Annotated in this window: 102 protein-coding genes, 1 tRNA gene and 7 pseudogenes (1 of these 110 cut by a window edge); 62 read left to right on the top strand and 48 right to left on the bottom strand. The window is 67.9% G+C overall.

Annotated features, from left to right (window positions below; all coding sequences use genetic code 11):
• Nucleotides 1-189, bottom strand: the start of a protein-coding gene (locus DYZ02_RS03095) for a CueP family metal-binding protein (protein WP_115684939.1). 387 nt of this gene lie to the left of the window's left edge; the window shows 189 of its 576 coding nt (coding positions 1-189); its start codon is at nt 187-189; the stop codon falls past the left edge of the window.
• Nucleotides 190-591: 402 nt separating this feature from the next.
• On the opposite strand from DYZ02_RS03095, the gene DYZ02_RS03090 reads away from it, so the two are divergent.
• The 3 genes from DYZ02_RS03090 to DYZ02_RS03080 all read left to right on the top strand — a co-directional run bounded on the left by DYZ02_RS03090 (nt 592) and on the right by DYZ02_RS03080 (nt 2876).
• Nucleotides 592-1314, top strand: coding sequence for a response regulator transcription factor (locus DYZ02_RS03090; protein ID WP_085957613.1), 723 nt, complete (start codon nt 592-594; stop codon nt 1312-1314).
• Nucleotides 1311-2438: a sensor histidine kinase gene (locus tag DYZ02_RS03085; RefSeq protein WP_115684938.1), complete on the top strand. Its 1128-nt coding sequence runs from the start codon at nt 1311-1313 to the stop codon at nt 2436-2438. Before DYZ02_RS03090 ends, DYZ02_RS03085 begins: the two co-directional genes overlap by 4 nt.
• Nucleotides 2439-2549: 111 nt before the next feature.
• The gene (locus DYZ02_RS03080; RefSeq protein ID WP_115684937.1) at nt 2550-2876 is read left to right on the top strand and encodes a heavy-metal-associated domain-containing protein; all 327 of its coding nucleotides are present in this window, start codon (nt 2550-2552) and stop codon (nt 2874-2876) included.
• Between the two features lie 6 nt (nt 2877-2882).
• On the opposite strand, the gene DYZ02_RS11510 is transcribed toward DYZ02_RS03080, so the two are convergent.
• A complete protein-coding gene (locus tag DYZ02_RS11510) occupies nt 2883-3128 on the bottom strand; it encodes a hypothetical protein (protein WP_245945598.1) in 246 nt (81 codons plus the stop codon).
• Here DYZ02_RS11510 and DYZ02_RS03075 point away from each other — a divergent pair.
• On the top strand, nt 3054-5159 hold the full coding sequence (locus DYZ02_RS03075; protein ID WP_245945596.1) for a copper-translocating P-type ATPase: 2106 nt from the start codon (nt 3054-3056) through the stop codon (nt 5157-5159). The two genes, DYZ02_RS11510 and DYZ02_RS03075, sit on opposite strands and share 75 nt — an antisense overlap.
• Nucleotides 5160-5210: 51 nt before the next feature.
• Nucleotides 5211-5873 carry a DUF305 domain-containing protein gene (locus tag DYZ02_RS03070; RefSeq protein ID WP_115684935.1) on the top strand — a complete coding sequence of 221 codons (663 nt, stop codon included), beginning with the start codon at nt 5211-5213 and terminating at the stop codon, nt 5871-5873.
• 313 nt (nt 5874-6186) lie between these two features.
• Here DYZ02_RS03070 and DYZ02_RS03060 read toward each other — a convergent pair.
• Nucleotides 6187-6660 (bottom strand): annotated as a pseudogene (locus DYZ02_RS03060) (phosphoketolase family protein); the annotation flags it as partial.
• 254 nt (nt 6661-6914) lie between these two features.
• On the opposite strand from DYZ02_RS03060, the gene DYZ02_RS03055 reads away from it, so the two are divergent.
• The 5 genes and pseudogenes from DYZ02_RS03055 to DYZ02_RS03035 all read left to right on the top strand — a co-directional run.
• Complete coding sequence (locus DYZ02_RS03055; RefSeq protein WP_115684934.1) at nt 6915-7250, top strand: cupin domain-containing protein; 336 nt, start codon at nt 6915-6917, stop codon at nt 7248-7250.
• A 271-nt stretch (nt 7251-7521) separates the two neighbouring features.
• Nucleotides 7522-7845 carry a ferredoxin gene (gene fdxA / locus DYZ02_RS03050; protein ID WP_115684933.1) on the top strand — a complete coding sequence of 108 codons (324 nt, stop codon included), beginning with the start codon at nt 7522-7524 and terminating at the stop codon, nt 7843-7845.
• A 120-nt stretch (nt 7846-7965) separates the two neighbouring features.
• Nucleotides 7966-8175, top strand: a pseudogene (locus DYZ02_RS03045) (aa3-type cytochrome oxidase subunit I); the annotation flags it as partial.
• A 378-nt stretch (nt 8176-8553) separates the two neighbouring features.
• Nucleotides 8554-9793: pseudogene (locus DYZ02_RS03040) on the top strand (IS256 family transposase).
• A 66-nt stretch (nt 9794-9859) separates the two neighbouring features.
• Nucleotides 9860-9955 (top strand): annotated as a pseudogene (locus tag DYZ02_RS03035) (IS6 family transposase); the annotation flags it as partial.
• A 271-nt stretch (nt 9956-10226) separates the two neighbouring features.
• Here the strand turns inward: DYZ02_RS03035 and DYZ02_RS03030 are convergent.
• From DYZ02_RS03030 to DYZ02_RS03020, 3 genes are all read right to left on the bottom strand, one after another.
• Nucleotides 10227-10493, bottom strand: coding sequence for a metal-sensitive transcriptional regulator (locus DYZ02_RS03030; protein ID WP_076599716.1), 267 nt, complete (start codon nt 10491-10493; stop codon nt 10227-10229).
• 366 nt (nt 10494-10859) lie between these two features.
• Nucleotides 10860-13196 carry a heavy metal translocating P-type ATPase gene (locus tag DYZ02_RS03025; protein WP_115684932.1) on the bottom strand — a complete coding sequence of 779 codons (2337 nt, stop codon included), beginning with the start codon at nt 13194-13196 and terminating at the stop codon, nt 10860-10862.
• A 170-nt stretch (nt 13197-13366) separates the two neighbouring features.
• The gene (locus DYZ02_RS03020) at nt 13367-13576 is read right to left on the bottom strand and encodes a heavy-metal-associated domain-containing protein (RefSeq protein WP_034997583.1); all 210 of its coding nucleotides are present in this window, start codon (nt 13574-13576) and stop codon (nt 13367-13369) included.
• Nucleotides 13577-13761: 185 nt separating this feature from the next.
• Here DYZ02_RS03020 and DYZ02_RS03015 point away from each other — a divergent pair, with 185 nt between their 5' ends.
• A complete protein-coding gene (locus tag DYZ02_RS03015; RefSeq protein WP_115684931.1) occupies nt 13762-14013 on the top strand; it encodes a type II toxin-antitoxin system prevent-host-death family antitoxin in 252 nt (83 codons plus the stop codon).
• Between the two features lie 365 nt (nt 14014-14378).
• On the opposite strand, the gene DYZ02_RS03010 is transcribed toward DYZ02_RS03015, so the two are convergent.
• Nucleotides 14379-14885: a DUF2269 domain-containing protein gene (locus tag DYZ02_RS03010; RefSeq protein WP_220272196.1), complete on the bottom strand. Its 507-nt coding sequence runs from the start codon at nt 14883-14885 to the stop codon at nt 14379-14381.
• 106 nt (nt 14886-14991) lie between these two features.
• On the opposite strand from DYZ02_RS03010, the gene DYZ02_RS03005 reads away from it, so the two are divergent.
• Nucleotides 14992-15744: a M23 family metallopeptidase gene (locus DYZ02_RS03005; protein ID WP_115686345.1), complete on the top strand. Its 753-nt coding sequence runs from the start codon at nt 14992-14994 to the stop codon at nt 15742-15744.
• 230 nt (nt 15745-15974) lie between these two features.
• Here DYZ02_RS03005 and lnt read toward each other — a convergent pair whose 3' ends face one another.
• From lnt to DYZ02_RS02975, 6 genes and pseudogenes are all read right to left on the bottom strand, one after another.
• Nucleotides 15975-17465, bottom strand: coding sequence for an apolipoprotein N-acyltransferase (gene lnt / locus DYZ02_RS03000; protein WP_245945594.1), 1491 nt, complete (start codon nt 17463-17465; stop codon nt 15975-15977).
• A gap of 202 nt (nt 17466-17667) precedes the next feature.
• Nucleotides 17668-17898 (bottom strand): annotated as a pseudogene (ccsA, locus tag DYZ02_RS02995) (cytochrome c biogenesis protein CcsA); the annotation flags it as partial.
• Between the two features lie 165 nt (nt 17899-18063).
• Nucleotides 18064-19083, bottom strand: a pseudogene (locus DYZ02_RS02990) (multicopper oxidase family protein); the annotation flags it as partial.
• A 43-nt stretch (nt 19084-19126) separates the two neighbouring features.
• A complete protein-coding gene (locus DYZ02_RS11505; RefSeq protein WP_281268998.1) occupies nt 19127-19516 on the bottom strand; it encodes a rhodanese-like domain-containing protein in 390 nt (129 codons plus the stop codon).
• 155 nt (nt 19517-19671) lie between these two features.
• Nucleotides 19672-21591, bottom strand: a complete 1920-nt coding sequence (locus DYZ02_RS02980; protein WP_115684928.1) for a vWA domain-containing protein — start codon at nt 21589-21591, stop codon at nt 19672-19674.
• Complete coding sequence (locus tag DYZ02_RS02975) at nt 21584-22978, bottom strand: MoxR family ATPase (RefSeq protein ID WP_115684927.1); 1395 nt, start codon at nt 22976-22978, stop codon at nt 21584-21586. Before DYZ02_RS02975 ends, DYZ02_RS02980 begins: the two co-directional genes overlap by 8 nt.
• A gap of 58 nt (nt 22979-23036) precedes the next feature.
• Here DYZ02_RS02975 and DYZ02_RS02970 point away from each other — a divergent pair, with 58 nt between their 5' ends.
• Entirely contained in the window at nt 23037-23579 is a 543-nt protein-coding gene (locus tag DYZ02_RS02970) for a histidine phosphatase family protein (protein ID WP_115686344.1), read from the top strand.
• A complete protein-coding gene (locus DYZ02_RS02965; protein ID WP_115684926.1) occupies nt 23576-24310 on the top strand; it encodes an SCO1664 family protein in 735 nt (244 codons plus the stop codon). Before DYZ02_RS02970 ends, DYZ02_RS02965 begins: the two co-directional genes overlap by 4 nt.
• Before the next feature lie 3 nt (nt 24311-24313).
• On the opposite strand, the gene DYZ02_RS02960 is transcribed toward DYZ02_RS02965, so the two are convergent.
• Together DYZ02_RS02960 and DYZ02_RS02955 are read right to left on the bottom strand one after the other, a co-directional pair.
• A complete protein-coding gene (locus tag DYZ02_RS02960) occupies nt 24314-24856 on the bottom strand; it encodes a DUF488 domain-containing protein (protein WP_115684925.1) in 543 nt (180 codons plus the stop codon).
• A 51-nt stretch (nt 24857-24907) separates the two neighbouring features.
• Nucleotides 24908-25498 (bottom strand): putative glycolipid-binding domain-containing protein, encoded by a 591-nt coding sequence (locus DYZ02_RS02955; protein WP_115684924.1) that lies wholly within the window; start codon nt 25496-25498, stop codon nt 24908-24910.
• 257 nt (nt 25499-25755) lie between these two features.
• Between DYZ02_RS02955 and DYZ02_RS02950 the strand changes: the two genes are divergently transcribed.
• Entirely contained in the window at nt 25756-26736 is a 981-nt protein-coding gene (locus DYZ02_RS02950; RefSeq protein ID WP_115684923.1) for an NAD(P)-binding domain-containing protein, read from the top strand.
• 78 nt (nt 26737-26814) lie between these two features.
• Here DYZ02_RS02950 and DYZ02_RS02945 read toward each other — a convergent pair whose 3' ends face one another.
• The 5 genes from DYZ02_RS02945 to DYZ02_RS02920 all read right to left on the bottom strand — a co-directional run bounded on the left by DYZ02_RS02945 (nt 26815) and on the right by DYZ02_RS02920 (nt 33697).
• On the bottom strand, nt 26815-28707 hold the full coding sequence (locus DYZ02_RS02945; RefSeq protein WP_115684922.1) for a heavy metal translocating P-type ATPase: 1893 nt from the start codon (nt 28705-28707) through the stop codon (nt 26815-26817).
• Complete coding sequence (gene cmtR, locus DYZ02_RS02940) at nt 28704-29063, bottom strand: Cd(II)/Pb(II)-sensing metalloregulatory transcriptional regulator CmtR (RefSeq protein ID WP_076600005.1); 360 nt, start codon at nt 29061-29063, stop codon at nt 28704-28706. Before cmtR ends, DYZ02_RS02945 begins: the two co-directional genes overlap by 4 nt.
• A 397-nt stretch (nt 29064-29460) precedes the next feature.
• Nucleotides 29461-30585 carry a 5-methylcytosine-specific restriction endonuclease system specificity protein McrC gene (mcrC, locus tag DYZ02_RS02930; protein WP_245945590.1) on the bottom strand — a complete coding sequence of 375 codons (1125 nt, stop codon included), beginning with the start codon at nt 30583-30585 and terminating at the stop codon, nt 29461-29463.
• Nucleotides 30552-32798 (bottom strand): AAA family ATPase, encoded by a 2247-nt coding sequence (locus tag DYZ02_RS02925; protein ID WP_245945584.1) that lies wholly within the window; start codon nt 32796-32798, stop codon nt 30552-30554. The genes mcrC and DYZ02_RS02925 overlap by 34 nt, the downstream gene beginning before the upstream one ends.
• Nucleotides 32799-33115: 317 nt before the next feature.
• A complete protein-coding gene (locus tag DYZ02_RS02920; RefSeq protein ID WP_115684920.1) occupies nt 33116-33697 on the bottom strand; it encodes a putative glycolipid-binding domain-containing protein in 582 nt (193 codons plus the stop codon).
• On the opposite strand from DYZ02_RS02920, the gene DYZ02_RS11710 reads away from it, so the two are divergent.
• Both DYZ02_RS11710 and DYZ02_RS02910 read left to right on the top strand, forming a co-directional pair.
• Complete coding sequence (locus DYZ02_RS11710) at nt 33602-34132, top strand: TMEM175 family protein (protein ID WP_425450998.1); 531 nt, start codon at nt 33602-33604, stop codon at nt 34130-34132. The genes DYZ02_RS02920 and DYZ02_RS11710 overlap by 96 nt on opposite strands.
• Nucleotides 34062-34268 carry a DUF3072 domain-containing protein gene (locus DYZ02_RS02910; protein ID WP_220272208.1) on the top strand — a complete coding sequence of 69 codons (207 nt, stop codon included), beginning with the start codon at nt 34062-34064 and terminating at the stop codon, nt 34266-34268. The genes DYZ02_RS11710 and DYZ02_RS02910 overlap by 71 nt, the downstream gene beginning before the upstream one ends.
• A gap of 8 nt (nt 34269-34276) precedes the next feature.
• Here DYZ02_RS02910 and DYZ02_RS02905 read toward each other — a convergent pair whose 3' ends face one another.
• The 3 genes from DYZ02_RS02905 to DYZ02_RS11305 all read right to left on the bottom strand — a co-directional run bounded on the left by DYZ02_RS02905 (nt 34277) and on the right by DYZ02_RS11305 (nt 35777).
• Nucleotides 34277-34954 (bottom strand): YoaK family protein, encoded by a 678-nt coding sequence (locus tag DYZ02_RS02905; protein WP_115684918.1) that lies wholly within the window; start codon nt 34952-34954, stop codon nt 34277-34279.
• Between the two features lie 65 nt (nt 34955-35019).
• A complete protein-coding gene (locus DYZ02_RS02900) occupies nt 35020-35544 on the bottom strand; it encodes a hotdog fold domain-containing protein (protein ID WP_115684917.1) in 525 nt (174 codons plus the stop codon).
• 71 nt (nt 35545-35615) lie between these two features.
• Nucleotides 35616-35777 carry a hypothetical protein gene (locus tag DYZ02_RS11305; protein ID WP_181896876.1) on the bottom strand — a complete coding sequence of 54 codons (162 nt, stop codon included), beginning with the start codon at nt 35775-35777 and terminating at the stop codon, nt 35616-35618.
• A gap of 156 nt (nt 35778-35933) precedes the next feature.
• Between DYZ02_RS11305 and DYZ02_RS02895 the strand changes: the two genes are divergently transcribed.
• Nucleotides 35934-37349 carry a purple acid phosphatase family protein gene (locus DYZ02_RS02895; RefSeq protein ID WP_181896875.1) on the top strand — a complete coding sequence of 472 codons (1416 nt, stop codon included), beginning with the start codon at nt 35934-35936 and terminating at the stop codon, nt 37347-37349.
• Nucleotides 37350-37404: 55 nt separating this feature from the next.
• Here DYZ02_RS02895 and DYZ02_RS02890 read toward each other — a convergent pair whose 3' ends face one another.
• Nucleotides 37405-38187 carry a spermidine synthase gene (locus DYZ02_RS02890; protein WP_115684915.1) on the bottom strand — a complete coding sequence of 261 codons (783 nt, stop codon included), beginning with the start codon at nt 38185-38187 and terminating at the stop codon, nt 37405-37407.
• Nucleotides 38188-38208: 21 nt separating this feature from the next.
• Here DYZ02_RS02890 and DYZ02_RS02885 point away from each other — a divergent pair, with 21 nt between their 5' ends.
• Nucleotides 38209-38619, top strand: a complete 411-nt coding sequence (locus DYZ02_RS02885) for a GNAT family N-acetyltransferase (protein ID WP_181896874.1) — start codon at nt 38209-38211, stop codon at nt 38617-38619.
• 39 nt (nt 38620-38658) lie between these two features.
• Nucleotides 38659-39081 carry a VOC family protein gene (locus DYZ02_RS02880; protein WP_115684913.1) on the top strand — a complete coding sequence of 141 codons (423 nt, stop codon included), beginning with the start codon at nt 38659-38661 and terminating at the stop codon, nt 39079-39081.
• Between the two features lie 9 nt (nt 39082-39090).
• Here the strand turns inward: DYZ02_RS02880 and DYZ02_RS02875 are convergent, their stop codons facing one another.
• From DYZ02_RS02875 to DYZ02_RS02860, 4 genes are all read right to left on the bottom strand, one after another.
• Nucleotides 39091-40527, bottom strand: coding sequence for a DHA2 family efflux MFS transporter permease subunit (locus tag DYZ02_RS02875; RefSeq protein ID WP_245945582.1), 1437 nt, complete (start codon nt 40525-40527; stop codon nt 39091-39093).
• Between the two features lie 66 nt (nt 40528-40593).
• Nucleotides 40594-42606, bottom strand: a complete 2013-nt coding sequence (locus tag DYZ02_RS02870) for a bifunctional metallophosphatase/5'-nucleotidase (RefSeq protein ID WP_115684911.1) — start codon at nt 42604-42606, stop codon at nt 40594-40596.
• 120 nt (nt 42607-42726) lie between these two features.
• Nucleotides 42727-44040: a DUF4185 domain-containing protein gene (locus DYZ02_RS02865; RefSeq protein ID WP_245945574.1), complete on the bottom strand. Its 1314-nt coding sequence runs from the start codon at nt 44038-44040 to the stop codon at nt 42727-42729.
• A gap of 87 nt (nt 44041-44127) precedes the next feature.
• The gene (locus DYZ02_RS02860) at nt 44128-45153 is read right to left on the bottom strand and encodes a hypothetical protein (protein ID WP_147291471.1); all 1026 of its coding nucleotides are present in this window, start codon (nt 45151-45153) and stop codon (nt 44128-44130) included.
• 83 nt (nt 45154-45236) lie between these two features.
• Between DYZ02_RS02860 and fdnG the strand changes: the two genes are divergently transcribed.
• The 3 genes from fdnG to nrfD are packed head-to-tail and all read left to right on the top strand — an operon-like array spanning nt 45237 to nt 50609.
• The gene (fdnG, locus tag DYZ02_RS02850) at nt 45237-48506 is read left to right on the top strand and encodes a formate dehydrogenase-N subunit alpha (protein ID WP_181896873.1); all 3270 of its coding nucleotides are present in this window, start codon (nt 45237-45239) and stop codon (nt 48504-48506) included.
• On the top strand, nt 48507-49514 hold the full coding sequence (locus DYZ02_RS02845) for a 4Fe-4S dicluster domain-containing protein (RefSeq protein ID WP_115684907.1): 1008 nt from the start codon (nt 48507-48509) through the stop codon (nt 49512-49514).
• Nucleotides 49515-50609: an NrfD/PsrC family molybdoenzyme membrane anchor subunit gene (gene nrfD, locus DYZ02_RS02840; protein ID WP_115684906.1), complete on the top strand. Its 1095-nt coding sequence runs from the start codon at nt 49515-49517 to the stop codon at nt 50607-50609.
• A gap of 100 nt (nt 50610-50709) precedes the next feature.
• On the opposite strand, the gene selD is transcribed toward nrfD, so the two are convergent.
• Complete coding sequence (gene selD / locus DYZ02_RS02835; RefSeq protein ID WP_115684905.1) at nt 50710-51687, bottom strand: selenide, water dikinase SelD; 978 nt, start codon at nt 51685-51687, stop codon at nt 50710-50712.
• A gap of 25 nt (nt 51688-51712) precedes the next feature.
• Between selD and DYZ02_RS02830 the strand changes: the two genes are divergently transcribed.
• The 3 genes from DYZ02_RS02830 (at nt 51713) to selB (ending at nt 54863) form a co-directional block, all read left to right on the top strand.
• Nucleotides 51713-51807 (top strand) — tRNA-Sec (locus DYZ02_RS02830).
• A gap of 24 nt (nt 51808-51831) precedes the next feature.
• Nucleotides 51832-53109 carry an L-seryl-tRNA(Sec) selenium transferase gene (gene selA, locus DYZ02_RS02825; protein WP_115684904.1) on the top strand — a complete coding sequence of 426 codons (1278 nt, stop codon included), beginning with the start codon at nt 51832-51834 and terminating at the stop codon, nt 53107-53109.
• The gene (selB, locus tag DYZ02_RS02820; RefSeq protein ID WP_115684903.1) at nt 53097-54863 is read left to right on the top strand and encodes a selenocysteine-specific translation elongation factor; all 1767 of its coding nucleotides are present in this window, start codon (nt 53097-53099) and stop codon (nt 54861-54863) included. Before selA ends, selB begins: the two co-directional genes overlap by 13 nt.
• 6 nt (nt 54864-54869) lie before the next feature.
• On the opposite strand, the gene DYZ02_RS02815 is transcribed toward selB, so the two are convergent.
• From DYZ02_RS02815 to DYZ02_RS02805, 3 genes are all read right to left on the bottom strand, one after another.
• Nucleotides 54870-55304: a cupin domain-containing protein gene (locus DYZ02_RS02815; RefSeq protein ID WP_115684902.1), complete on the bottom strand. Its 435-nt coding sequence runs from the start codon at nt 55302-55304 to the stop codon at nt 54870-54872.
• 136 nt (nt 55305-55440) lie between these two features.
• Nucleotides 55441-57819 (bottom strand): ATP-binding cassette domain-containing protein, encoded by a 2379-nt coding sequence (locus DYZ02_RS02810; protein ID WP_115684901.1) that lies wholly within the window; start codon nt 57817-57819, stop codon nt 55441-55443.
• 11 nt (nt 57820-57830) lie between these two features.
• Entirely contained in the window at nt 57831-58751 is a 921-nt protein-coding gene (locus tag DYZ02_RS02805) for a DUF808 domain-containing protein (RefSeq protein WP_115684900.1), read from the bottom strand.
• Between the two features lie 93 nt (nt 58752-58844).
• Between DYZ02_RS02805 and DYZ02_RS02800 the strand changes: the two genes are divergently transcribed.
• The 5 genes from DYZ02_RS02800 to DYZ02_RS02780 all read left to right on the top strand — a co-directional run bounded on the left by DYZ02_RS02800 (nt 58845) and on the right by DYZ02_RS02780 (nt 64708).
• Nucleotides 58845-59183 carry a DUF2218 domain-containing protein gene (locus DYZ02_RS02800; protein ID WP_147291470.1) on the top strand — a complete coding sequence of 113 codons (339 nt, stop codon included), beginning with the start codon at nt 58845-58847 and terminating at the stop codon, nt 59181-59183.
• Between the two features lie 209 nt (nt 59184-59392).
• Nucleotides 59393-60994: a peptide ABC transporter substrate-binding protein gene (locus DYZ02_RS02795; RefSeq protein ID WP_115684898.1), complete on the top strand. Its 1602-nt coding sequence runs from the start codon at nt 59393-59395 to the stop codon at nt 60992-60994.
• 102 nt (nt 60995-61096) lie between these two features.
• On the top strand, nt 61097-62023 hold the full coding sequence (locus DYZ02_RS02790; RefSeq protein WP_115684897.1) for an ABC transporter permease: 927 nt from the start codon (nt 61097-61099) through the stop codon (nt 62021-62023).
• On the top strand, nt 62016-62981 hold the full coding sequence (locus tag DYZ02_RS02785) for an ABC transporter permease (protein ID WP_115684896.1): 966 nt from the start codon (nt 62016-62018) through the stop codon (nt 62979-62981). Before DYZ02_RS02790 ends, DYZ02_RS02785 begins: the two co-directional genes overlap by 8 nt.
• A gap of 11 nt (nt 62982-62992) precedes the next feature.
• Entirely contained in the window at nt 62993-64708 is a 1716-nt protein-coding gene (locus DYZ02_RS02780; protein ID WP_425450996.1) for a dipeptide ABC transporter ATP-binding protein, read from the top strand.
• A 45-nt stretch (nt 64709-64753) separates the two neighbouring features.
• Here DYZ02_RS02780 and DYZ02_RS02775 read toward each other — a convergent pair whose 3' ends face one another.
• Entirely contained in the window at nt 64754-65968 is a 1215-nt protein-coding gene (locus DYZ02_RS02775) for an HNH endonuclease signature motif containing protein (protein ID WP_147291469.1), read from the bottom strand.
• 315 nt (nt 65969-66283) lie between these two features.
• Between DYZ02_RS02775 and DYZ02_RS02770 the strand changes: the two genes are divergently transcribed.
• The 4 genes from DYZ02_RS02770 to DYZ02_RS02755 are packed head-to-tail and all read left to right on the top strand — an operon-like array spanning nt 66284 to nt 69451.
• Complete coding sequence (locus tag DYZ02_RS02770; RefSeq protein WP_115684893.1) at nt 66284-66901, top strand: ECF transporter S component; 618 nt, start codon at nt 66284-66286, stop codon at nt 66899-66901.
• Between the two features lie 4 nt (nt 66902-66905).
• On the top strand, nt 66906-68225 hold the full coding sequence (locus tag DYZ02_RS02765) for an ABC transporter ATP-binding protein (protein ID WP_115684892.1): 1320 nt from the start codon (nt 66906-66908) through the stop codon (nt 68223-68225).
• Nucleotides 68222-68974: an energy-coupling factor transporter transmembrane component T family protein gene (locus DYZ02_RS02760; protein WP_115684891.1), complete on the top strand. Its 753-nt coding sequence runs from the start codon at nt 68222-68224 to the stop codon at nt 68972-68974. The genes DYZ02_RS02765 and DYZ02_RS02760 overlap by 4 nt, the downstream gene beginning before the upstream one ends.
• Nucleotides 68975-69451: a nucleoside/nucleotide kinase family protein gene (locus tag DYZ02_RS02755; protein ID WP_115684890.1), complete on the top strand. Its 477-nt coding sequence runs from the start codon at nt 68975-68977 to the stop codon at nt 69449-69451.
• A gap of 7 nt (nt 69452-69458) precedes the next feature.
• On the opposite strand, the gene DYZ02_RS02750 is transcribed toward DYZ02_RS02755, so the two are convergent.
• From DYZ02_RS02750 to DYZ02_RS02740, 3 genes are read right to left on the bottom strand one after another with little or no spacing between them, the layout of a single operon-like run.
• Nucleotides 69459-69881: a DUF2871 domain-containing protein gene (locus DYZ02_RS02750; protein ID WP_115684889.1), complete on the bottom strand. Its 423-nt coding sequence runs from the start codon at nt 69879-69881 to the stop codon at nt 69459-69461.
• A 9-nt stretch (nt 69882-69890) separates the two neighbouring features.
• Nucleotides 69891-70427 (bottom strand): ribonuclease FAU-1 family protein, encoded by a 537-nt coding sequence (locus DYZ02_RS02745; protein WP_115684888.1) that lies wholly within the window; start codon nt 70425-70427, stop codon nt 69891-69893.
• A gap of 2 nt (nt 70428-70429) precedes the next feature.
• On the bottom strand, nt 70430-71110 hold the full coding sequence (locus tag DYZ02_RS02740) for an Rv1157c family protein (protein WP_115684887.1): 681 nt from the start codon (nt 71108-71110) through the stop codon (nt 70430-70432).
• Between the two features lie 189 nt (nt 71111-71299).
• On the opposite strand from DYZ02_RS02740, the gene typA reads away from it, so the two are divergent.
• The 7 genes from typA to DYZ02_RS02705 all read left to right on the top strand — a co-directional run bounded on the left by typA (nt 71300) and on the right by DYZ02_RS02705 (nt 78276).
• The gene (gene typA, locus DYZ02_RS02735) at nt 71300-73216 is read left to right on the top strand and encodes a translational GTPase TypA (protein WP_115684886.1); all 1917 of its coding nucleotides are present in this window, start codon (nt 71300-71302) and stop codon (nt 73214-73216) included.
• An 11-nt stretch (nt 73217-73227) separates the two neighbouring features.
• Nucleotides 73228-74865 (top strand): ABC transporter family substrate-binding protein, encoded by a 1638-nt coding sequence (locus tag DYZ02_RS02730; RefSeq protein WP_115684885.1) that lies wholly within the window; start codon nt 73228-73230, stop codon nt 74863-74865.
• 28 nt (nt 74866-74893) lie between these two features.
• Nucleotides 74894-75739, top strand: a complete 846-nt coding sequence (mshB, locus tag DYZ02_RS02725) for an N-acetyl-1-D-myo-inositol-2-amino-2-deoxy-alpha-D-glucopyranoside deacetylase (RefSeq protein WP_115684884.1) — start codon at nt 74894-74896, stop codon at nt 75737-75739.
• Nucleotides 75736-76113, top strand: a complete 378-nt coding sequence (locus DYZ02_RS02720; RefSeq protein ID WP_115684883.1) for a hypothetical protein — start codon at nt 75736-75738, stop codon at nt 76111-76113. Before mshB ends, DYZ02_RS02720 begins: the two co-directional genes overlap by 4 nt.
• Before the next feature lie 13 nt (nt 76114-76126).
• On the top strand, nt 76127-76450 hold the full coding sequence (fdxA, locus tag DYZ02_RS02715; protein ID WP_115686340.1) for a ferredoxin: 324 nt from the start codon (nt 76127-76129) through the stop codon (nt 76448-76450).
• Nucleotides 76451-76541: 91 nt separating this feature from the next.
• A complete protein-coding gene (gene dapC, locus DYZ02_RS02710) occupies nt 76542-77639 on the top strand; it encodes a succinyldiaminopimelate transaminase (protein ID WP_115686339.1) in 1098 nt (365 codons plus the stop codon).
• Nucleotides 77640-77718: 79 nt separating this feature from the next.
• A complete protein-coding gene (locus DYZ02_RS02705; RefSeq protein ID WP_115684882.1) occupies nt 77719-78276 on the top strand; it encodes a GtrA family protein in 558 nt (185 codons plus the stop codon).
• 16 nt (nt 78277-78292) lie between these two features.
• Here DYZ02_RS02705 and dapD read toward each other — a convergent pair whose 3' ends face one another.
• The 4 genes from dapD to DYZ02_RS02685 form a co-directional block, all read right to left on the bottom strand.
• On the bottom strand, nt 78293-79258 hold the full coding sequence (gene dapD / locus DYZ02_RS02700) for a 2,3,4,5-tetrahydropyridine-2,6-dicarboxylate N-succinyltransferase (RefSeq protein WP_115684881.1): 966 nt from the start codon (nt 79256-79258) through the stop codon (nt 78293-78295).
• A gap of 5 nt (nt 79259-79263) precedes the next feature.
• Nucleotides 79264-80670, bottom strand: a complete 1407-nt coding sequence (locus DYZ02_RS02695) for an amino acid permease (protein ID WP_115684880.1) — start codon at nt 80668-80670, stop codon at nt 79264-79266.
• Complete coding sequence (locus tag DYZ02_RS02690; RefSeq protein WP_115684879.1) at nt 80667-82088, bottom strand: amino acid permease; 1422 nt, start codon at nt 82086-82088, stop codon at nt 80667-80669. The genes DYZ02_RS02695 and DYZ02_RS02690 overlap by 4 nt, the downstream gene beginning before the upstream one ends.
• 75 nt (nt 82089-82163) lie before the next feature.
• Nucleotides 82164-83099 (bottom strand): 2,3,4,5-tetrahydropyridine-2,6-dicarboxylate N-succinyltransferase, encoded by a 936-nt coding sequence (locus DYZ02_RS02685; RefSeq protein ID WP_115684878.1) that lies wholly within the window; start codon nt 83097-83099, stop codon nt 82164-82166.
• Between the two features lie 43 nt (nt 83100-83142).
• On the opposite strand from DYZ02_RS02685, the gene dapE reads away from it, so the two are divergent.
• From dapE to DYZ02_RS02650, 7 genes are read left to right on the top strand one after another with little or no spacing between them, the layout of a single operon-like run.
• Nucleotides 83143-84252 carry a succinyl-diaminopimelate desuccinylase gene (gene dapE / locus DYZ02_RS02680; RefSeq protein ID WP_115684877.1) on the top strand — a complete coding sequence of 370 codons (1110 nt, stop codon included), beginning with the start codon at nt 83143-83145 and terminating at the stop codon, nt 84250-84252.
• 27 nt (nt 84253-84279) lie between these two features.
• A complete protein-coding gene (locus DYZ02_RS02675) occupies nt 84280-85080 on the top strand; it encodes an LOG family protein (RefSeq protein WP_115684876.1) in 801 nt (266 codons plus the stop codon).
• Between the two features lie 15 nt (nt 85081-85095).
• Nucleotides 85096-85908, top strand: a complete 813-nt coding sequence (gene folP, locus DYZ02_RS02670; RefSeq protein WP_115686338.1) for a dihydropteroate synthase — start codon at nt 85096-85098, stop codon at nt 85906-85908.
• Nucleotides 85905-86654, top strand: a complete 750-nt coding sequence (locus DYZ02_RS02665) for a glucosyl-3-phosphoglycerate synthase (RefSeq protein ID WP_115684875.1) — start codon at nt 85905-85907, stop codon at nt 86652-86654. The genes folP and DYZ02_RS02665 overlap by 4 nt, the downstream gene beginning before the upstream one ends.
• 3 nt (nt 86655-86657) lie before the next feature.
• On the top strand, nt 86658-87011 hold the full coding sequence (locus tag DYZ02_RS02660; RefSeq protein ID WP_245945573.1) for a cell division protein DivIVA: 354 nt from the start codon (nt 86658-86660) through the stop codon (nt 87009-87011).
• 43 nt (nt 87012-87054) lie between these two features.
• Nucleotides 87055-87225 (top strand): DUF3117 domain-containing protein, encoded by a 171-nt coding sequence (locus DYZ02_RS02655; RefSeq protein ID WP_115684874.1) that lies wholly within the window; start codon nt 87055-87057, stop codon nt 87223-87225.
• 41 nt (nt 87226-87266) lie between these two features.
• Nucleotides 87267-88124, top strand: coding sequence for a methyltransferase domain-containing protein (locus DYZ02_RS02650; RefSeq protein WP_115684873.1), 858 nt, complete (start codon nt 87267-87269; stop codon nt 88122-88124).
• 24 nt (nt 88125-88148) lie between these two features.
• Here the strand turns inward: DYZ02_RS02650 and DYZ02_RS02645 are convergent, their stop codons facing one another.
• Together DYZ02_RS02645 and glgA are read right to left on the bottom strand one after the other, a co-directional pair.
• On the bottom strand, nt 88149-89564 hold the full coding sequence (locus DYZ02_RS02645; RefSeq protein ID WP_115684872.1) for a GH32 C-terminal domain-containing protein: 1416 nt from the start codon (nt 89562-89564) through the stop codon (nt 88149-88151).
• 8 nt (nt 89565-89572) lie between these two features.
• A complete protein-coding gene (gene glgA, locus DYZ02_RS02640; protein WP_115684871.1) occupies nt 89573-90727 on the bottom strand; it encodes a glycogen synthase in 1155 nt (384 codons plus the stop codon).
• A gap of 122 nt (nt 90728-90849) precedes the next feature.
• On the opposite strand from glgA, the gene glgC reads away from it, so the two are divergent.
• A complete protein-coding gene (gene glgC, locus DYZ02_RS02635; RefSeq protein ID WP_115684870.1) occupies nt 90850-92067 on the top strand; it encodes a glucose-1-phosphate adenylyltransferase in 1218 nt (405 codons plus the stop codon).
• On the opposite strand, the gene DYZ02_RS02630 is transcribed toward glgC, so the two are convergent.
• Nucleotides 92064-92723: an O-methyltransferase gene (locus tag DYZ02_RS02630; protein ID WP_425451032.1), complete on the bottom strand. Its 660-nt coding sequence runs from the start codon at nt 92721-92723 to the stop codon at nt 92064-92066. The two genes, glgC and DYZ02_RS02630, sit on opposite strands and share 4 nt — an antisense overlap.
• A gap of 126 nt (nt 92724-92849) precedes the next feature.
• Between DYZ02_RS02630 and sigE the strand changes: the two genes are divergently transcribed.
• The 3 genes and pseudogenes from sigE to DYZ02_RS02615 form a co-directional block, all read left to right on the top strand.
• A complete protein-coding gene (gene sigE / locus DYZ02_RS02625; protein WP_245945571.1) occupies nt 92850-93491 on the top strand; it encodes an RNA polymerase sigma factor SigE in 642 nt (213 codons plus the stop codon).
• A 136-nt stretch (nt 93492-93627) separates the two neighbouring features.
• On the top strand, nt 93628-93984 hold the full coding sequence (locus DYZ02_RS02620; RefSeq protein ID WP_115684869.1) for a zf-HC2 domain-containing protein: 357 nt from the start codon (nt 93628-93630) through the stop codon (nt 93982-93984).
• A 10-nt stretch (nt 93985-93994) separates the two neighbouring features.
• Nucleotides 93995-94261, top strand: a pseudogene (locus DYZ02_RS02615) (twin-arginine translocase TatA/TatE family subunit); the annotation flags it as partial.
• A 203-nt stretch (nt 94262-94464) separates the two neighbouring features.
• On the opposite strand, the gene DYZ02_RS02610 reads toward DYZ02_RS02615, so the two are convergent.
• Nucleotides 94465-95607 (bottom strand): Mrp/NBP35 family ATP-binding protein, encoded by a 1143-nt coding sequence (locus DYZ02_RS02610; protein WP_115684868.1) that lies wholly within the window; start codon nt 95605-95607, stop codon nt 94465-94467.
• Between the two features lie 8 nt (nt 95608-95615).
• On the opposite strand from DYZ02_RS02610, the gene DYZ02_RS02605 reads away from it, so the two are divergent.
• Complete coding sequence (locus DYZ02_RS02605; RefSeq protein ID WP_425451030.1) at nt 95616-96215, top strand: YflT domain-containing protein; 600 nt, start codon at nt 95616-95618, stop codon at nt 96213-96215.
• Nucleotides 96212-96973: a hypothetical protein gene (locus tag DYZ02_RS02600; protein ID WP_115684867.1), complete on the top strand. Its 762-nt coding sequence runs from the start codon at nt 96212-96214 to the stop codon at nt 96971-96973. The genes DYZ02_RS02605 and DYZ02_RS02600 overlap by 4 nt, the downstream gene beginning before the upstream one ends.
• 81 nt (nt 96974-97054) lie before the next feature.
• Here DYZ02_RS02600 and DYZ02_RS02595 read toward each other — a convergent pair whose 3' ends face one another.
• The 3 genes from DYZ02_RS02595 to DYZ02_RS02585 all read right to left on the bottom strand — a co-directional run bounded on the left by DYZ02_RS02595 (nt 97055) and on the right by DYZ02_RS02585 (nt 105552).
• Nucleotides 97055-100801 carry a multifunctional oxoglutarate decarboxylase/oxoglutarate dehydrogenase thiamine pyrophosphate-binding subunit/dihydrolipoyllysine-residue succinyltransferase subunit gene (locus DYZ02_RS02595; protein ID WP_115684866.1) on the bottom strand — a complete coding sequence of 1249 codons (3747 nt, stop codon included), beginning with the start codon at nt 100799-100801 and terminating at the stop codon, nt 97055-97057.
• Between the two features lie 125 nt (nt 100802-100926).
• Nucleotides 100927-104592 carry an ABC transporter ATP-binding protein gene (locus DYZ02_RS02590; RefSeq protein WP_115684865.1) on the bottom strand — a complete coding sequence of 1222 codons (3666 nt, stop codon included), beginning with the start codon at nt 104590-104592 and terminating at the stop codon, nt 100927-100929.
• 33 nt (nt 104593-104625) lie between these two features.
• Nucleotides 104626-105552 (bottom strand): hypothetical protein, encoded by a 927-nt coding sequence (locus DYZ02_RS02585; protein ID WP_181896871.1) that lies wholly within the window; start codon nt 105550-105552, stop codon nt 104626-104628.
• 166 nt (nt 105553-105718) lie between these two features.
• On the opposite strand from DYZ02_RS02585, the gene DYZ02_RS02580 reads away from it, so the two are divergent.
• Nucleotides 105719-107314 carry a carboxylesterase/lipase family protein gene (locus DYZ02_RS02580; protein WP_115684864.1) on the top strand — a complete coding sequence of 532 codons (1596 nt, stop codon included), beginning with the start codon at nt 105719-105721 and terminating at the stop codon, nt 107312-107314.
• Nucleotides 107315-107400: 86 nt separating this feature from the next.
• On the top strand, nt 107401-108309 hold the full coding sequence (locus DYZ02_RS02575; RefSeq protein WP_115684863.1) for a hypothetical protein: 909 nt from the start codon (nt 107401-107403) through the stop codon (nt 108307-108309).
• Between the two features lie 15 nt (nt 108310-108324).
• Here the strand turns inward: DYZ02_RS02575 and DYZ02_RS02570 are convergent, their stop codons facing one another.
• Entirely contained in the window at nt 108325-108840 is a 516-nt protein-coding gene (locus tag DYZ02_RS02570) for a hypothetical protein (RefSeq protein WP_245945560.1), read from the bottom strand.
• Nucleotides 108841-108943: 103 nt separating this feature from the next.
• Here DYZ02_RS02570 and DYZ02_RS02565 point away from each other — a divergent pair, with 103 nt between their 5' ends.
• From DYZ02_RS02565 to DYZ02_RS02545, 5 genes are all read left to right on the top strand, one after another.
• Nucleotides 108944-110164 (top strand): MFS transporter, encoded by a 1221-nt coding sequence (locus DYZ02_RS02565; protein WP_115684862.1) that lies wholly within the window; start codon nt 108944-108946, stop codon nt 110162-110164.
• Between the two features lie 2 nt (nt 110165-110166).
• Nucleotides 110167-111165, top strand: a complete 999-nt coding sequence (locus DYZ02_RS02560; RefSeq protein ID WP_115684861.1) for a nucleoside hydrolase — start codon at nt 110167-110169, stop codon at nt 111163-111165.
• Nucleotides 111166-111262: 97 nt separating this feature from the next.
• On the top strand, nt 111263-112048 hold the full coding sequence (locus DYZ02_RS02555) for an ECF transporter S component (protein WP_115684860.1): 786 nt from the start codon (nt 111263-111265) through the stop codon (nt 112046-112048).
• Complete coding sequence (locus DYZ02_RS02550) at nt 112045-112722, top strand: CbiQ family ECF transporter T component (RefSeq protein WP_115684859.1); 678 nt, start codon at nt 112045-112047, stop codon at nt 112720-112722. Before DYZ02_RS02555 ends, DYZ02_RS02550 begins: the two co-directional genes overlap by 4 nt.
• Nucleotides 112713-113216 (top strand): ATP-binding cassette domain-containing protein, encoded by a 504-nt coding sequence (locus DYZ02_RS02545; protein WP_181896870.1) that lies wholly within the window; start codon nt 112713-112715, stop codon nt 113214-113216. Before DYZ02_RS02550 ends, DYZ02_RS02545 begins: the two co-directional genes overlap by 10 nt.
• Nucleotides 113217-113273: the final 57 nt, after the last annotated feature.

The raw sequence follows: 113273 nt of genomic DNA, 5'->3' as shown, positions 1-113273 counted from the left end.
GGGACGCTCAGTGACCTTCTGCCGGTCGAGGTGATCAATGATCTCCACCGCGTCCATGCCGGCCAGGCCATGGGTAGTCAGGAATGTGTCCTGGGACACCGTCCCGTCGGCCGTGGGTTCCGGGTCGGCGGCCGAACACCCCGTGAGGGCGAGGGCAAGGGCGGCGGCTGCGATCGCTGCTCGTTTCACGTCAATCTCCTTGGATCGTGGTAAGGCCATAAGAAGACACCGCCTCAAGGTCGATGCCATACCTTTATCTAGCACGGGTGCCTGACGGACTAGAATTCAAAAACCCTGCTCATAGCCTTATAACAGGGCGAAAAGGGGGGTGAATTCGGTGGGCTGGGTCACCACCGGAACACCACCCCACAGCCGTGGGCGATGTCCTTCTACCCGCCCCGGGTATGCGGTGCAGGCAGTGAATTCCCTGGTGGCGCATGCTGAACCGACGAGGGGAGGCGATGCCGCCGGCCCGGGGTGGGCACAGGGGTGACGGCGGTCGAAGGGTGATGTTTGAAGATTTGATGAAGATTTCCCGCCGGGCACTGAGTGAGGCTGGTATTCCCCCTGGCCGGAGTGATACTGGGGTCTATGGCTGACCGCACACCGACCACCGCCACGCCCCCGGGGCGGGTGCTGGTCGTCGATGATGAACAACCCCTGGCTCAGATGGTGGCCTCCTACCTCATCCGGGCTGGCTTCGATACCCGCCAGGCGTACACCGGCACCCAGGCCGTGGACGAGGCCCGTCGCTTTTCACCCGATGTTGTGGTGCTGGATCTGGGCCTGCCTGAACTCGACGGCCTGGAGGTGTGCCGGCGGATCCGCACCTTCTCGGACTGCTACATCCTCATGCTCACCGCGCGTGGCAGCGAGGACGACAAGATCAGCGGTTTGACCCTGGGGGCGGATGACTACATCACCAAACCTTTTAGCATCCGGGAACTGGTGACCCGGGTGCATGCGGTGCTGCGCCGCCCGCGCACCAGCACCACCCCACCGCAGGTGACCACCCCCTTGATCGTTGGTGACCTCATCCTTGACCCCGTCGCCCATCAGGTGCGGGTGGGGGAGACGACCGTGGAGCTCACCCGCACGGAGTTCGAGCTGCTGGTTGCCCTGGCCCTGCGCCCCGGCCAGGTGCTGACCCGCCACGACCTGGTCACCGAGGTCTGGGACACCACCTGGGTCGGTGATGAACGCATCGTCGATGTCCACATCGGCAACTTGCGTCGCAAGCTCGGCACCGACACCCGGGGCCGGGGGTTGATCGACACCGTGCGTGGCGTGGGCTACCGGGTGGGGCAGCCATGAATCACGGACCCGGCCTGACCTTCCGCTTCCTGGCCGCCCAGGTGTTGGTCGTGGTGATTAGCCTGCTGGTGGCCGCGGCCGTGGCCACGATGGTGGGCCCGACCCTGTTCCATGATCATATGTTGATGACCGGCCGGAAGGACCCCTCGCTGGAGCTGTTCCATGCCGAGCAGGCCTACCGGGACGCCAACCTGATCACCCTGGCCGTCGCCCTGCCCACTGCCTTGATCAGCGCCCTACTGGCCAGCCTGTGGTTATCGCGTCGTCTGCGCACCCCCCTGCAGGATCTCACCCGGGCCGCTACCAGCCTGGCGGCCGGTAACTCCCGTATCCGCGTGCCCGCCGGAGCAGCAGGCCCCGAGGTCGCCACTCTGGCGCATGCCTTCAACACCATGGCCGACCGGCTGGAACACACCGAACAGGTCCGCCGTCAGATGCTCTCTGATCTGGCCCACGAAATGGGCACCCCCTTATCGGTGCTCACGGTCTACCTCGATGGTCTCCAGGACGGGGTCGTGGACTGGAATAATGCCAACCACACGATCATGGCTGACCAACTCACCCGCCTGACCCGGTTGATGGAAGACATTGACGATGTCTCCCGGGCCCAGGAACACCGGATCGACTTGGACCTGGCAGAGGAAGGGCTCGGGGATCTGCTCCATACCGCCGCTGCTGCCACGGGGGAAGCTTATGCTGACAAAGGCGTCGATTTACAGGTCGAGACCATTACGGACACCGCCCGGGTGGTCGTGGACCGGCAACGCTTCGGCCAGGTGATGAGCAATCTCCTGTCGAACGCGCTACGGCACACCCCGGCCGGCGGGCAGGTCCGGATCAGCGTCCACCGACAGGGGGCGTCCACCGCGCTCATCCACGTCGCCGATGACGGCGAGGGCATCCCACCTGGCCAGCTCGGACACATCTTCGAACGCTTCTACCGGGGGGATGCCGCCCGCAGCCGGGACAACGGCGGGGCCGGTATCGGTCTGACCATCTCCAAGGCATTGGTCGAGGCCCACGGCGGCACTCTCACCGCCACTTCCCCCGGACCCGGTCGCGGAGCGGTGTTTGCCCTCCGCCTCCCGCTGTCCCCTCCCGACAGTGAGGAGGCTGCTCGGTGACCACACCCTGCCCCGCGTGAGGGCCGTGCCCTCCACCCCTTGAAAATGTACCCCCGGGGGGTATACGCTAGCGAGCGTTACCGCATCCCACCGACCCATAGGAGCTTTCCCATGATCAACCCCCCACCCCACCTCTTGCCGATGGCCTCCCACGGCTGCAGCTGTTGCGAACCTGCCTCACGTGCCGACACCGTCTCCATCCCTGCCGCCAGCGACTCGTCAGCAGGAGGATCCTCCCCGAGCTACCAGGTCACCGGCCTGACCTGCGGGCACTGCGCGAAAAGCGTGACCCAGGCCCTTCAGGCCCTCCCCCAGGTCGACGACGTCCAGATTGATCTCGCTGCTGGTGGTGTTTCCACCGTCACGGTCACCGGTGTCGTACCTCCGGAGATGGTTCGCCGGGCCATCGAAGAGGCCGGCTACACCGTCTTATCCTGATCAGTTTTACCCATCATCTCGACCCCGACCGGGTTGAGCGGAAGGAACCTCATGAGCACTCCCCACCATTCCGGTGATCACCATGGTGATCACCCCGCTCCGGAAACAGACCACACCCACCACCCGCATCATGCCAGCCACGAACACCACGCAGATGCCGACACCCACGGCCAGGCGATGCCCCACGATCACCCGCACTCCGCCATGGACGAAGACCACCACGTTCATGGTCACGGCGAACACGCCGGACACAGCACCGCAATGTTTCGGGACCGCTTCTGGTGGTCGCTGATTCTGTCCATTCCCGTCGTTATTTTCAGCCCCATGGTCGCCCAGCTGCTCGGCTACCACCTCCCGGCATTCCCCGGATCCACCTGGATCCCCCCGGTGCTGGGCACGATCATCTTCGTCTACGGCGGAACGCCTTTCCTCAAGGGCGGATGGAACGAACTGAAATCCCGCCAACCCGGGATGATGCTCCTGATCGCCATGGCCATCACCGTGGCGTTTGTCGCCTCCTGGGTCACCACTCTGGGGCTGGGCGATCTTGACCTGGACTTCTGGTGGGAGCTGGCCCTGCTGGTGACCATCATGCTGCTGGGCCACTGGCTGGAGATGCGTGCTCTCGGGGCCGCGTCCTCCGCGCTTGACGCGCTGGCTGCCCTGCTGCCGGATGAGGCCGAGAAAGTCATCGACGGGACCACCCGCACCGTGTCCATCTCCGAGCTGGCCGTCGACGACGTCGTGCTGGTGAGGGCCGGTGCCCGGGTGCCGGCCGACGGAACCATCCTCGACGGAGCCGCCGAATTCGATGAGGCGATGATCACCGGCGAATCCCGTCCCGTCTTCCGCGACACCGGTGACAAGGTGGTCGCCGGTACTGTGGCCACCGACAACACCGTCCGCATCCGGGTGGAGGCTACCGGCGGGGACACCGCCCTGGCCGGGATCCAACGCTTGGTTGCCGACGCCCAGGAGTCCTCCTCACGGGCCCAGGCCCTGGCGGATCGGGCGGCGGCGTTGTTGTTCTGGTTCGCGCTGATCTCCGCTCTGATCACCGCGGTGGTGTGGACCATCATCGGCAGTCCGGACGATGCCGTGGCGCGCACGGTCACGGTACTGGTCATCGCCTGCCCGCACGCCCTGGGCCTGGCGATTCCGCTGGTCATTGCGATCTCCACCGAGCGGGCCGCGAAATCCGGGGTGCTCATCAAGGACCGAATGGCGCTCGAGCGGATGCGCACCATCGACGTGATGCTCTTCGACAAAACCGGCACCCTGACCGAGGGGGCGCACGCGGTCACCGGTGTCGCGGCAGCTGACGGCGTCACCGAGGGCGAGCTGCTGGCCCTGGCCGCCGCCGCGGAGGCCGACAGCGAGCACCCCGTGGCCCGCGCCATCGTGGCGGCCGCGGCCGCCCATCCCGAGGCCTCCCGTCGGCAAATCCGTGCAACTGGTTTCAGCGCCGCCTCCGGCCGGGGGGTCCGGGCCACTGTCGATGGCGCTGAGATCCTCGTGGGCGGGCCGAACATGCTGCGCGAGCTCAACCTCACCACCCCGGCCGAGCTCACCGACACCACCAGCGCCTGGACCGGGCGTGGGGCCGGTGTGCTCCATATTGTCCGCGACGGTCAGATCATCGGTGCGGTGGCCGTCGAGGACAAGATCCGCCCCGAATCCCGCGCCGCCGTGAAAGCCCTGCAGGACCGCGGGGTGAAGGTCGCGATGATCACCGGTGACGCGCAGCAGGTGGCCCAGGCGGTTGGCCAGGACCTGGGGATCGATGAGGTCTTCGCCGAGGTCCTGCCCCAGGACAAGGACACCAAGGTCACCCAGTTACAGGAGCGTGGCCTGAGCGTGGCCATGGTCGGCGACGGTGTCAACGACGCCCCCGCTCTGACCCGCGCGGAGGTCGGTATCGCCATCGGGGCCGGCACGGATGTGGCCATGGAATCCGCCGGAGTGGTCCTGGCCAGTGATGACCCGCGGGCAGTGCTGTCGATGATTGAGCTCTCGCAGGCCAGCTACCGCAAGATGATCCAGAACCTCATCTGGGCCTCTGGCTACAACATCCTCGCCGTGCCGCTGGCCGCCGGCGTGCTCGCCCCGATCGGGTTCGTGCTGTCCCCGGCCGTGGGCGCGATCTTGATGTCTGCCTCGACCATCGTGGTGGCCCTGAACGCCCAGCTGTTGCGCCGCATTGATTTGGATCCGGCCCACCTGGCTCCGACCGACGGGAAGGAGGAGAAGGCTGCTGTGAGCTCTGCAGCCCCCGTCCGCTGACTTTCAATCCTTCATCGACTCCCCCATACACAACCTCCGAAAGGGAACCCCATGAAGCGCACCATCACCATCGCCGCTCTCGCCTTGACCTCCACCCTGGTTTTGTCCGCCTGCGCAGATAACACTGAGGGAGAAAACACCGACACCACGACCATCGCCACTACGTCCGCCCCCGACACCACCGAAACGACCGGGGCCACCACGGATCCTGAGACAGAGACGGGGGCGGACGGAGAGGTCTCCGCCGAGCACAATGACGCGGACATCATGTTCGCGCAGATGATGATCCCGCATCACCAACAGGCCGTGGAGATGAGTGAAATCCTCCTGGCCAAGGACGATATCCCGGCCGAGGTCATCGAGTTCGCCCAGGGTGTTATCGATGCCCAGGGCCCGGAGATCGACCGGATGAATACCATGCTCGAGACCTGGGAAGAAGATCCGGTCACCGGTGATATGGGTGAGATGGACCATGGCGGGATGAGTGGAATGATGAGCGAGGAGGACATGACAGCCCTCGAGGACGCCAAGGGCACCGAGGCTGCCCGGCTCTACCTTGAGCAGATGACCGCCCACCATGAGGGCGCGGTCGATATGGCCCGCGATGAGGTCACTGATGGCCAGAACCCGCAGGCCATCGTTCTGGCTGAGCAGGTCATTGAAGATCAGGAGGCCGAGATCGCCGAGATGCAGCAGATGCTCAACGAGCTCTGAACAAGGACATTCCCCGACCACCCCAGATGAGAAATACGACCATACGGCCATCGGGCCAAACCAGGATTTCCGGGAAGGACAATCAGCATGCCGAATAAAATCAAGGTTGCAGTAAACGGGTACGGTGTCATCGGTAAACGTGTAGCCGACGCGGTGAGAGCCCAGGAGGACATGGAACTCCTCGGGGTCAGCGACGTCACCACCGATTACCGGGTCGCCACCGCCATCACGCAGGGCATCCCGGTCTATGCCTCCACGGAAGAAGCCCACCAAGAGATGAGCGCTGCCGGATATCCCATCGCCGGGAAACTACCTCTCTAAAGCCGTGAACATGGAAGTTCCCGTGGTTGGTCCGCCGGTAGGTGAGCCGGTGGATCAACCACGGATAACCGTGGTAGGCGAAGATCACTGGCTTGTCCGTGGTGAACAGCGCGTCGAAGTCGATGTCCGACAGCCCGTGCGGGCCTTCGGACTCGTGTTGCAGCCGAAGGAGGTCTACGACGTTGACCACCCGGATGGACAGATCCGGGAAGTGGGAGCGCAAAAGGTCCACGGCGGCGAGGGTCTCCATGGTGGGAACGTCCCCGGCACAACCAAGCACCACATCCGGTTCCGTGTCCGGGTGTGTGCTGGGCCAGTCCCAGATGCCGATGCCCTTGGTGCAGTGAACGATGGCGTCGTCCATGTCTAGGTATTGCAGCTGCGGCTGTTTGCCGGCGACGATGACATTGACATACTGACGGCTGCGCAGACAGTGGTCGGCCACCGACAGCAGCGTAGTTGACTCGTCGCGTGATGCTGCTATAAATTTGCATTCCTTATGAATAATCGTCGCCCGTCTCGATGTCAGTAACCGAAACCAAGCGCTGACCGCTATCCTGCGCATCGGCCCGCCCACGGAGGATCCCTACCGCTGACACGTCAGAGTCCACTTTTTACGCACTGCGTTAACTTCTTGGGCCATCAGGGAAGGCGCATGAACAAAAACATGGTCTCCTCACCATTCGATGCTTCCCAGACCGGCTCCGAAAGGTTGTTTATATGCACAAAATATCGATCGAGGCCCTCGCCCGCAAGCAACTTAAAGAGGCCATCATCGCCCCTAGTGCTCGTGCCGCCGATACCGTCTTCGGCGGGCACGAAAAAATTCTGCGGCAGACCGTCGTCGGGATACGTCAGGGTGCCGAGCTCGGAGAGCGCGACAATCACGATGAATCCACGATTTATGTCCTACAAGGGCGTGTCCAACTCAGGACGGGCGATGAGACCTGGATAGGTCGCAGCGGTGATCTGTTGATCGTGCCGCGATCTCGGCACAGCCTCGAGGCAATCGAGGACTCCGCTGTTTTGATCACCATTGCCAAACTGAAGCAATAAGAAAGATAGGGACTTCCCCTGGGGTGTTTGAGCCCGCCGAGGGTCCGTTTTTCGCGGCGAGACCATGGACCGGCACCGTTCGATCACCGGCCTCCTGTCCCTGATGTTTGTACCAGCATGCGACGGTGACCAGCTGACCGGTTCCACTATCCTTACCGCTACTGGCGGCGGGGGTAATCGAAGATATGTGCCCATTAGTGAAGGGTTGGGGAGCTAGTAGGATGATAGTGAACCTATTTTCCACGTCTTTATCCGTAGTATTGGAGATCCGATGACCTACACAATCTCCCAGCCCTGCGTTGATGTCCTGGATCGAGCCTGCGTCGAGGAATGTCCCGTGGACTGCATCTACGAGGGCAAACGGATGCTCTACATCCACCCCGACGAGTGCGTCGACTGCGGTGCCTGCGAGCCCGTTTGCCCGGTTGAGGCCATCTTCTACGAAGACGATGTCCCAGACAAGTGGGTGGGCTACATCGACGCTAACGCCGCCTTTTTCGACGACCTCGGTTCGCCAGGCGGTGCCGCCAGCCTGGGTCCGCAGGACTTCGACGCCCAGCTCGTCGCGGCGCTGCCGCCACAGAACCAGAACTAGGACCTGGTAGGTGCTATTGCAAACTCGCGTTTTCGACGAAAACGGCGGATCCGGTACCAGCGTTGTGCTGCACACTAACAAATAGTTAGTTATTTGGAATTCCTGTTTGCAACAGCACCCAACTCGCTGGAGTGGGCGACTAGTTGCCCGCCGCCGCGCCACAACTTCACCTCGCTACCGCGTATCTGCTCCGAGCGGCCTGCGTTCGAACTGCACTACCCGCACATGGTTGAACGCATGCGACGCGAGGGGCATGTCACCGCACGCGACGAACGTGCCGACACCACGCAGACTGGCGCCCCGGAGGACGACCATGCTGGCGTGAGGTAACGGGCGCTGAACGCACGAATGCAGAGACGGCCCCCACGGGGCAGGGGAGGCGCGCCTTGTGTCGGCGCAGTCTCGGAGGTCTGTGAGTGTCACTCCACTGGCTTCCTGAGCAGCGGCGCCGGCGGGGCCGATAGTGTTTCGTCGTCGGCTGCTGGGGAGGGCGTCGCCGCGGTGATGTGCTTGTACGAGTGGTGGATCTTCCATAATGCCCACAGGGTTCATTAACCCCGCTATCGTCGGACAAACTCCGGACAAACTCGGTTACGTCCCTTAGTGTGGTGTAACGCTTGCTGATGGTGGGCCCTGGGAAATACAGGGGCGGCCACCGCCAGTAACCTTTCGACTCAACTACCACATCTCACCGAAAGGCACATGACGATGACCGCTGCACCGCATTCTATCGACCCGACAACCTATCTGGATGATCTGCTCGCTCAAGCCTCCCCGGATCTGATGCGCCAGATGCTGCAAGGGTTTATCAACCAGATCCTCTCCGCCCAGGCCGACACCGTCTGCGGCGCCGAATACGGGGTTGCTTCCACCGAGCGGGTCAACCACCGCAACTGGTACCGCCACCGCGACCTCGACACCCGTGTCGGCACCATCGATGTGGCAGTGCCGAAGCTACGCCACGGCGCGTTCTTTCCAGACTGGCTGCTAGAGCGCCGCTCACGAGCCGAACGCGCTTTATCAACCGTAATTGCCACCTGCTACCTCAAAGGGGTCTCCACCCGCAGGATGAACGATTTGGTGGCCACCCTTGGGATTTCTCACCTGTCGAAATCGCAAGTCTCGCGCATGTCGGAAGAACTCGACGAGATGGTCGCAGACTTTTAGAAACCGCCCCCTCGACCCCGGCGGGTACGCCTACCTGTCGTGCGACGCGTTGACGATCAAAGTCCGTGAAGGCGGCCGGGTGGTCAAATGCTCCGTGCTGCTTGCCACCGGCGTCAACGCCGACGGGTACCGGGAAATGCTCAGCATGCACGTCGCCACCGCGGAATCCAACGCATCGTGGAAAGGCTTCTTCCAGGACTTAAAAGCCCGCGGACTTCGCGGGGTCTTCCTTATCACCAGTCATGCGCATGAAGGCATCCAGCACGCGATATCTGAAGTGCTGCCCGATGCGTCGTGGCAGCGCTGTCGCACCCACTTCGCCAAAAACCTCTACGAGAAAGTCCCGAAAACCCAGTGGCCGATGGTCTCGGCGATGTTCCAGACGATCTTCCAGCAACCCGACGCGGCATCCACCTGGACCCAAGCCCACGAAGTCGTTGACCTATTGGAGCCGAAGTTCCCCCAGGTTGCGGCGTATCTGGAGGAATCACTCGATGAGGTGCTGGCGTTTACCGCACCCCCGAAACCGGTCTGGACGAAGGTGTGGTCAAACAACCCCACCGAGCGGTTAAACCGGGAGATCCGCCGGCGCACCGACGTCGTGGGTATCTTCCCGAACCGCGAATCGATCATCCGGCTTGTTGGCGCCGTCCTTGCCGAGCAACACGACGATTGGATCCAGCAAGAACGCTACATGTCACTATCCGCACTCGAACAGACCAAACACCTCATGCACCACCCAGGAGACGATCATGGCGACCAACACCAGCTAACCGCCTAACCAAACTCCCAACTTCATACCGAGCCGAAAGCACGAACGGCTACACCACTACACGGGACTTGACCGGAGGCGATGCACTCATTGCAGAAAGGGCAAGGCACGATGTTTGCCCACGGGCAACCGAACCCGGTGATCGTCAACCGGGTCTTCGAGACTGCCTGACAACGCCCACACGCAGCGGCCATCAGGGAATGAGAAACTGAGTTTTTGCGGCTCCCCCCAACTTTGCAACAGTACCGGTTGATGTTGCAGGTGGGGATGTGGTCGAGGTTGTTCAGCGGCGCGATCTTTTCGACCAGCAGCACCACAGTGGCCATCAACCCGATCATGCCGCCGCCAGCAGCAGGACTCCCAGCCTCCAGCCGGCAACAGGGGCGGTCAGAGTGGCCTGGCCGCCGTTCTCGACGGGGTGTGGTGGTCGGGCCCCGGCCTGTCACCGGGCGAAACGGGCGATAGCGTCGGTGACTTCCTGGAACTTCGCGTCGGCCTCCTCTCCTCCTAACTGGGCGGCGTCACGGACGCAGTGTTTCATGTGGTCATCGAGTAGTCCCAGGGCAACGCTGCGTAGGGCAGCATTGACCGCGGAGATCTGGGTAAGGATGTCGATGCAGTACTGTTCCTCGTCGACCATGCTGTGCAGGCCCCGGGCCTGGCCCTCGATGCGCTTGAGGCGGGCGAGATAGCGATCCTTGTCGTTGATGTAGCCATGGGTGGTGTGACAGGTGTCGGCCCCACCCGAGGAGGAAACGGCCTGATCAGGGGTGCGAGTATCCACAATGGTCTCCTTGCTGAAAAAAGGGGGCAGGTATGTCCTGAGTCAGTTGCGGGTCGATCAGGATGGAAAGCCCGGGGGTATGGAATGAGGCGTGAGGACCTCATGGTCCCCACGCCCTGTGGCGTTATTCGGATAAGTAGTCGGCAGATTGTCGGCCCGGAGGGGCCTGCCGGGTGGGGCCGGGGGAGAGGTCAGGAGCAGGTACTTGGGGACGGAGGTCTGAGTGTTATTGGAGGGACTCAGCCGCAGGAGGAGGACACGGGGTTCCTTATCGCTAGAAAAGGATGCGGATTAGGCGGTGACCGGCTGCCGCACGGAGGGGCGAGCGGGCTGCGGTGAGGAACTGGTGTTGTCGTGGGAGGGCTTGAATCTACGCAGCGTAAGGGAGTTGGAGACCACGAACACCGAGGAGAAGCCCATCGCAATGCCCGCCAACCCCGGGTTGAGGAAACCGATCGCGGCGACCGGGATCAGCACGACGTTGTAGGCGAACGCCCAGAACAGGTTGCCCTTGATAGTGCCCAGCGTGCGACGTGACAGACGGATGGCATCGCCCGCGGAGCGCAGGTCGTTGTTCATTAAGGTGATATCGGAGGCCTCGATGGCCACATCCGTGCCCGCCCCCATGGCCAGACCCAGATCGGCCTGGGCCAGGGCGGCCGCGTCATTGACGCCGTCGCCGACCATGGCGACCTTCTTGCCCTCATGTTGCAGCTTCTCGATGACCGCGACCTTGTCCTGCGGCAGGACCTCGGCACTCACGTTGGCCGCATCGATGCCCACCTCTTGGGCGACGGCGGCCGCGGCCTTCGCGTTATCGCCGGTGAGCAGGTACGGACTCAACCCCAGCCTGCGGAACTGGGCGACCGCTTCCGCTGAGGAGTCTTTGATGACATCGCGCACCACGACCACACCGGCGGGCTGGTCATCGACGTAGACGGCAACCGGGGTCGCGCCCTGCAACTGTGCGTGGTCGAAGGCGGTGGTGAGGTCACGGGGCAGCTGGCCGGCGGGACGGCCGACGGTGACGACGTGACCCTTGACGGTGGCCGTGACACCCCGGCCGGCGGTGCTGTCGAAGTCGGTGGCCTCCTGGATGTTCCCGGAGCGCTCGGCCTCGGCGACAATCGCCTTGGCGATGGGGTGCTCGGAGCCTGCTTCGACGGCCGCCGACAAGGCGAGGACCTCGTTGTTGGTGTAGCCGTCGGCGGCGTGGACGCCGGTGACCGACATGACCCCGGAGGTGACGGTGCCGGTCTTGTCCATGACGATGGTGTCGACCTGGCGGGTGGATTCGAGGACCTCCGGGCCCTTGATCAACAAGCCCAGCTGCGCGCCCCGGGAGGTGCCCACCAGCAGGGCGGTCGGGGTGGCCAGTCCCAGGGCGCATGGGCAAGCGATGATCAGCACCGCGACTGCGGCGGAAAAAGCCCAGTTCACCCCGCTGCCGAGGGCGAGGTGGACGATCAGGGTGATGATGGAGACGACAATGACCGTCGGGACGAAGACCGAGGAAATCTTATCCACCAGGCGCTGGACCGGGGCTTTTTTCGCCTGGGCGTCAGTGACCAGCTTGGCCATCTGGGACAGCGTGGTCTCCGAACCTGTGCGGGTGACTTCGACCAGCAGTCGACCGGAGGTGTTGATCGTCGCGCCCGTGACCGGGGTGCCGGGGGCGGCCTCGACAGGAACGGACTCGCCTGTCAGCATCGACTCGTCGATGGCCGAAGTGCCCTCGATGACACGACCGTCGGTGGCGATCTTCTCACCCGGGCGGACGACGAAGACGTCACCGACTGTCAGCTGGGAGACCGGGACGCGGACTTCCTCACCGTCGCGGATCACCGCGGCGTCTTTCGCACCCATGTCCAGCAGGGACTTCAGCGCCGCGGAGGACTGGCCCTTGGCGCGGACCTCAAACCACCGGCCGAGCAACAGGAAGGTGATGACTACGGCGATGGTCTCGAGGTAGATGTGGTCCATGCCGTCATCGCGGGGCAGCAGGCTCACCTCCATGACCATGCCGGGGTGCCCGGCGTTGCCGAAAAACAAGGCCCACAGCGACCACAGATACGCAGCGGTAGTGCCCAGAGACACGAGCGTGTCCATCGTGGTCGAGCGGTGACGCAGGTTGGTTAAGGTCGCCCGGTGGAACGGGGCACCACCGTAGAAGTAGATCAGGGTGGACATGACGAGCAGGGCCCACTGCCAATTCATGAACTGCAGGGACGGGATCATCGAGATCGCGACCACCGGAACGGAGAGGATCGTCGACCCGATCAGACGCGACTTCAGGTCTGTGGCCTCGGCCTCGCGGGCCTGTTCGTGGCGGTCACCGACCACCTCGGTGTCGTCCTCCGGGCCGCTGTCCACGGCGGGGGCATGTTGATCCCCCATGGTGAACGCGTCGTACCCGGCACCCCGCACGGTTTCGATCAGCCGATCGGCGTCGACTTTGGTGGGGTCGTAACTGACGGAGGCGGATTCGGTGGCGAAGTTGACGGTAGCCTCCACGCCATCGAGCTTGTTGAGCTTGCGCTCCACCCGCCCTGAGCACGACGTACAGGTCATGCCGGTGACGCCCAGATCGACCTGGAGTAGGTCAACCGACGGTTGAGTCTGAATCATCAGTGATCAGTCCTTCAGCAAACAGTGGTGAGGTGCATCTCCGAGGTCCCAAAAGGCCCGCCCACAGATGCACCGTCGGGGATATCGAACCTGCATGGCTGGGCCTGATGGGCATATCCAGCAGGGTTGGCCCGGCTGTGTCTACCCGAGGTGGGGACCGAGCCCAGAGATTAGGGCTTGACGGTGTAGCCGGCTGTCGTGACAGCGGCGACAACATCGTCGTCGGTGAAGTTTTCACCCGTGACGGTCACCTGTCCGGTATCCACGGTGGCCTCCACCATGGTCACACCGGCGACCTCGCCGATCTCCTCCTCCACGGAGGATTTGCAGTGTCCGCAGGTCATGCCTTCGATGATGTACTTTTTTGTTACGGCGCTCATCAGATGATCCTTTCCTTGATGTCCTGAAGGACAGGAGTGGAGATGCCCAACAACCTTCAACCTATACCCATGGGGGGTATCAGTCAAGGAGGTGTCTGCCCCTAAGCGTCCCGTTCGGCGGGCAGGATTTCCGGAACGGCCGCGATCGTTGCTGCACTTCTTGTACAAAATGTACGTTAAAGGGTATGGGCATCACGGTCACCCTCAGTCAGTTCCGCAGCGAACAAAGCCACTGTCTTGATGCCGCCCAACGTGAACCGGTCACCATCCTCAGTCGCGGGCCCCGCCGCTGGGCGGTGGTGGTCTCCCCGGACTTCTACGACCGGGCGGTTCAGGCGCTGGAGGATGGCGAAAATATCCGTGCCGCAGCGGCTACCCGTCAGGAGGCGGGCGGTGTCTCCCACGAGGAGTTCACGTCCGACCTCAAACTGGACTGACCTGCGTGTCCATACCTGTGGCGCGGTATTTGATCATCGATAAGCTTTCAACTGCGACAGCCCTTCGCACGCTGGCCCGGCAATGGCAGCAGTGATTGCCACCGCCATCGACGCCCTGGCCCACGTTCCGCCGTCTCGGCGGAGTGGAAAAGTTGCGGGGCGGCGACGGAGAGTGCTGTAGCTGGGTAGTCCACGGCCGTCAATGACGGTGAGCTGATCAGCGTCTCGGTTCCAAGGAAGACAGGCACTCATACTCGCATCGTTGAGTGGGATGAGGCTGGTCCCTGGCGTTCCTGCGCATGACGCATGACTGCCGAACCTGAACAAATAAGGAATGGACAGCTGAGGCACGCTGCATCAGGCTGCTAGCGGGGCCTTTTTCGTTGCCCGTATCGGGTCAGACCCCGCGGCTTGTACACCGCCAGCACCGTAGCCACCAGCAATACCAAGGCTGCTGCCACGGAGTGGAGGACCGGGGAGAAATTCCGCACGGCCTCCAGCCCCACGCCCGGGTCTGCCGCCACCCGGGCAAGATACTCGAAGGTCTGCATGTACAGCACCAACACACCTGTCGCCACCACAGTGAGCCTCAGCTTGAACACCACCCAGTAGTGTCGGAACAATCCCCACGTCGTCCCCAGGGATTGAAGGACTCCGGTCACCAGCGAGGCCACCGCCAGGGGAACGAGCGCCCACCACGCCACCTGCTCCATCACCCGATACGTCCCCCGGACCGCCACCTCATCCGCGCTCACTATCCCCATGACCGCCATCGCGATAAAGGCGAGCACCATCCCGAGCCAGCCGACCGAGCAGACCACATGTGCCACCAGCGCGGCCTTGCGTATTCGTGGGGTCATCACTCTCGCCATTAGAGGTGCTCCTGGACCAGGAACGCCCCCTCGGCCGGCATCCCCAACCATGGCGACTGGGCCCATGGTTGCCGTCTCCAAACACCAGTACCAGCACGACCGAGTCATGCGCCTGAAGGCTTCGCGGTCATCCGGAGGAAAACACCGCACGATCACCACCTCGCAGACCAAGGGGCGCCTCGCCCTCGTGGCTGTAGCCACCGGCACGGTCTCATCCGCCGGCGTCGGTGGCGCCACGGCCGCCACCTTGCAAGCCCCGGCCGAGGTCGAGGCTCCGGTCTCCCCGGAGGCTGCCACCGTCGAGGTGGATTTGGCCACCAACGACACGGCCCTGTCCTCGAGTGGGACGCAGGGCGCACCGCAGATTCTCGCGATCTCCGAATTCAAGCCGGTCGCCAACATCGACGAGCAGCTGGACAAGGCCATCCAGTACAACGCCGAGCGGGCCGAGAAGGAGCGCGCTGCCCGCGCGCCCTCGGTGGTCAAGCCCGCTGAAGGCACCTTCACCTCCGGTTCCGGCGTGCACTGGGGAACCCTCCACGCGGGTATCGACATCGCCAACGTCGTGGGTACCCCGATCCTCGCGGCGATGGGCGGCACTGTCATCGACTCCGGCCCGGCCTCCGGTTTCGGGCAGTGGATCCGCATCCAGCACGATGATGGCTCGATTGCCGTCTACGGTCATATGGAGACTCTCGACGTGACCGTTGGAAAACGCGTCACCGCTGGTCAGAGGATCGCTGGCATGGGCAACCGGGGGTTTTCCACCGGCTCTCACCTGCACCTCGAGCGTTACCCGACTGGCAGCGGGGCGGTCGACCCGTTGCCCTGGTTCGCCGAGCACGGCGTCACCTTCTAACCTTCCCGCACTCACCAGGACCGGCCCAGACACCGGAACCGGCGGCAGTGACTGGGCGTGAGGCACCCGCCTCAGACCGCAGAGACACTTCTCACTCATCGCCGACACAGCCCAGACTTGATAGCTTATCCAGGCAGGGCAGACCGGGGCACAGGGGAGGCAGTCCGTGCTCGTCATATATGGGGGCGGCGAGCGTCCCGCCAACGAGGAGCAGGTGCCGTAATCCACGTTTAGTGGGATACTTCCGTAACCTGCCTTCTCCTGCGCCAGCTGACGAGGCCGGTAACCGCAGGCCATGCAAGAGCCAGCATCGCGAGAACCAACAGGGGCGTATCCCCCATGCGCGCATACGGCGTCAAACCAGTATGAAGGGGAACGGTTGCCGTCAGCAGTTCGTTCGTGCCCAGGCCACTGAGTTGTGAGACTGTGCCGTCGGGCTGGATAACTGCGGAGTATCCGGTGGGGGCAGCCTGGAGAACGGTGCGGCCAAACTCGCGGGCACGCATCCGGGATGCGGCCACTTCAATTGCAGGTACTTCCTCGGTCACAAAAGACGCGGCGTTGGTCGGTGCGAGGAGTAGCTGCCCACCATTGCGAACGGCATCGGCGACCCGGTCGGCGAAGAAGACCTCATAAGAAATGACGATCCCCAATCGTGGTGTCCCGCTGGGATCGAGCACCGCCGGCCCCTCTCCGGCAATGGCGTCGCGGGGGATGAACCGTGCGTCCTCGCTGAGTCGTTCAATCAGATTGCGCATAGGGATGTACTCGCCGAACGGCACGCGATGATGCTTCTCATAGCGTCCTAACCGGGTCCCGTCCGGTCCCCACACTATGGATGCGTTCCGGAAATGTTGATCCTCGGATTCGGTAATTCCGACAACGATGTTCGTGTCGAGTTGCCTAGCCAGTTCAGCGAAAGCTGCATCAACGCGCGTCCCGTCGATTGAGCCGTCGATACTGACGACGTTTTCGGGCAGCAGAACCAGATTAGGGTCCCCGGTGATATCTTCGGCAGCCTGTAGGTGCCGGCGGGTCGTATCAAACGGATCGGTATTGACCGCGCGAAGCCCACGGGGGCCTCCACCCTGCACGAGCACGACGTCAAGGCTGCCTTCTGCCGTATCATCTACGATCGTTGGCGCGAACGCCGGTACCGCGAGTACCACGACCACTGCGACCACGGATGCTGCACGGGCTCGTCTCGGCCCGAAGATGACAGCGGTAACAACGGCCCCCGCAACTGCGGCCAACGCGGTCACCAGGAGAGTCCCACCCAGGGGCGCTGCCGCCATGAAAGGACCATCGGTCTGGCTGTATCCGAAAGCGGACAGCGGGAAACCGCCGAACGGGAACCGGTGCTGCACAGCCTCCAATAACACCAGGGCAGCAGGGGTGAGCAGCCACCAGCTCGACCAGCGACTGCGAAAAGCCGCCTCGTTAGGCGATACCGCGGCAACCAGCATTAACAGTAGCGTCTGAACGGCAACAACAGCAGCGTATCCGGCAGTGTTGAAGTCGGTGAGCCAGCGCAGAGCAAGAGCGTAGTGCGCCACCCCGCCCAACCCACCGAGCCACAAACGGTTACGTAGTGGTTGACCTGCCAAAGCCAGCATGAACATAGTCACGCCCACCGGGAACAGCACCCACCAACCGCGTGGCGGCAGCGCCAGCCACCAGACCACCGCAGCTCCCATCATGAGCGCGGTGGGACCGGCCAATCTGCGCCAGTTATCGCCGGCTATCCCCCGGGAAAGACGTGAGACTGTCACGTCTACTGCAGTATTAGCCTTCACCGGAGATCACGGCCTTCTTCGGGTTGCTGCTCGGTTGTGAATATATGCCCAATCTTTCGAGTCATGTGACAGCAACTTTCAGTACTTTCCCAGTGGATCTGGGGGTGTCCGATTGACGAATCCGGATTTAGTTCAGGCCGGCGTAGGAGTGCAGGCCGGAGACGACCAGGTTGATGAAAAACAGGTTGAAGATTATCGTGGCCGGGGCCAGGATATTGATCCACGCGGCCTTGTGATCGCGCCTCTCGGCCGTGGCACGGGCATGCAGGTAGGCGGCATAGAGCGCCCAGGAGATAAAGGATGCGGTCTCCTTCGGATCCCATCCTCAAAACCGGCCCCACGAGGCCTCCGCCCAGATCGGGTGTGCTCGGCATGGATTAGATCTCCTTATTCCGGGGCGGTGGGGAAGAAGACGGTGTTCTGGTTGTCCCGGAAGACCACAATACCGAGGAAGGTCATCGTGCTGCCCGGTGGGTGGTCTGCAGCGACCCAGCTCACCCCAGCGACCGACCATGCTGTGGGGTTAGGCGTACCGCAGGGAACTCATCATCCCGGTTTCCATGTGATAGGCGTTATGGCAGTGAAATGCCCACTCACCGGGGTTGTCAGCGATCAAGTCCGCGTCCACCGTTTCGCCGGGGAGAATGAGGACAGTGTCCTTGCGCAGGCCGCTACTTCCGGGAAGAGCCCAGGTATGCCCGTGCAGGTGCATCGGATGGGGCATGGCCGTGGGGTTGTGCATCCGCATCCGCAGGCGTTGGCCTTCTTGGACTGTGCCCGGGGAATCAGCACCGTCGATGCGCAGTCTCCACTGGTAGGGCATCATCTGGCCGGTTAATTCGACCTCTGTTTCCTTATCCACGTCACCGGCCGGGAGCATGGCTCGTTCCACCGGCTCAAAGGACGTCAAGAAGGTACCGGGGGCAGTGAGTTCGGGGAAGGTAGTCTCTGGTGCGGGGGTCTGGCCCGCGGCGGTCCGGATGACGGCAAACGCCCGGTCGTCCTTGCCGGCGGCCAGGGCGGTCAGGGGAAAGACACCATCACCGAGTACCACCTCCACGTCGACGCGTTCACCCATCGAGAGGTAGAACGACTCGATGTCGTGGGGGCGGACCGGGAAACCGTCGACGTGGGTGACGGTCATACGGTGGCCACCGAGAGCCACCTTGAAGATGGTGTCAGCGCCCGCGTTGATGAACCTCAGGCGGGCTTTATCCCCCGGTCGGGCATTAAACGTTCGGTGCGCCCGGGGAATGCGTCCGTTGATGAGGTAGTGCGGATACATGACATCACCGGCATCTCCGCCCAGAGCCAGATCGGGCGTGCCGTGGGCCATCATGCCCCCCTCACCACCCATATCCATCCCGCCGTGGCCACCCATGTCCATGTTTCCGTGTCCGCCCATGTCCATCCCCGTCAACATGGTCAGCTGATCTTCGGGACTGCTGCCGTCGATGCCGTCCAGCCAGTCGTCGAGCACGATGGTCCACTCGACGTCCTGATCCTCAGCGTCGTCCGGGTCGCGGACGATCAGAGGGGCGTGTTAGGGGAGTCTAGGACCGCTGCGTCTATCCCATTGCCGATGCTCAGTGCTCGGCGACGATGCCGCCTGTTGGTTCGAGCATTTCGCCGTATTCCGTCCAGGCGATGAGTCCTCCGCGGAGATTGTAGGCGTCCCAGCCAGCTGCTCTGAAGGCTTCCGTGGCCATGCCAGAGCGGATACCTGCTCGGCAGTAGAAGACGACCGGGCGTTCCTTGTCGATCGAATCGGTCCTCAGCGCCACGTGCTGCATGTCGAGGTGGGCGTCGCCAGGGATGTGGCCGGCGTCGTGCTCGTACCGCTCGCGCACGTCGATGACTTGAGCGGCGCGCTCGTCGACGAGACGCCGTGCCTGGTCAGCTCGACTGCGTGCTGCGGATTCTGGAAATCTGTCATTGTCTTTTCCTTGTACTGCGGGGTGTGGTGGTGGACTCAGCCGGTCAAGTTCGTGACGAGGGGCGGATGACCGGTCGAGGTGACGAACGAAGCGAAGTCGTCCCAGGTCAGGCCGATGCTCTCGGTGTGGATCATGGGATGGAAGTTGACCTGCGATGCGTTCTCGAGTCGTTGGTCGATGACGAGCGTGATCGCCTACCAGCGGAGGTACTCTCCCACCACAGCGCCTCCGAGTTCTTTGAGGTCGGGTGCAACGACGTTGGCGCCGGAGCGGTTGGCGAGGGCGTCGATAAGCGAAACGAGCCCTGGATCATCCCCGAGGCGGAAGAAGGTGATCTTCGTCCCGCGTTTGGTCACAGTGTCGAGCGCGTCGACCGTGCGCGCGAGCGTGATCCGGTCGGTCGGCCAGTTGAAGTAGGCCTCGCCCCATTCGGTCAGGATGGAGGTGGGCTCGCCGTCGGTGACGATAAGCAGCGTCGGGTCGTAGCCGGCGTGGCGGGTGAAGAACTCGTTGGCGAGGAGCAGCGCGTGCTGCAGGTTGGTGCCCTTCTCCTGTATCGGCGGCAGGGCGGTGAGCTCTTCGATCGTGAGCGTCTGGGCGTAGCGGCCGAAACCGATAAGCGCGAGCTCGTCGCTGCGGAACTGCGTGGTGATGAGGTGGTTCAGCGCCAACGCGGTCTGCTTCATCGGCGTCCAGCGACCTTCCATCGCCATGGAAAAAGAGGTGTCGACAAGGAGCGCGACGGCGTTCTTCGTGCGTGCTTCGGTCTCGTCCACCTCGATGTCGTTCACGGTTATTGCGAACGGCTCGCCGCTGGCGGCGCTGCGCTGGAGCGCGTTCGTGATGGTCCGGGTGGTGTCCCACGTCTGAGTGTCGCCGAACTCCCAGGGCCGGGTGCCGCCGGTGGGTTCGCCCTGCTGGCCGGCGAGGCGGGAATCGCGCTGGCCGCGGGATAGCTGGGAGGTCGCGGCCTTCAGTAGCTCCTTGCCCAGCATGCGCAGCGCTTTCGGGGATAACTGCAGCGAGCCGGACTCGCCCTTGTTCAGCAATCCGGAGTCGCGCAACGCTTTCTCTAGGTCACGTAGCTGCTTAGCGCTGGTGGCGGCGTCAGCGCCTAAGAGGTCGGCAACGTCGTCCACGTCGATGTCTCCGGGGCGGTCCCCGCTGAGGGTGTCCGCGAGCTCGTCGAGGCGCCCGAGGTCGCGCATCGCGCGGGTGGCTTCGCCGAGGCCCATGCCGCCCGATGTCCCGTCACCGTCGAACGGTTCGGACCCGGTCCAGTCCAGGTCGGGGCGGATGCCGCGCAGGTTCGCATCCAGCTCGCCAACGAGGTTCATCAGCTCCTCCGAGCCGAAGGCCTCGGCTGCGAGCTGCATGAGCTCGGCGCGCTGCTCGGGCGTCATGGAGTTGAGCAGGCGTTGCGCTGCCGCTGAGCGCTGCGCGAGCAGCTCCACCAACTCGTCGATGTTGCGGGGGTTCTCCGGAAACTGGTCCCCGTGCTTGGCCATGAACTCATGAAAGTCCTGCTCCGTGGCCATGCCAGCGCGATGCTTGCCCAACAGCACGTTCAAGTCGCGCAGCATCTCGGCGACGGCTGCCCGATCCTCATCGGTGGCACCTTCCAGCGCCTCCTTCATCCCGGCGAAGCGCTGGTCTAAGAGTTCGCGGCCGATGAGGTCCTTGATCTGTTGGTACTTCTCGCGCGCTTCTGAGGAAGCCCAGTCGTAGCCGTTCAGTTCGGTCACCGCCGCCGCGGGGGAGACGGGCAGGTTGTCCAGCGTCATCTCCCGCATGGTGCGGTCGAGGTCGTCCATGTCTACGTCGCGGGCGAGTTGGCCCCGTTCGGCGAGCACCGCTTCGTCGAGAAGCTTCTTTGCTTCCCGGAGCGTGCCCCCGAGGTTGGTCTTTTGCAGCAGCTCCTGGCGGCGCTCCGCGATTTGGCGCAGGAATTCGTCGTAGCCTTCGCGACGCAAATATTCGCGCATGGCCTGCTCGGCGGAATAGCCGTACATGACATCGTCTGCGATATCGCGCACCGCTCTGGCCAGGTCGGGCGGCGGGGCGAGGGGGTCCGGGCCCGGGGTGTACTTGCGGTAGCGGCGCTGGCTAACCATAGATGGTCTCACCTTCACCGGAGTCCTTCGAGATCTTCTGGGTGAGGTAGAGCGCTTCCACCGCGAGCTCGATGGCACTAGCGCGCTCACCCTCGCTTTCGGCGTTGAAAGCCGAAGCGATGTCGCGGTACAGCGTGCCTTCGAGCTGGGGTAGGCCGTTCAAGAACTCTGCGGCCGTAATGTTTTCTCCGGTGGTGATGAAGGTGGAGCCGTCGAGCGCCTCAATCAACGGGCCGAAGTCGAGCCCCTTGATACGGTTGCGAAGGGACTGCGCAACGGCGTTGCGCAGCAGGTACTCCAGGATGTCCCAGGCGCGGCCCTCTTCGCCGTGCTCGAACTCCACCTTGCCGCCCAGCACGTCGACGGCGGCCTCCAGGTCAACTAGGCGGGCGACCGGGTCCTCGCCGGTGACCGCCCCGCGGCGGGCGGCGGAGGCTGCGACTGTCTCGGCGCCTGCGATGGCGAATCGGGCCGAGACGCCGGCGCGCTGGTTCACCGCGTCGGATTCGCGCAGCGCGCGGGTGAACCGGGCGAGAGCCTCCATGATGGGTTGCGGAACAGTCGCCGTGAGCTGGGATTCCTGCTCGATGACGCGGATCTCGTCGTCCAACTCGACGGGGTAGTGGGTGCGGATCTCGGCGCCGAAGCGGTCCTTCAACGGGGTGATGATGCGCCCTCGGTTGGTGTAGTCCTCCGGGTTCGCTGATGCCACCACCAACACGTCTAGCGGTAGTCGCAGCATGTAGCCGCGGATCTGGATGTCGGCCTCTTCCATCACGTTGAGCATGGCCACCTGGATGCGCTCCGCCAGGTCAGGCAGCTCGTTGATGGCCACGATGCCGCGGTTGGAGCGCGGGATGAGGCCGTAGTGGATCGTCTCCGGGTCGCCCAGGCGGCGGCCTTCAGCCACGCGCATCGGGTCCACGTCGCCGATCAGATCCGCCACGGAGGTGTCCGGGGTGGCCAGCTTCTCGGAGTAGCGGGCCTCGCGCGGGATCCACACGATGGGCAGCGCGTCGCCTTCCTCCTCGATGCGGCGCTTCGTGGCATCTGTCAGCGGGTTCAGGGGGTGTTCGCGCAGTTCGGAGCCTTCGACGGCGGGCACAAAGTCATCGAGAAGCAGAGGGAGCGTGCGTAGCAGGCGGGTCTTGCCCTGGCCGCGCTCGCCGAGCAGCACGATGTCGTGGCCGGCGATGATGGCGCGCTCGACCTGCGGCAACACGGTGTGCTCGAGGCCGTGGAGGCCGGGCCACGGGTTCTCGCCGGTGCGCAGTGCGGCGATGAGGTTGTCGCGCATCTCCTCGCGCACGGTCTTGTACGTGTAGCCGGCGGCCTTGAGCTCACCGTGGGTGTTGATGGATGGCCGGGAGTGGGGCGCTTCAGTCATGCCGGCCAGGGTACGCGGGTTTCCGGGATGGGTGTCTGTGATGACCTACTATCACTTCATGGCCAGCATCTTCCTCATTCGCCACGGCGAGACCCCGACGACCGGCAAGATCCTCCCCGGGCGCACGCTGGGGCTGCACCTTTCGGAAAGGGGGCGCGTGCAAGCCGCGTCCGTCGCTAAGCAACTTGCTCACGTCGACGCGGTGTATTCCTCACCGCTCGAGCGCGCCCGCGAGACCGCTTTACCCACCTGCGAACGGTTCAAAAAGGAGCTTGTGCTTGACGACGGCCTCTTGGAAGCCGATTTCGGCACATGGACCGGTGAATCCTTGGCTGACCTTGGCAAACTGCCCGAATGGCAGGTGGTGCAGAAGCGTCCCGGGGAGTTCCGATTCCCCGGCGGAGAGTCGTTCGTCGAGATGCAACACCGCGTAGTCGGGTGCGTGCGCGCGATCGCGGCGCGGCACCCGGGCGAGGCGGTGGCTTGCTTCACTCACGCCGATCCAATCAAGGCGGCGCTGGCGCATTTTACAGGCCGGGGTTGGGGCGCGTTCCAGCAGATCCCGGCGGAACCGTGCTCGGTGTCGGAGCTTGAGCTGTGACCGCGCTTGAGACGCTTGAACTGCTTCAACACGGTGAGGTAGGTTTCGTGGGCCAGCTCGCGGAATCCTCGAACCTCACCGTGCTCGTGGATGTCACGCTTGCTCGCGACGGTGGCCAAGCGGACTACTGCTGGGGCATCTTCAAGCCCGAAGCCGGGGAGCGCTACCTTCATGACTTTCCGGCGGGGCTGTGGCGGCGCGAGCGGGCCGCGTACCTGCTCAGCGAATGGTTGGGCTGGGACATAGTGCCGCCCACGGTGGTGCGCGAGGTGGAGCCGCTCGGCGTCGGGTCGTTGCAGTGCTACGTAGACAACGACGGCTCCCACTACTTCCCGCTTTACGAGACCCGCACTGACCTGCATCCCCAGTTCCTGCGCATGGCCGTCTTCGACCTGCTGGTGAACAACACGGACCGTAAATCGGGCCACGTCTTGCTTGCAGCCTCGGAAACCATGAACCACGTTGACCACGTGTGGGGAATCGACCAGGGACTGTGCTTTCACCAGGACCCGAAGCTGCGCACCGTGATCTGGGAGTTCGCGCATGAGACCATCCCATCCGAGCTGGTGGATGCGGTCGAGCCGCTCGCGGGGGAGGTGCCGGAGGAGGTGGCGTCATTGTTGACACCGGAAGAGGTGGCGGCGTTGAAATCGCGCGCCTCGCGCATCGTGCGCCTGCCGTGGCTGCCCGAGCCCCAGTCTGAGTTTCCTTACCCCTGGCCCCTGGTGTAAGCGCTATTCCCGCGCGGGGTAGCGCACGAGGAGGTCGTCGCCGACCACGGCGCCGTCGTTAAGCGTTGCTTCGCGTATCGACGCACCTTTGGCCCCCAACCCCATTACGTGCTCCACCTCGTCCCCGTGAGCGAGGAGGTGATCGGCGATGATGCGGCGGTGGCAGCGCCACCACACCGCCTCGGAACACATGATGGCGGTCGGTGTGTGGGCAGCCTGCTGGCGCAGTTTCTCCAATGCTGTAGCGAATTCCTCACCCAGGGCGTGGTCGGCGTAGTTGTGAAAGCTGCGGTTTTGCCAGTTGGCGTTGACCTCGAACGGGATCGTCTTGGATACGTTGCGCCGCCCCGCCAGCCCCTCGTTCTTCATGTAGTCGATGCCGTGTGTGGGGAGGCGCTGGGTGAGGGAGTCGTCGTTGAACCACGGGTACTTCCGTGAACCGGTCAGCTTGCGCACATCGACGACTGCCGCGACCCCGGCTGCCTGAAGCATGCGCACGAACTCGTCGAATTCAAGGTTGGAGTGGCCGACGGTGAAGATGCGCATGGGTGCCACCGTACCCCGAACCCGAGGTGCTCTTGAGCGGAGCCGCCTGAATCAGACCCGCTGGGCGAGATCAGGGTAATGTACGACCACTCCGTCACTGTCCACTTCTAATTCGACATCGACTCCACGTGTTCCACTTGCGTAGCGGACTGTCTTAGAGTCGATTGAGCTGTAGTACTGGTCCGAAGCGATCACTTCTAGCGATGGCATATCAATCCAGGCCATGATGAGTTGCGTCTTAGGAACCTGAGCTTCCAAAAGCCCCAAGCGGCGAATGGGCATCGTGTTCGTGAGCGGGCAAAGGCCGAGGTCGCAATCCAGCGCGTCTTCCAGGTCTGCTGAACGAACAATTCCGGGGGAGGGCAGATTTGTTGGCGGGGTCCCCTCTTCTTTGGTCTGCGGCGACCATACGCCCTGCTCGGACCTGACGAGTTTGAGGCTCCGCTCCCAACCATCGCCTTCAACGTTCACCGTCACATTCTGGGTGGCCCAGTTCTCCGTGGCCTCTAATGCCCAGGTTGCCTGGTAACCCTCTCCGTGTTGCACTCCGGTGGCCGATAAACCGGCTCCGTGAAACCGAACCGTAGCCTCGTTCTGGATGACGGGGTTGTCGATGTGCACCCACCTGTAGCTACGTTCCATGGTGGTTAGTCTATCGAGAGACCGCGCATGGGAAAGCGGGTAGTCGACTGCAACTGGGCCCGAGAAGAGTGTTGCGGGTTCTGCAGTTTTTCGGGGGACGCTGGCTACACTCGCGGGCATGAAGCGCTTGTCCATCAGAATGGTGGCGGAGATTGTGGCCTCCGCCGGTGTTGTCCCGCCTGCGTGCGGTGGCCCGCGCCAGAATGACCGTCAGACGGCGCTTGAGGTCCCTGCGGGTGCAATGGCGGTGCTCTCCAATGACTGAGCACCACACTGCCATCGTCGTCGGCGGTGGCCAGTCCGGTTTAGCCACGGCCTATTATCTGCGGCGCTTCAAAGTGGATTTCCTGGTCCTGGACAACCAGGAAGAAGCTGGCGGAGCATGGTTGCACGCATGGCCTTCGCTGACGCTTTTCTCTGCCGCGGGGTTCTCTAATCTGCCCGGCTGGCCTATGCCGCACTACCCGGGGTATCCGCCGGCACACCATGTCATCGACTACCTGGAACACTACGAACAGCGCTACGACATCCCAGTTAGGCGCCCCGTACACGTCCGCAGCGTGTCTTGTGATGGTGGGGTGTTTCATCTGGACACGTCTGCGGGTCAGTTCACAGCGGAGCACGTTGTCGCGGCCACAGGCACGTGGTCCGCGCCTTTCGTGCCCCACTATCCCGGCACCTTCCGTGGCCGCCAGTGGCACTCGTCGATCTACCCCGGGCCGGAACCATTCCGCGGTGCGAAGGTCGCGGTGGTCGGTGGGGCGAATTCGGGTGCTCAGATCGCCGCGGATCTCATCGGGACATCGGAGGTCACATGGTACACACGTGAGCAACCGCGCTGGATGCCTGACAACATCGATGGCCGCGATCTCTTTCTCAACAGCCGCCGCCGGATTCTCGGCGGCGATCCCGGCCCGAACCTCGGGGACATTGTTGCGCTTCCTCATCTACGTGAGCTCCGCAACTCCGGTCAGCTCACCGCTACCCCCATCTTCGATAGCTTGAACGAGCTCGACCACGACCACCTGATCTGGTGCACAGGTTTTCGTCCGGCCCTCGGCCCATTCCGCCACCTCATGCGCGGCCGCGAACCTGAAGTGGGGAATCTGCATCTAGTCGGTTACGGCAACTGGACCGGCGACGGCTCGGCAACGCTGATGGGTGTGGGGCCCTTTGCCAAACACACTGCCCAGATAGTCGCGGGCCGTGTCGATGAAGCTCCGCATCAAAAGTTTTGAGATGTCGCTTGCTCCCTGAGCAGCTCGATCCTTCCAAGATCCGCGTTGGAGAGCCAGCGCGCTGGGCGAAAGTGTGGCTCAGCGCTTCGCTTGCGCAGCCCGCAGGCCGTTCAAGATCACGATGACTTCGGCGACCTCGTGAACCAACACGACGGCGGCCAGGCCCAGCACTCCGCTGATCGCTAGCGGCATCAACACGATGATGATGGCCAGAGACAGCACGATGTTCTGGTTGATGATCCTGCTGCCTCGGCGGGCGTGCTGCAGAGCCTGCGGGATCAGCCGGAGGTCATGGCCGGTGAAGGCGACATCAGCGGACTCGATCGCGGCGTCGGAGCCAGTCGCTCCCATCGCTATGCCCACCGTCGCGCCCGCCAGTGCCGGCGCGTCGTTGATGCCGTCACCGATCATCGCCGTCGGCGTCTTGGAGGAGAGTTCGGCTACGATGCTCGCCTTGTCCTCCGGGCGCAGCTCGGCGCGCACGTCGTCGATTCCGGCGATTTCAGCCAGTGCCCGGGCGGTGCGAGTGTTGTCACCGGTGAGCATGCTCACTTCCACGTCGTTGGCGTGCAGGGTCTGCACGGCTTCGGGCACCTCGGGCCGCAGCTCGTCGCGGACCCCGATCGCCCCGGCAAGGGCGTCATCGACGGCGACCAGGACGCAGGTCTGCCCCTCGGACTCCATGCGCTCAACATCGGCCTTCAGTGGCCCGGCGTCGATCCATCGGGGGCTGCCCACCAGCACCCGTCGACCTTCGACGGTGCCGCTGATGCCATGCCCGGATTCCTCGCTGATGTCCAGGGCAGCGGGCGCTTCGGGCCCCGCCGCCGCGATCGCCGCGGCGAGGGGGTGCGTCGATTGCTGCTCAACTGCCGCCGCAAAAGCAAGCACTTGCGCCCGATTGAATCCGTCTGCCGGGACCACGCCGGTAACCTCGGGCTGGTTGCGGGTGAGGGTTCCAGTCTTGTCCACCGCCAGGTGACGGATGCCGCCGAGCCGCTCGAACGCCGCTCCGGACTTGATGACCACGCCAAACTGGCTGGCTGCGCCGATCGCGGCCACGACCGTCAGCGGCACGGAGATTGCCAGCGCGCACGGCGACGCTGCAACCAGGACCACCAGTGCACGGGTGATCCACGTCTCGGGGTCGCCCAGCAGCGAGCCGATCACGCCGACCAGCACCGCCAGGATCATCACCCCGGGCACTAAGGGTCGGGCAATCCGGTCGGCGATCCGGGCGCGGTCGCCCTTTTCCGCCTGCGCCTGCTCGACCAGGTCCACGAGTGTGGTCAGTGAGTTGTCCGCTCCAGCTGCGGTCGTCTCGACCTCCAGCACACCGGCGGAGTTGATCGCTCCCGCGGGCACCTCGTCGCCGGGCGCGACCTCCTCTGGAATGGATTCTCCGGTGATCGCTGAGGTGTCAAGGCTGGAGCGTCCGGAACGAATGATGCCGTCCGTGGCGATCCGCTCCCCGGGGCGCACGAGCATCAGCTCGCCAACCACGAGGTCTTTCGCTACGACCTCGACCGCCGTGCCGTCGCGCAGCACCGTTGCGGACTGCGGCACCAACTTCAACAGTGCCCGCAGTCCGCCCTGGGCCCGGTCCATTGCCTTGTCCTCCAGCGCCTCAGCGATCGAGTACAGGAACGCTAGCGCCGCGGCCTCTCCGACGAAGCCGAGGATCACCGCGCCGACCGCGCTGATCGTCATCAACAAGCCAATGCCTAGCTTGCGCTTCGTGACAAGGTTCCGGATCGCTCCAGGCGCGAACGTGTATGCGCCTAGCAGCAGACCGACCCAGAACAGTATCGTCGCGGGTGTCTCCAGCCCGGACCAGTCCAGCGCCAGGCCTATGCAGAGGGCTACGCCGGAGAAGATCGGCAGTAGCAACTCGGGGTCCTTCCACCATGGCCGATCGAGCTCTTCAATCTCCGTGGCGGTTTCGTGTTCGCATCCACACGCCGAGCTCATGCGTCCGCCCCCTTTTCACCGCAGCCGGGCACCGAGCACTCAGGGTCGATGCACGGGGCGTTTTCGTCGACAGCCAACGTTGCGTTCACCAGTGCGTCGAGCGCTGCCGCGAGGTGCGGATCGGCGATTTCGTAGCGAGTTTTGCGGCCCTCTGGCTCGGCGACGATGATGCCGCAGTCGCGCAAGCAGGTCAGGTGGTTCGAGACGTTCGAGCGGGTCAGGTCAAGGTCGCGCGCAAGCACGGCTGGGTAGCTCGGGCCGTCGAGTAGGGTCATCAGGATTCGGGAGCGCGTCGGATCGGCCATAGCCCGGCCGAGCCGGTTCATGACGTCGAGACGTGAAGCAATAGTCAGCATGCGCTGAACTATACAGTATTCACTGAACTATTCAACATGCACTGAACTGACGGTTACGCGAAGGTCCTGCGACCTGCAGGAATAAGTCGATGGGGTAGCAGATGACTGATCCTTTGTGGTTCGGCTGCCACCCAACGCGGGAGCGACGTGGGCGGCGAGGTTCTCCAGAATCTTCACGTTGACGTCCACGCCATCCCGCAAAAGCTTTACGTGTTTCCATGCGCCCATATGTTCTCTGTGTACTGACGCAATTACTGTTTTCTGATTGTTGCAGGCTAACGAGAAAGTAACTTTGTAACTACATACCGTGGAATTTAAGTTCAACGTGTAGGGGTGCTAGGCCGCTTACGGAGGTGCGGCACGCGATTCAAAGTGGCCGATAGCATCGGGTCATTTTTCAACGAGGTGGTGGGAGCCTACTCACAAGCGATTGATTCGATTTCTCCGTAAGTGCAGACAGATACGACTCGAGCTGGGCACGCAAGTCTTCCCAGGGAACTGTCAGATCGAGCGCGTGCGCCTGCAATCTATTCCCCTGAACCACCACGTCGAGTTCCGGTTGCGTAGGCATTTCGGTGCGGGCATAAAGCAGTAGCCCGCTAACGCTCCCGTCGTGGCGGGTGTCAGAGTTCTTCACATATGTAAAAATTTGGTAGAGATGGGCAGAGCGAACCGAGAGCTTTCCGTAGGCGCTTTCTGCCATGGAGCGTCCGTAATACTTTGCATCGATGATCAGCGTGCGGCCACCGGTTCTCAACGTGATGTCGGTTCTCATCGCTGGCAATTGATCAGAACCTAAGGCGCGGGTGGGATCGAGGTCCCACTGAACCTCTCTGGCTGCAGGTGACAGCTCTGGGTGGTGGAACGCGTAGTATTCGCGGAGAAATCGCTCGTAGAGGGTGCTCATCGCATCGTCGGACAGCCATTCGCTGAGACGATTGGTTCCGGCCTCCTCCGTCGGGAGAAGGCCTTGGACTACGAGTTGGCAGACACCGATTAGAAGCCGGTATGTGGCATTAGTGCGCCGGTAGGCGAAGTCATGCCAGTGGATTGAACCCGGTCTTACTAGCGTCACTGGTTCCAGGTAGGGAAGAAGTCGTCGGAGCGCGTCCTTACGTCCTGCTGCGACATCGCCGTGGCGAATCAATAACACGATCACGGACTTGAGAGCCTGGTTAAACGGTGTGTCCGGCTCGTACTCGTCGAAGTTGCAGACGACGCGACTTGGCGTTGTAGCTCGGATCGTAACAGTGCGGGAGATGTCAATCCGTCCCCTAATGGTGGCCACGGGTTCTTCGTGACGTAAATAGTCGCGGTGCACGCCGCGCTTAACCTGTGCCGATACTCCGCGAGCCAAAATCTCTGCAAACAAGTCGTGTAGGTGGTCGAAGCTTTCGGTCTCAACATCGCCAACGGTGAGGGTGTCTATCGAGCGAAACGCATAGGCCATCATCACGTAGATATTGCGGATAGTGATCGAACGATCCTTCATTCGAGGGACGCTCGCAGCTTCGTCGACCATTCCGCGACGGTAGTTGGTTCATCGAACCAGTACTCATCTAGAAGAGGCACCAGCTCATCCTCGACGACCGACGTGAGCCATGCGTTGTCAACGATCGTGTTTCCCCTGGGTGCCGTCAAGAAACTGTGACCGATCTCGAAACCGCGGCCAAGTGTAGGGTCGTCGCTGATTGCCATGTTGAGGTTCGAAACTGTCTGGACCAACTGGTTCAGAGCGGGGCTACCCGCTTCGTCTTGCCAGCTCTTGAATCCTTCGGAATCGAATGCCGGCCGCATCTCGAAGAAGCCGAAACGTCGCCGCAGTGCGTAGTCGAGGACCGCTAAGCTGCGGTCTGCGGTGTTCATCATGCCGATGATGAACAGGTTTCGGGGAACTGAGAACAGTTCGTTCTTGTAGAGAAGCCGGAGTTCCTGCCCGCGTTTGTCTGCTTCGATTAGCATTAGCAACTCGCCCAAGATCTTGGAGATGTTTCCGCGATTGATCTCGTCGATGATGAAAAAGTAAGGGCGGCTCTCATCATCCTCACGGGCGGTTGCGCAAAAGCGATAAAAAGGTCCTTCGGCTAGCGTGAAGCCACCAGCTTCGGTGGGGCGATAGCCCATCATGAAGTCCTCGTACGAGTAGCTTTGATGAAACTGTACGATCTGGACTCTGCTGGGATCTTTGGCTCCAATAATCGAGTAGGCGAGGCGCTTTGCAGCGTATGTCTTTCCGACTCCTGGAGGGCCAGCCAGAATGACATTCTTCTTACGCTGTAGTAACGACCGGAGGCGGTCGTAGCTGGCCTCCGTTAGAAAGACCTCGTCGAGGAATTCGTCTTTTCCGTATGTCGGTGCCACCCTGGGTGCAGGAGTTGGTAGCACGTCATGATCGCCCGTGACGAGCTCTTCGAGCTGTTCGACACAATCGCGATACTTCGTGATATCGGTGAGAGTCTTGGTGGCGGCATCGCCCGGATGAGGCCACTGCCCTTGGTGGGACCATTCCACCGAAATCACGTGAGGGAACAATTCGCGCTCAGGCTCAAACCGGGGCTCCGAGACGACAACCCCACGCCCAACAATCTCGCGTCGTCCGCGTTTGGCGTATACCACGTCTCCGACTTTGATTTCGTGCTGGAACTGCCACAGAGCAAGCGCATCGTTGCTGTGAGCCGCGGGACCGGTTCTCTTACTGCTGAGCGCTTCCCGGATCGCTTCTCGGTTGGGGTACTGAGCTAGATCGCCCACTTCCCGCCAGCCGATAGCCATAACATTATCCTTGGCGAAATGTGTCCACTCGCTGTCCTGCGGGCCGGGGGAGTATAACCAATAGTGGGTGGGACGCGGCTCTGGCAGATCCGTCTCTGGGTCGGCGGCACCGGGTGCAGGGACGTCGGGTTGCCAGAGCTCCGCGATGCCAGGCGTCCAGAAGTGGAACGGGCCCGCTTTCTCTTGTGCGAGCACCCCACGAATAGCGAGGAGATCGCGGTCAATATCCATCGGGTTGTTGCCGGAGGGGCCACCGATTCGAGATGCAAGCCCGTCTCGGATGCTTCGCTTCATAGCCGCCGATGAGATTGGCTCAAAGGTCTCCGGTGAGCACAGAAATTGGAGTGCATTGCGAATGTCCGAGCGATCGGGCCCCGACTCCAACATTTCTTGCTGTAGTCTCCAGCGATCGGTGCGGATTTCGTTTCGCTCGCTCGCAGTTAATCTGCCCCAGCGGCGAATGAACGTTGCGATCCAGATGATGTGTTTCCACAGCGCACTGTTGTACCCCATGCCCGGTTTGAATCCTGCGACGTTGGAGGGCCGGTCGAGGGCGGCAGAGACCAAACCCGTGAGCTCGACGGGAGATCCCAGGTGAGCGAGGATACGCTCGACGTGTTCTCGCCGGGTTGAGGGAAGAGCACTGCGCACAGGATGTTCACGCAATAGGGCGATTTCAGCTGCTAGGAGGATGACCTCCCGGGGTGCCCCCGTCAACTGTATGTCTAGCTTGTCCCACTGACCCTGATCGGTACCGAGGATGGGGTTTTCCTCGACTCTCGTACGTAGCTCCTCGGCTGTATCTGAGGTCCAAATCCGCGCACTGGGGTCGATGACCGATTTCCCCTCGTCCAGCATCTGAGCGATGATTGGTGCCACCTCATGGGCCATCTTCACGTCTGACTCGGGGCGTGACGCGGCAGTGACTGCGTCCGACTCTGCGATGTTGGGTTCGACACGCATGTAAAGATCCTATACCCATTGGGTATCGGGGGGTCCATAGTGAAGGTAAAACCTCCGATCGCGCGGCGCTGCGGTGCAGCTTCTAAACGTTTACGAATAGCCTTGCTGCCGGTGAGGTTTTAATTCTCCAAAAGAGGAGGAGCTGAGAATCAACGTGTAGGGGTGTGCGGCCGCTGGCGGGGCGACCCGCCAGCCGAATGCTCGTTAGCAGATGCTCGTTAGTCGAGTGGAAGCGTCCCGTGCCACCTCGTTACTCGACTAACAAGCGTGTACTAACGAGCATTTGCCGTGCGGCGGTGGCTTCCCCCACCAACCCGTTACACGCGCCGCGCCAGGCCTGGGTAGTCCACGACCACGCCGTCGGAATCCACGCTGAGAACCACGTCCACCCCGCGCGTGCCACTCGCGTAAGACACGGACGAGCTGTCGACGCTGGCGTAGTACTGGTCGGAGGCGATGACGTGCAGGGAAGGCATGTCGACCCAGGCCATGAGGAGCTCGGTGCGGGCGACGGAGCCGTCGAGGAGCCCGAGCCTGCGGATCGGCATCGTGTTGGTCACGGGGCACAGCCCGAGGTCCACGTCCACCGCGCCGGTGAGGTCGACGTCCGCGCCAATCCCCGGGGCGGCGAGGTCGGCGGGCTGGGTCCCGGACAGCGACACCTCGTCGATCCACGTCCCGTCCTCGTTGCGGCGCACGTCGAGGGAGCGCTGCCAGCCGTCACCGACAACGCTGATCCGGACCTCGCGCGTGATCCATCCCGGGGAGGTGGTGAGCTCCCAGGTGGCGCGGTAGAGGTCGCAGTGCTGGGTGCCGTGGGCGCTGAGGTGGGCGTCGTGAAGCGAGATGCTCGCGGTGTTGGTCAGGCCTGGGTCGTTGACGTCCTGCCATGTGTACATGACACCGACCCTAGCGAGCGCACTACACTTTGGCATGCCCTCCTCCGCCTCGAGGCGTTCAGCGACGGAGTGCTCGCCATCATCATCACCGTGATGCTCCTGACCTTCCAGGTGCCCGAGGGCGACAGTTTTCGCTCGCTTATCGACGCCACCGCCCTGCCCTTCCTGACATACGTCCTCAGCTTCACCTACGTCGGGATGTACTGCAACAACCACCATCACCTGCTGCACGCGGTGTCCTCGCTGAGCGGGCGATCCTGGACGACGCCCGCGGGCATTAGTCCCGCCGACGTATCCTGGCGGGCACCGGAATTGAAAGGAGCACACCATGACCAACCCCACCGAGCCGAACGACAACACGGAGATGATCGGCGCGACCGGCGACGCGCAGGACGGCGCGCTGGAGAAGGACCCGTCCGAATGGGTCAGCGGTGACGAGCCGATGACCGAGGCGCAGAAGTCCTACCTGGACACCCTGGCCAAGCAGGCGGGGGAGCAGCTGCCCGCAGACCTGACCAAGGCGCAGGCCTCGGAGCACATCGACAGGTTGAAGAAGGCGACGGAAAACTGAGTCGACCGTTAGATGGCCAGATTGGCCCGCCGGCGGCGCTCCCGCACCGCCAGGGCCACTGCCGTCCCGGCGAGCAGCATGGCGGTGACGATCCAGACAGACCGCAGCCCCACGGCGTTATAGCACCAACCGCCGAATATTGCCCCTGCCGCGAGTGATGCCCAGAGGAAGAAGTATCCCAGCCATTCCTTGTGCGATCCGCCGAAGAAGGCGTTCACAAGTTGTTGCGCCATGCGCACGAGCGTGCCGGTCATGTACGTAAGCGAGATAGTGACCACGCCGTTGCGCTCGAAGACGCTGTTCATCGCACCGACGGTGAAGGACAAACTGAGCACGGCGGGTGTTTCGAATCCCGTGGCGACCCACAGGGAGGCTATGGACGCCGTAGCGCAGACGAAAAGCAGAACCACTTCCCGCGATCGGCCGGGTGCGAGGCGGCGAGCACACAGCTGGCTGATGACTGCCCCGATCATCACACCCACCAGGAACAGGGCCATCACGCCGCCTGCGCGGGCGGCTGTCCCCCAGGCTCCCTGGGTGACGGCGGACGTCAGGCGCGTGGTGTTGCCGGACATGAACGACAGGAAATATCCCCCGAGGTAGAGGAATCCGAGAGTGTCGATGAATCCGGTGATGGACGAAAGATAGATCGCCAGGGCTTGTTCGCCCCTCCGGTAACTGCGCATGTATCCCTCCGTCTCCGGTCCTGAACCTTACAGGGCGCTCTGCAGCCCCGGACAGGAGCGGTGCGCTACTTTGGCCGTTTGGCGGTGACCCAGACGTCGATCTCCGCGGTGACGGGCTCGGCGCCAGCGTCGTCGCGGATCTCGCAGTTGATGGTCACCAGTTGCCCGCCCGATTCGCGGGTGATCTCGGCGAAGTCGGGGAAGTCGGCGGTGGCGGTGATGGTCAGGCCGCCCGTCGACTTCGCCGGGTAGTCGGCGCGCATGCCGCGGGGGATCCAGCGGTGGGTGGTGGGCACAGTGGTCTCGCAGAGCAGGCCCATCGCGGCCTCCGCGCCGTTGAGGGCGGCGATGACGTGGAAGGTGCCGATGTGGTTCTGCACGCCCCACCACTTGCCCAGGCGGATCACGCAGCGCTCGCCCGGGACGACCTCGCGGACCCGGGGCAGGACGGTGCGGAAGTAGGGGGCCTTGAGTGCGTAGACAGTGGAGAAGACCCCGCGCTTGAGGGCGGAGTCGCTGAGGTTGCTCCAGAGCTTGGAGATCGGATTGTCGGCCGCTGCGGCGGCGCGGGTATCTGTTGCGTGGGTCATAGACCGCAATGATAGTGACGCGCCGCTCACTCTGCGGCCAGTAGGCGGGTTTTCTTATGAATCCACCCGGCTTACTGCTCCTCGCGCTGGCTCTCGTCGACGCCCTCGGGGGCCTCCTCGCCGTAGCCGAGCTGCGAACCGGTGTCCTGGGCGAGCTGGTCGTCGTCCTTGTCCACCGGCTTGTTGGTGCTGTCAGCCGAGTTGTAACCGGGCTTCGCGGGATCGTTGTGCATGGCTCAATCACGCTTCCTTTCGTCGTCTCACGTTCGGGTTGCCCATGGTACGCCGGCGGAGACGTTTGTAACGGAGTGCTTTCGTGGTGTTCACCTCAGCGCTACGAAATTGTGTTGGTATATACAGGTCACGTTCCCACTCTCCGAAGGTTTCCCATGCAACGCTCCCGGGCCCTGCTGACCGCCGCTGTCACCTCCGCCGCCCTCTGCCTGACCGTGGTGCCGACCGCCGGCGCCGTGTCGTCGTCATTGCTGGCCCCCGGCTCCTCTGCTCCCGCCGATGCCGACGCCGCCTCGGGCCCAATCTTCCGCGCGGTGGCGGGAGTCGGCGCGAACGGGCGCAGCGTCAACTTCTCCTGGCGCACCACCCACACGGGCGCGGAGATTGTGCGCTACGCCCCGGTTGACCGGCCCACCGAGGTGCGCGAGGCGCCGGCCCGCGAGGCCGACTACGGTGCGCTGGCGTACCTGTCCAAGTTCGCCGAGGTCAGTGACCTCGAGCCGGGCCAGACGTACACCTACCAGCTCGGCTCCGAGCAGGGCGGGTGGAGCGCCCCGGAGAGCTTCACCATCGATGACGGCGACGGCACCTGGTCCTTCATCGCCGTTACCGACGTGCAGATCGGCGTCGGGGGCAGGGTCGCCGAGCAGGCCGCCACGTGGCGCCGCACCGCGGAGAACGCGACCGCGGCGGACCCGGACGCCTCGCTCATCCTCAGCCTGGGTGACCAGGTCGAAGGCTGGGGCGACCTCATCGGACCGCGCGGCCAGTACAACGCGTTCTTTTCGGCTCCCCAGCTGCGCAGCGTCCGCACCGCGGCCATTCAGGGCAACCACGAAACCTACGCAACGCCGATCGAGGCCAAGCACTTCCAGGAGCACTGGAACCTGCCGAACGAGCTGGGCGATACCTCCAACTACTTCTTCGAGCAGAACAACGCGCTGTTCATCGCCCTGAACTCCAACCGCAAGGACGCCGCCGGCCTCGCCGAGCAGGCCCAGTTCGTCCGCGACACCGTCGCCGCGCACGGGGCGGGCAAGGACTGGATCATCGTGGCCAACCACTTCGCCTTCCACTCCCACGGCGGGCGGTACACCGACGACGACATCGTCGCGATGCGCGAGGCCCTCAGCCCCGTGTTCTCCGAGGTCGGCGTCGACCTCGTCCTCAACGGCCACGACCACATGTACAACCGCTCCCACCTCATGAACGGCCTCGAGCCGACCGTGCCCGACAAGCCGGCGGAGCCCGGGGACGTGCTCGAGCAGCGCGAGGGCGACGTCCTCTACCTCACGCTCAACACCGCGGTCGGCGGGAAGTTCTACGACTACCAGGGCAACGACGGCAAGGACTACCCGGACATGACCCTCGAGAGGTCGCGCGAGCTCGGCCTCAACCAGCCGACGATCGCCTTCTGGAACCAGGACCGAACCCCGGACTACTCGCTCATCAACGTCACCCCGGAGTCGATCAACGTCCGCAGCCTCAACGCCGAAGACGGCTCGCTTGTCGACGACATCACCCTCGTCCACGACGGCGCCGCCGATCCCGCCAACCCCTCCAACCTGTAGGACCCGGCCGACCCGCGGGGCCCCGAAAACGCCACCGGCTCCTCGGCCTGAGCTTCTAGCGGGCGGAGTCCCGGCGCGCCGGGGTGGCGCTGGCAAGCGATCGTGCCCACTCGGACCCGCGGAATTGCGCGGGCCCGGCGTAGGCCAGGGGCGCGTCGGAGGCGGCGAGCACGACGTTGCCGTAGCCGCGCCCGTCAAGAATCTCTGCGGTGCTGATGGCCCCGACGTGCGCGAAGACCTCCGCCAGCCCCGCCACCTCGGCTCTTGTCTCGGGCAGGCCGGCCCGGTCGCCGACGTTGGCCACGTAGATCCCGCCCGGGGCGAGGGCGCGCGAGGCGGCGCGGTAGAACTCCACGGTGGTCAGCGGGCGGGGCGTCGCGGGCCCCGCGAACACGTCGCGCACCAGGACGTCCACCGACCCGGCTGGCAGCGCGTGCGTGAACGCCCGGGCCTCGGCGACCGCGATCTCCACCGGCGGGTCGAAGGCCTCGCGCACGAGCCGGGCCAGGCCCGCGTCCACCTCCACGGCCACGTTGGTCGACGCGAAGCGCTGGGCGACATGGGAGGGCAGCGCGCAGCCGGCGGCCCCGAGGTGGACGGCGTGGAAGGGGCGGGGTAGGCGCACTGTGGCGTCGATAAGCGCGGCGATCCACCCCATGTAGTCGAAGGCGAGGACCTCGGGCGCGCCGGGGACGACGTAGGAGCTGGGCACGTTGTTGACCTCGAGGGTGAACCCGCCGTCGCGGAGCGGGTCCGCGACGATGCGCGCGGTGCCCGTGTCGATGCGGTACTCGCCCACGATCCTCTTCCTGGAATGCCGCGGTTTGCGCTGCTGCATAAGCGACTATTGTTGTGGCACATGCTGAAAGCGCGCGAAGCCACCCCCGCCGACAAGGACGCGGTCATCGAGGTCTGGGACGAATCCGGCATCAGCCAGCCGTGGAACGACCCGCCCCACGACTTCGACCGGGCGCTCGACGCCCCCTCCTCGGCGGTCCTCGTCATCGAGGACGAGCGCATCGAAGCCGTCACTATTGCCGGCTACGACGGGCACTTCGGCTGGATCCACATGACCGGCGTGCGCCCCAGCGCGCAGGGCCGCGGCATCGGGCGCATGCTTGCCGACGGAGCCCGGGACCACCTGCGCCGCCTCGGCGCCACCGACGCCTACCTCCTCATCGCCCCCGGAAACGACAACGGCATCGCCTTCTGGGAGCACCTCGGATTTTTTCAGATCGACGCCCCCGTCTGGACCACCCCGCTGCGGTAGTCTCGGGCGGGCCACCACCGCCCGACCCGAGGAGACCCCATGGCACAGACCGCCCCCTACATTTCCTTCCACGGCAACGCCGCCGAAATGTTCGCCTACTACCACTCCGTCTTCGGCGGCGAGCTGGAGATCATGACCTACGGCGAGCAGATCGACAACGGCGCGCAGTTCCCCTTCGACGCGCCCCGCGACGCCGTCGCCCACGGCAAGCTGACCGGCCCCTTCACCCTCACCGGCGGCGACGACCTGCAGGACAACTCCGGAACGCTGGACAGGGGGGACCTCTCCTTCGTCATTGAGGTCGCCACCGTGGAGGAGGGCGCCGACTACGTTGCGAAGCTCACCGCCGACGGCGGCCGTGAGACCATGCCCTTCGCGCAGGCCCCCTGGGGCGAGCACTACGGCCAGCTCGAGGACAAGTACGGCATGGCCTGGCACGTGGCCACCCACACCGCGCGTTAGCCGAAAGCCCTAGTCGCCCCAGGACTTCGTCGGCGCGAAGAAGGCCGCCACCGCCGCCCCGAGCAGCACCGCCGCGGCGGGCAGCCACAGCGAGTTCGACATCGCCTGGGCGAAGGGCTCGTGGAGGAACGGCGGCAGAGGACCCGCCTGCGTCGGGTTCTCGCCCGCGCCCGGCCCCATCCGCGCGGTGAGCTGGGAGGTCATCAGCGCCGCGATGGAGGCCGAGCCGATCACCGCGCCGACCTGGCGGACCGTGTTGTACACGGAGGAGCCCGCCCCCGCGAGTCGCGGGCTGAGGTTGCGCGTGGCGATCATCGACAGCGGCCCCCACATCATCGAGTTGCCCAGCCCCGAGACCACCGAGACGGCGAGCATCCACAGCGGATCGCGGGCCGGGTCGGCCAGCACGGCCGTCAGCGCCACCGACGCGCCCATGAGCAGCAGGCCCGCGATGGCGAAGGGCTTCGGCGAGTGGGTGTTGGTCAGTTTCCCGATCCACGGCGCGAGCACCCCGGAGACCAGGCCCGCCGGGAGGATGAGCAGCGCGGCCCTCGTCGGGGAGTAGCCCTGCACCGACTGCACGTAGATCATCCACGGGATCATGAAGGTGGAGACGGTGAAACCCACCGTCGAGATCGTCACCGCCGCGAGCGAGAAGTTGCGGTCGCCAAACAGCTCGAGCGGCACCAGGGCGTCCCTGGAGGTGCGCGCCTGCCACCAGACGAAGGTGGCGAGGAACGCCAGCCCGCCCACGATGAGCGCGATCACCCGCGCGTCCCAGCCCAGGCGGTCGCCCTCCTGGATGCCGAAGATGAGGCCGAACATTCCCACCGAGCTCAGCGCCACCCCGAGCCAGTCGAAGTTGCGGGCGAAGCGCTCCAGCGCCGGGACGTAAATCCAGGCGAGGACAACGCCGAGGATGCCGACGGGCACGTTGACGAAGAAGATCCACTGCCAGCCGGCGGCGTCGACAAGCAGGCCGCCCAGCAGCGGGCCGACGATGGTGGCCAGGCCCGCGGTCGCGCCCCACACGCCCATCGCGCCGCCGCGCTCCGCGGGCTCGAAGGTGCGGATCATCACCGACATCGTCTGCGGGGTGACCATCGCCCCGCCCAGGCCCTGGAAGGCGCGGGCGACGATGAGCGCCTCGATCGACCCCGCCAGGCCGCACGCCAGGGAAGAGGCCGTGAACAGGGCGAGGCCGCCCAGGTAGAGCGCCCGCGGGCCGAAGCGGTCGCCGAGGCGCCCGGTGATGAGAAGCGGCACCGCGTAGGCGAGGAGGTAGGCGCTGTTGACCCAGATGACCTCGTTGTAGCTCGCGTCGAGCCCGGCGGTGATCGCCGGGATGGCAACGGAGACGATGGTCGAGTCGACCAGGATCATGAAGAAGCCCAGCATCATCGACAGCAGCGCAGGCCAGGGGGATGTCCTTGTCGTGTCGGTCACCGGCTGGACTTTACAGGGCGGGGCCTGTGGCGTCGAGAAGCCCCTTGCCACCGGCCCCGGGTCGCCCTAGAACCGGGCGAACTTGCCCAGGAGGGCGTCCACCTGGTGCGGGAAGACGAGGGCGAGGAGCCCGCCCAGGCCGATGAGGCCGGCGACGGCGAGCAGGACCGCCTGCAGCGGGTTGGCGGAGCTGACGGAGGGCTGGGCCGGGGTGCCCTCGACCGTGACGGGGACCCACACGTCGGTGCCGGCGTCGGTGGTCACCCGCAGCGGCTGCTCGCCGGACAGGCCGGCTGGCACGGTGAGGGTGACGGTGGCCTTGCCGGCTTCGCCGAGGTTCTCGGGGTTGTACGTGGTGTCGATGTCAGCGGTGGCGGAGGCGTCGCCGAGGGTCACGGTGACCGTCTTCGCGGTCTCGCCCTGGGTGTAGATCAGGGAGCTCAGGTCGATGGTGGCCTCCGCGCCCGCCTTGAGCGGCTCCTGGACATGGACGGCGACGCCCGCCTGGCCGGTGCGCGGCGCGAGAGTGTCGTCGCCGCCGAGGTAGGCCTTGAGGTACTCCGTCCAGCCCTGGATGTCGAGGTAGCCGAGGTTGGCGTTGTCGGTGCCCTTCGTTAGCGCGGTGAAGTCGTCCCCGCCGGTGAGGAGGAAGGTGGAGCCCGCCACGACGTAGTCGCGGTTGGGGTCGAGGGGCTCGCCGTCGACGAGGACGGAGGTGATGCGCTCACCCTGCGGGCGGGTCTCGTCGTAGGTGTAGGAGACGTTGTCGGACACGCCGAGGGAGAGGACGGGGCGCTCCCCGGTGGTCTTCCACTGCTGCTCCAGGGCCTCCTTGAAGTCGGAGCCCTTGAGGGTGGTGTAGGTCAGCTCGTTGCCGAAGGGCTGGACGGAGAAAGCCTCCGCGTAGGTGACGGGCCCCTCCAGGAGGTCGTCGCGCACGCCGCCGGCGTTCATCACGCCGATCTCGGGGGCGACGGAGGAGTTCTTGGACACGCCCCACTTGGCCACGTCGGCGAGCAGGTTGTTCAGCTGGGACTCGACGCCGCGGTTGCTGCCGGACGTCTCGTCCGCGTTGGCGCCGCGGTAGAGGGAGCGGTCGAGCTTGCCGATCTGCTGCGCGCCCTGCTCCTCGGCGGCGGCCTGAGCCTGGGTGATGGTGGCGTGGATCTCCGGGTAGCGCGCCGCGAGGTTGTCCTGGGTGTCGCAGGCCATGAGGTCGCCCTCCCGCTTCAGCGAGACGCTGTCGGCGGTGACCTTGTCCGTCGCCTTGTCGTAGGTGAGGGAGACGGTGGCCAGGCCCTTGGAGTAGGAGCCCGCCTGGAGGACGAGCGGGTGCGTGTCGGCTGGCTCGACGAACTGGTGGGTATGGCCCATGAAGACGACGTCGACGTTGTCCGACCAGGCGGAGGCGTCGATGTTGCCCTCGTGCGGCAGGGCGACGACGACGTCGGCCTCGCCCGATTCCGTCAGCTCGTCGGCGACCTTGTTGATCGACTCGACCGGGTCGTTCCAGGTGATGCCCTCGATGCCAGCGGGGGAAACGAGGGAGGGCATGTCCTTGGTGACGGAGCCGATGAACGCGACCTTCGCGCCGCCGAGCTCCTTGATCACGTACGGGCGGATGCTGTCGTCGATGCCCTCCGCCCCGGCCGCCAGGTAGGTCCACTCGGCCTCGGGGACGACGCGGTTCACCAGGTCCGCGGCGCCTTTGTCGAACTCGTGGTTGCCCACGGCGGAGACGTCCAGCCCCATCTGGTTGAGCACGCCGATGGTCGGCTCGTCGTCGAGCACCATGGAGGCGAAGGGGGAGGCGCCGATGTTGTCGCCGGAGGAGGTGAAGGCGAAGGAGTCGGCGCCCGCCGCCTCCTCGGCCTTGTCCAGCTCGCACTTCAGGCTGAGTGCGCCGGGGATCTTCCCCTTGCTGTCGAAGGCCCAGCGGCCGTGGAAGTCGGTGATGTTCGCGACGGTGAAGCGGGCCGGGGCCGCCTCCTGGGTGTAGGCGACGGGGAGCCCGGAGAGCGCGAGGGCGCTGACGGAGGCGGTGGCTACGGCAGCGCGGGAGAGGGCGCGGAAGCGCATGGCGGTCTGTCCTTTCGGGGGCACGGGGGGAAACACGCTGAGAAGGTGCGGCCGAAAGGGTAAGGGGTTCAGGTGGCGCGGGCGTGCCACCTGATTGAACAATGGGTAAAGGCTTGGAGGCTACTCTGCGACCGGCACCACGACGTTGTCCGGGGCCTTCTCCACCAGCTTGTCCTCGAGGACCTGGTCCTCGGTGACGGTGGCCGGCGTTTCGGTGACGTCGAGAGCCGGGCGCTCGGCCGGGGTGACGCCGAAGAACGCGTCGAGGCCCTTGACGTTGAACTGCGTCGAGTTGTAGCGGCTGTTGGTCGAGGTGTTCCACTGCGACACGACGATGTCCATGTTCGCTAGCGTCGAGCCGGGGACGATGTACCCGCCGTAGGGCTGGGAGAAGTTGTCCGGGGTCTGGGGGTTCTTCCACGAGCCGTGCTTTGCGACGACCGCCACCGGCACCTCGTTCCAGTCGCGCGCGATCTCCCGGGAGGCGCGCACCTCGATCTGCAGCGTCTCCTCGTTGAACATGACCAACACCCAGTGCCCGTCGATGTAGCGCAGGTTCATCTCGCCGGCCTGGACGCCGGTGGACAGGATCGGCTTGCCGGTGGAGGACCACGCCCCGGTGGCGGGGTCGAAGATCTGCCAGGTGGTGCGGTCACCGATCTGCTCGGGGCGGAAGCGGGAGAGGTAGACGGGGTGGTCGCGCTTGAAGCTGGAGGAGACGACGTAGATGTAGCCGTCCGCGCCGCGCTCCCAGGAGATGAGGTCGCCCATCCCGCTCATGTAGTTGTTGCTGGTCGTGCCCACGGACCGCCAGGTGGCGCCGTTGTCGGTGGACTTCCAGATCTGCGTGTAGTCGACGTTGCCGATGCCGTGGTTCCACATGCCCTGCATGTAGATGGTGCCGTCGATGTTGATGATGTCGGAGGGGATGAGGGTGAGGTTGTCGCCCTCGGCGCGGAAGTACTTGATCAGGGAGTTGACCCGGTCGCCTGCGTTGAGCGGGCGGACGATCTCGATGACGCCGTCGACCATGCGGGCCACCACGCCGACGGGGCTCATCCACTCGCCGGCGCCGAGGGTGTCGCCGCGGAAGGAATCGCCGAAGACGATGGCGAACTCGTCGCCGTTGCCCACGGGCGTCATCATGCCGAGATCGCCGGAGCGGAAGCCGACGTTGTCGGACAGCCCGCGGCCGAGCAGGTCACCCATGATCTGGACGACGATGCCGCCGGGCATCTCGATGGGCGTGCCGGGGATCTTCTTGATGGGCGAGGGGTCCGAGTTGTTCACCCGCCCGGAGCTGCCGAGGGCGGAGGAGGTGTTGGGCGATGCCGGGGACAGCGAGCTCTGCGCCGCGGCATGCGGGGCGGCGGCCATCTGGAGGGGGAGCACACCGGCGAGGAGCAGGGCGGCGGCGCGGGAGGAAAAGCGCATGGCGGATCTCACTTCGGGGTTCGGGCGGGGAAACGGGCGGGCAACAAACACCGTGGCTATGGCAGTGGGGCCCGGGCGGCAGGTGCCCTAATCTGCCAGCCTGTGCCGCGCCCCGGGGGTGCGGCGGTCCGCCTGGCGCCGCAGGCGCACCTTCTCCACCTCCGTGAGGTAGTTGCCCGCCGAGATGCTCCACGAGCGGGTGGGCGTGAAATCGACGCTCGGCGCGCGCAGGGCGACCGGACGGGCTCCGTCGGAGGGGGAGAGGATGTCCTCGGCGGCAACGGCGTCCTCGCGGCTGACGGTGACGGCCCACGTCCCGTCGGGGAACTCGGTGACGGCCGCGCCCTCCTGCTCAGCCGGGGGCTCGGCGGCGAGCGGCGGGAGCGCGGCGGCGGGGGAGCACGGCGAGTCCGGCGCGGCGAGGTCGAGCCCGACCATGCCGGCGAGGAAGTGGGCGCGGGCGGACAGGGCGGTGCCGGGGGCGTCGTCAAGCAGGGGCTCGAGGAAGGGGCGGACCTCGGCGCCGCCGTCGGAGGGGAGGCTGCCGAGGACGCGGCCCTCGAGCGTGACGACGACCGCCTCGCCCAGCACCTGGAGTCCGACGATCCACTGGCCGGGGGAGCGCTCCGCGAGCTGCGCGGCGGTGAACTCGCCGGTGGAGGTGTCCACCGCGTACATGTCCCCGGCGGGCAGTACCTGCGAGCCGGGGGCCGCGCCGTTGTGGGGAACGGCGAGGGAGGCGGGGGGAAGGAAGACTGTGGCGTCGAAAAGCCCGCTGGCATCGTCGAGCCGGACCCCGGCGAGCGTGGTCGGCGCGAGGCCGGCGGCGTGGATGCGCTGGATGTCGGGGAAGCGGCGCCTGTCGGCGGCCGAGACCTCGCCGATCACCCCGCCCTCGGAGCGCACCCGCCATGTGCCGCTCAGGGGGTCGGGGACCAGCGTCACCCGGACGTAGCTGGTGCCCACGCCCGAGGAGAAGTCCGAGTACAGCAGCCCCTGCACCACCTTGCGCACCGGCACCTCTTCCGCCGCCCCCCACGCGGAGGGAGAGAGGGGGTAGTGCTCCGGGCTCATTCGGTCGCGCTCCTTCGGCTGCTGCGGACGGGTACCCACGCCATTGTAGGCAGCGCTTTGGGCACTGCCCTTGGACACTGCCCTTCGCGCGGGGCGCCGGGCGATGGGATAGGGTGAGAGCTATGTCTCGGATAAGCCCCCTGAACTGGCCGGTGGTGCGCCAGCTGCGCGACGGCGACGCCTTCGCGCGCGGGCGCAGCACCGAATCCCGCAAGAGCGCGACCATGCAGGGGCGCATCGTGGAGGCGGACCGCGTGGTCAAGAGCGTCTGCCCCTACTGTGCCGTCGGCTGCGGGCAAAACGTGTACGTCAAGGACGACCGGGTCATCCAGATCGAGGGCGACCCCGACTCCCCGCACTCCCGCGGGCGCCTCTGCCCGAAGGGTGCCGCGTCCGAGCAGCTGGTCAACGCGACCAACCGCGTGACCGAGATCCTCTACCGCGCGCCGCGTTCGACCGAGTGGCAGCGGCTCGACCGCGACAGGGCGCTGGACATGGTGGCCGACCGCTTCATGGAGGCGCGCCGCAACGGCTGGCAGGACACCGACGATCAGGGCCGCCCGGTGCGCCGCACCATGGGCATCGCCGGCCTCGGCGGCGCGGCGATGGACAACGAGGAAAACTACCTGATCAAGAAGCTGTTCACCGCCGCTGGCGCGATTCAGCTCGAGAACCAGGCCCGCATATGACACTCGTCCACGGTTCCCAGTTTGGGATCCTCGTTTGGACGCGGCGGCGCAACCCAGCCGCTGCAGGACATGGCGAATGCGGACTGCATCGTCATCCAGGGCTCGAACATGGCGGAGGCGCACCCGGTGGGCTTCCAGTGGGTCATGGAGGCCAAAGCGCGCGGCGCGCGCATCATCCACGTTGACCCACGCTTCACCCGCACCTCCGCCGTGGCGCACAAACACGTGCCCATCCGCGGCGGCTCGGACATCATACTGCTCGGCGCGCTGATCAACCACGTGCTGAGCAACGAGCTGTACTTCGAGGAGTACGTTCGCGCCTTCACCAACGCGTCGACGATCATCAGCGAGGATTTCCGCGACACGGAGGACCTCGGCGGCATCTTCTCCGGCTACGACCCGGAGACGGGCAAGTACGACAACGCCTCGTGGCAGTACGCGATGGAGGAAGACGCCCAGGCGAGCTGGAACGTGCGCAAGGACGAGACCCTCACGGACCCGAACTGCGTACTGCAGATTCTCAAGCGCCACTACTCGCGCTACACGCCCGAGGTGGTCGAGGAGGCCTGCGGCATCTCGCGCGCCGACTTCGACTACCTGGCCGACTCGATCGTGCAGAACTCCGGGCGCGAGCGGACCACGTGCTTCGCCTACGCCCTCGGCTGGACCCAGCACACCCTCGGCGCCCAGTTCATCCGCACCTGCGCGATCCTGCAGCTGCTCATGGGCAACGTCGGCCGCCCCGGCTCGGGCATCATGGCGCTGCGAGGCCACGCCTCCATCCAGGGCTCAACGGACGTGCCCACGCTGTTCCACATCCTGCCCGGCTACCTGCCCATGCCGCAGGTGGAGATGCAGACGTGGGAGCAGTACCGCGACGCCACCGGCAAGGCGGACCAGAAGGGCTTCTGGCAGCTCGGCGACGCCTACGCGGTGAGCCTGATGAAGACCTACTGGGGCGAGAACGCCACCGCCGAGAACAACTGGGGCATGGACCTCATGCCACGCCTGACCGGCGCGCACTCGACGTACCACACGCTCCAGCTGATGAACGCCGGCGGCGTGGACGGCTACTTCGTCTTCGGCCAGAACCCCGCCGTGGCCCAGTCCAACGGGCGCATGCAGCGCATGGGCCTGTCCAAGCTGAAGTGGCTCGTGGTGCGCGACTTCCAGGCGATCGAGACGGCGACGTTCTGGAAGGACTCGCCCGAGGTGGCCTCCGGCGACCTGGTCACCGAGGAGATCGACACCGAGGTCTTCCTCTTCCCTGCGGCGAACCACGTGGAGAAGGCGGGCACGTTCACCCAGACCTCCCGCATCCTCCAGTGGCGCTTCAAGGCGAAGAACCCGCCCGGCGACGCCGACTCGGACCTCCAGTTCTTCTACGAGCTCGGCCTGCGCATCAAGGACCGGGTGAAGAACTCGACCGACCCGCGCGACCTGCCGCTGAAGGCGATCACCTGGGACTACGAGGTCGACGCCGGGGGCGAGATCGACCCCGAGTCGGTCCTGCGCGAGATCAACGGCTACTACCTCGACGGCCCGCGCAAGGGCGAGCTTCTCGACGGCTTCCGCGACCTCAGGGCCGACGGCACCACCGCCAGCGGCTGCTGGATCTACTCGGGTGTTTTCGCGGGTGGCGTGAACCGCTCCGCGAACAAGCGGCCGGGCCAGCAGCAGAACGCGATGGCGCTGGACTGGGGCTTTGCCTGGCCGGCGAACCGCCGCGTTCTGTACAACCGCGCCTCCGCGGACACGAAGGGCAGGCCGTGGTCGGAGCGCAAGAAGCTCGTCTGGTGGGACGCGGAGCAGCACAAGTGGGTCTCCGACGACGTCGTGGACTTCCCGGCCGACCGCGAGCCCGGCTTCACGCCGCCGCGCGACGCGGTGGGCCCGGCGGCGCTCGCGGGCGACGACGCGTTCATCATGCAGTCCGACGGCAAGGCCTGGCTCTTCGCCCCGCGCGGCATGGTCGACGGCCCGATGCCGACGCACTACGAGCCGCAGGAGTCGCCCTTCCCGAACCCGCTCTACGAGCAGCAGCAGTCGCCCTCGCGCATCGTGATGAAGGGGCCGAACAACCTCTCGGCCCCGAACCACGGCGAGAAGGGCGTGGGCGTGTACCCGTACATGCTCAACACCTACCGCCTGACCGAGATGTACACCTCCGGCGCGATGACTCGCACGCTGCCGTTCCTCGCGGAGCTGCAGCCGGAGCTGTTCTGCGAGGTCTCGCACAAGCTGGCTGCCGAGCTGGGCCTGGAAAACGGCGGGTGGGCGACGATCATCTCGCCGCGCAGCGCCATCGAGGCCCGAGTGCTGGTGACAGAGCGCGTCAAGACGCTCATCGTCGACGGCCAGGAGTTCCAGCAGATCGGCATGCCCTTCCACTACGGCAAGGGCAACTACGCCGAGGTCAGCGGTGACAGCCCGAACGACCTGCTGGGCATCATGCTGGACCCGAACGTCAACATTCAGGCGTCGAAAGTCTCCGCCGTGGACATCCGGCCGGGCCGCCGCCCGCGGGGCTCCGCGCGCGACGAGCTGGTGCGCGAGTACCAGCGCCGCGCCGGCCTGACCGAGGACACGGGCACGATGCTTATCGACGCCACCGAGAAGCGCGTCGTCGACGCCCAGCTGGGCGACTCGGGCGCCGCCGCGAAGGACTCGACCAAGCGCAACATGGCGGAGAAGGAGGGCTAAATGCAGACGAAGAACGCCGTGACGGAGTCGCCGTCGCACGTCGGCTACGACCCGGCCGAGCGCATGTCGTTTTTCACCGACACATCCATCTGCATCGGCTGCAAGGCCTGCGAGGTGGCCTGCAAGGAGTGGAACCGCAACCCGGACGACGGCTACGCTCTGTCCGGCAATTCCTACGACAACACCGGCTCCCTCGGCGCGGACACGTGGCGCCACGTCGCCTTTGTCGAGCAGTCCGGGGAGCGCATCGAGCGCGCCCGGCAGGAGGGCGCGAAGCTGATCTCCCTCGGCATGCCCGGGATGGGCCCGGCCGAGGTGCGCGAGGCCGTGCCGACGCCCGAGTCCATCACCCCGCCGGACACGCCCGACTTCCGCTGGCTCATGTCCTCCGACGTGTGCAAGCACTGCACCAACGCGGGCTGCCTCGACGTCTGCCCGACCGGCGCGCTGTTCCGCACCGAGCACGGCACCGTCGTCGTCCAGGACGACGTGTGCAACGGCTGCGGCACCTGCGTTGCCGGCTGCCCGTTCGGGGTGATTGAGCGGCGCTCGGACGGGGGCGTCGAGAAGCGCAACGCGCGCGCCGGGCAGGACTTCACCCCCGGCGAAAAGGCGCCGATCAAGAACATCGGCGTGGCGCAGAAGTGCACGATGTGCTTCGACCGCCAGGCCGTCGGCGAGGGCCCCGCGTGCGCGAAGACCTGCCCGACGCAGTCGATCAAGTACGGCACGCACGCCGAGATGCTCGAAACGGCGAAGCAGCGCGTTGCCGAGCTCCACGCCCAGGGCATGACGGAGGCCCGCCTCTACGGCGCCAACCCCGACGACGGCGTCGGCGGCACGGGCTCCATTTTCCTGCTTCTCGACGCCCCCGAGGTCTACGGGCTCCCACCCGACCCCGAGGTCCCCACGGCCAACCTGCCGGACATGGCTAAGCGCGCCGTCGTCGCCGCCGCCGGGATGGTCGGCGCCGTGGCCGCAGCATTCGTGATTGGAGGACGCGCCTAGATGGCTGGACCCGACGAGTTTGACCAGTTCCGCCCGCCCGAGGAGCCCCGCCGGCGCCGCCGCGGGGGCAGGGGAGGCAAGCGCCGCCGCGGCGAGGAGCTCATGGTGCCGGAGGTCGAGATCGAGCGCCCCGACAGCTTCGACTCCTACTACGGCACGCCCATTGTGAAGTTCCCGCCCTGGGAGTGGCCGATCGCCGGCTACCTCTTCCTCGGTGGGCTGGCCGGGGGTTCCTCCCTGCTGGGCGCGGGGGCGCAGCTGACAGGGAACGCGGAGCTGGCGCGCAACGCGCGGCTGACCGCTTTCGGTGCCGCCTCGGTCGGTTCGGCGTTTCTCGTCGCCGACCTGGGTCGGCCCGAGCGGCTGCTCAACATGTTCCGCGTGTTCAAGCTGTCCTCCCCGATGAACGTAGGCGCCTGGATCCTCGGCGGATTTTCCGGCCTCGCCGCCGTCCCCGCGGCCAGCGAAATCGACGAGCTTACGGGTCGGCGGCTGCCCCTGCCCGGGGCGGTGCGCGACCTTCTGGCCTTCGCCGCCACCCCTGCCGGCCTCGGCGCGGGCCTGCTCGGCTCGCCGCTGGCCGCCTACACCGCCGTCCTGCTCGGCGACACATCCGTGCCCGCCTGGCAGGGTGCCCGGAACTACCTCGCGCCGCTGTTCGTCTCCTCCGCGTCCTGCGCCGCGGGCGGAGCGGGCCTGGTCACGACGTCCTCCCGCAACAGCAGCCCGGCCCGCGCCCTGGCGGTCGCCGGAGCGGTCGGAGACGTCACAGCCATGCACGCGCTGAAGGACGGCGTCGGCGACGTCATGCGCGAAGCCTTCGAGACCGGCAAGGCAGGAAAGCACCTGCGCGCCGCCGAAGCGCTCGTCATCGGAGGGGGAGTCCTCGCCGCGCTGGCTGGCCGTCGCCGCGTCGCCGGCACCGTTGCGGGGGCTGCGCTCATGGCGGGGTCCTGCCTGACTCGCTTCGGCATCATGGCCGCGGGCAAGCAGTCCGTGGCGGACCCGAAGTACGTCGTCGAGCCCCAGCGGGAGCGCCTCGCTCGCCGCGTCGCCGCCGGCGAGGTGGGCGACTCGATCACCACGGCGAACTAGCGCTCTATGGCGTCGTGTCAAGACCTCAGTGATTTTCCGCCCAGATCGATTTGGTGTTGTGCGGCACGGACAGCGCTGAGGTCTTCCACGCGCGCGGGGGCTACACCACGCGCACGCGGCCGGAGCCGGCGACGGTCTCGCCGATGACGGGGTGGCCGGGGATCTCGCCCACAACGAGGAGACCGCCGGAGGTTTGGGCGTCGGCAAGCATAAGCAGCGTCTCCTCGTCGAGGGTGGAGTCGAGGTGCGGGCGCACCCAGTCGAGGTTGCGCCGGGTGCCGCCGGAGACGAACCCGTCGCGCAGGGCGTCGAGTGCGCCGTCGATGAGCGGAACGGCCGCGTGGTCGATGACCGCGTCGATGCCGGAGGCCCGCGCCATCTTGTAGAGGTGCCCGAGGAGGCCGAAGCCGGTGACGTCGGTGGCGGCTGTGACCCCGGCGGCGACGGCGGCGCGCGAGGCGTCCCTGTTCAGGGTGGTCATCACGGACACCGCCTCCGCGAAGACCTCGCCGGTGGCCTTGTGCCGGTTGTTCAGCAGGCCGGAGCCGATGGGTTTGGTCAGGGTGATGGGAAGGCCGGGCTCGGCGGCGTCGTTGCGCATGAGGCGCGCGGGGTCGGCGGTGCCGGTGGCGGCCATGCCGTAGATCGGCTCGGGGGCGGTGATGGAGTGCCCGCCGGTGACGGTGATGCCCGCCTCGGTGGCGGCGTCGAGGCCGCCGCGCAGGACCTCGCGGATGAGCTCTGCGGGAAGGACGTCGCGGGGCCAGCCGAGGAGGTTGATGGCGGTGATGGGGGTGCCGCCCATGGCGTAGACGTCGGAAAGTGCGTTGACCGCGGCGATCTTGCCCCAGGTGTAGGCGTCGTTGACCACGGGGGTGAAGAAGTCCGCGGTGGAGATGACAGCGAGGTCGTCGCGCACGCGGATGGCGGAGGCGTCGTCGCCGTCGTCGAGGCCGACGATGACGTTGGGGTCGGAAAAGCCGACGAGGCCCTGAACTGCGTCTTCGAGCTCCCCGGGCGGGATCTTGCAGGCGCAGCCGCCGCCGGAAGCGTACTCGGTGAGCTTAATGGTGTCCATGTGTCTCATGGTAACGTTGCGCGGCGGAGGCGTACGTGTCCTGGTGGGCGCCCCAGTCTTCAAAACTGGTGAGGCCGAGTATCTCGGTCTGGCAGGTTCGATTCCTGTCCGTCTCCGCCACAAGATTTTCCAAGGAGGCCCACGGTGAGCGATCCCCGCCGCAGCATCCCCCGCACGGACGCGCTTTTGTCGCTTATCGACGCCCCACGGCTCTCCCAGCCCGCCCTCAAGGCCCTGGCTGCCGAGCTGCAGGGGGCGGCGCGGCGCGGCGAGATCGCCCCGCGCGACGTGGAGCCGCTGTTCCTCGAGCGCGCCGGCGGGCCGGTGTCGGGGCTGACCAGGGTCCTCAACGCGACCGGGGTGGTCGTGCACACGAACGTGGGCCGCGCGCCGCTGTCCGCCGAGGCCGTCGACGCGATGGTGAACGCGGCCGGGTACGTGGACGTGGAGATGGACCTGGGCACGGGTCTTCGCTCGCGCATGCGGGGCGCGGAGGCCGCCGCGGCGCTGCTCGCGGCGTGCCCGGCGGCGGAGGACGCGTTGGTGGTGAACAACGGGGCCGCGGCGCTGCTGCTCGCCTGCGCCGCACTGGCGGAGGGGTCGAAGGTGGTGATCTCGCGCGGTGAGCTCATCGAGATCGGCGCGGGTTTCCGCCTGCCGGAGCTCATCGAGTCGGCGCACGTGGAGCTCGTGGAGGTCGGGGCGACGAACCGGACGCACCCCCACGACTACGCCGCGGCCGCGCCCGGTGCGGCGGCGATTCTCAAGGTGCACCCCTCGAATTACAGGATCCACGGTTTCACCGCCGAGGCGGGCGTGGAGCAGCTGCGCGCGGTGGCGGACGAGCATGGGCTCGCGCTCGTCGTCGACACAGGCTCCGGCCTGCTGCGACCCGACCCGGCGCTGCCCGACGAGCCAGACGCCGCGACGGCGCTGAAGCAGGGAGCGGACATCGTGCTGTTTTCGGGTGACAAGCTGCTCGGCGGGCCGCAGGCGGGGGTGATCCTGGGCAGGCGGTGGGCCGTCGAGAAGCTGAAGAAGCACCCGCTGGCGCGCGCGGTGCGCATTGACAAGCTGCGCCTCGCCGCGCTCGAGGCGAGCGTGCGGGAGCGCTCCACCCCGACGAGCGACTACTTGCACGCCGACCCGGAAGAGCTGAGGCGGCGCGCCGAGGAGCTCGCGCGCCGGGTCGGCGGGCGCGTCGTCGCCCACGACGGCCGCGTCGGTGGCGGGGGAGCGCCCGGCCACCCGCTGCCCGGCTGGGCGGTGGAGCTGCCGGAGCGGCTCGCGGCCCCGCTGCGGGCGGGCTCGCCCGCCGTCATCGGCCGGGTCCACGAGGGGCGCCTGCTGCTGGACCTGCGCTGCGTGCCGCCCGCCGAGGACGAGACGATTGCCGCGAGGGTCGAAGAATGCATGTCGTAGCCACCGCCGGCCACGTCGACCACGGCAAGTCCACCCTGGTCAGGGCCATGACGGGGATGGAACCGGACCGCTGGGAGGAGGAGCGCGAGCGCGGCCTGACCATCGACCTCGGCTTCGTCTGGGCCGACATCGGGGGCGAAGACGTGGCGTTCGTGGACGTGCCGGGCCACGAGCGCTTCATCGCCAACATGCTCGCCGGTGTCGGCCCCGCGCCCGCGGTCATGCTCGTGGTCGCGGCGGACGAGGGCTGGATGCAGCAGTCCACCGACCACCGCGATGCGATCGACGCCTTCGGCATCGCCACCGGTGTCGTCGCGCTGACCAGGGCGGACAACGCGGACGCGGCCAGGCGCGCCGAGGTCCGTGCCGATCTTACCTCCCGCCTCGCCGGCACGCGCCTGGCCTGCTGGCCGGTCGTGGAGGTCTCCGCCAAAACGGGGGAGGGACTCGACGCCCTGCGCGCGGAGCTGGCGCGCGTGCTTCGCATCGCCCCCGCGCCCGACGATCGGGCGCGCGTGCGCTTCTGGGTCGACAGGTCCTTCACCGTCAGGGGCGCCGGCACCGTGGTCACCGGAACCCTTGCCGCGGGGTCGATCCGCCCGGGCGACACCCTCGCCTTCGACGGCGAGGAGGCCACCGTGCGCGGCGTCCACTCCGAGGACGCGCCCGTCGACGCGGCCGTGCCCGCCATGCGCGCCGCCCTCAACCTGCGCGGCGTGCCCGCCGAGCGTCTCGGCCGCGGCACAGCCCTTGTCACCCCGGGGGCGTGGCACGCCACCTCGCTTGTCGACGTCCGCCGGGCCACCGGCACCAGCCTGGCCGACATCCCCCACGAGGTCGTCGCCCACGTCGGCACCGCCGGGGTGCCCGCCAAGGTGCGCCACTTCGGCCCGGAGCACGCCCGCCTGGTCCTGGCGCGCGAGCTGCCGCTCACCCTCGGCGACGCCATCGTGCTGCGCGGGTCGGGGGCCCAGCACATCCTGGCCGGCGTCACGGTCGTCGACGCCGACCCGCCCGCCCTGGACCGCCGCGGCGACGGCACCCGCCGCTCGGCCGAGCTGGGGCACCTGCCCGACCTCGACCGCGAGATCGAGCGGCGCGTCGCCGCCCGCCCGGACGACCTGCGCCGACTCGGCTTTGAGGTGGGGGGCACCCCGCCCGAGGGGTCGATCGCCTTCGCCGGGTACTGGATCCGCGCCGCGCAGGTGATGCGGTGGAAGGAGCAGCTCGCCGCCGCCGTGGAGGAACACGAGCGGGCCGAGCCGCTGGCGGCGGGGTTGAGCGTGGGGGCGGGCGTCGATAAGCTGCGCCTTCCCGACCCCAAGCTGATTTCCCTGGCGGCGGCCGCGGCGAAGTTGACCGTTGCCGACGGCGTGATCACCCGGGGGAGGGCGCAGGACCTGGGCGCGGCGGAGGCCGGGGTGCGGGAGCTGGAGAGGCGACTCGAGGCCGAGCCGTTCCGCGCCCCGGAGGCCCGCGACCTCGAAAGGTGGGGCCTCGGCGCGAAGGAGCTGGCTGCGGCGGAGCGCGCCGGGCGGCTCATCCGGCTGGGTGCGGCGCGCGACATCGTGCTGCTGCCCGGCGCCCCTCGCGAGGCCGCCGCGCGCCTGGCCGGGCTGCCGCAGCCCTTCACCGCCTCCGAGGCACGCCGGGCGTGGGGCACGACGCGGCGCGTGGCGATTCCCCTGCTTGAGCTTCTCGACGCCCGCGGGGTCACCCGCCGGGTCGAGGGCACGGCGCGCGTTCTGGCATAGCGGGGCTTAGACCCCGTCGGTCTCCTGCTCGTCGGCGTCGGCGTCCGCCTTCGTCTCGTGGTAGGTGCCGGGCTTGTGCTCCGGCGGGGCGTAGATGGAGTACAGCTTCGCCGTCTCCTCGCCCTCGTTGACGAAGTTGTGCCACTTGCCGGCGGGGACGAAAATGGCGTCGTCGTCCTCGACGATCTGGTCGAGCTCGAGGTCCGTCTCGCTGGTGCCGATCATCGCGTGGAGCTTGCCCTGCTCCAGGCGGAGGAACTGGTCGTGTCCGTCGTGGATCTCGGCTCCGATCTCCCCTCCCGGCGGGATGGACATGACGGTGAGCTGGAGGTTCTTGCCCGTCCAGAGGGTGTCGCGGAAGGCCTCGTTGTCCACCGTCGCCTTCTCGATGTCCGTGGCGAAGGGGGCGGGCCCGTGGTCGGTGCGCAGTACGTCAGACATATCTGCTCCTTAACTTCGTGCACATGTGGCATCCCGCGGCGGTGACCGCGGGACGTGTCCGGTACACCTCCCACACTAGTGATTCTCGACGCCCCTGGGGCGGTCTATGACCCCGGACACCGCTCCCGCAGGCTGCCTAGGCCGAGAACTCTCGCAGGTAGGTGCCGGTGAGAGAGCCCGGGTCGGCGGCGACCTGCTCGGGTGTGCCCTCGGACACGACGCGCCCGCCGGCCGAGCCCGCGCCGGGGCCGAGGTCGACGATGTGGTCGGCCCGCGCGATGACGGCCGGGTTGTGTTCGACCACGACCACCGTGGCGCCCTTGTCCACGAGGCGCTCGAACAGGGCGACCAGCACGCCCGCGTCGGCGACGTGCAGGCCGTTCGTCGGTTCGTCGAGGACGTAGAGCGTCGCCTTGTCGTTGAGGTGGCTGGCCAGCTTGAGCCGCTGGCGCTCGCCGCCGGACAGGGTGGTCAGGGGCTGACCGAGGCGGATGTAGCCCAGCCCGACGTCGACGAGGTAGCCGCTGATCCGCGCCGCCGCCGGGACCCGGTGCTCCTTGGCGGCGAAGAAGGCCGTGGCCTCCGCGGCCGGCATGTCGAGCACCTCGGCGATGTTCCTGCCGCCGAAGGTGTGCTCGAGCACCGCCTGGTCGAAGCGCCTGCCCTCGCACACCTCGCAAGGTACGTCGACGCCCTGCATGAGCCCCAGGTCCACGTACACCACGCCCGCGCCCTTGCAATTTGCGCAGGCGCCCTCGGAGTTGGCGGAGAACAGGGCCGGCTTGACGCCGTTTTCCTTGGCGAAGGCCTTGCGGATCGGGTCGAGGGCCCCGGTGTAGGTGGCGGGGTTGGAGCGGCGCGACCCGGCGATGGGGGACTGGTCGACCCACACGGTGTTCTCGTCGAGGGGGAGGGCCTGCACGAGGGAGGATTTGCCGGAGCCGGCGACGCCGGTGATCACGGTGAGCGCCCGGCGGGGGATGTCTACGTCCACCCCGGCGAGGTTGTTGCCGCTGGCGCCCCGGATCTCGATCGCCCCCTCACCCGCGCGGCACTCGGAGTCCGGTTTGAGCTCGTAGCGGTCGTGCAGGTGGCGGCCGGTGGCGGTGCCAGCCTCCTTGAGCTCGGCGACGGTGCCCTCGAACACGATCTCGCCGCCGGCCGTGCCCGCGCCGGGCCCGAGCTCGACGACGTGGTCGGCGACCTCGATGGCCTGGGGGCGGTGCTCGACCACGAGCACGGTGTTGCCCTTGTCGCGCAGGGCGAGCAGCAGCGAGTTCATGCGCTCGATGTCGTCCGGGTGCAGGCCGGCGCTCGGCTCGTCGAAGACGTAGGTGACGTCGGTGAGCGGAGAGCCGAGGTGGCGGATCATCTTGATGCGCTGGGCCTCGCCGCCGGAGAGGGTGGAGGACGGGCGGTCGAGGGTGATGTAGCCCAGCCCGATGGTGGTGAAGTTGGCCAGGGTCTCGCGGATCGCGGCGACGAGCGGGGCGACCGTGGGTTCGTCCACCCCGGCCATCCACTCGTCGAGCTCGGCGACCTCCATGGCGCACAGCTCGGCGATGTTCTTTCCGCCCACGCGCGATTCCAGGGCGTGCGGCGCGAGTCGGGTGCCTCCGCAGGCGGGGCAGGGCCCGGAGGTGACGGCGCGGTCGACGAACTCGCGCATGGCCTTCTGCAGCCCCTCCTTTTCCTTGGACAGCACGGACTTGCTGAGCTTCGGGATGAGCCCCTCGTAGGTGGTATTGAATCCGAGGTAGTCCACCTTCCGCGGCTCGGCCCACAGCAGCAGGTGCAGCTGGTCGTCGGAGAACTCCGCCAGCGGGAGGTCGGCGGGGAAGAACCCGGAGTCTGCGTAGTGGCGCAGCTGCCAGGACCCGGGCTTGTAGCCGGGGACGCGGATGGCGCCGTCGTTGAGCGAGAGGCTCGTGTCGACGACCTCGGCGACGTCGAAGGTCGAGGCCCGCCCCGTTCCCTCGCAGGTCGGGCACATGCCGCCGGTGCGCTTGTAGTTCTTGAGTACCTTCTTGGTGCCGCGCGCGTCGGTGAGCACCCCGCCGCCCGAGACGCTGGGGACGTTGAAGGAGTACGCGCCGGGGCCGCCGGCGTTGGGCTCGGCGATGCGGGAGAAGAGCACCCGCAGCATCGCGGTGACGTCGGTGGCGGTGCCGACGGTGGAGCGCACGTTCGCGCCGAGCTGCTCCTGGTCCACGACGATGGCGGCGGTGACGCCTTCGAGCTTGTCGACGTCAGGTCTGGCCATCGAGGGCATGAACCCCTGGACGAAGGAGGAGTACGTCTCGTTGATCAGCCGGCGCGACTCCGCCGCGATGGTGCTGAACACGAGCGAGGACTTGCCGGAGCCGGAGAGGCCGGCGAAGACGGTGAGGCGGCGCTTGGGGATGCGCAGCGAGACGTTGCGCAGGTTGTTCTCGTTCGCGCCGGTGACGACGATGCAGTCGTGGCCGCCCTGCGGGGCCGGGGCGGACGGGGAGGCGTTATGTGTATGCGTCACGCATCCCGAGCTTACGCTTTCGCCGGGACGGCCTTCTTCGCCAGGGAGACGGCGCCGAGCACGAGGAAGCCGACGATGAGACCGGCGACGAGGGAGAGGCCGGTATCGACGAACCACCCGGCCGCGCCGCCGCCGACGGCCTCGACGCCGTGCTCGATGAGGTCGTGCGGCCAGTGCCAGCCGAAGACCTCGTGCAGGCCGCGGACGATGAGGTGGCCGCCGACCCAGAGCATGGCCACGGTGCCCACCACGCCGATGGTGGACAGCACGTAGGGCATGCCCTTGACCAGGCCGCGCCCCAGCCGGGGGGTGTGGCCGCGGCGGATCATGCCGTGGCCGATGTCGTCGATCTTGACCAGCAGGGCGACCGCGCCGTAGACCGCGACGGTGATGAAGATGCCCACCGCGATGAGGACGGCCGCCTCCATGAACACGCTCTGGTCCTTGACCTCGTCGAGCGAGATGATCATGATCTCGGCGGAGAGGATCAGATCGGTGGTGATCGCGCCCTTGACCAGGGAGTCCTCGTCCTGCGGGGTCTTGTTCACGGCGCGCTTCTCCTCCTCGTGGCCCGAGGAGGAGAACTTGTGGGCGATCTTCTCGGCGCCCTCGAAGCACAGGTAGGCGCCGCCCACCATGAGGATGGGCACGAGCGCCCACGGGGCCACCGCGTTGAGCACGAGTGCGATCGGAAGGATGATGAGCAGCTTGTTGCGCAGCGAGCCCTTGGTGATGCGCCAGATCATCGGCAGCTCGCGCGCCGGGGTGACGTCGGCGACGTACTGCGGGGTGACCGCGGCGTCGTCGATGACCACGCCGGCGGCCTTGGTGGACGTCTTGGCGGTCATGCCGGCGACGTCGTCCACGGACGCCGCGGCGGTCCGGGCGATGAGTGCGACGTCGTCAAGCAGGGCGAGCAGGCCACCGGCCATGGCGGGACCCCTTTCCTCGGGTGGCCCCGCGGTTGCGGGGCGTGTGCGGGCAGGAAAACAGAAACCACTCTAGCCCGCGTATAGGGTGTGGGCATGATCGAGCTTGTCACCTCCACGGCGCGGGTGAGGGCGCCCGAACCCGCGCGGCGCGCCCGCGCTCTCACGGCGTACTTTTCCCGCCCCGTCGAAGCCGAGTGGGACCCGGACCACCGGCGTGGGCACGTCGTTTTCCGCCGCGGCGCCGGGGGAGAGGCGGAGGGGACCTGCGACCTGCTGTGCGGCGAGGGAGTGCTGATGCTCAGCCTCGAAGCCCCGGCGCAGGAGATCGAGGCGCTCGAGGAGCTCGTCGAATCCGGGCTCTCCGCCTCTGCCCCGCAGGAGACGGAGGAGCCCGCGCAGCTGGAGTGGGTGCGCAACCGCCGGGCGGTGTGAGGGTTGGCGGCGCAACGGGGGTGGCTTGCCACCCCCGTTTTCCACATCATCCCCACAGGAAGAACAGTCGGGGGCCAGAAAGTTAACAGAAAGTTGCAACAGAGCCAGTCTCTTGTGGTGGAATAGGGGGAAACGCGCCGGGTGTGGCACATCGCACTTGAGGGCCGTTTTTTCGATTCAACTAACGCCCTACTATCAAAGGAGGCGCTGTGCACGTTAAGAAGGCGGCAGCGGTATTCGCGGCGAGTGGCCTGGTCCTGGGGCTCGCGGCATGTGGTGATTCCGGATCCGAAGGCGCCAGCGGCAGCTCCGGCAGCTCCGGCGGCGACAACTACGTCGTGGCCTACGGTGTCGAGCCACAGAACCCGCTGATCCCGGGCGACACCAACGAGAACGGCGGTGGGCGCATCATCGACGAGATCTACGCCGGCCTGAAGTACTACGACGCTGAGGGCAAGGCCCACAACGACCTCGCCAAGTCCATTGACCTCGAGGGCGACAAGACCTACAAGGTCACCCTGCGCGAGGACGCGAAGTGGGCCGACGGTACCCAGGTGAAGGCGGAGGACTTCGTCAACGCCTGGAACTACACCATGAAGGAAGCCCTCCTGTCCGCCTCCTTCTACGCGCCGATCCTGGGCTTCGAGGAGGGCAAGGAGTCGATGGAGGGCCTGAAGGTCGTCGACGACACCACCTTCACCATCGAGCTCGCGCAGCCGGAGGCAGACTTCCCCGAGCAGCTCGGCTACTCCGCCTTCTTCCCGCTGCACCCCTCCGCCTACGACGACTTCGCGGCCTACGGCGAAAAGCCCGTGAGCAACGGCCCGTACAAGCTGGAAAAGTGGAACCACAACCAGGACGCGACCATCGTCGTCAACGATGAGTACAACGGCGAGCGCAAGCCCCAGAACGACGGCATCAACTTCGTCTTCTACGCGCAGAACGACGCCGCCTACGCCGATCTTTTGGCCGGCAACCTCGACGTGCTCGACACCGTGCCCGACTCCGCCTTCTCCACCTTCCAGGACGAGCTTGGCGACCGCGCGGTGAACCAGCCGGCGGCGGTGTTCCAGTCCTTCACCATCCCCGAGAAGCTGGAGCACTTCTCCGGCGAGGAGGGCGCGCTGCGCCGCCAGGCGATCTCGCGGGCGATCGACCGCAAGCAGATCACCGACACGATCTTCCAGGGCACCCGCACCCCGGCCACCGACTTCACCTCCCCGGTCATCCCGGGCCACTCGGACAGCCTCGCCGGCGCCGAGGTGCTGGAGTACAACCCGGAGGAGGCCAAGCGCCTCTGGGCCGAGGCCGACGCCATCTCCCCGTTCACCGGCCAGTTCTCCATCTCCTACAACGCCGACGGCGGCCACCAGGCCTGGGCCGATGCGGTGGCCAACTCCATCCGCAACACCCTCGGCATCGACGCGGTGGGCAACGCATACCCGGACTTCAAGTCGCTTCGCGACGACGTGACCAACCGCACGATCAAGGGAGCATTCCGCACCGGCTGGCAGGGCGACTTCCCGCTGCTGGGCAACTTCCTCGTCCCGCTCTACACCACGGGCGCCAGCGCCAACGACGGTGACTACTCGAACCCGGAGTTCGACGCCCTGGTCAAGGAGGCGGCTGGCGCGAAGAGCGTTGAGGAAGCCACCCCGAAGTACAACCAGGCGCAGGAGATCCTGCTCAAGGACCTCCCGGCGATCCCGCTGTGGTACTCGAACGTCACCGGCGGCTCCTCGGAGAACGTGGACAACGTCTCCTTCTCCTGGAAGTCGATGCCGGTATACCACGAGATCACGAAGAAGTAGCTTCGTGACCGGCTAGACCCCCACACCCCTCTGGCGCCGCGCCAGCGGGGTGTTCGGCGTTCCCACACCCACCCGTATTCCCACAAAGGAGAGCCCACCAGCATGTTGCGTTATATCGGGCGACGGCTGCTCCAAATGATCCCGGTGTTTTTCGGCGCCACGCTGCTTCTGTACGCGCTGGTGTTCCTCATGCCGGGCGACCCCGTCGCCGCGCTCGGCGGCGACCGGGGCCTGTCGGAGGCAGCGCGCGCACGCATCGAGGCCGAGTACAACCTCGACAAGCCCTTCATCGTCCAGTACCTGCTCTACATCAAGGGCATTTTCGTCGGCGACTTCGGCACCACCTTCTCCGGCCAGCCCGTCTCCTCGGTGATGGCCAACGCGTTCCCGGTCACCCTGAAGCTGGCGGTGATGGCGCTGGCCTTCGAGGCGATCTTCGGCATCGCCCTCGGCGTCGTCGCCGGCGTGCGCCGCGGCGGCATCTTCGACTCCACCATCCTGGTGGCCTCCCTCGTCGTCATCGCCATCCCCTCCTTCGTCATCGGCTTCGTGCTCCAGTACGTCGTCGGGGTGAAGTGGGGGCTTCTGCCGGTGACGGTGGGCCGCAACGAGACCTTCGTCGCGCTGCTCATGCCGGCCGTCGTGCTCGGCGCATTGTCCTGCGCCTACGTCATCCGCCTGACGAGGCAGTCGGTGAGCGAGAACCTCCGCGCCGACTACGTGCGCACCGCCCGCGCCAAGGGCCTGTCGGGCGGCACGGTGATGCGCCGCCACGTCCTGCGCAACTCGCTCATCCCCGTGGTCACCTTCCTCGGCGCCGACCTCGGCGCGCTCATGGGCGGCGCCATTGTCACGGAGGGCATCTTCGGCATCAACGGGGTCGGCGGCACGATCTACCAGGCCATCATCAAGGGCGAGCCCGCCACGGTCGTGTCGTTCACCACCGTGCTGGTCATCGTCTACATCGTGGCCAACCTGATCGTCGACCTCCTTTACGCAGTTCTCGACCCAAGGATCCGCTATGCATAAGCCCACGCTTGACGACGCCACCCTGCGCCCCGGGCAGGACTACTTCATCGCGGAGACGGACGAGACGGGCCTGGGCGCCGTCGACGCCGTCGCGGACGACTCCGCACCCTCCAGCCAGTGGGGAGAGGCGTGGCGCTACCTGCGCCGCCGCCCCCTGTTCTGGGTCTCGGCCGTGCTCATCTTCATCGCGCTCGCCCTCGCCATCGCCCCGGGGCTGTTCACCAGCGTGGACCCGCGCGCCTGCGAGCTGTCCAATTCGCTGGACGGTCCCGCCCCGGGCCACCCCTTCGGCTTCGACCGGCAGGGCTGCGACATCTACGCGCGCACCGTCTACGGCGCCCGCGCCTCGGTGACGGTGGGCGTGCTCACCACGCTGCTGGTCACCGTCGTCGGTGCGATCGTCGGCGCCATCGCCGGTTTCTACGGCGGGGTGTGGGACACCATCCTGTCGCGCCTGACCGACATCTTCTTCGCCGTTCCGCTCGTGCTCGCCGCGATCGTGGTGATGTCCGTGTTCCAGAACCAGCGCTCCGTGTGGATGGTGGTGCTCGCCCTGTCGATGTTCGGCTGGACACAGATCGCCCGCATCACCCGCGGCGCGGTGTTGGGGATCAAGAACGACGAGTTCGTCACCGCCGCCCGCGCCCTGGGCGCCTCCGACCTGCGCATCATCGGCTCGCACATCATGCCAAATGCGGCGGCGCCTATCATCGTCTACGCCACCGTCGCGCTGGGCACATTCATCGTGGCGGAGGCCACGCTGTCCTTCCTGGGCATCGGCCTGCCGTCGACGGTCGTGTCCTGGGGCGGGGACATCTCGGCCGCGCAGGCCTCCCTGCGCACGCAGCCGATGGTGCTGTTCTACCCGGCTATTGCTCTGGCGCTGACCGTGCTGAGCTTCATCATGATGGGCGACGCCGTGCGCGACGCCCTCGACCCGAAGGCCCGTAAACGATGAGTGAGGAAGCGATGACCAGTGCAGCACGTGGGGCGTCGATAAGCGAGCAGCCGCTGCTCGAAATCGAGGACCTCAAGATCACCTTCGAATCCACGACCGGCACCGTCGAGGCTGTGCGCGACTTCGACCTGACGATCTACCCCGGCCAGTCGGTCGCGATCGTCGGCGAGTCGGGCTCGGGCAAGTCGACCGCGGCCATGTCCATCCTCGGGCTCCTGCCGGGCACGGGCAAGGTCACGGGCGGTTCAATCAAGCTCGAGGGGCGGGAGCTGACCGACCTCGACGAGCGGGGCTGGCAGGGCATCCGCGGCAGCCGCATCGGGCTCGTGCCGCAGGACCCGATGAGCAACCTCAACCCGGTGTGGCGCATCGGCACGCAGGTAGAGGAGTCCCTGCGCGCGAACAACGTCGTCGAGGGCTCGCAGCGCCACGAGCGTGTCATTCAGCTGCTCGAGGAGGCAGGGCTTCCCGACGCCGAGCGCCGCGCCAAGCAGTACCCCCACGAGTTCTCCGGCGGCATGCGCCAGCGCGCGCTGATCGCCATCGGCCTGGCGGCGCGTCCGAAGCTGCTCATCGCGGACGAGCCGACCTCGGCGCTTGACGTGACCGTGCAGAAGAAGATCCTCGACCACCTCGACGGGCTGACCCGCGACCTGGGCACCGCCCTGCTGTTCATCACCCACGATCTGGGTCTCGCCGCCGAGCGCGCAGACTATCTCGTGGTCATGCACCGCGGGCGCATCGTGGAGCGCGGGCCGAGCCTGAAGATCCTGCGCAACCCGCAGCACCCCTACACCCAGCGTCTGGTCAAGGCGGCGCCCTCGCTGGCCTCGGCGCGTATCCAGTCGGCGAAGGCGCAGGGCCTCGAGACCGCCGAGGCGCTCGGCAGCGAGCACACCGGCACCGAGGTCGTGGTCAGCGTGGACAGCCTGGTCAAGGAGTTTGACGTGCGCGGCCAGCGCGGGGACAAGAAGGTCCTGCGAGCCGTGGACAACGTCAGCTTCGACCTGCGCCGCGGCTCCACCCTGGCGCTGGTGGGAGAGTCCGGCTCGGGCAAGTCCACCGTGGCGAACATGGTGCTCTCCCTTCTCGAGCCGACGAGCGGCTCCGTCCTCTTCGAGGGCCGCGACGTGGCGCAGCTCAAGGGCCGGGAGCTGTTCGACATGCGCCGCAAGATGCAGGTGGTCTTCCAGAACCCCTACGGCTCGCTCGACCCGATGTACTCGATCTACCGTTGCATCGAGGAGCCGCTGACGCTGCACAAGGTGGGCAACCGCAAGCAGCGGGAGGCGCGCGTCGCGGAGCTGCTCGACATGGTGCAGATGCCGCGCTCGGCCATGCGCCGCTACCCGAACGAGCTGTCCGGCGGGCAGCGCCAGCGCATCGCGATCGCCCGCGCCATGGCGCTCGACCCCGAGGTGATCGTCCTCGACGAGGCTGTCTCCGCCCTCGACGTGCTCGTGCAGAACCAGATCCTGAAGCTGCTGACCCAGCTGCAGGAGGAGATGAACCTGTCCTACCTGTTCATCACCCACGACCTCGCCGTGGTGCGCCAGACCGCCGACGACATCGTGGTCATGCGCCAGGGGCAGGTGGTCGAGCAGGGGCCGGCGGACATGATTTTCGACGACCCGTGCGACGAATACACCCGAAACCTGATCAACTCGGTGCCCGGGCTCAACATCGAGCTGGGCACGGGGGAGGAGCTCGGGATCGAGGTGCGGTAGAGCGGGCGCATGGCAGATCTGGCCCCCAGGTGTCGGCTTTCGGTTCTAGAAGGGGACCTCCTCTAGATCGACCGGCACCGTCACCGGGTTGCCGGTTGAGTCCGCGCGCCGCGCTTCTCCGCGCGCGGCGGCGCGCCGGCACTCCATCGCCTGGGAGACGGTTTGGGCCCAGCTGCGGTTCTTCGCGGCGGTGGGTCCGGTGGCTTCGGTGATTTCCCAGTGGCCGTCCTCAAACAGCCACACCACGTCGTCGGTGACCGGGTCGAGGATGTAGCGCACTCGGCCGTCGGTCTTGATGTTGTGGTGGCGTTGGCAGAGGCTGAGCAGGTTGAATGCCGCGGTGGGGCCGCCGTCCGCGTAGTCGAGGCAGTGGTCCTTCTGGCAGGCGTTCGCCGGCTTGGAGCAGTGGGGGTAGCGGCAGGTTCCGTCGCGACCTTCCACAACTCGTTTGATCGTCTCGGGGGTGGCGTAATGGGGGCTGACGGAGTTCGAATGCTCGTCGAGGTCGATGGTCCTGGCGGCGCCGCTGGCCAGCACCTCGCCTGTGGCGGCGTCGACCCATCCGAAGCCGGAGAGGTATGCGGGTGCGCCGGGTGCGTCGCCTGCCCTGTAGACGTGCAGGACGACGCGCGGGCTCGGTGCGGCTCCCGTGACGAGCAGCTTGAGGGCTTCGGCGGCGCTGATGGAGTGCTGGTGGGCCGCGGCGCTCACGGCGGCGTCGATGAGCAGGGCGTCGGCGGTGTCGTATTCGGCGTGGACGAGGCAGCGCCCGCCCCTGAGCAGGGTGGCGCCGTACGCGGGCGGGGGTCTGCGTTTTTCCCGGCTGGTATCGATGTCGGGGTCTTCGGCGGCGATCAGCGCGTTGAGCTTGCGGCGCAAGTTGGCCACCGTGGGCAGGACCTGACGGGGCTTGCGCGGCGTGAGGTAGCGGGTGAGCCCTGCGTCGATCCGATCGAGCACGTCGGGTGAGACGTCGGGGCCCAGCTTATTCAGGGCCTGGTCGATGGCGGCGAGCCTGACGAAATCGAGGTGGAAGAGTGTTTCGTACAGGTTCTTCAACCGCGGCAGCTCGTCGAGCCGGTACAGGGAAAAGATGATCGATCGGACGGCGTACAGTCCCCGCCCGGAGATTGACGCGAGCGCGTCGACGGCCTCGTCGATGTCAGCGTCGAGCGGCGGAAGATTCGCGCAAAAGACCTCGTATTCAGTTTTTCTGAGTGAGGTGAGTGCTTCGGCGACGGGGTCGCCTGGCGTATTCACCGTGTAGAAACCTTCCATTTTTGCCCTCCCGAGTTGCTGTGTCCATAGCACGTATATTCGTATCAAACCGGCCGGACTTGCCGCATGGAGATACGAATACATGTTCGAATTGAGAGGCCTGGCCTCCGCCTGATGATCCACGTCCGGGTCCTCGACTTGCCCGCCCGCCTTTCCAGTGCGGAGTCCTGTCCGGACGGGTTGCTAAGCTACGGTGTCAACACGACAACACGGGTGCTCCCCAGACGAGCTGAGACGCCGCACGCGGCGAACCGTCGAACCTGATCCGGGTAATGCCGGCGCGAAGGAAGGAACCAAATGAGCAGTGGGACGTCGACAAGCAAGCAAACAAGCAGGCTGCAGTGGCGCGTCATCGACATCGTCACCGCCGCGGTGCTGGGTGTGGCCTGCGGGCTGATTTTCTGGGTGTGGAACACCGTGGGCTACGCGGGATTCAAGGCGTTCGACGCGCTCACGCCGGGACTCGGCGGGCTGTTCACGGGTGTGTGGTTTCTCGGCGGCGTGCTGGGCGGTCTGATCATTCGTAAGCCGGGTGCGGCCGTGTTCGTCGAGGTCATCGCCGCGAGCGTCTCGGCGCTGATCGGCAGCCAGTGGGGCATCGAGACGCTGTATTCCGGCCTCGCCCAGGGCCTCGGCGCCGAGCTCGTCTTCCTCGCATTCGCTTACCGACGCTTCTCGCTCACCGTCGCCGCCCTCGCGGGCATCGGGTCGGCGGTCGGCGCGTTCATCCTGGAGCTGTTCACCTCGGGCAACCTGGCCATGAGCCTGGCGTTCAACGTGATCTACCTCGTCTGCATGGCAATCTCCGGCGTCGTCCTGGCGGGAGTGCTGAGCTACTGGCTGGTCAAGGCGCTGGCGAAGACCGGTGCCCTGGACCGCTTCGCCGCAGGCCGCGAGCGCTTCCAGACCGCCTGATCCAGTGTCTACCCCAGTCGTCCGCGCCCGCGGGCTCGGCTACCACCACGCCACCCGCGCCACCCCCGCCTTCACCGGAGTCGATTTCGATCTCGCCGCGGGGGAGAGGGTGCTCATCACCGGCGATTCCGGCTCGGGCAAATCGACCCTGCTCTCCGTGATCGCGGGGCTGGCCTCCGACGGGGAGGAGGGCCGCCACACGGGGACGATCTCCGTCGACGGGACCGTCGGCATGGTCATGCAGGACCCGGAAGCGCAGACCATCCTCACCCGCGTCGGCGACGACGTCGCCTTCGGGGCTGAGAACCTCGGAGTTCCGCGCGCGGAGATCTGGCCCCGCGTCGAGCAGGCCCTGGACGCCGTGGGCCTCGACGTTACCCTCGACCACAACACCTCGCGCCTGTCGGGCGGACAGAAGCAGCGCCTCGCCCTGGCGGGGGTGATCGCGATGGGGGCGTCGATCATCGTGCTCGACGAGCCGACCGCCAACCTCGATCCCGCCGGGCGGGCGGACATCATCGCTGCGGTCGACCGGGTCTGCCGCTTCACCGGCGCGAGCCTGATCGTGGTGGAGCACAGGCCGCGCCCCTGGGCAGCCCTTGTGGATTCATTCTACCGGCTCAGCGCCGACGGGCTGCAGCGCATCACCGGGTCCGAACTGCCCGGCGCCCCCGAGCTGCCGCCCGCCCGACAGGTCCCCGCCGGCGCGCCGCTCGCCGTGGAAACCCGCGACCTGACTCCGACGTGGGGCCCGCCCCGCAGCGTCGCGCTGCCGGAGGGGTACTCCACCGTGATCACCGGCGCCAACGGCACGGGCAAGACCACTCTCGCGCTCGCCCTGGCGGGGCTCAGCCCGACCAGAAAAGGGGAGGCGGCGTATTCCACGAGCGTTCGCCGGGGCCTGAAAGGGCTGCCCATCGAGTGGACGTCACGGGACCTGGCGCAGCGCATCGGCTACGTCTTCCAGGACCCGGAGCACCAGTTCGTCACCGGCACGGTGCAGGCTGAGATGGAGCTTTCCGGGGCGCCGGCCGGGCGCGTCGACAAGCTGCTGGCGCGGCTGCGGCTCGAGCACCTGCGTTCCGCGAACCCCTTCACCCTCTCGGGAGGGGAGAAGCGGCGGCTGTCGGTGGCCACCGCCCTGGCCAACGCCCCGCGGCTCGTGTTCCTCGATGAGCCGACCTTCGGGCAGGACGACCGCACCTTCGTCGAGCTCGTCGGCCTCATCCGCGAGCTCACCGACGACGGCGTCACCGTCGCCTCCATCACCCACGACGAGGCATTCATTGCCGCCCTCGGCGACCACAGGGAGGAACTCGCGTGAGCAGCATCAACCCAGTCACCCGCATCCTCGCGCTGGCGCTGTTCACCACGCCGCTCATGATCTCCCTGGACTGGGTCTCGGCCGCTGTGGCGATCGCGCTCACGCTCGCCGCCGGGCCGCTCTTCGGCGTCGGCTGGCGACGCCTGCTGCGCCGCTCCTGGCCGCTTCTTATCGTCGCGCCGATCTCGGGCATTCCGATGGCCCTCTACGGGCAAAGCGGGGGAGAGGTCTACCTGGACTGGGGGCTCGTGCAGGTCAGCGAGCTCTCGCTGAGCCTCGCCGGCGCGATGATCCTGCGCGTGCTCGCCGTCGCCCTGCCCGTTGTGGTTCTCTCCGCGGACGTCGACCCGACCGACCTCGGCGACGGGCTGTCCCAGGTGCTGCGCCTGCCCGAGCGCTTCGTCATCGGCACCGTCGCCGCGTTTCGCATGCTCACGCTGCTTCGCGACGACCTCGACGCCATGCGCCGCTCCCGCCGCGCCCGCGGCATCGCGGACACGGGGCGCGTGCGCTACTGGTTCTCCCTGGCCTTCGGCCTGCTGGTCATGAGCCTGCGCCGCGCCGGCAAGCTCGCCACCGCGATGGAGGCCCGCGGCTTCGGTAGGTACCCGCGGCGCAGCCACGCGCGCACCTCCCGCCTGCACCGCCTCGACTGGGCGGTCATGGCCGCCGCCGTCCTCGGGGCCGCGATCGCGCTCGGCGTGGCCTGGTACACCGGCAACCTCCGCCCGCTGTGGAGCGTGCGCTGAATGAGTTTCACAGTGCTTATCGACGGCCCCTCCGGCGCCGGCAAGACAACGCTCGCGAATCTCATGGGACGCGCGCTCGGGATGGGGGTGGTCCACCTCGACGACTTCTATCCCGGCTGGGGCGGTCTTGCCGAGGGCGCCCGGATGGTCGCCGAGGACGTGCTGCGCCCCCGCGATCCCGGGTACTGGCGCTGGGACTGGAAACACGACCGGCACGGGGAGTGGGTGGCGCTCGACCCGGCCGCGGACCTCATCGTGGAGGGGGTGGGGGCGCTCACTGGGGCGTCGCTGCGCGCGGCGCGGGCCCGCGGTTCGGTCGTGGCGATCCGGGTGGTCGCACCCGCCGGGGTGCGCAAGCGGCGCGCGCTGGCGCGCGACCCCGGCTTCGCGCCCTACTGGGACATGTGGGCGGCGCAGGAGGCCCGGCTCGGGGCGGGGGCCGACGCCGATGTCACCGTCACCCTCATGCGCGGTTAAAGCGAGATCAGGCGTCCGCCTCGGTCTGCTTCATTGCCTTGTTCAGCAGGATGAAGAACCAGGCGAAGGTGACGGTGAGGATGATGTGGCCCAGGCCCGCCATGCCGGCCCACATCTCCGACCAGGCCTCCGGGCCGGAGAGGGTGTGGACGATGCCGTTGGCCATCATGAAGCCGGTGGTCCAGACGATGCCCACGTTGTGGGCGATGAACCAGCCCATGAAGCCCTCCTGGCGGGAGAAGCCCAAGACCTTGTCCAGGGCCAGGGAGATGAGGAAGAAGAACGTGCCCAGGACCAGAAGGTGCGTGTGCAGGGTGTTCAGCTGCGTCGGCTCGAAGTGATCCGTCGCGACGGTGAACGACCGGTAGAACAGGCCCGCGGCCAGGCCCAGGACAACGTAGACGGCTGCTGCCGTGAATAATTTACGTATGTCTACACCCTAGCCCGCGGGGGCGAGCTCGACTTCTTCTGCCCAGATCAGCTCGATGCCGAGGGTGCGCAGCCACTCCATGGCGTCATCGTCGTGGCGGGTGATGCCCTCGACGGCGGTCAGGGTGACGTCGATAGCCTTCTCCGCCTCCTCGGCTGTGATGAGCCCCGCGGAGGTGGCGGCGGCGAGCTCGTCGATGTCGAGCACGTCGATGGGGTTGCCTGTCAGGGAGACGAGGTCGACGTAGAGGTCGCGGGTGCGCCACACGTCGCCCTCGACGTCGATGTCGGCGACATCGAAGTAGAAGTCCTGCTCCTCCTCAACGCCCTCGCGGAAGTGGAAGATGTTGGCGCGCAGGCCGAGGTCGGGCAGGAGCCAGCTCTCGAGGTAGCCGAACTTGGGGTGGTTCGCGCCCCGGGCCATGTAGAGGCCGAAGTCGGTCACCTTGAAGGTGTCCACCTCCCGGAGGTAGCCCTTCGGGTCGGTGTTGGTGTTCGACGTCGTGTCAAAAGTCTCCTGCTTCACGGGGTGAAGGTCAGCGCTCATGATTACCTCACGTTGAAACTAGCGGCGGTCGGGGCGAACAGGCAGGCGTTGTCGGTCGTGCGGAGCGTCCCGCCTGTGACGGCGAGGACGTGGCCGGGGCCGGTGTCCGCAGTCCCGGACAATGTTGCCGGTCCTGTCGGGTTTATCCGATTGTTACCTAAAGGCGTTACACCGGTCCTGCCGTTGCTCACGTTGACCCAGTACACGTTCATTCCGCCCTGCTCCTCGGCCGCGGCCGGCGTGCCCAGCGCGGTGAAGACGAAAGTGGCGTGGCCCGCGGGTGTGCCGGGCGCGGGGATCGTCGCCGGGCCGGGCACCGCGATGGCGGAGGCGGTGGAGTGCAGCCCGGGCCCGATGCAGTTGGGGGAGACCGTCGGCCAGAGGAACTGGGCGAAGGCGGGGGCGTCCTCGGGAAGCGCGGGGCCGCCCGTTTCTCCCTCCCCGGCGAAGAAGTCCACGGCGCTGCGCAGCGCGTCGGCGACCTGCGGCGGAACGAAGGGTTGGGCGGCGAAGTCGTGGACCGCCCTGACCACCTCCGGTGTGGGCCTGCCGAGCGGGTCGAGCAGCGCGCCTGACTGCGGCAGGCTCGACTGTGCGTGCGCGGCGGGGCCCGCGAGGGCGACGGCGAGCGTGGCCGCCAGCGCGGCGAGGCGGGCCGGGCGGCGCGCGGCGTGGTGGGGCACGGCGGCATCCTTACGTGGGGAAAACAATGAGCAGTAGTTAACTTGAGTAACTCTTGTCACGATAGTCACTCGAGGCTGTGCGTCAAGTGGGATGCGGGAAAACTATCGGCTGCAACAGTGCGTTTGGGCGGTCCAGGGGGTAGGGTTTAACCGTTCTTTACACCTATTCCTTAAAGGAGCACCGAGTCAGTGTCGCATCCTGAATTCCGCAACGTCGCCATCGTGGCGCACGTCGACCACGGCAAGACCACCCTCGTCAACGCCATGCTGGAGCAGTCCGGCGTGTTCAGCGACCACGGCGAGCACGGCGACCGCGTCATGGACTCCGGTGAGCTCGAATCCGAGCGAGGCATCACCATCCTGGCCAAGAACACGGCGATCCGCCGCGCGGGCCAGGGCAAGGACGGCCGCGACCTCGTCATCAACGTCATCGACACCCCGGGCCACGCCGACTTCGGCGGCGAGGTCGAGCGCGGCCTGTCCATGGTCGACGGTGTCGTCCTGCTCATCGACGCCTCCGAGGGCCCGCTGCCCCAGACCCGCTTCGTGCTGGGCAAGGCGCTCGAGGCGAAGAAGCCCGTCATCATCTGCGTGAACAAGACCGACCGCCCCGACGCCCGCATCGACGAGGTCGTCGAGGAGGCCCAGGACCTCCTCCTCGAGCTCGGCGCCGGCCTGGAGGACCCGGAGGCCGCCGAGGCCGCCGAGAACCTCCTCGAGCTGCCGGTGCTCTACACCTCCGGCCGCGCCGGCCGCGCGTCGCTGGAGAACCCGGGCAACGGCGAGCTGCCGGACAACGAGAACCTGCAGCCGCTTTTCGACGTCATCTACGATGTCCTCCCCGAGCCCTCCGCCGACCTGGACGCCCCCTTCCAGGCGCAGGTGACCAACCTGGACTCCTCCTCCTTCCTCGGCCGCATCGCGCTCATCCGCGTCTACCGCGGCACCGTGAAGAAGGGCGACACCGTCGCCTGGGTGCACTACGACTCCGAGGGCGAGCAGCACGTCAAGAACGTCAAGATCGCCGAGCTCCTCGTCACCGAGGGCCTCGACCGCGTTCCGGCGACCGGCGAGGTCGTCGCGGGCGACATCGCCGCCGTCTCCGGCATCGACGAGATCATGATCGGTGACACCCTCGCCAACGTCGACCACGTCGAGGCGCTGCCGCGCATCACCGTCGACGACCCGGCGATCTCCATGACCATCGGCGTGAATACCTCCCCGATGGCGGGGCGCAACGGCGGCGACAAGCTCACCGCCCGCATGATCAAGGCGCGCCTCGACCAGGAGCTCATCGGCAACGTGTCCATCAAGGTGCTGCCGACCGACCGCCCGGACGCCTGGGAGGTCCAGGGCCGCGGCGAGATGGCCCTGACGGTGCTCATCGAGACGATGCGCCGCGAGGGCTTCGAGCTGACCGTGGGCAAGCCGCAGGTGGTGACCAAGGAGGTCGACGGCAAGACCTACGAGCCCTACGACCACATGGTCATCGACGTCCCCTCCGAGTACCAGGGCGCGGTGACCCAGCTGCTGGCCAACCGCAAGGGCCAGATGACCGCGATGAGCAACACCGGCTCCGGCGACTGGGTGCGCATGGAGTTCGACGTGCCCTCCCGTGGCCTGATCGGCTTCCGCACGACCTTCCTCACGGAGACGCGCGGCGCGGGCATCGCCAACTCCTACTCCATCGAGCACCGCCCGTGGGCCGGCGAGATCAAGGGCCGCCCGACCGGCTCCCTCGTCGCCGACCGCTCCGGCCAGGTCACCGCGTACGCTCTGCAGCAGCTGGCGGACCGCGGCGAGTTCTTCGTCGAGCCGGGTGCCGAGACCTACGAGGGCATGGTCGTGGGCGCGAACTCGCGTGACGAGGACATGGACATCAACATCACCAAGGAGAAGAAGCTCACCAACATGCGTGCCGCCTCCGCGGACACCACGGTGACCCTCTCCAAGGCCCGCACCCTCTCGCTCGACGAGGCCATCGAGTTCTGCGACGAGGACGAGTGCGTCGAGGTCGCCCCCGAGGCGATGCGCGTGCGCAAGATCATCCTCAACTCCACCGAGCGCGGCCGCGCCCGTTCCCGCGCGAAGCAGATGAACAAGTAGGATTCCGGGGGATGAAACCCCTCCGGAACCGAAGCGGGGCCCACAACCGGGCCCGGCTGGGCGCGGTCGCCTCTGCCGCCTGCCTGCTTACCGCCTGCGCCGCCAACCCGGGCCCGCCGCCGTTGGTGGAGCAGGAGCGTGAGGCGTCGACAAGCGCCACCACCTCCGCGACCACCACCGCGACCGGGCCCGCCTCCCGCACCCAGGTGCAGGTGGCGGTGGACCCGCTGCGCAACGGGCTGAACCCGCACCTCGTGGCCGATGAGAGCGAGGTGGTGCGCTCCGTGGCCAAACTCGTTCTGCCCAGCGCCTTCGTCGACGGCGCGCGCAACCCCGACGTCCTCGAGGCGGCGACCGTGCTGCCGTCGACGCCGGGGCCGGGCGTGGCGATGACCGTGCGCTACGTCATCGCGGACGAGGCCCAGTGGTCCGACGGGACCCCCATCACCGGGCGCGACTTCGCGTACCTCTGGCGGGGCATGTCCACCACCCCGGGGGTCGTCGACCCCGCCGGTTACCGCGCCATCTCCCAGATCCGCATCTCGGGGGAGTTCGGCAAGACCGTCGACGTCGACTTCTCCGCACCCGTGGACGACTGGCGCTCCCTGTTCGACTTCCTCCTGCCCTCGCACGTCCTCGCCGCCGATGCCTCCGACTTCGCCGGGGCGCTGCGCGACACCATCCCGGCCTCCGCCGGCCGCTACACGGTGGCCAACGTCGACCGGGGCCGCGGCACGCTGACGCTCAACCGCAACGACCGCTTCTGGGGCGCGGACCCCGCGAAGATCGACATCCTCACCCTCACCAGCGCGGGCGGCACGACCCAGGTCGCCGACCAGCTGCGCTCCGGCCAGATCGTCTTCGCCGACACCACCCCGGCCGAGACGACCGGGACCGTGTTCTCCCTGGTGCCCGGGGCGCAGACTCGCCTCGCCGACGCGCCGCGGACGCTTGGGGTGACCCTGTCCGCCACCTCGCCGCTGCTGTCCGCTCCCGAGGCCAGGCAGGAGCTGCGCTCGCTTCTCGACGTCCCCCTCCTCGCCCGGATCGCCGCCGGACGCAGCGCCGACGTCACCGTCGCCGCCCACACCCCGGTCAGCGAGGCGGAGCCGGTCGTCCTGCCCGCCCTCGTGCGCGACAACCGCCCCCTGCGCGTCGGCGCCGACCCGGCCGACCCGGCGGCGGCCGCCGCCGCGCGCTCGATGGCCGACCTGCTCGCCGCGCGCGGCGTGGCCGCCCAGGTCGTCTCCACGGACGTGCGCCGCATGGCCGCCGAGGCCCTGCCCGCCGGGGACCTCGACGCCGTCGTCGGCTGGCGCACGGACACCGGCTCCGCCGCCAACCTCGCCGGCCGGCTGTACTGCCAGCCCGCCGCTTACCGGGCGGGCAACCTCTCCGGGCTGTGCACCCCGGAGACCGAGCAGCTGGCCGAGGACATCCTCACCGGGCGGGTGCCCGCCGCCGCGGCCGCGGCGCAGGTCGACGACGCCCTCGAGCGCGCCGCCGTGTGGGTCCCGCTGCTGGGGGAGAAGCGCGTCCTCGCGCTCACCGGCGGTATCGTTGGCCCGGACGCGGACCTGGCCGCCTGGCCCGACGGGCTGGCCACGGCCCCCCCCTGGCGGCTCGCGCCCGCCGCGCCGCAGCCCTGAGACCCGACCCGAAGCAGGAGGACACCCCATGACCCCCACCCGCGACCTCGCCGGCTACCGCGTCGTAGCCGTCCACGCCCACCCCGACGACGAGTCCATCTCCACGGGCGGGGCGCTCGCCGACCTCGCGCGTCGCGGCGCGGACGTGCTCGTGGTCACCTGCACCCTGGGCGAGGAGGGCGAGGTCATCGGGGAGACGTACGCCCAGCTCATCGCCGACGAGGCCGACCAGCTCGGCGGCTACCGCATCGGCGAGCTCGCCCGCGCGCTCGCCGCGCTCGGCGTGCGCGGGACCTTCCTCGGCGGGGCGGGGCACTACCGCGACAGCGGGATGGCCGGCTCGGCGGCGAGCCGGAACCCGCGGGCGTTCGTGAACTGCGGCGAGGGGGGCGTCGACAAGCTTGCGGAGATCCTCGAAGCTGAGCGCCCCCACCTCGTGATCACCTACGACCCCAACGGGGGGTACGGCCACCCCGATCACATCCGTGCCCACGAGGTCGCGCACGCCGCCGCCGAGCGCACCGGCGTGCCCCGGCTGGTGTGGGCCGCCCGGCTGCGCTCCGAGCTCGAAGGAGGTCTGCCCGCGCAGGCGCCGGACGGGTGGCGGCTGCCCGCCCCGGGCGAGCTCGACGCCGTCGACGGGACCGAGACGTGGGTCGAGCTGGGCGAAGAGACCTACCGCGCCAAGGTCGAGGCCATGCGCGCCCACGCCACCCAGATCACCATCGGCGAGGCGGCGGGGCCGGAGGGGCTGACCACCTACGCCCTGTCGAACCTCATCACCCAGGTGATCACCCGCCGCGAGCACTACCGCAGCGGGGCCGGGGCGCCGCTGCGCGCCGGCGGGGGCCTGCTCGAGGGGATCGCGAAGTGAGCGAGCCCGTCGTCCGCGACGACTTCAGCCGCGCGGAGGCCGTCGGCGGCCTCGTCTGGCTCAGCGTCGGCGCCGCGGTCTCCGTGCTGCTCGAGGTGGTTTACCTCAACGCGACGGTTTTCGGCGTGCCCTTCCCCGCGTCGGTGGTGATCGCCGCGCTATTTAATTCAGTGCTTACCCGCACCGCGCGGCTGTGGACGGCGAACCCGGCTGTCGCCCTCATCCCCCTCGCGGTGTGGCTGGCCTGCCTTTTCGTCCTCATGTTCACCGTGCCCGCGGCGGGCGCGATGCTGGCGCCCGCGAACGTCCTCACCGTGGCGCTCCTGCTCGCCGGCGTAGCCGGAGGCGTTTGGCCCCTGGCCCAGCGCAAGTGACATAATGGCGGGCATGACTTACGTGATTGCCCAGCCATGCGTGGACATAATGGATCGCAGCTGCGTAGAAGAGTGCCCCGTCGACTGCATCTACGAGGGCAAGCGCATGCTCTACATCCACCCCGACGAGTGCGTCGACTGCGGCGCCTGCGAGCCCGCCTGCCCCGTCGAGGCCATCTTCTACGAGGATGACACCCCCGACGAGTGGAGCGAGTACTACGACGTCAACGTCGGTTTCTTCGACGAGCTCGGTTCCCCGGGCGGCGCCGCCAAGACCGGGCCGCAGGACTTCGACCACCCCTTCGTCGCTGCCCTGCCGCCGCAGAACCAGGACTAGTGGAACCCGTAACAGGGAAAACAGGCGAAATAGGGGAGAAGACGAGAGCCGAGCCGCCGCGGCGGTCTCGGGGAAGGGCGCAGAACCGATGATTGACCGCACTCCGCTGGGCAGCAGGCTGCCCGACTTCCCGTGGGACACCATCGCCGACGTCAAGGCGAAGGCGGCGGCGCACGCGGGCGGCATCATCGACCTCTCCGTCGGCACCCCCGTCGACCCGGTCGACCCCGCGATCCAGCTCGCCCTCTCCGAAAACGCTGCCGCGCCCGGCTACCCGCAGACGATGGGCACGCCCGAGCTTCGCGACGCCATTGCCGCCGCGCTCACCCGCCGCTACAACGCCGCCGGCCTGAACCGCGCCTCCGTCCTGCCGGTCGTGGGGACCAAGGAGGCCATCGCCTGGCTGCCCACCACGCTCGGCCTGAGCGGGACGGGCGCCATCGTGGTCATCCCCGAGGTGGCCTACCCCACCTACGAGGTCGGCGCGCTCATCGCGGGCTGCGAGGTCGTTCGCTCCGACGAGCCCGTCGAGGGCGCGTCGCTCGTCTTCGTCAACTCGCCGTCGAACCCGACGGGGCGGGTGCGCGGCGTCGATGAGATGCGCCGCTGGGTCGAGTTCTCCCGCGAGACGGGGGCGATCATCGCCTCCGACGAGTGCTACATGGGCCTGGGCTGGTCCGCCGAGCCGGTCTCCCTGCTCGACCCCCGGGTCAGCGGCGGGGACAACACCGGCCTGCTGGCCATCCACTCGCTGTCGAAGACCTCGAACATGGCCTCCTACCGCGCCGGCTACCTCGCCGGCGACGAGGCGCTCATCCAGGAGCTGCTGCTGGTGCGCAAGCACGCCGGGCTGATGGTGCCGGGCCCGATCCAGCACGCGATGGTCGCTGCGCTCTCCGACGACACCCACGAGGAGCTCCAGCGCCTCACCTACGCCAACCGCCGCGCGGTCCTGCTCAAGGCGCTGCTCGCGGCGGGCTTCACCGTCGACGACTCGGAGGCCGGCCTCTACCTCTGGGCGCGCCGCGAGGGCGCCGACGCCCGCGAGAGCCTGGACTGGCTCGCCGAGCGCGGGATCCTCGCCGCCCCGGGCGACTTCTACGGCCCCGCCGGGGCCCGCCACGTGCGCATCGGCCTGACCGCCACAGACGAGCGAATCTCCGCCGCGGCGGCGCGCCTCGGCGCGTAGCGGCGTTTGGGGTTCTCCCGCCCCCGCGGACTAGGATGAGCGGGTTAGTGTGTGCCCGCCTCCACGGGAAGGAATTGAGATGGACCCCAGCGGCTCGTTCGCCGTCCGCTTCGCCACGGGACTGAGGGAGTTTTTCAAGTTCGGCGTCGTGGGCGGCTCCGGAGTGGCGGTCAACCTCATCGTGTTCTACCTGACGAAGAAGCTGCTCGAGAACGGCTTTTCCACCCACGAGTCTGACGTCTTCATCAACCTTCTGGGCACCCAGTGGAACGTGCGCTGGTACCACGTCCTGTCCACGGTGGCCTTCGTCGTGGCCAACGTGTGGAACTACCAGCTCAACAGGTCGTGGACCTTCCGCCGCATCCCGAAGAAGTCCTGGCTGCGCGGGTTCCTGCCCTTCCTGGCAACCGGCGTGGTGGCCTTCGTGGTCTCGCTGGTCTTCCTCACGCTGTTCATGAACCCCACCTCGCCGATCGCCCTGCCGAGCGACATTTTCGACGACTCCAGCGGCCTGCGTACCAAGTCCTACTGGGCGCAGGCGCTGGCCACACTCATCGCGATGCCGGTGAACTTCATCATCAACAAGTTCTGGGCTTTCGGCAGGCCGAAGATCGCGCCCCTCGAGACGGTGGGGTAGAGGGGCGCGCCGCGCCCTAGTTCTTGTGGAGGGCCTCGTTGAGCTCGATGCCCTTCGCGGGGACGACCTCGACAGCGCCGCTCAGGGAGTTGCGGCGGAACTGCAGGCCGTTCTTGCCCGACAGTTCCAGCGCCTTGACCTCGGCGCCGGCCTCGGCGCCCAGGGCGGCGGCAGCCTCCGCGCTGAGCACGACCTTGGTGCCCGCGGTGACGTAGAGGCCGGCCTCGACGATGCAGTCGTCGCCAAGCGAAATGCCCACGCCGGCGTTCGCGCCGAGCAGGCAGCGCTCGCCGAGCGTGATGGTCTCCTTACCCCCGCCGGACAGGGTGCCCATGATGGAGGCGCCGCCGCCGATGTCGGTGCCGTCGCCCACCGTCACGCCCGCGGAGATGCGGCCCTCGACCATGGAGGCGCCGAGGGTGCCGGCGTTGAAGTTGACGAAGCCCTCGTGCATCACCGTCGTGCCCTCCGCGAGGTGGGCGCCGAGGCGGATGCGGTCGGCGTCGCCGATGCGCACGCCGGAGGGGACGACGTAGTCGACCATGCGGGGGAACTTGTCCACGGAGTAGACCACGACCGGGCCCTTCGCGGCCAGGCGGCCGCGCGTCATCTGGAAGTCCGCGACGGCGCAGGGGCCGTAGTTCGTCCACACCACGTTGGCCAGCAGGCCGAAAACGCCCTCCATGTTCGCGCCGTGCGGCTGGATCAGGCGGTGGGAGAGGAGGTGGAGGCGGAGGTAGACGTCGTAGGCGTCGATGGCGGGGGCGGAGAGGTCCGCGATCGAGGTCTCCACGGCGACGCGGGCGACCCCGCGGTCCTCGTCGGGGCCGACGAGGTGGGCGAAGCGGGCGTCCGCCTCCTCCAGGCGCTCCGTGCCGTTGTGGGAGACCGGCTCGCCGAGCTTCGGGGCCGGGAACCACACGTCGAGGACAGTACCGTCATGGGTAACCGTGGCAATGCCACGCGCGATCGCAGATGTCATGCCCGTTAGCTTAGAGCATCCTGCGCGCCGGATTGGGCCTTACCGCGCGTGAGGAAGGAGATCGCCACGAGCACCGCGGAGACCACGAGGACGGAGACGATCTGGCTGCGGGTGGAGGCGTCGGCAAGCATGAGAAGCGTCAGCCCGAGGAGCGCCGCGAGCGTGACCCACGGGACCCAGCGGTCGCCGTGGACCTGCACCGCGGAGTTCTCACCGCGCGCCTGCATCTGCGGGTGCAGCTTGATGTAGCTGAGAGTGATCATCACCCAGGTCACGATGAGGCAGCCGCCGACGGCATTCATGAGGAAGTCCAGCAGCCCCGGCGGGTTCCACATCTGCAGACCCACCGCCGCGAAGGCGAAGATGACCGAGAGGATGACGGCGTTGGTGGGCACCCCGTTGCCGTTGGTCACGCCGAGCCAGCGCGGCGCGTCGCCCTCGCGGGCGAGCTGGAAGGCCATGCGGGAGGTGCCGTAGATCTGGGCGTTGAACGCCGACAGCAGCGCGAGGACGATCACGGCCTCCATGAAGCCGGCCGCGCCCGGGATGTTGGCCATGCCGAGCACCTGAGTGAAGGGGGAGTCCGCCGCGGAGTCGGCGCCGTCGATGCTGCTGTACGGCAGCAGCAGGATGATGATGATCACCGAGCCGATGTAGAACAGCGCGATGCGCCAGATGATCGAGTTGACCGCGTTCTTCACAGCCTGGGCGGGGTCGGCCGACTCCGCCGCCGCGATGGTGACCACCTCGATGCCGCCGAATGCGAAGGCCACGGCCAAAAGGCCTGCCGCGATGCCGGTGATCCCGTTCGGGGCGAAGCCGGAGGAGCGCACGTTGTCGAAGCCGACGAAGTCCGTGCCCGGCAGCAGCCCCAGCCACAGGGCCGCGCCGATGATGAGAAAGCCGACGATGACCACGATCTTGATCATGGCGAACCAGTACTCGAACTCACCGAAGCCCTTCACCTGGGCGAGGTTGACCACGGCGAAGAAGACCACCGTGACCAGCGCCGGGACCCACTGCGGCACCCCGAACCAGCCGGCCATGATCGCCGAGGCGCCGGTGATCTCCGCGCCACCGACCATGATGAGGAGGAACCAGTACAGCCAGCCGAGCAAGAAGCCCGCCCAGCGGCCGAAGGCCTGGCGACCGTAGGTGGCAAAGGAGCCTGACGACGGCCGGGCGGCCGCCATCTCGCCCAGCATGCGCATCACCGAGATGACGACCAGGCCGGCGATGACGTAGGCGACCAGGATGGCCGGGCCGGCGGCCCGGATGCCCACCCCGACGCCGAGGAAGAGGCCCGCGCCCACGGCCATGCCGAGGCCCATGAGGGTGAGGTGGCGGGACTTCAGCCCCGTGCCGAGGGCGGACTGCCCGGGCGCGGCCGGGCTGGACGTGGATGAACTCATCGGATGTTCCTTTCGGTGGCTTCGGCAGCGTTGCGCCGGAAGGTGGGGGTGGAGGTGTAGATGACGCCCGCGGCGGTGATCACGCCCACGACGACGGCGACGGCGAGGATCTGGAAGCGGCCGTCCGGCGTGGTGGCCATCAGCGCGACGATCAGCGCAGCCAGCGCCACGGTCGCCCACGGCAGCACGCCGGGGGCCCACATGCGCACGTGGGTCAGCTCGCCCGCGGCCTCCATCTGCGGGTGCAGCCGCAGGAAGGAGAACGCGATGACGAACCAGATGACGATGAGGCAGCCGCCCACCGCGTTGAGCAGGAAGGCGAGCAGCCCGGGCGGGTTCCAGTACTGCAGGGCCACGGCGACGAAGCCGAAGAAGACGGAGACGACCACCCCGCGCAGCGGCACGCCGCGGGAGTCGGTGGCGCGGAAGTAGGCGGGGGCGTCGCCGCGCTCGGCGAGGTTGTGCAGGAAGCGGGAGGTGCCGTAGATCTGCGTGTTGCACGCCGAGAGCAGCGCCACCACGATCACGGCCTCCATGATGCCCACGGCGCCGGGGACGTTGGCCAGGCGCAGCACGGCCGTGAACGGGGACTCGGAGGCGTCCTTGGCGCCGCCGATGGCGTCGTAAGGCAGAAGCAGCGCGATGAGGACCACCGACCCGATGTAGAAGACGCCGATGCGCCAGATGATCGAGCGGATCGCGGAGTGCACCGCCGTCTCCGGCTCCTCCGACTCGGCGGCGGCGATGGTGACCATCTCGATGCCGCCGAAAGCGAAGGCCACGGCCAGCAGGGCGGTGGCGACGCCGCCCCAGCCGTTGGGCATGAAGCCGACCTCGGCGACGTTGCGCAGCCCCACGAAGTCCGTGCCCGGCAGCAGGCCGAGCCAGAGCAGGACCCCGAGCACGAGGAAGCCGACGATCACCGCGACCTTGATCAGGGCGAACCAGAACTCGAACTCGCCGTAGTTGCGCACCGCGGCGAAGTTGATGGCCGTGAACACGAGGATGGCGGCCAGCGCCGGGATCCAGGGGCTCACGCCCAGCCAGCCCGCGATGATGGCGGAGGCACCGGTGATCTCGACCGCCATGATCATCACCATCATGAACCAGTAGAGCCAGCCCACCGCGAAGCCCGCCCACGGGCCGAAGGCCTGCTCGGCGTAGGTGGAGAAGGTGCCGGAGGAGGGGCGCGCCGCGACCATCTCGGCGAGCATCTGCATGACGCAGACGGTGATGGCGCCGGCCACGAGGTAGGCCAGCACCACGGCGGGGCCCGCGGCCTCGATGCCGACGCCCGTGCCAAGGAAGAGCCCCGCGCCGATGGCGGAGCCGAGGCCCATCATTGTCAGGTGGCGCGTCTTGAGCTCCCGGCGCAGGCCCGGTTCCGGCGGGGAAATGGGTTCAGCGGTGTGAGACATGGCTTTACTTTAAACACCGCTGCGCGGCCGCGGGGCATAGGTCGGGAGATGAATTGCCCGCGGCAGCCTGCGGGTTTAGCGCGGGCGCAGCACCGGGCAGGCAGAGTGGGGCTCGTTGGCCACGGAGATGTCGCTCTGACCTGCGATCTCATGTGCCGGGACTACGTTTCCGGATCGTGAGTCGAACACGGCGGTGTCCGGCTCGAGCATCACGTTGATCCCGATCTCGCAGCGGTCCCCGAGGTCCACCCCGATCACACCCGCTGACGGGTGGAGGCGGCACTCGCGGCCCACGCGCATCGGCGCGCGGTTGCGGCCGGTGTCGCGCCCGGCGATGAGCGTCGCCGACAGGCCGAGATCCGTGCCCTCGCCGATCGTCACCGCCGAGGACAGCCGCCCCTCGATGCGCGCCGGGCCGAGCGCCCCGGCGTTCCAGGAGACGTAGCCCTCCCGCAGCACCGAGGTGCCGGGGGCGAGGTAGGCGCCCAGCCGCACGCGCTCCGCCTCGGCGATGGACACACCCGAGGGCACGACGTAGTCCACCATGCGCGGCAGGCGCTCGATTCCGTAGACGTGGATCTGCCCGCGCGAGCGCAGGTTCGCCCGGATGAACTCGAAGTTGTCCGGCAGGCACGGGCCCTTGTTCGTCCACACCACCGGGACCAGGTGGGTGAGGCAGTCGTGGAGGTTCAGCTCCAGCGGCCGCACCAGGCGGTGGGACAGCAGGTGCAGGCGCAGGTAAACGTCGTGGGCGTCGCGCGGGGGCTGGGACAGGTCCGCGATCGTGGTGCGCACCGGCACCAGCTCAACCAGGCGGTCGCGGTCCATCCCGACGATGCTGAGGAACCGGTCCGACAGCTCGCGGGCGGAGACGCGCTCGGTGCCGTCGACAAGCGAATCGGCGTCGTTGAGCAGGGCGGGGGAGGGGTACCAGGTGTCCAGGACCGTGCCGTCGGATGCGATGTTCGCGATGCCGGTCGCGCGTGCTCCTACCGTCCTCAACTGCGCCATGCTGCCATCATAACGGCGCGCGGCGGCGGCTAGGATTGTGGCCGTGACTACCCCGAACAACACCCAACACGATTCGCTGGACCTCTTCGCCGACCCCGTCGACCTGACCGCCGCGCTCATCGACATCGAGTCGCCCTCCCACCACGAGGAGGCCATCGCCGACGCCATCCACGCCGCCCTCGCCGGCATCGGGGGCATAGAGCTCATCCGCACCGGCAACACCGTGGTCGCGCGCACGCACCTCGGCAAGCCGAAGCGCGTGGTGCTCGCGGGGCACATCGACACCGTACCCCTGGCCGACAACACCCCGCACCGGCTCGAGGGCGACACCCTGCACGGCTGCGGCTCGGTGGACATGAAGTCGGGCCTCGCCTGCTACCTCGGGGCCTTCGCGCGCTTCGCGACGTCCGGGGACTGCGCCTTCGACCTCACCTTCATCGCCTACGAAGGCGAGGAGGTGGCCACGGAATACAACGGCCTCTACCACCTCGAGCGCGACCGCCCCGAGCTGCTGGCCGGTGACATCGCGCTACTCGGCGAGCCCTCGGGCGCCGTCATCGAGGCCGGCTGCCAGGGCTCGATCCGCGTCTTCGTGGACGCCCACGGCACCCGGGCGCACTCGGCGCGCAGCTGGCTGGGCGACAACGCCGCCCACCGCCTTGCCGGGGTGCTCGGCCGCGTCGCCGCCTACGAGCCCCGCACGGTGACCATCGCCGGCTGCGAGTACCGCGAGGGTCTCAACGTGGTGGGGATGGAGGGATTCGTGGCCACGAACACCATCCCGGACGAGGCCCGCCTGACCATCAATTTCCGCTACGCCCCGGACCGCTCCGTCGAGGAGGCGAAGCGCCACCTCGTCGACGCCCTCGCGCTCGAGGACGGCCTCGAGCTCGTCTGGGACGACGTCGCCCCGGCCGCCCTGCCCGGGCTGGACAACCCGGTGGCCGCCGGGCTGGTCGAGGCGGTCGGCGGGCAGTTCCGCGCCAAGTTCGGATGGACGGATGTGGCCCGCTTCTCTACGCTGGGCATTCCGGCCGTCAACTTCGGGCCCGGGGACCCCGGCTTCGCCCACAAGAAGGACGAGCAGTGCCCGGTGGACCAGATCCGCACCGTGAGGAGGATCCTGGACGCCTACCTGGCGGCTGAGCAGTAGGACTTCACGAACCGGAAGAAGAGGACGTTGGCTCCCCACAAGACCCCCAAGCCCGCCCGGGACCGCAAGCTGCGCGGCCCGCTCATGCTGCGCTCCGGCGAAAAGCAGGCCTCCACGCACGACCAGCGCCTGCTGGAGTCGCTGGGCAGCTCCGACCACGACTGGAAGCACGCCGACCCGTGGCGCGTGATGCGCATCCAGTCCGAGTTCGTGGCGGGCTTCGACGCCCTGTCGGACCTGCCGAAGGCCGTCACCGTGTTCGGCTCGGCGCGCCTGGGCGAGGGCACGCCGGAGTACGAGCAGGCCTGCCGGCTGGGCGAGGCGCTGGCGGAGGCCGGCTACGCCGTGATCACCGGCGGCGGGCCGGGCCTGATGGAGGGGCCCAACCGCGGCGCGCACAACGCGGGCGGCATGTCGGTCGGCCTGGGCATCGAGCTGCCCTTCGAGCAGGGCCTGAACGACTGGGTCGACCTCGGGCTGAACTTCCGCTACTTCTTCGCCCGCAAGACGATGTTCCTGAAGTATTCGCAGGCCTTCGTCACCCTGCCGGGCGGCTACGGCACCCTGGACGAGGTCTTTGAGATGCTCGTGATGGTGCAGACCGGCAAGGTGACCAACTTCCCGATGGTGCTGCTAGGCACCGAGTTCTGGGGCGGGCTGGTCGACTGGATCCGGGGCCAGCAGCTCGCCCGCGGGCTCATCTCCGAGGGCGACGACGAGCTGTTCCTGGTCACCGACTCGGTCGACGAGGCCGTGGCCTACATCGTCGAGGCCCACAAGGTGATGACGGACGAGCGCATCCGCGAGCGCGAGGGGGGTTCCCGCTAGGTGGGCGCGCGCGTCATGGCGATTGTCAACCGCACGCCCGATTCCTTCTACGACGCCGGCGCCACCTTCGCCCTCGACGCGGCGCTCGCCCGGGCGGACGAGGCCGTCGCCCGGGGCGCGGAGATCATCGACGTCGGCGGGGTCAAGGCGGGCCCGGGTGAGGAGGTCACCCCGGCCGAGGAGACCGAGCGGGTCGCACCGCTTATCGACGCCCTCCGCGGCCGCCACCCCGACGTCTCGATCTCCGTGGACACGTGGCGCGCGGAGGTCGCCGAGGCGGCGATCGCCGCGGGCGCCGACCTGATCAACGACACCTGGGCCGGCTACGACCCGGAGCTCGCCGAGGTGGCGGGCCACCACCGCGTCGGCTACGTCTGCTCCCACACCGGCGGCGCCACCCCGCGCACCCGGCCGCACCGGGTCCACTACGACGACGTGGTCGGCGACGTCATCGCGGAGACGACCCGCCTGGCCGAGCGCGCCGCCTCCCTCGGGGTGCCCGAGGACCGGGTGTTCATCGACCCGACCCACGACTTCGGCAAGAACACCTTCCACGGCCTGGAGATCCTGCGCCACGTCGACCGCCTCGTCGATACGGGGTGGCCGGTGCTCATGGCCCTGAGCAACAAGGACTTCGTTGGAGAGACCCTCGGGCGCGGCGTGGGCGAGCGCGTCGCGGGCACGCTCGCCGCCACAGCGTGGTGCGCGGCGCGGGGGGTTGCGGCCTTCCGCGTCCACGAGGTTGCCGAGACCGTCGACGTGATCCGGATGACCGAGGCGATCGCCGGGCGGGCCCGCCCGCTGGCGACGGTGCGGGGCCTGGCGTGAGGGTGTCGGTGGTCATCCCGGCGCTGAACGAGGAACTCACCGTCGGCCGGGTCGTCGAGGCCTGCCGGGCGTCCGGCGCAGCGGAGGTGCTGGTGATCGACTCCGACTCCACCGATCGCACCGCCGCCGTCGCCGCGGCCGCCGGCGCGCGCGTGATCAACTGGCGCGACGCGGCGCCGGGCATCGAGCCGCGGCCCGGCAAGGGCGAGGCCCTGTGGCGCGGCGTGCGCGCCGCCTCCGGGGAGGCGGTCGTCTTCGTCGACGCCGACGTCACCTCCCTGCAGCCCTGGTGGGTCGACCAACTAGCGCAGCCGCTCGTGGACCCGTCCGTCCACCTGGTCAAGGCCTCTTACGCGCGCGGTTACGGCGGCGCGCCGACCGGTGGCGGGCGGGTCACCGAGCTGACGGCCAAGCCCCTGCTGCGCGCGCTGTTTCCCGAGCTGGCGGGCGTTGTCCAGCCGCTGGCCGGCGAGTACGCCCTGCGCCGCTCCACTGCGCTGCGCCTGCCCTTCGTCGTCGGCTACGGGGTGGAGGCGGGCCTGCTTGTCGACGTCACCCGGGCCCACGGGCCCGCCGCCGTCGCCCAGGTGGAGCTGGGCACCCGCGAGCACCGCAACCGCCCCCTCGACCAGCTCGCGCCCATGGCCGACGTCGTCGCCCGCACCCTCCTGGCGCGCGCCGGGTGCGCCGCCCCGGTGGAGGAGCGTCCGCCGTGGGAGGGCGTCGAGATGCGCGATACTATCTAGGCCATGCTCTCCTGGATCTTCCTCATCCTCGTCATCGCCCTGATCTGCGTGCTCGGCTTCCTCCTCTCCGCGCGCGTGTTCGGCAGGGGAGAGGACCTGCCCCCGCTGCCCGCCAGCGCGGAGGTCATCGGGCACAACCGACGCGCCGTGGCTGCCGGTGACCTCGACGCCGTGACCCTCGAGGTGGTGCACCGCGGCTACCGGATGGACCAGGTGGACGACCTCATTGCGCAGCTCGCGGGCGGCGCCGCCTCCCCCGAAAAGGTTGGGCGTGCGTCCCAGTCGCCGGTGCCGGGGCCGGACCCCGACCCCGAAAACGGCGTAGACTTTGACGAAACCGACAGATCCCGCGCCTAGGGCGTTTTGCCCGGCACGCGGGGAGAGAATCAGGAGGCCCAGTATGGCAGCTATGAAGCCCCGGACGGGGAACGGACCGATGGAAGCGGTCGAGGAGAGCAGGAAGATTGTCATGCGGATCCCCTCCGACGGCGGCGGGCGCCTCGTGGTGGAGATGTCCAAAGAGGAGGCCGCCGAGCTCGGCGAGCTGCTCACCGCCGCGGCGGGGGCGTAGGAGAAGTACCCGGCGGACGCGCGTCGGGGTAGGATCAGCCCATGCTCAAAGACATCGTTGACGTCCTCGCCGACCCCATCGACCGATCCCCGCTCCGGGGCGCCGACGACTACTCCCGGCTCGTCTCGGAGACGGGGCATTCCTATGACGTGGCCCGCCAGGGCTACGTCACTCTCGCGTCCGGGGCGGGGCTCAACCACGAGGGCGACAGCGCCGACATGGTGACGGCCCGCGAGCTGTTCCTGTCGCAGGGGCACTTCGCCCCGTTCGTGGAGACGGTCACCGAGCGCGTCGCGGATGCCGTCGAGAAGTCCCACGCCGAGGAGCCGGTCGTGCTCGAGGTCGGCGCGGGCACTGGCTACTACCTGGCGCACACTCTCGACAGCATCGAGGGCTCCCGCGGGGTGGGCATCGACATTTCCACCCCCGCGGCCAAGCACCTGGCCAAGGCCCACGGCCGCCTCGGCGCCGTCGTCGCGGACGTGTGGGAGGGCCTCCCGCTTCGCGACGCCTCCGTGGACGCCCTGACCGTCATCTTCGCCCCCCGCAACCCGGCAGAGTTCGCCCGCGTGCTCACCGACGAGGGCGAGGCGGTCATCCTCGTCGCCGACTCCGGTCACCTGGACGAGCTGCGCGAGCCCCTCGGCATCCTCGGGGTGGAGGGCGGCAAGCTCGAGCGGCTGCTGGAGCAGACCCGCGGGCACCTCGAGCAGATCGGGGAGCCCGAGCTGCTGGAGTTCCCGATCCGCCTTGACCGGGACTCCATCGCCGCCCAGGTGGGCATGAGCCCCTCAGCCCGCCACGTCGACCCGGCGGAGCTGCGCGAGTCCATCGCGGCCCTGCCGGACCACATGGAGGTCACCGCGAAGGCGCGCCTCCTGCGCTTCCGCAAGGCGTAGCCCCCGGCGCGCGGCGCTGCGGGCCTAGTGGCCGCGGCGCCATTCGCTGTAGATCTCGGCGTCGCCCGTCGAGCGCACCCGGATGCCGGAGCAGCCGCCCTCGGGCCAGAAGCGCGAGGACATAGTCACTGCGCCGCCGCCGGCGAAGACCTCGAGCGTCGAGCTGTCGACGATGATGGTGATGTTGTCCTCGTCCTCGTCGTGCAGCTCGGAGACGGCGGGGGAGCCGTCGAGCCGGTCGAGGGTCAGCGTGTCTCCCGAGTGCGTGATCACGGCGGCGGGCTCCCCGCTGGCGTCGAGGATCTCGGCGTAGACGGAGGAGCCGACGGGGATCTCGCACATGCCCGTCCACATCTTCGCGCGGCGCGACTCCTCGACGGCGTCGGGCAGCCCCGGCGCGGGCGTCTGGTAGAGCCGCCCGTGCTGCAGCGTGACGCGGCGCGGCAGGGTGAGCGTGCCGGCCCAGCCGCCGGTCTCCCAGTTCCGCTCCGTGGTCAGGTCGGCGTTGCGCCCCGAGCTTCGCATCGAGCCGAAGATGTAGGCGCGGTCGTAGCGGGCGGAGCGCTCCGGGGAGCCGGCGGTGTGGCTGGTGGTGCGGGGGCGGGAGAAGTCGTGGCCGCGGTCGACCGGCTGGGCCGGGGTGACCACGGAGAAGGAGCTGCCGGTCAGCGTGCCGGTGACGTAGTAGGTCTCGTCGCCGCCGGGACGCTCCAGGGTGATGAGAAGGACGTCGTAGATGACACCGTCGACCTCGTCGCGCAGGCGGAAGATCCGCGGGGCGACGATGCACTCGGAGGCGGGGTCGAAGCCGGGGTCGCCGTCGAAGCTGAGCGCGCCCACGGTGGTCCACGCCGTGCCGTCGGCCGAGCTGAGCACCACGATCGAGGGGTCCTCCGAGGCACCGGCGACGGCCAGCATGAGCCAGCCCTCCTCACCCTGGTCGCGGTCGTCGTTGCTGCGCCAGCCGGGCACGACGCAGGGGGAGCGGAAGCGGGTGAAGTCCCCGGCGTCGGAGACGACGTCGCCGCGCCGCCGGAAGGCGGCGCTGACGGCGTAGTCCTCATTGACGTCGTCGCAGAGCTCGTCGAGGTTCTCCGCGTGCGTGATCTGGATCGAGGTGCCCGCCTCGGTCACCGAGGTGAAGTACAGGTCCACGCCGCCGCGGGCGGCGACGACTGAGCCGGCGCGCACGGCGGTCTCCCCGCCGACCGGGGCCACGGCGTCGTTGCACTCAACCCAGTCGAAGGGGTTGCCCTCGGACATGGAGTGGCCCCACCGGCTGGGCTGCCCGGGCGCGGGCTTGTACTGGTAAAACATGTGCCACACGTCCGCCGGGGAGGAACCGTCTGTGGCGGGGGTGCCGTCGCGAAGCACTCCGGCGGCCGCCTCGAGGATGCCCGTCTCCGCGGTGATGTGCAGTTCTGGTCTGAAAACGCTCATGTGTGTCCCTAGATCAAGCTTCGGTAGATGTCGACTGTCTGCTGGGCGATCGTGTCCCAGGTGAAGTTCTCGCGCACGCGCTCGAGGCCGGCGCGCCCCATGCGCGCGGAAAGCTCCCGATCGGCGACGACGGCGTTGACCGCCTCGGCGAGTCCGCGCTCGAAGGCGCTCGGGTTGTCCTTGTCGTAGTCCACCAGGGTGCCCGTCTCGCCGTCCACGACGACCTCCGGGATCCCCCCGACGCGGGAGGCGACGACCGCCGTCTCGCAGGCCATCGCCTCGAGGTTGACGATGCCCAGCGGTTCGTAGATCGACGGGCAGACGAAGACGTCGGCTGCGGCGTAGACCTCGCGGATCTTCTCGGCGGGCAGCATCTCCTGCACCCAGAAGACCCCCTGACGCTCCTCGCGCAGGGTCTGGACCAGCTGCTCCGTCTCGGCCGCGATCTCGGGGGTGTCGGGCGCGCCGGCGCAGAGGATGAGCTGGACGTCGCTGTCGAAGTCGCGCGCCGCCTTGAGCAGGTGCGGCACGCCCTTCTGGCGGGTGATGCGCCCGACGAAGGCGACGACCGGCTTGGCGGGGTCCACGCCGAGCTCCTCGGCGATGGATCCCTCGCCGGGGTACCACTTGGCGGTGTCCACGCCGTTGAGCACGACGTGCACCCGGTCGGCGTCGATGCGCGGGTAGGCCTCGAGGATGGAGCGCTTCATGCCGGAGGACACCGCGATGACCGCGTCCGCGTACTCCATCGCGTTCTTTTCGGACCAGGAGGAGATGTCGTAGCCGCCGCCGAGCTGCTCGCGCTTCCAGGGGCGGTCCGGCTCGAGGGAGTGGGCGGTGACCACGTGCGGAATGTCGTGGAGCAGGCCGGTGAGGTGCCCGCCCAGGCCGGAGTACCAGGTGTGGGAGTGGACCACGTCGAGGCCGTCGGCGGCGTGGGCCATGCGCAGGCCCGTCGACAGAGTTCGGAGGGCGCCGTTCGCGTCCTTGAGCTCCGGGTCGACACCGTGGACGTACACGTTCGACTCCTCGCGGGGCTCCCCCATGCAGTGGACGTCCACGTCGACGATCTCGCGCATGAAGCGCGTCAGCTCCGTGACATGGACGCCGGCCCCGCCGTACACCTCCGGCGGATACTCTCTGGTCATCATTCCGACTTTCATACCCGCCGAGCCTAGTGAGGATTCCGGCCAGCTGCACGGACCCTCCCGGCGGGGCAAAGAACGCCCGTTCAGCTTCCGCTCCTGCGTGCGAGGCCGGGGGAAACGTCCTAAGCTGGGGAAGTGTGAAAAACCAGCCGAGAGTTCTTGCCATCGTCCTAGCCGGCGGGGAAGGGAAGCGCCTGTTTCCGCTGACCGCCGACCGCGCCAAGCCCGCAGTGCCCTTCGGCGGTAACTACCGCCTCATCGACTTTGTCCTGTCCAACCTCGTCAACGCGGGGTACATGCGTATCGCGGTGCTGACCCAGTACAAGTCGCACTCGCTCGACCGCCACGTCGCCACCGCGTGGAACCTGTCGGGGCCGACGTCGCAGTACATCGCCTCCGTTCCCGCGCAGCAGCGCCGCGGCAAGCGGTGGTACAGCGGCTCGGCGGACGCGATCGTCCAGTCGCTCAACCTGATCTACGACGACATGCCGGACTACGTCCTCGTCTTCGGCGCCGACCACGTCTACCGGATGGACCCCTCGCAGATGGTGGAGGACCACATCCGCTCCGGCAAGTCCGCCACCGTCGCCGGCATCCGCGTCCCGCGCGCGGAGGCGACGGCCTTCGGCTGCATCCAGGCCGAGGACGACGGCACCGTGACCGAGTTCCTGGAGAAGCCCTCCGACCCGCCGGGCACCCCGGACGACCCGGAGGTCACCTTCGCCTCCATGGGCAACTACGTCTTTTCCACGGAGGCCCTCATCAAGGCCCTGCTGGAGGACGAGCAGAACGAGGAGTCCTCCCACGACATGGGCGGCGACATCATCCCGTACTTCGTGAACAAGGGCGAGGCGAACGTCTACGACTTCTCCCAAAACGAGGTTCCGGGGGCCACGGAGCGCGACCAGGGTTACTGGCGCGACGTCGGTACCGTCGACTCCTTCTACGAGGCCCACATGGACCTCATCTCCTCGCACCCCGTGTTCAACCTGTACAACAAGGCGTGGCCGATCCACTCGACGGAGGACAGCAACCTCCCGCCCGCGAAGTTCGTGCTGGGCGGCATCGCCCAGGAGTCGATCGTCGCCTCCGGGTCGATCGTCTCGGGCGCGACGGTGCGCAACTCGGTGCTCTCCACCGACGTGCGCGTGGAGGAGGGCGCGACCGTCGAGGGTTCCGTGCTCATGCCGGGCGTGCGCGTGGGCAAGGGCGCCGTGGTGCGACACGCGATCCTGGACAAGAACGTCTACGTCTCCGACGGCGAGATCATCGGCGTGGACCACGAGCGCGACCGCGAGCGCTACACGGTCTCCGATCAGGGCGTCGTCGTGGTGGGCAAGAACCAGGTGGTTTAGCGCCGGGTGAGCAGGGTGATCCCGCCGTCGAGAGGCAGGCGGGTCACCAGGGCCCCCTCATCCGCCGCAAGCTTGTCGACGTCACCCCCCGCCGCCCGGGCCGACTCCGTGTCGCGGTCGCGGCGCGTCGGGTCGGCCACGGTGCCGTCGAGAAGCGAATCGGCGATGACGAGGGTGCCGCCGGGGGCGAGCAGCGGCCAGGCGGCGTGGACGAGCGCGGAGAGGTCGACCGGGGCGACGTCCGCGTAGACGAGGTGGTAGGAGCCGGGGGCGAGGCGGCTCATCACGTCGAGCGGGCGCGCGGTGAGGAAGCGCGCCCGGGACGCGGTGAAGCCGCCGACCTTGAACGCCTCGCGCGCCCCCGCCTGGTGCTCGGCCTCCGGGTCGATGCACGTCAGGGTGGCCTTGTCCGGCAGGCCGTTGAGGATGTGCAGCCCGACCACGCCGGCGGCGGGGGTGACCGCGACAGCGCCGTGGGCCGACGCGCCCGCGGCGGCGAGCGTGCCCATGAGGGCGCCGACCGCGCTGCCGGGGGCGGAGAGGAAATTCTCCTCGGCGTGCGTGCGCGCCTGCTCGAGGCCCCGGTGGAAGTCCGACTCGCCGCGGCGGGTGTGCTCGGCGATGTAGTCGTTCATGGTGCTGAAGGCGGAATCAATGGCGGAATCACTCACGCCTGCAATCATAGGCGGAGTGCCGCACCGTTAGCGGATTGTTACTTCCTCGCAGGGTTTTCCGGGGGAGTTTTCTGGTGTTTGCCACGCGGGTTTGGAATGATTGTTTGCATGCCAAACGACCCGGACGACCCGGCGCGCGCCTCCGCCCACACCCCCGACGCCATCGAGCCCGCCGCGCTCGGCGGGACCGCCGCTTTCGACGCGGGGGAGGGGGACATGCCCTCGTGGGCAGAGCTCGTGACCGAGCACGCGGACAGCGTCTACCGCCTCGCCTTCCGCCTGTCGGGCAACCAGCACGACGCGGAGGACCTGACCCAGGAAACCTTCATGCGCGTCTTCCGCAGCCTGAAGAGCTACCAGCCGGGCACGTTCGAGGGGTGGCTGCACCGCATCACCACCAACCTCTTCCTGGACATGGTGCGCCACCGCGCCAAGATCCGGATGGAGGCCCTGCCGGAGGACTACGAGCGCGTCCCCGGCACCGAGATGACCCCCGAGCAGGTATACACCGCCTCCAACCTCGACCCGGCGCTGCAGCGCGCCCTCGACTCCCTGGGCCCCGACTTCCGCGTCGCCGTGGTTCTGTGCGACGTCGTGGGCATGAGCTACGAGGAGATCGCCGAGACGCTCGGGGTAAAGATGGGCACCGTACGCTCCCGCATCCATCGCGGCCGCGCCCAGTTGCGCCAGAGCCTGGAGCAGCAGGCGCGCGAGGACGCCAGCGCGCGCGAGCTCATCCGCGTGCGCTGAGAGTGCCCGTCGCGCGTGCCCGGACACGGGCAAAAGGGGTATAAAAGGGGCAAACGGGGCGCCGGCTGCGGCGCCGCAGCACGGAGAGCCCGAGCCAGGAAAGGAGGCCCTCGCCATCGACATCAGGTTGCCGGGGATGCCCGCCCCCAAACTCGCGCGCGCGCGCCGCGAACAGTTCAGCCCCACCGACCACCTCAGCACCGAGGCGATCGCGGCGTTCGCCGACGGGGAGCTCTCCGACCACGCCGCCCGCCGCGCCCGCACCCACATCGTGCAGTGCGAGGAGTGCCACCTCGAGGTCCACATCCAGCGCTCCGCCGCAGCGCGCCTGCGCACCTGCGCCGCCGACGAGTCCCTCCGCGCGCCGCAGACCCTGCTCGAGCGGCTCCAGCGGGTCGGGGAACAGGTCGCCGGGGCGGACGAGGGGGCGTCGACAGGCGGTGCGCGCGGCACCGTGGAAGCCGCTCTGCGCGCGATTCGGCGGCGCGGGTAAGGTGTAAGCCGTGTTTTCCAGCATTGGATGGGGAGAGATCTTCTTCATCCTCATCATCGGCCTCATCATCATCGGCCCGGAGCGCCTGCCCGGCGTGATCCAGGACATCCGCGCGGCGATCTACGCGGCGCGCAAGGCTATCACCAACGCCAAGCGAGAGCTCGAGCTCGACTCCGGCTTCGAGGAGTTCGAGGAGTTCCGCAAGCCGCTGGGCACGGTCACCGAGTACGCGGCGCTGGGCCCGAGAAGGGCCATGGCGAAGGTGCTTTTCGACGACCCCGACGCCGACCCCCTCGCCCCCTCCGCGCNTGTGAGGGCAAGCATGTGGAGCACACACGTGACGACGCATGCCGAGAGTGTGTGTAGAGAGTAGTCATGCCTTTTTTTAGATGACTCGGCCACCACCGGGATCTAGACAGCGTAGATCGTCGGCAGCGTCAGATGTGTATAGGAGGCAGGCGGACATCACCTAGCCTGCGGCTAGCGGCTCACCCCGAGGTTGAGGCTCTTGCCCGCGAGCGAGTCGCGGCGCACTTTGAGCCTCGAAGCGATGCCGTACAGCGCTGCCGCGGCGGGGGAGTCCGGCTCGGAGAGGACAACGGGCGTGCCGTCGTCGCCGTGCTCGCGAAGCTTCGGGTCGAGGGGGACCGAGCCGAGCAGGGCCACCTCGTCGTTGTCGGTCAGCGCGGTGAGGCGCTCCGCGACCCTTTTTCCGCCGCCCTCGCCGAAGATGTTCATCACGGAGCCGTCGGGCATGACCATGCCCGCCATGTTCTCCACCACTCCCGCGATGCGCTGCCCGGTCTGCTGCGAGATCGTGCCCGCGCGCTCGGCGACCTCGGCGGCCGCGGCCTGCGGGGTAGTCACGATGATCAGCTCCGCGTTCGGGATGAGCTGGGCCACGGTGATGGCCACGTCGCCTGTCCCCGGGGGCAGGTCCATGAACAGCACGTCCAGGTCGCCCCAGTAGACGTCCGAGAGGAACTGCTGGATCGCGCGCGTCAGCATCGGCCCGCGCCAGACAACGGGGGCGTTGCCCTCGACGAATTGGCCGACGGAGATGTGGCGCACCCCGTGGCTGATCGGCGGCATGATCATGTCGTCGACCACGGTGGGCGAGGCGCCGGCGGAGCCCATCAGACCCGGGATGGAGTGGCCGTAGATGTCGGCGTCGAGGATGCCCACGGTCAGCCCCTGGGCGGCCAGCGCGGTGGCGAGGTTGACGGTGACGGAGGACTTGCCCACGCCGCCTTTGCCGGAGGCCACCGCGTAGACGCGGGTGCGCGTGTCGGGGTCCGCGAACGGGATCTCGGGGGTGGCCTGCGCTCCGCGCAGCTTCGCGCTGAGCGCCCGGCGCTGCTCGTCGCTCATGGTGTGCATCGTGACGGTGACCGCCCCGACGCCGTCGAGGTCCTCGAGGACCGCGCGGGTGTTGGACTGGATGGTGTCGCGCATCGGGCAGCCGGCGATGGTGAGGTAGATGCCGACGGCGACGTCGGCGCCGTCTATGGCGACGGACTCGACCATGTCCAGCTCGGTGATGGGCTTGCCGATCTCGGGGTCCTCGACGCGGCTCAGCGCCTCGCGGACGCGCTCTTCGGTGATGGGGGTGCTAGTAGACATCGCGACCAATTATAGGCCCCGCCTGCCCTGGAGAGGTAGCGTGGAGGGCACCGCACAAAACTCATGTGAAGGAAGTGGATATCGTGTCACAACCACTGGGAGGGCCCGCAGGGCTCGGTCCGCGGCCGGACCTCACCCGCCCGAGCGGCTGGCCCGTCGGCAGCTTCGGCACCTACGAGGAGGCCCAGCGCGCGGTTGACGGCCTGGCGGACCAGGCCTTCCCCGTGCAGAACCTCACCATCGTGGGCGTCGACCTCATGCAGGTGGAAAACGTCACCGGGCGCCTCACCTGGCCCCGCGTGCTCGCAGGGGGAGCGGCCTCGGGTGCCTGGATGGGCATCTTCATCGGCTTGCTCTTCGCCCTGTTCGCGATGCCCGGCGAGGGCTGGGCCGTTGTCTTCTGGTCGCTGCTCATCGGCGCCGGCTTCGGCCTCGTCTTCGCGGCGATCAGCTACGCCCTGACCGGCGGCAAGCGCGACTTCTCCTCCGCCACCTCCATCGTGGCGGGGCGCTACGACGTGCTCTGCGCGCCCGAGACCGCACCCCGCGCGCGGGACGCCATCGCGCAGATGGGCTTCGGCGGCGGCACCGGGGCCGTCGAGAAGTGACGGCCGCACGCGAATGGCTGGCGGCGACGGGCCTCGTCGCCGCCTCCGTCGTCGCCGCGCTGGGCATCACCTACGCCGCCGAGGCCGCCCCCGCGCAGAGCGCGGGCGACACCAAGCGCGAGGCCATCTCCATCGGGGTGGACACCCGCTCCGCAGAACAGATGGTCATCGGCGAGATCTACAACCAGGTGTTCCTGGCGCTGGGGCGCGACTCGGGCGTCAACGCCGTGAAGCTCCGCGACGCCGCCAGCGCGGTGGACATCGTGCGGGAAAGGCGGGCCGACCTCGCGCTCACGTGCACGGGGCTGATCCTGCACCAGCTCGACCGCGCGGCGGCCACCGCCCTGGCGGAGGAGCTCGGGGGAGCGGACAAGGTCACGGGCGCGGCCGCGGCCTCGGAGAAGACCTACGCCGCCGCGGTGGGCACCCTGCCCGGCAGCGTCATGACCGTCGACCCCTCCCCAGCCCAGGGCTGCTCCTCCGCGACGAAGGCGGGGAGGAACGAGGGCGCGCTGCCGCAGAACATCATCCCGGTGTTCGAGAAATCCCTGTTCACACCCCGCGAGCTCCAGCGCGTCAACTTCATCACCCGCGTGCTCAGCACGAAGGACATCGAGGAGATGGCCCAGGACGTCGAGGCGGGCACGCCCGTGCGCGAGGCCGTCTCGACCTGGCTCATGGAGTACGCCAGCATCAGCGTCTCCGACGAGAAGAAGGAAGACCAGACGGAGGCGACGCAGCAGCAGCCCCCGGTGTAGACCGGTGGGGCGTCGAGAAGCGAAAAAGAGGAACCGGGCCGGTCCGCGCAACCGCGGGCCGGCCCGGTTTCGTCGGGTCAGCTACTTGGCGAAGGCCTCGTCGATGACCTGCTTCTCCTCCATCTGGTGGACCTTGGCCACGCCGGTCGCCGTCGTGGACTGCGAGCGGCGGGACACGCGCACCATCTCGGGCATGTCCTCGATGAGGTTGCGCAGGTGCTCGTTGTAGAACGGCCACGCGCCCTGGTTGGCCGGCTCGTCCTGGACCCAGCGGATCTGCTTCGCGTTCGGGTAGTTCGCGAAGGCGTCGCGCAGGCGGTTGAAGGGGATCGGGTGCAGCATCTCCACGCGGACGATCGCGACGTCGTCGCGCTTGTCCTGCTGGCGGCGCTTGTCCAGCTCCCAGTAGATCTTGCCGGAGCACAGGATGATCGTCTCCACCTTCGAGTGGTCCGCGCCCTCGACCTTCTTGTTGCCGCGGGCGACGAAGTTCGGGTCGTCGATCACGGACTGGAAGCGCTCGACCTCGATGAAGTCGGAGGGCTGGGAGACGGCGGCCTTGTTGCGCAGCATCGACTTCGGGGTGAAGACGACCAGCGGGCGCTTCATCTCGCCGAGAGCCTGGCGGCGCAGCAGGTGGAAGTGGTTCGCCGGGGTCGACGGCTGGGCGATGGTCATGGAGCCCTCGGCGACCAGCTGCAGGAAGCGCTCGATGCGGGCGGAGGAGTGGTCCGGACCCTGGCCCTCGTAGCCGTGCGGCAGCAGGGCGATCAGGGAGGACAGCTCGCCCCACTTCGTCTCGCCGGACGAGAGGTACTCGTCGATGATCGTCTGGGCGCCGTTGGCGAAGTCGCCGAACTGGGCCTCCCACGCGACCACGGCGTCGCCGTTGCCGATGGTGTAGCCGTACTCGAAGCCCATGCCCGCGTACTCGGTCAGCGCGGAGTTGAACACCTGGAAGCGGCCCTCGTTGCCGGCGTCGATGGCGTTGGCGTCCAGCGGGTTGAGGGCGTCGCCGGTCTCCGGGTCGTAGATCACGGCGTGGCGCTGGGTGAAGGTGCCGCGCTGGGAGTCCTCGCCCGCGAGGCGGACGAACTTGCCCTGCTCCGCCAGCGAGCCGAAGGCGAGCAGCTCGCCCCAGCCCCAGTCGATGTCACCGTCCTCGAAGGAGGAGCCGCGCTTCTTCAGCACCGACTTCAGGCGCTTGTTCGGCGTGAACTCCTCCGGAAGGTCGCGGTAGGACGCGGCGAGGCGCTTGAAGGTCTCCTCGGTGATGTTGGTGTCCAGGCCGCGGGTGAGCTTCTGGGCCTCGGTGATGCCGGTCTGCTCGCTGGGCTTGCCCTCGTTCGCCTTGACGTCCGAGAAGACGGAGTCGAGCTGGTCGTGGAAGTCCTGGGCCGCGATTTCGGCCTCTTCCTGGGTGATGTCGCCACGGCCGATGAGGTCGTTGGTGTAGCGGGTGCGCACCGAGGGGTGGGACTGGATCTGCTCGTACATGAGCGGCTGGGTCACCGTCGGGTCGTCGGCCTCGTTGTGGCCGCGGAGGCGGTAGCAGATGAGGTCGATGAAGACGTCCTTGCCGAACTCGCGGCGGTACTCCGTGGCCAGCTGGGCGACCCACGCGGCCGCCTCCGGGTCGTCGCCGTTGACGTGGAAGACGGGGCAGTCGAAGCCCTTGGCCAGGTCGGTGGCGTAGTAGGTGGAGCGGCCCGAATCCGGGGTGGTGGTGAAGCCGATCTGGTTGTTCACCACGATGTGGACGGTGCCGCCGACGGTGTAGCCGTTCAGGTTGGACAGGTTGAGGGTCTCCTGCACGATGCCCAGGCCGGCGAAGGAGGCGTCGCCGTGGAGCATGATCGGCACGACCGGGTTGTCGGTGCGGCCGGCGGTGTGCTTGAGGTGGTCGGCCTTCGCGCGGGCGATGCCGACGAGGACCGGGTCGACGGCCTCGAGGTGGGAAGGGTTGGCGGCCAGGGAGACCTTGATCTCGCCGTCGCCAAACATCTGGATGTGCTCGCCCTCGAAGCCGAGGTGGTACTTCACGTCGCCGGAGCCGCCCTGCTGGGCGGACTGCATGTTGCCCTCGAACTCGTTGAAGATGGTGGCGACGGGCTTGCCCACGATGTTGAACAGCACGTTGAGGCGGCCGCGGTGTGGCATGCCGATCACGACCTCCTCGAGGCCCTGGCCCGCGGCGGTGTCGATGACGGCGTCCATGAGCGGGATGAGGGTCTCGGCGCCCTCGAGGGAGAAGCGCTTCTGGCCGAGGTACTTGGTCTGCAGGAAGTTCTCGAAGGCCTCGGCGGCGTTGAGCTTCTGCAGGATGTACTTCTGCTCGGCGTTGGTCGGCTTGGGCATGCCGGCCTCGACGCGGTCGCGCAGCCACTCGCGCTCGTCGCGGTCGAGGACGTGGGTGTACTCGGCGCCGACGTGGAGGGTGTAGGCGGCGCGCAGGCGCGAGATGACCTCGCGCAGGGTCATGGTCTCCTTGCCGCCGAAGCCGCCGACGTGGAAGGTGCGGTCGAGGTCCCACAGGGTCAGGCCGTGGGTCTCCATGAGCAGGTCGCGGGCGTCCGGCTTGGGCAAGCCGGGCTGGTGCCAGCGCAGCGGGTTGGTGTCGGCGATGAGGTGGCCGCGGGAGCGGTACGCCTCGATCAGCTGCATGACGCGGGTGTCCTTGTTGATGCCCGAGTTCGGCAGGTCCTGGGCCCAGCGCAGCGGGGCGTAGGGGATCTCCATCGCGGTGAAGATCTCGTCCCAGAACTTGTCGTCGATGAGCAGCTGGGAGATGTCGCGGAGGAACTCGCCGGACTCGGCGCCCTGGATGACGCGGTGGTCGTAGGTGGAGGTCAGGGTCACGAGCTTGCCGACGCCAAGCTCCGCCAGACGGTCCTCGGACGCGCCCGCGAACTCGGCGGGGTAGTCCATCGCGCCGACACCGACGATGGTGCCCTGGCCGGCCATGAGGCGGGGGATGGAGTGGCGGGTGCCGATGCCGCCCGGGTTGGTCAGCTGGATGGTCACGCCCTGGAAGTCGTCCATGGTCAGCTTGCCCTCGCGGGCGCGGTCGACGATGTCCTCGTAGGCGTCGACGAACTCGCTGAAGGAGAGGCGCTCGCACTCCTTGATGGCGGCGACGACGAGGGAGCGGGAGCCGTCCTTCTGGGGCAGGTCGATGGCCAGGCCCAGGTTGATGTGCTCCGGCTGCACCGCGAAGGACTTGTTGCCCTCCTCGCGGTAGCTCTTGTTCATGTCCGGGTGGAGCTTGGTGGACTGGATGATGGCGTAGCCGAGGATGTGGGTAAAGGAGATCTTGCCACCGCGCGTGCGCTTGAGGTGGTCGTTGATCAGGGCGCGGTTCTCGAACATGAGCTTGACCGGCATGTCGCGCACCGTGGTGGCGGTGGGCACGCTCAAAGACTCGTTCATGTTCTTCGCGATGGCGCGGAACGCGCCCTTGAGCTGCGTCTCGCCGGGCTCGACGGACACGGAGCCGACCTTGTCCAGCGGGGAGACCTTGGGCTTCGGCAGGGTGGCCGGGGACTTCTTGGTGGTGTCCTTGGCTGCCTCGTCGACCTTGGTCTGGCGGCCGTCCTGGCTCGGCGCCGCGGTGGAGGAGGCGACCTTGGGCTCGGTCTTTGCCTTGGCAGCCTGCGGCGCCTGCGGCGCGGGGGTGACCGAGGCGGTGCCTTCCGCGGTGGCGGGCGAACCCTGCTTCTCGAACAGCTCGCGCCACTCCTTGTCCACGGAGCTCGGATCCTCCTTGTACTGCTGGAACATCTCGTCTACCAGCCAGTCATTCTGGCCGAAAGTGTTGTCGCTGCTCACGGCAGGTGCTCGCCTCTCTTCTTGGGTGATGTAAAGCGCTAACTTTATCGACTCTAATTGTCCGCCGCGAGCGAGCGCTAACTCGCTCCCGGCTTTCCCTCGGGCGCGCGCACGACCCACCCCCGTTAGCGGTTGATGGACCACATGCGGGCGTACGCCCCGCCCCGGTTGAGAAGGGCTTCGTGGGAACCGTCCTCCATGATACGTCCTTTATGTATGACGAGTACGCGGTCGGCTCTCGCGGCGGTTGCCAGGCGGTGCGCGACGATGACGGAGGTGCGCCCGGCGGTGGCCTGCTCGGTGGCGTCGAGGACGTCGCGCTCGGTGGCGGGGTCGAGGGTGGCGGTGGCTTCGTCGAGAAGCAGCAGGTCGGGCTCGAGCATCTCCGCGCGCGCCAGCGCGATGATCTGGCGCTGCCCAGAGCTCAGCCCGCGGCCCCTTTCGCCGACGGGTTGGTTGAAGCCGCCGGGGATGGCGGCGATGACGGGCAGGGCCCCGATGCGGGCCACCGCGGCCTCGATCTCGGCATCGGTGGCGGAGTCGACGCCGTAGGCGATGTTCTCCGCGACGGTGCCGGGGAAGAGGTAGGTCTCCTGCGGGACCTGCGCGACGGCGCGGCGCCACTGCGCCAGCGGGAAGCGCGCGATGTCCTCCCCGGAGGCTCGCACGGTGCCGCGCACGGGGTCGTAGAAGCGGGCAATCAGCTTCACGACGGTCGACTTGCCCGCCCCGGTGGGTCCCACCAGCGCCACCGTCTCCCCGGCGCGCAGGGTGACGTCGAGGTCGCTCAGCACGGGCTGCGCCGCCGGGTCGTAGGCGAAGGTGACGCCGGAGAGCCCGATGGCGCCCCGGGCCGCATCCGCGGCCCCGCCGTGGCGCCCGGTGTCGGGAACGGTGGTGCGCGTGTCGAGCAGCTCGGTGATGCGCCCGAAGGAGATGGTCGCCTGCTGCCAGGAGTCGAAGATCTGGCCCAGCTGCTGGATCGGCCCGTAGAGCTGGCTCAGGTACATGGTGAAGGCCACGAGCACGCCGACGCTCAGGTCGCCCTCGGCCACGCGGGCGCCCCCGACGGCGATGATGACCGCCGTCATGATCTGCGAGATCGCCTGCATGCCCGGGAAGTAGGTGGCCACGAGCGCGGCGGAGCGCACGCGGTAGCGCCGGTAGGTGTCCGACTCCGTCTCGAAGTGGTCCTCGGCGCTGCGCTCGCCCAGGTGCATCTGGGTGGTGCGGATGCCGCCGATGAGCTCCGCGAACTCGCCGTTGACCGCGGAGATCTGGGTGCGCGCGGCCTGGTAACAGCGCTTCGACAGGACGCGGAACACGGCGGTGGCGGCGGCGATGAGGGGCACGGCCGCCAGCGCCACGAGGGTGAGCCTGCCGTCGGTGGCCACGAGCATGAACGCCACGCCGACGAGCGTGCCGGTGGACACGATCGCCTGGGCAAGGCCCGTCTGCAAAAACCCGGAAAGCGTGTCGATGTCCGTGGTCATGCGCGTCATGATCCGCCCGGAGAGGTGGCGCTCGAAGTAGGCCAGGCCGAGGTGCTGCAGGTGGGCGTAGCTGCGCAGCCGCAGGCCGTAGAGGAGACGTTCGCCGGCGCGCGAGCTGAGCACCGTCATCAGCGCCTCGCTGGCCCACGCCGCCGCCACCACCGCCAGGGCGAGGCCGCCGACGCGCCACAGTGTCGCTGTGTCACCCGGTTCGATGCCGCGGTCGATCGCGGCGCGCACGAGGGTGGGGAAGGCGAGGTCCGCCAGCACGCCGACGATGAGTAGCGCCACCGTCGCGGCGATGAGCCACTTCACCGCGCGAAACAGCGCGGGCACGGAGAAGGGGCGGTTCGGCTCCCGCAGGGCCGCGGCGTCGATGCGGGGTTGCTCGCGGGCCGGTGGCAGGGAGGCGACGCGCTCGCGCAGCTTGGGGGTGGCGGTGATGGCGCGGCCGTGCCCGCCCGTGGGCAGCACGACGCGCTCGCGTGCGGGGCGGGCCACGTCGGGCCAGAGCTCCGCCCGCGTGGGCCCGGGCCGCTCGGTCTCGGCCGGCGCGGCCTGCGGCGCCATGACGCGCCTGTAGGCCGGGTCCGCCTCGATCTCGCTGCGCGGGCCGGCGGCGACGACGCGTCCGGCCTCGACCACGGCGACCCGGTCGGCGCGGTCCACGGTGGACTGGCGGTGGGCCACCGCGATGACGGCCACGTCGCGCAGGTGGGCTCGCAGGTTGTCCAGGATCGTCGCCTCGTTCTCGGCGTCGATGGCGCTGGTGGCGTCGTCGAGCACGAGCACCGCCGGGCGCGACATGAGCGCCCGGGCCAGGGCGATGCGCTGGCGCTGCCCGCCCGACAGCGTCAGGCCGCGCTCGCCGACGAGGGTGTCGTAGCCGTCGGGGAGGCGCTCGATGAATTCGTCGGCGCGGGCCAGCCGCGCTGCCTCCGCGACCTGTTCGTCCGTCGCGGCGCCGCCGGGCGCGCCGAGCGCGATGTTGTCGCGCACCGAGGAGGAAAACAGGAAGGCCTCGTCGAACACGCAGGTCACCGTGGAGCGGATCGCCGCGGTGGAGAGGGTGGAGTAGTCGGTGGCGTGTGAGTGGGCGTCGAGAAGCGAGATGCTTCCCCCCTCGGGCTCGTAAAACCCGCCGGCGAGCTGGGCCGCCATCGACTTGCCCGCGCCGGCCGGGCCGACGAGCGCGAGGAACTCGCCGGGGCGGACCTCGAGCGAGAAGCCGTCGAGGACGCGGTGGCCGCCGGTGGAGAAGCGCACGCCGTCGAAGCGCAGGCCCGCGGGTCCCGATGGGGGTCCGGCCGGGTGGGCCGGATCGTTGCGGCGCGGGCGCAGGGCGAGGACCTCGCCGAGCCTGTCCACGGAGCTGCGGCCCATCTGGAGGCGCACGTACTGGTTGGTCAGCATGCTCATCATGCTGGTCATCGAGGTGAGGTACGAGGTGAAGGCGACGAAGCCGCCGACGGAGATGCCCCCGCGGATTGCGGTCACACCGCCCGCGACGATGGTGATCACCAGCGCGATCTTCGGCAGCTGGCTCAGCACCGGCTGGAAGCGCGCCGTCAGCCTCGCCGCGCGCATCTTCACCGCGTAGAGGTCGCGGCTGAGGCGGTCCAGCTCGTCGATCGCGCGCTCCTCCCGGCCGAAGGCCTTGACCACCCGCACGCCGGAGACCGTCTGCTCCACGTGCGCGGTCAGATCCGCCGCGGACTGCTGGTTGACCCAGGTGGCGGCGTAGAGCGCGGTGCGCGAGCGGTTCGCCTCCCACAGGATCAGCGGCAGCAGAGCCAGGGAGAGCAGGGTGAGGCGCACGTCCATGAGGAACATCGCGGCCAGCGTCACCGCCAGCTGCAGCGCGCGCGTGAAAAACATCGGCAGGGTGGCCAGCACCATGTGGAACTGGTTGAGGTCCGAGATGGAGCGCGAGACGATCTGCCCGGTGACGATCTCGTCCTGGCCCGGGCCGTCGAGGCGCTGCAGGGTGCGCAGCAGGCTCACCCGCACCCAGTGCTGGCTTTGCGACGCCAACCGCCCCGCCGACCAGCGCCGCACCCAGGACATCGCGTACGTGAGCAGTGCCACCCCCACCATCGCCCAGGCGATGCGGGCGACGGAGCCGGGCACCTGGCCGGTGGCGACGTCGATCGCGCGGCCCGTCAAGGCGGGCAGAGCCACCTGCGCGACGGCCGCGACGGCGGCCGTCGAGAAGGCGAGGGCGGCAGTCGCCCGGTTGGCGGACAGCGTCCGGGTGAGAAGCGAGCGCCCGCGCTGCGCGGTCGAACTATCTGGCACTGAGCTGGGCCTGCCTTTGCTTGTCGGGGGTGTTTACTTCTTGCGGCGGAACAGTCCCTTCTTTCCTTCCTCGGGCTGCGGGGCCTCGGCTGCCTCGGAGCCGTCGCGCCCGTCGCGCCCGAAGGCCTTGTTGACGAAGTCAAGGAAGGTCCGCGGGCTCAGGGCGTCCTTGAGGGAACCGTCGGACTTGGCGGGCAGCTCGCTGGAGAAGTGCGCCGGGATGGGCCCGAGGCTGGGGGAGACGTTGTCGACGATCGCCGCCGCAAGCTTGCGGTTGGCGCCCACGCCCGCCAGGGCGCCGAGGCCGAGGGGAAGGAGCTTGCCGATCCAGGCCTTGCTGATCTTGCGCCGGACCTGCTTGAGTGCTGCGCGGGTGAGGATGTTGTTCGCCTCCACCAGCGTCGGGCCGGAGAAGCGCGACAGCGTGGCGGCCGTCGGCAGCTTCTTCGTGTTCTCGCCCAGGAGGGTGTCCACGACGGCCAGGCCCTTGGAGCCGGTCAGCGCCACGAGCACGATGGCGCGGCGGCGCTCGGGGTCGGAGATCTCCACTCCGCGCAGGTAGGCGCTGGCCACCGTGTAGAAGGCGGCGATGTCGAGGAAGAGCACGGACTCGCCGGCCACGGCGGCCGCCCCGGTGATGAGCCCGATGCCCGGCACGGCCGCCGCCGCGCCCGCGCCGGCCCCCGTGCCCGTGACGGCGTTGCGGAAGTGCTTGTCCATGATCTCCTGCACCTGCGCCGGCGTGGCGTCCGGGTTCTGCCGGCGCACCCAGTCCACGTAGGCGCGGATCGGGCCGGACTGCAGGTGGACCGCCTTGTCCACCGCTGCGATGAAGGCGCGCCCGATCGGTCCCGCCTCGCGCTCCAGTGCGGCGGCGTCGGAGCTCAGCGCGTCGGTGATGATGCCCTGCACCTCCGGGTCGGTGCCGGGGCGGGTGGTGGTGTGTCGCCCGAAAGCCATGGTGTCCTCCTGTGGGGTCCGTGTAGGGGAGAGGGGAAATTCAATCAGGCGTGCGCCTGTAGTGTCCAGCACCCAGGAAACACGATTCATTCCCTCCCGGCACTCCCATGGGGCTGTGCCCGAGCTCGCAGGGACTGGAGCGGCGCCTCTGGCTACCCTGGGGTGCATGGAGTCTGCTGCGGGTCCCGTCGCCCCGACTTCGGCGGGGGCGGTGCGGGGTGTCGTCGATGAGCGCACCGGCGTGCGCACGTGGCGTGGCATCCCGTACGGCGACGACACCTCGGGCGTGCACAGGTTCCGCGCGCCCCGCCCCGCCCGGCCCTGGAAAGGCGTGCGCGACGCGAGCGCCTACGCCGAGCCCGCGCTGCAGGGCACCTTCGGGTGGGGCGATGCCGTCTACGGCACGGAGGACTGCCTCACCCTCGACGTGGTCCGCCCGGACAGCGACGACGTTCTGCCCGTCGTCGTGTATTTCCACGGCGGCACCTTCGTCACCGGGGCGAGCCACGAGAAGGTGCTGCAGGGGCACAACCTCGCTGTCACCACCGACGTCGTCTACGTCTCCGTGAACTTCCGCCTCGGCGTTCTCGGCTACCTGGATTTCCGCTCGCTCGGCCACGACTGCGTGGCCAACCCCGCTCTTCTGGACCAGATCCTTTCCCTGCGGTGGGTCAAGGACAACATCGCCCGCTTCGGCGGGGATCCGGGCAACGTCACGATCATGGGCGAGTCCGCCGGGGGAGCGGCCGTGGCCCACCTCATGGCGGCACCCGCCGCGCGCGGCCTGTTCCACCGCGGCATTGCCCAGTCGGCCCCCTGCGCCAGCGTCCACTCGCGGCTGCAGGCGGCCATGTGGGTGCGCACGCTTATCGACGGCATGGGCCTGTCCCGGCTGACCACCCTCGACGAGCTGCGCGGCGAGGACGCCCGCGAGCTCGTTCGCGTCGGGCAGTCGATGCTGATCAACAGCCGGGAGATCACCCAGTTCAACACCGCGTTCATGCCCACCGTGGACGGGACGACCCTGCCCGCGCACCCGATCGACGCCTTCGAGGCGGGCGAGCAGGCGCCGGTTCCGCTGATCATCGGCACGAACGCCGACGAGGCCAGTTTTGCCAAGGCGCTGTACCAGACGTCCAAGGCGAGGACGAGGGCCGCGCTGCGCGCGCTGGAGGTGTTCGACTCCGCGAACGCGCACCGCGTCCTGGAGGCCTACGGCCACGCGGAGGGGCGCGGGGATTTCGCCGAGCTCATCGCGGACGCGGTGTTCTGGGCGCCTTCGGTCATGCTCGCCACCGCCCACCGCCGAGCGGCGGCGACGTGGATGTACCGCTTCGACTACGCTTCGGCGACGATGCGGCGGCTCGGCCTGGGCGCGATGCACACCGCGGACCTGGTCGCGGTGTTCGGCGATCCGCTGGCCACGCGCGCCTCCAAGATCGACCGTTTCAGCTCGCGGGCGGGCCTGGACGACATCAGCAGGGCGATGCAGTTCCACTGGGGTTCCTTCTTCCACACGGGCGCGCCGGGGGAGGAGTGGCCGCGCTACGGCTTCCGCTGCGACGACATGCCGGGCCGGGCGACTGCGGTGTTCCGGGACTCGTTCCGGGTGGAGTACGACCCGAAGGCGGAGCAGCGGCGGGCGTGGGAGGAGTTCGACATGCGTGAATGGGGGACGAACCGGGAGGACCTGGTGGAGTCGCTCGCTGCCTTCTTCGATGTTTCCTCCGCTGAGACGGCGCAGGAACGGGTTCGTGGCTAGGCTGGGGCGGGTCGAGACTCGACGGGCAGGCCGTCTCCGCGCGGGGCGGGCTCTCCTTAACACCTTTGGAAGGACTTTGGTGCGCCATGAGCTTTTTCGAGGACATCGCCGCCGCCCTTGACCGTGAGGGAATCGAATCGCGAGTGCACGACGAGACCATGTTCGTGCCGATCACGGCGGACGTGGAGATCCAGTTCGTTGAGGTTGACCCGCACTTGCCCGCCGCAAACGTCTACATCGCCGCCGCGGACGTGGACGAGGACGACGAGGAGTTCGAGGCCGTGTTGGTCTCCGTCGTCTTCTCCGTGGAAAGCGCCGTGGCGACGGTGGCGGAGCACATGGCCACCGACGAGGTGGTCACGGTCCTGCGCGACCTGCTCGAAGGGACGGACGAGCGCATCGCTGACCTGGAGTTTTTCCAGGACAGCGTGAACAGCCAGCTCGTGCGCGCCGAGGTGGGTGAGAGCGCGGAGCTGCAGGTCCTGGTCGAGGTGGTGGAGGGCGAGCCGTGCGCCTCGGTGTCGTTCGTGGCCCTGTCCGACAACTACGACGACCTGATGGGCGACGCAATCGGGGAGCTGTGGGAGTCCGACGGCGACGCCGAGCTCACCGACGAGGACCGGGCGCGGCTGTTCGAGACCATCCACACCGAGGCGATCTCGGAGGCGGAGGTGCTCGACCTGGGCCGCTTCGCCGACTTTGACAGGCTTTTCGACGTCCTCTCGCTCGCCGCGGACCAGGCCGAGGACTGGGAGGCCCAGCTGCTGCCGGTCGAGGACGACTTCGACGAGCCCGACGTCTACGACATCTTCGGGGAGGACGACGGCGAGTTGCTGGACGACGACCCGGCCGAGGGGGACGACGCGGTGGACGCCGAGGACGCGGGCGCGCACTTCGCGGCGCAGCCCGAGGCCGGACCCCAGGCCACGGCGAGCCGCGACACCCGCACCGAGATCGACCCGGCCGCGGAGGACCCGGACCAGGACGAGGTCTAGTCTCGTCTCCGCACCCTACGCCGCCGAGAGCCCCTGGAACATGGAGGCGGGGGAGAGGACGGGCGCGTAGGTGGCGTCGACAAGCCAGACGTAGCTTGTGGCCCGCGAGCCGGGAAGCTCGTGGACGGCCCGGAGCGAGTCCGGGGAAACGAGGCAGCGGATCCACGCCTCGTTGACGGCGGGGTCCGCCGGCATCCCGGAGGGGTCCGTCACGCGCAGCTCGATGATGTAGGCGGGCACGTGGGTTTCGCCGTAGCCCTGGATGCGGGCGCGGGCGCGCGGCCCCACGCGGCGCCGGGTGACGGCGACCGTGAGAGAGGCGGATCCTCCCACACGTGGGAGCTTTTTGACGGGAGGGCGCCACGAGGCCGTGGAGCGGGCCAGGGAACGGGGGTGGCGGATGATGGAACGGAGGGCGTCGACCGTCGGCGCGTGCTCGCGGGAGATCTCCCTCGCGAGGCCCTCGGCGGAGATCTGCTGGGGCACGGTCTGCGGGGTCAAGGTCTGCTGGGGCATGTTGTTCTTCGTCATGGCCCCGAGGTTAGAAAACCGGTTCGACATGAACGGTCCCAATATCGAACAAATGTGTGGTATTGGGCAGGTGATTTGCCGCCGGGGCTAGGGTGTAGGTGAAATGACAACAGCAGATCCCTCCGCCGGCGCGGCTCCGAAGATCCCCACGACAATCTGGGTGCTCGCCGCAGCGGCGTTCATCATCGCCCTGGGCTACGGCTTCATCGCCCCGATCCTCCCGCAGTTCACCGCCAGCTTCGGCGTCTCCCTCGCCGCCGCCGGCGCGGTGGTCTCCGTCTTCGCGGCGGCCCGTCTGATCGGCGCTCCCGGAGCCGGGCTTCTCGTGGACAGGCTGGGCTCGCGCCCCGTCTACCTCACCGGCCTGTTCATTGTGGCGGCGGCGACCTTCCTCGTGGCCTTCGCCCAGGCCTACTGGCACATCTTCGCGCTGCGCTTCATCGCGGGATTCGGCTCGACCATGTTCACCCTGTCGGCCCAGGCGCTCATCGTGCGCGTGACGCACCCGAGTATCCGGGGCCGCGCGAATGCGCTCTACGCCTCGGCGTTCCTGCTGGGCAACATCATCGGGCCCGTCATCGGGGCGGCGCTGTCCTTCCTCGGTTTCCGCCTGCCCTTCGCCGTCTACGGCATGGGCGTGGCGGTGGCGGCCGTGATGGTGTGGGCGGCCACCTCGACGCCGCGCGGCCGGGCGGTGCTGCCCGCGAAGCTGCCGCCGATGCACGTGCGCGAGGCGCTCGCCATGCCGACCTACCAGAGCCTGTTGACCTCGGCGTTCACCAACGGCTGGGCGAATTTCGGCGCGCGCGTGTCCGTGCTGCCCCTTTTCGCCGCGGCGGTTTTCGCCAACGGCGGGGCGGCGGCCGGCCTGGCCTTGACGGCCTACGCGCTGGGCACTGCGGTGACCCTGCAGTTCTCGGGCCGGCTGGCGGACCGGCACGGTCGTAAGCCGCTCGTCGTCTCCGGCCTCGTCGCCGTGGCTGTGTTCACGGGTTGCATGGGATTCGCCACGACCTTCTGGTCGTTGATCATCGCCTCGGCGCTCGCCGGAGTGGGAGGTGGGCTGATGAACCCGGCGCAGCAGGCGGCGCTGGCGGACATCATCGGCAACCGGCGCTCCGGCGGCACGGTGCTGTCCACCTTCCAGATGACGCAGGACGCCGGGGCCATCTTCGCGCCGATCGTGGTGGGTATGCTCGCGGAGCGCTACGGTTTCGCGGCGGCCTTCGCCTCCTGCGGGGTGATCGCCGCGCTTTCCCTCGTCGTCTGGCTCACCCGCGGCCAGGAAACCCGCACGTTAAGCACCCAGGGCATCAAGGAGTAACAATGCGCGTTATTTTCGACTGCGACCCCGGCATCGACGACACGCTGGCGCTGGTCTACCTCACCGCCTGCCACCACGAGCGCCGCATCGAGCTGGAGGCGGTGACCACCACCTCCAGCAACGTCGAGGCGGCCCAGTGCGCCGCCAACGCGGCGTGGGTGCTCGGTCTGTGCGGCCTGCGCACCATCCCGGTCGCCGCCGGGGTGCCGGGCCCGCTGGTCCACGAGCTGACCACCACCCCCGAGACGCACGGGGAGACGGGCCTGGGCTACGCCAGCGCCCCAGAGCGCTACGTGGAGAGCGACTGGGACGCCCTCTGGGTCGACGCCATCGAGCGGGGGACGGATGACCTCCACCTCATCGTCACCGGGCCGCTGACCAACCTCGCGGCCTTCCGCCGCCTGCACCCGGAGCACTTCGCGCGGCTGCGCCACGTCACGGTCATGGGAGGGGCGTTCAACTACCCGGGCAACACCACGCCGAGTGCCGAGTGGAACTTCTGGGTCGACCCCCACGCCGCCCGCGAGGTCTTCGCGGCGGCGCCGGCGCCGGTGACGGTGTGTTCGCTGGGGGTGACGGAGCGGATGCTGCTGGATCCGGACGGGCTGGAGCGGGTCGTCGAGAAGCTTGGGCCGGCCCCCGCGGCCGGGTACCTCCCCGACATCCTGCGGTTCTACTTCGAGTTCCACGAGGAGGTGGGCGAGGGCTACCGCGCCCAGATCCACGACCTGCTGACCTGCGAGATCGCCCTCGGGGCCGTGCCTTACGACGCCACCTCCACCGCCGTGGACGTCGAGGCCGACTCGGAGCTGATGCGCGGCACCTCCGTCGCTGACCTGCGCGACGTGTGGGGCAGGGAGCCGAATGCCCTAGTAGTGACGGGGGCGGACGTCGATAAGGCGTGGGCCGAGTTCGAGCGGGCCTGCGGGGTGCATGCGCGCTTCTTCGGCGGGGGCGCGGACGAGCTCGACGCGGTGCGCCACGCGCGCGCCGAGGACTGAGCCCGGCGTTGTAGAACCCGGCCTGCTACACTTTCCGCGTTCGGGCCCGCCGAGGTGACATAGGCGGGCGGATTCGACCCGCCCATTGGAGTGCTCTATGTCGCAGACCACCGACCTCACCGCCCCGCAGTGGACCCCGGCCCGGCGGGCGCTTGCCGCGCTCGGCGCGGGGTTCATCTTCGCCACCTGGCTCTACATCGTGCTCGTGCGCCCGGGCGACTGGGAGAACGTCACCTCCTCGCGCGAGGGGCTCGTCACGCTCGCGGGCTACGGCCTCGGCACCGTCCTGCTGCTGGCGGCGGCGCTGCCCACCCTGCCGGCGCGCACGATCGGGCTGATCCCGATCGCCATGATCATCAACTCCGTGGTCGGCCAGATCGTCGGCTCGATCGGCCTGCCGCTCTACCTGGACAGCATCGGCACCGTGCTCGTCGCCGCCCTGGCGGGGCCGGTGGCGGGGATGGCCACGGGCGCGCTGAACAACGTGGTGTGGAGCCTGTTCACCCCCGCGGCGCTGCCGTTCGCGGCGGGCGCGGCGCTGGTGGGCTACCTCGCCGGGGTGTTCATCCACAAGTTCGGGGCGTTCCGCAACGCGGGCTTCGCGGTCGTGTCCGGCGTGGTCCTCGGCATCGTCGGGGGAATGGTCGCCGCGCCCGTGGCGGCCTTCGTCTACGGCGGCACCTCGGGCGTCGGCACGGGCGCGGTGGTCTGGCTCTTCCGCGAGATGGGGGCATCGCTGCTGCAGTCGGTGACCTTCCAGTCCTTCGTCTCCGACCCGCTGGACAAAGCTCTGGTCATGCTCATCGTCTTCGGGGCGCTGAAGGCGATGCCGAAAAAGACGGTGCGCTCCTTTTCCGCGCTGGGCGAGAACGAACCGGCGTGAACCCGCTGACCGCCCTCTCGCTCGCGGCGAGCGGGTGGATCGCCGTGCTGGGCGTCAACCACCCGGCGTTCTCGGCGGCCGTGGCGCTGGCGGCCGTGGCGGCGGGGACGGCGCGCACCCGCAGCGCGAAGGTCGCGCTCGCGGTGCTGGCCCTGTCGCTGCCGGCGGCGCTGTCGATGGCGCTCGTGCACGCCCCCTACGGCGAGCACCGGATCGCGCCTCTGATCACGGCGGACGGCCTGGCGGTGGCGGGGGAGCTGTCCCTGCGCTTCGCCGCGCTCATGTCCTGCTTCCTGGCGGCGATGGCCTTTGTGAGCGTCCCCGAGCTGGTCAAGGCGCTGCAGGCCCTGCCGGGCGGCAACCGCCTGGCCTACATCGCGGGCTCGGCGCTGCAACTGTTTCCCCAGGGCGCGGCGACGGTGCGCGCGGTGCGTGACGCGAACCGTCTGCGCGGGCGTCGGATCAACGCCCGAACGGTCGTGCCGCACGTGGTCCTGCCGGTACTGGCGGATCTGCTCTCCAGCGGCGCGAACCGCGGCTTCGCCCTCGAGACGGCGGGCTACGACCTGCCCGGTTCCCGCACGGTGCTGCGCCCCGCCCCGGATTCCGCGCTGCAGCGCGCGGTGCGGTGGGCCGCCCCGCTGGTCGCGGTGGGGGTGGTCCTGTGGACATAGGGCTGATCGAGCGCGCCGGGCGCGTGGTCCAGGTGGTGGGCGACTCGGGTTCGGGCCTCAGCCTGCTCGCCAGGCACCTGCACGAGCGCCTGCCGCGTGTGGCGGTGATGCGCCAGGACGCCGTCTCGCACGTTTCCTACCTGCGCGCCACGGTGGTCGAGGAGGTCTGCATCGGCCTTGAGCAGCGGGGAGTGCCGCGCGCCGAGATGCAGCGCCGGGCGGGGGAGATGCTGGCCCGCGCGGGGCTCGACGGCCTCGCCGAGCGCGACCCGGCGACCTTATCGGGCGGCGAGACCCGCCGCCTCGCCTTCGCCTGCGTGGCCATCCTCGAGCCCGACACCCTCGTCCTCGACGACCCCTTCGCGGGCCTCGACGCCGCCTCCGCCCGCCGCATCGCCGGCGTCCTGCGCGAATCTGCGGCGAGGGTGGTCCTCCTCGGCCACCAGTACGTCGAGGCCCGCGAAGGGGTCGTCGAGGACGAGGCCCCTTCATAACCCCGACCCTGCCGCCGCTCCCACCACCACCACCCCCGGCGCGAGCCGTACAACGAA

The sequence above is a fragment of the Corynebacterium senegalense genome (assembly GCF_900411315.1).
Classification (GTDB): Bacteria; Actinomycetota; Actinomycetes; order Mycobacteriales; family Mycobacteriaceae; genus Corynebacterium; species Corynebacterium senegalense.
Note: the sequence above shows the minus strand (reverse complement) of the source record. Positions and strands in the feature narration are given on the sequence as shown.

Excerpts from the sequence above, each read along its gene's own strand:
- DYZ02_RS03090 (WP_085957613.1), top strand. The coding sequence starts at position 592 with ATGGCTGACCGCACACCGACCACCGCCACGCCCCCGGGGCGGGTGCTG.
- DYZ02_RS03085 (WP_115684938.1), top strand. The coding sequence starts at position 1,311 with ATGAATCACGGACCCGGCCTGACCTTCCGCTTCCTGGCCGCCCAGGTG.
- DYZ02_RS03080 (WP_115684937.1), top strand. The coding sequence starts at position 2,550 with ATGATCAACCCCCCACCCCACCTCTTGCCGATGGCCTCCCACGGCTGC.
- DYZ02_RS03075 (WP_245945596.1), top strand. The coding sequence starts at position 3,054 with ATGCCCCACGATCACCCGCACTCCGCCATGGACGAAGACCACCACGTT.
- DYZ02_RS03070 (WP_115684935.1), top strand. The coding sequence starts at position 5,211 with ATGAAGCGCACCATCACCATCGCCGCTCTCGCCTTGACCTCCACCCTG.
- DYZ02_RS03055 (WP_115684934.1), top strand. The coding sequence starts at position 6,915 with ATGCACAAAATATCGATCGAGGCCCTCGCCCGCAAGCAACTTAAAGAG.
- fdxA (WP_115684933.1), top strand. The coding sequence starts at position 7,522 with ATGACCTACACAATCTCCCAGCCCTGCGTTGATGTCCTGGATCGAGCC.
- DYZ02_RS03025 (WP_115684932.1), bottom strand. The coding sequence starts at position 13,196 with ATGATTCAGACTCAACCGTCGGTTGACCTACTCCAGGTCGATCTGGGC.
- DYZ02_RS03020 (WP_034997583.1), bottom strand. The coding sequence starts at position 13,576 with ATGAGCGCCGTAACAAAAAAGTACATCATCGAAGGCATGACCTGCGGA.
- DYZ02_RS03015 (WP_115684931.1), top strand. The coding sequence starts at position 13,762 with ATGGGCATCACGGTCACCCTCAGTCAGTTCCGCAGCGAACAAAGCCAC.
- DYZ02_RS03010 (WP_220272196.1), bottom strand. The coding sequence starts at position 14,885 with ATGGCGAGAGTGATGACCCCACGAATACGCAAGGCCGCGCTGGTGGCA.
- DYZ02_RS03005 (WP_115686345.1), top strand. The coding sequence starts at position 14,992 with ATGCGCCTGAAGGCTTCGCGGTCATCCGGAGGAAAACACCGCACGATC.
- DYZ02_RS02980 (WP_115684928.1), bottom strand. The coding sequence starts at position 21,591 with ATGGTTAGCCAGCGCCGCTACCGCAAGTACACCCCGGGCCCGGACCCC.
- DYZ02_RS02975 (WP_115684927.1), bottom strand. The coding sequence starts at position 22,978 with ATGACTGAAGCGCCCCACTCCCGGCCATCCATCAACACCCACGGTGAG.
- DYZ02_RS02970 (WP_115686344.1), top strand. The coding sequence starts at position 23,037 with ATGGCCAGCATCTTCCTCATTCGCCACGGCGAGACCCCGACGACCGGC.
- DYZ02_RS02960 (WP_115684925.1), bottom strand. The coding sequence starts at position 24,856 with ATGCGCATCTTCACCGTCGGCCACTCCAACCTTGAATTCGACGAGTTC.
- DYZ02_RS02955 (WP_115684924.1), bottom strand. The coding sequence starts at position 25,498 with ATGGAACGTAGCTACAGGTGGGTGCACATCGACAACCCCGTCATCCAG.
- DYZ02_RS02950 (WP_115684923.1), top strand. The coding sequence starts at position 25,756 with ATGACTGAGCACCACACTGCCATCGTCGTCGGCGGTGGCCAGTCCGGT.
- DYZ02_RS02945 (WP_115684922.1), bottom strand. The coding sequence starts at position 28,707 with ATGAGCTCGGCGTGTGGATGCGAACACGAAACCGCCACGGAGATTGAA.
- cmtR (WP_076600005.1), bottom strand. The coding sequence starts at position 29,063 with ATGCTGACTATTGCTTCACGTCTCGACGTCATGAACCGGCTCGGCCGG.
- mcrC (WP_245945590.1), bottom strand. The coding sequence starts at position 30,585 with ATGGTCGACGAAGCTGCGAGCGTCCCTCGAATGAAGGATCGTTCGATC.
- DYZ02_RS02925 (WP_245945584.1), bottom strand. The coding sequence starts at position 32,798 with ATGCGTGTCGAACCCAACATCGCAGAGTCGGACGCAGTCACTGCCGCG.
- DYZ02_RS02920 (WP_115684920.1), bottom strand. The coding sequence starts at position 33,697 with ATGTACACATGGCAGGACGTCAACGACCCAGGCCTGACCAACACCGCG.
- DYZ02_RS02910 (WP_220272208.1), top strand. The coding sequence starts at position 34,062 with ATGATCGGCGCGACCGGCGACGCGCAGGACGGCGCGCTGGAGAAGGAC.
- DYZ02_RS02905 (WP_115684918.1), bottom strand. The coding sequence starts at position 34,954 with ATGCGCAGTTACCGGAGGGGCGAACAAGCCCTGGCGATCTATCTTTCG.
- DYZ02_RS02900 (WP_115684917.1), bottom strand. The coding sequence starts at position 35,544 with ATGACCCACGCAACAGATACCCGCGCCGCCGCAGCGGCCGACAATCCG.
- DYZ02_RS11305 (WP_181896876.1), bottom strand. The coding sequence starts at position 35,777 with ATGCACAACGATCCCGCGAAGCCCGGTTACAACTCGGCTGACAGCACC.
- DYZ02_RS02895 (WP_181896875.1), top strand. The coding sequence starts at position 35,934 with ATGCAACGCTCCCGGGCCCTGCTGACCGCCGCTGTCACCTCCGCCGCC.
- DYZ02_RS02890 (WP_115684915.1), bottom strand. The coding sequence starts at position 38,187 with ATGCAGCAGCGCAAACCGCGGCATTCCAGGAAGAGGATCGTGGGCGAG.
- DYZ02_RS02885 (WP_181896874.1), top strand. The coding sequence starts at position 38,209 with ATGCTGAAAGCGCGCGAAGCCACCCCCGCCGACAAGGACGCGGTCATC.
- DYZ02_RS02880 (WP_115684913.1), top strand. The coding sequence starts at position 38,659 with ATGGCACAGACCGCCCCCTACATTTCCTTCCACGGCAACGCCGCCGAA.
- DYZ02_RS02870 (WP_115684911.1), bottom strand. The coding sequence starts at position 42,606 with ATGCGCTTCCGCGCCCTCTCCCGCGCTGCCGTAGCCACCGCCTCCGTC.
- DYZ02_RS02865 (WP_245945574.1), bottom strand. The coding sequence starts at position 44,040 with ATGCGCTTTTCCTCCCGCGCCGCCGCCCTGCTCCTCGCCGGTGTGCTC.
- DYZ02_RS02845 (WP_115684907.1), top strand. The coding sequence starts at position 48,507 with ATGCAGACGAAGAACGCCGTGACGGAGTCGCCGTCGCACGTCGGCTAC.
- nrfD (WP_115684906.1), top strand. The coding sequence starts at position 49,515 with ATGGCTGGACCCGACGAGTTTGACCAGTTCCGCCCGCCCGAGGAGCCC.
- selD (WP_115684905.1), bottom strand. The coding sequence starts at position 51,687 with ATGGACACCATTAAGCTCACCGAGTACGCTTCCGGCGGCGGCTGCGCC.
- selB (WP_115684903.1), top strand. The coding sequence starts at position 53,097 with ATGCATGTCGTAGCCACCGCCGGCCACGTCGACCACGGCAAGTCCACC.
- DYZ02_RS02815 (WP_115684902.1), bottom strand. The coding sequence starts at position 55,304 with ATGTCTGACGTACTGCGCACCGACCACGGGCCCGCCCCCTTCGCCACG.
- DYZ02_RS02805 (WP_115684900.1), bottom strand. The coding sequence starts at position 58,751 with ATGGCCGGTGGCCTGCTCGCCCTGCTTGACGACGTCGCACTCATCGCC.
- DYZ02_RS02800 (WP_147291470.1), top strand. The coding sequence starts at position 58,845 with ATGATCGAGCTTGTCACCTCCACGGCGCGGGTGAGGGCGCCCGAACCC.
- DYZ02_RS02790 (WP_115684897.1), top strand. The coding sequence starts at position 61,097 with ATGTTGCGTTATATCGGGCGACGGCTGCTCCAAATGATCCCGGTGTTT.
- DYZ02_RS02785 (WP_115684896.1), top strand. The coding sequence starts at position 62,016 with ATGCATAAGCCCACGCTTGACGACGCCACCCTGCGCCCCGGGCAGGAC.
- DYZ02_RS02780 (WP_425450996.1), top strand. The coding sequence starts at position 62,993 with ATGACCAGTGCAGCACGTGGGGCGTCGATAAGCGAGCAGCCGCTGCTC.
- DYZ02_RS02770 (WP_115684893.1), top strand. The coding sequence starts at position 66,284 with ATGAGCAGTGGGACGTCGACAAGCAAGCAAACAAGCAGGCTGCAGTGG.
- DYZ02_RS02755 (WP_115684890.1), top strand. The coding sequence starts at position 68,975 with ATGAGTTTCACAGTGCTTATCGACGGCCCCTCCGGCGCCGGCAAGACA.
- DYZ02_RS02745 (WP_115684888.1), bottom strand. The coding sequence starts at position 70,427 with ATGAGCGCTGACCTTCACCCCGTGAAGCAGGAGACTTTTGACACGACG.
- DYZ02_RS02730 (WP_115684885.1), top strand. The coding sequence starts at position 73,228 with ATGAAACCCCTCCGGAACCGAAGCGGGGCCCACAACCGGGCCCGGCTG.
- mshB (WP_115684884.1), top strand. The coding sequence starts at position 74,894 with ATGACCCCCACCCGCGACCTCGCCGGCTACCGCGTCGTAGCCGTCCAC.
- fdxA (WP_115686340.1), top strand. The coding sequence starts at position 76,127 with ATGACTTACGTGATTGCCCAGCCATGCGTGGACATAATGGATCGCAGC.
- DYZ02_RS02705 (WP_115684882.1), top strand. The coding sequence starts at position 77,719 with ATGGACCCCAGCGGCTCGTTCGCCGTCCGCTTCGCCACGGGACTGAGG.
- dapD (WP_115684881.1), bottom strand. The coding sequence starts at position 79,258 with ATGACATCTGCGATCGCGCGTGGCATTGCCACGGTTACCCATGACGGT.
- DYZ02_RS02695 (WP_115684880.1), bottom strand. The coding sequence starts at position 80,670 with ATGAGTTCATCCACGTCCAGCCCGGCCGCGCCCGGGCAGTCCGCCCTC.
- DYZ02_RS02690 (WP_115684879.1), bottom strand. The coding sequence starts at position 82,088 with ATGTCTCACACCGCTGAACCCATTTCCCCGCCGGAACCGGGCCTGCGC.
- DYZ02_RS02685 (WP_115684878.1), bottom strand. The coding sequence starts at position 83,099 with ATGGCGCAGTTGAGGACGGTAGGAGCACGCGCGACCGGCATCGCGAAC.
- folP (WP_115686338.1), top strand. The coding sequence starts at position 85,096 with ATGGCGATTGTCAACCGCACGCCCGATTCCTTCTACGACGCCGGCGCC.
- DYZ02_RS02660 (WP_245945573.1), top strand. The coding sequence starts at position 86,658 with ATGCTCTCCTGGATCTTCCTCATCCTCGTCATCGCCCTGATCTGCGTG.
- DYZ02_RS02655 (WP_115684874.1), top strand. The coding sequence starts at position 87,055 with ATGGCAGCTATGAAGCCCCGGACGGGGAACGGACCGATGGAAGCGGTC.
- DYZ02_RS02650 (WP_115684873.1), top strand. The coding sequence starts at position 87,267 with ATGCTCAAAGACATCGTTGACGTCCTCGCCGACCCCATCGACCGATCC.
- DYZ02_RS02645 (WP_115684872.1), bottom strand. The coding sequence starts at position 89,564 with ATGAGCGTTTTCAGACCAGAACTGCACATCACCGCGGAGACGGGCATC.
- glgA (WP_115684871.1), bottom strand. The coding sequence starts at position 90,727 with ATGAAAGTCGGAATGATGACCAGAGAGTATCCGCCGGAGGTGTACGGC.
- sigE (WP_245945571.1), top strand. The coding sequence starts at position 92,850 with ATGCCAAACGACCCGGACGACCCGGCGCGCGCCTCCGCCCACACCCCC.
- DYZ02_RS02620 (WP_115684869.1), top strand. The coding sequence starts at position 93,628 with ATGCCCGCCCCCAAACTCGCGCGCGCGCGCCGCGAACAGTTCAGCCCC.
- DYZ02_RS02610 (WP_115684868.1), bottom strand. The coding sequence starts at position 95,607 with ATGTCTACTAGCACCCCCATCACCGAAGAGCGCGTCCGCGAGGCGCTG.
- DYZ02_RS02585 (WP_181896871.1), bottom strand. The coding sequence starts at position 105,552 with ATGGCTTTCGGGCGACACACCACCACCCGCCCCGGCACCGACCCGGAG.
- DYZ02_RS02580 (WP_115684864.1), top strand. The coding sequence starts at position 105,719 with ATGGAGTCTGCTGCGGGTCCCGTCGCCCCGACTTCGGCGGGGGCGGTG.
- DYZ02_RS02575 (WP_115684863.1), top strand. The coding sequence starts at position 107,401 with ATGAGCTTTTTCGAGGACATCGCCGCCGCCCTTGACCGTGAGGGAATC.
- DYZ02_RS02570 (WP_245945560.1), bottom strand. The coding sequence starts at position 108,840 with ATGACGAAGAACAACATGCCCCAGCAGACCTTGACCCCGCAGACCGTG.
- DYZ02_RS02565 (WP_115684862.1), top strand. The coding sequence starts at position 108,944 with ATGACAACAGCAGATCCCTCCGCCGGCGCGGCTCCGAAGATCCCCACG.
- DYZ02_RS02560 (WP_115684861.1), top strand. The coding sequence starts at position 110,167 with ATGCGCGTTATTTTCGACTGCGACCCCGGCATCGACGACACGCTGGCG.
- DYZ02_RS02555 (WP_115684860.1), top strand. The coding sequence starts at position 111,263 with ATGTCGCAGACCACCGACCTCACCGCCCCGCAGTGGACCCCGGCCCGG.